Source organism: Paraburkholderia nodosa DSM 21604 (assembly GCF_000519185.1).
In the GTDB taxonomy this organism is placed as follows: domain Bacteria; phylum Pseudomonadota; class Gammaproteobacteria; order Burkholderiales; family Burkholderiaceae; genus Paraburkholderia; species Paraburkholderia nodosa.
In genome coordinates, this window is the sequence record NZ_JAFA01000032.1 from 1 (window position 1) to 101,033 (window position 101,033).

The window sequence follows — 101,033 nt, forward strand, 5'->3', positions numbered from 1 at the left end:
TACAGAGCATGAGCAGAAAGGGAAGTTGCTGGGACAACGCGGTGGTCGAACGCTTCTTCCGGAGCCTGAAGAACGAATGGATCGGCGATCAGGAGTACGGTAGTCACGAACAGGCTCAACGCGATATCACGGGCTACATCGCTGACTTCTACAACTACCGGCGCATTCATTCGGCAGCAGACAATCTGCCGCCAGTGCGATACGAAACTTCGATTTATTGAAAAGCCCCTTTGTGGGTGTCCAAAGAGGCTTGACCACTACAGTGCCGCCCCGCACAGGGGCAACGCCTGCATACCGATGCGAAAACAAGGAAAAGCCAAAAAGAGAGCCAGCCGCTAAGGAAAATCCTGCATAGCAAGCCAGTGCCGAATCATCCGCGCCTGATCGGCATCGAGCGACTTGAGCACCTGCTCAGCGGGCTCGCGCCGAAGCGCCTCAACCACAGGCGCAAGCGCAGCATCGCACAGATGCCAGATACCGAGCGGCTGATCCGGGCTCGCGACCACGTCTGCTTCGGCAATCATGCCGCCATCGATCACGGGTGCGCGCCCTACGTTCAACTCGTTGAAATCGGCGCTAACGTGAGCGGGCCGGTCATCAGGCCACGCACCGCGCGTTTGCCAGAATGGCCGCGTCGTCCAGCGCTGTTCGAGCGCATAGACATCGCGCCCGGTGCGCGCGAAGCGCATGAACAACTGCTCGATGCGCTGCTGGTGAAAGCGCAGCGCGAGCGGCGCACGCTCGGGCCGCGCGAGCAGCGTGTGGATCACAGCGGGCGCCTGCAACGCGGAGGTGAGCGACTGGAACACGCCATTGCCCGCGAGCGGATCGACGGCCATGGCGGCGTCGCCCACGCGCAACCAGTTATGGCCGCCGGTACGCCCGCACAGCGTGGCGGTACTGCTGCGCGCATAGAGGCGTGCATCGTTCGCGGCGTCGCCGGCGAAGAAGTCGCTGGCAAGCGGCGAATGCCGCATGCGCTCGCAAAACGCGAGCAGTTCATCGCGCTGCGGCAGTTCGGGGTTCGTGACGTCCAGCGTCAATTGCCAGTAGCAGCGGCCGTCACCCAGACGCGCCATCCATGCCCATCCGGCCGGCAGGCTTTCCACGGCAGTGGCTGCTGCGCCCGCGCGGCCCTTCCATACGTTCAGCAGGCTCACGGTTTGCGGGCCGCGCGTGGCGTCGCGCAACAGCGGCGCGAGGCGCCCGCGCGCTTCGACCAGAAAGTCCGCGCGTAACGTGAGCGGTCCATCGGCGGTCTCGATCATGAGATCGTGACCCGCGGATGAGGAATGCAGCGAGCGCACGTTCGCCTCGATCATGTCGACGCCCACGCTGCACAGGTCCTCGCGCAGGGCCGCATCGAACACGCGCCGGTCTACGAGGAATTCTGCATCGAGCGTTTGTAGCGCGCCGTTCCAGAGCGTGGTGCGCACGCACGGCCCTTCGCCGCAGCTGGCTGCGCGATGCAGGCCCGCGCGGCGCAGCGCTTCGATCGCGCGTGCCGAAAAGGCTTCGGCAGCGTCGAAGCGGCGCCAGTCGCTCACCACCTGCACGCGATAACCGAGCCCCGCGAGCGCGCGCGCAACGGCTGCGCCCGCTGGCCCCGCGCCGAGCACGACGATGCTGGCGGCGTTCATGACGCGCGCGCTCGCGAATGCACACACGCGTGCACGCTCGCGAACATGATGTGCGTGACGGCATGAAGGGGAGAGAAGTAACCGTGCATGCTGTCCCCCGTGGAATCATGGCGCATCGCTTCGCGACCCCTGCGCTGCGCTCGAAATGCGTGAGACCTAATCTGGCATAGATGCCGCGATAAAGCTATCCGGTCAAAGAAGGATTTCAGTAGCGGAAATCCCGCATTCCGATGCGCAATGCGTATGAACGATCGTGCGCTGTAATTGCTTTGCGAATTGGCGATGCATGCCGGGTTGCGGCACGCACCGATCGTCTGTATTCCTCACAAGGATGCTTCGCTTCAACGAGGCAAAGCGGGGACAGGGCGTGATGTGGCTATCGAGGCGATGCGGCAGACAAATTTGCAGGAATGCCATCCTGCCATTCGCTCCAGTGCGCGACGATGGTCTGCACGAGCGGACGGCCCGCGCGATAGAGGTTTTCCAACGCGGGTGCAAAGCCGCCCTGGCTCGCATAGTTCAGCAGATTCGCCGCGTTCGATTCGCCCGCATACGGACGATCGAAGTCCGAGCCCGCGCGCAGCACGGCCACGCGATCGAGGTCCACGCGTTGCGCACGCGCCGCGCGGCTGAGTGCTTCGAACGTGGCGTTGTCCTCCTGCTGCGTCATGCAGTACACGCCTTGTCCGCCGGTCAACTGGCGCGTGAACTCGCTCGCCCTCGCGCCGAGCGCCTTGCCCGACCACCAGGTATCGTCGGCGACCGAATCGCAACGGATCACCGTGGGCGGCCGGTTGGCGGGAGCGTAAGCATATTTCGCGCGCGCGGCCTGGGCCTGCGTGCTATCGGCGAGCTTCACGTCGCGCGAGATCGCCCAGGCGGCTGAGGTGAGCCTCGGATTCAGGTGGAACACTTCGGTGCGGTAGTCGAGCGCGGGCTTGTCGTTGGGGCTTTTCGTGTTGATGCCGAGATAGCCGGTGCGCCAGCCGCGCGGGCGGCCATCGCCGTCGATCTCCCACTGCAGGCCGAAATCGACGAGCCAGTCCGACCAGGCCGCCGAGCCGATCGTGCCGTGCTCGGGATTCACTCCCGCGATGCCCGCGATGAGGAAGTAAGTCTTGCGCAGGTCGAACTGCGGCGCGAAGGCGAGGGCCATGGTCGAGGCGGCGGCATTCGCGTGGCCCATGCCGGTCGTCATCACGCAAACGTCGTCGGCATTGCATTGCACATTGGGGTAGTCGGGCGAGAGGCCCGCGATCGTCACGGACTCCCAGGGACCGAGGCGATCGAGCCATGTCTTCGCTTCGGGCGCGAACATCGTCACGATCATGACTTTCACCGGACGTCCGTGTGGGGTGACGCCGCTTTGCGCGAAGGCCGCGTTTTGCGCAGAAAGCGTTCCGGCGTCCTGTTGCGCTGAACGGGGCTGCGACGCGCAGGCAGCGAGCGCCAGCGCGGCGCAGAGGAGCGTGAGGCGGGTTCGCATTGTGCATGTCCTTATGGTTGTACGCGTACCGGGCGACCCGATTGAGCGGGTGAATGTTCAGGAAAATACGCTCGACTATGACAGTTTTGCGAAGGCATCGCGCCTCACGCGGCGCTGTTGCCTTTGCGTGCCACGCGAAGCGCATTTTTGCGCCAAGTTCCTATACTTCGACTAGCGCGCCCAACGGGGCAGCCTCGCCAATACGAAGCGACAAGGCCGCGCGGCCCCCCGGTCCGCATGCGGCACTACCAGGAGGGAGACATGGGACAATCCGCATCCGCGGCGCCCGCGCACGGGCGCCTTGGCGACTCCGGCCCGCATCGCCCGGCGCTTCCCGCGCTCGCGCTGGCCGCGCTCGGCGTGGTCTACGGCGACATCGGCACGAGCCCGCTCTACACGCTCGCGACCGTGTTCGATCCCAGCAACGGCCTTGCGGTCAATGCTTTCAATATCGTAGGCATCGTCTCGCTGATCTTCTGGTCGCTCATGATCGTCGTCTCGCTCAAATACGTCGCGCTCATCCTGCGCGCGAACAATCACGGCGAGGGCGGCATCATGGCGCTGCTCGCGCTCGCGGCTTCCTCGGTGGCGTCGCGGCCGCATCTGCGTGCTGCGCTGCTCGTGATCGGCGTGATGGGCGCGGCGCTCTTCTTCGGCGACAGCGTGATCACGCCGGCCATCTCGGTGCTGAGCGCCGTGGAAGGCCTCGAAGTGGCCGAGCCCGCGCTCAAGACCTACGTGATTCCGGTGACGCTTACGGCGATCATCGTGTTGTTCGTGACGCAAAAGCACGGCACGGGTGGCATCGGTGCCGTGTTCGGGCCGGTGATGGTGCTGTGGTTCGTCGTGATCGGCGTGGCGGGCGTGGCCAACATTGTCTCCGCGCCGGCCGTGCTGTTCGCGCTCGATCCGCGCGAGGGCATCGCGTTTTGTCTGCATCACCGCTGGCTCGCCTTCGTCGCGCTGGGCGCGGTCGTGCTCTCGCTCACGGGCGCCGAAGCCCTCTATGCCGACATGGGTCACTTCGGCAAGCAGCCTATTCGCCTCACGTGGTTCGGCATTGTGTTTCCTTCGCTCGCGCTCAACTACCTGGGGCAGGGCGCGCTGCTGCTGGCCAACCCCGGCGCGATGCAAAACCCGTTCTACCGGCTCTTCCCGCAATGGTCCATCGTGCCGATGATCGTGCTCGCGACCGTCGCCACCGTCATCGCCTCGCAGGCCGTGATTTCGGGCACCTATTCCATGGCAATGCAGGCCATGCAGCTTTCCTTCCTGCCGCGCATGAATATCGTGCACACTTCGGAGCGCGAAATCGGGCAGATCTACGTGCCCGGCATCAACTGGATCCTGCTCGTCGCCGTGGTCGCGGCGGTGGTGGGCTTCCGGTCGTCCACGGCGCTCGGCTCCGCTTACGGCATCGCCGTGACCGGCACGATGCTCATCACGACGTTCCTCACGTTCTTCGTCGTGCGTTACGCGTGGCACTACAACTGGCTGCTGTGTGTGTTCGCCACGGCGTTCTTCTTCGTGATCGACGCCATGTTCTTCTCGGCCAACCTGCTCAAGATCGTGGATGGCGGCTGGTTCCCGCTCGCGATCGGCGCACTGATGTTCACGGTCATGGCGACCTGGGGAAAGGGCTGGGAAATGATGGCGGCCGAGGCGCGCACGCGCGCCGGCAAGAAGCCCCTCAAGCCTTATCTCGCGGCGCTGCTCGAGAGCTCGCCGGTGCGCGTGGGCGGCACGGCGATCTTCCTCACGCCGAACGCCGACGCCGTACCGCACGCGCTCGTCAACAACTTGCGGCACAACCGGGTGTTGCACGAACGCGTAGTATTCCTGAGCGTGAAGACGAAGAGCGTGCCGTGGGTGGCCGAGAGCGAGCGCGTGATGGTCGAACTGCTATGTCCGGGCTGCTACTGCGTCGTCGTCAATTACGGATTCAAGGACGAGGTGGACTTGCCATGCACGCTCGCCGCCTATAAGTCCGCGGAGTTGACGTTCGATCTCGACGAGACGTCGTGGTTCCTCAGCCGCGCCGTGGTGGTGCCGAAGCGCGGCCATGGCATGGCGCTCTGGCGTGAGCGTCTTTTCGCGGTGATGCTGCACAACGTCGGCAATATCGCCGCGTTCTTCAAGCTGCCGGCCAATCGCGTGATCGAGGTCGGTGCGCGCATCGAGATTTAGGCGGCTCGACGCGCGTGGCGCTGACGGGTTCTGGGCGCGCGCGGATTGTGGCGTAGACCCACGCCAGGCTGTCGCGCTGACAGGAACTCAGGCGTAGGATGATCGGAATCGCATCGTAGTCATGTGGCAGCGAGCCGGTTGCTAGCCGGTTGCAAGCGGGTCGCCGCATGACCGAAGGAGGGCCATCATGAGACGCCTCTATTTCCTCGCTCCCGACACCACCACGGCGCAGGCGATCGTCGACGATCTGCTGCGCGCGCGCATCACGTGGCGTCATATCCACGTGCTCGCCAATCACAGCGTGGGGCTCGAACGCTTGCCCGAGGCCTCGCTGCTGCAGCGCAGCGACGTCGTGCATGCGCTGGAGCGCGGCGTGATGTTCGGCGCGGCGACTGGTGCAATCGTCGGTCTCGTGGCGCTGATGTTTCCGCCCGCGAACTTCGATATCACGGGCGGGGTGGTCGTCGTGCTGACCCTCGCGGGCGCGATATTCGGCGCGTGGGTGGCCGGCATGATCGGCGTGGACGAACCGAACACACGGCTCTCGCGCTTTCACGGGCCGATCGAGGACGGCCAGCTGCTGGTCATGGCCGATGTGCCCGGCTCGCGCGAAGCGGAGATCGAGGCGAACATCGCGCAGCACGTTCCGCGTGCCGACGTGGAAGGCGCGGAAGCGACGACGCCCATCTTTCCCTGAAAGCGCCGGGGCTTCAAAGCGAATCACGGCGGCGACGCAGGCGCGTTTGCCCACGCCGCCTGTCGTCCAATTCGCGCCCCATTTCACTGCCTTGGCGTGCCTTTTTAGGGCCGCAGCGTTCAACCATTGACCGCCGAAGTTCGGCCGCGCCACCGGCCGCCGCCAACGTCCCGCGCCCGCCGCCGGGCGCGCCATTCCCTCGCCAAATCCGCATTTTGACCGGCTTGCGCCCGCGACAAGGCAAAATACGGGTTTTGAGCCCGTGCCGGGCTCGAGTTTCCCCTGCCGGCCGCCTCCTTCCAGGCATCGATCGGGCCTCGTTGCGAGCCCGGCAGGTCGGCTCGCCTTGTCTGCGAGCCCTCAAGCGATATTGGAGTCGTCTACATGCCCGAATCGAATCTGTCTTTCTTCGGCCGTCTTTCGGTCGCGCTGGGATCGTTCTTCGCGATCCTCGGCGACGGCGAGCTCGCCGCCAACGTGCGCGGTCTGCGTGAAGGCGGGCTTGCCCCCGCCGCCGCTGCGCCTGCGCCCGCCGCGGCGCCGGTCGCGAAGCCGGCACCAGCACCTGCACCCACCGTCATCAAGGAAGCCACGCCCGACGCCGCGCTCCAGCTGCTCGGCCTGCTCCAGCGTAACGCGCGCTTCGTCGATTTCGTCGAGGAAGACATTGCCGGCTATGCCGATGCGGATATCGGCGCCGCCGCCCGCATCGTCCACGAAGGCTGCCGCGCCACGCTGCGCGACCACTTCGCGATCCGCCCGGTGCGCAGCGAGTCCGAAGGCTCGCGCGTGACGCTGCCGGCCGGTTTCGACGCCGCCGCCGTGCGCCTCACCGGCAACGTGGTGGGCGAGGCGCCGTTCAGCGGCAGCCTCACGCATCGCGGCTGGCGCGTCGAGGAGGTCAAGCTGCCGCAACTCGTCAAGACGCACGACGCGCGCATCATCGCGCCGGCGGAGGTGGAGCTGTGAGCGATCCGCGATATTCGATTGGCATCGACCTGGGCACGACGCATTGCGCGCTGTCCTACGTCGACCTCAGCGCCAGCGATGGCGAAAAGACCCAGCAGGGTGTGCTGAACGTGACCCAGCTGACGGCGCCGGGCACGCTGGAAGCGCCCGACCTGCTGCCTTCGTTTCTCTATTTGCCGCATGCGGGCGAGCTGACGCCGGGCGACCTCACGCTGCCGTGGACCACCACGCGCGAGTACGCCGTGGGCGAGCTTGCGCGCAGCCGTGGCGCGGGCACGCCGATCCGCCTCGTCTCGAGCGCGAAGAGCTGGTTGTGCCACCCCGGCGTGGATCGCCGCGCGGCCATTCTGCCCAACGACGCGCCGCCCGAAGTCACGCGCGTGTCGCCGCTCGAAAGCTCGGTGCGCTATCTCACGCATCTGCGCGAGGCCTGGGACCACGCGCACCCCGAGGCGCCGTTCGGCGAGCAGGAGATTACCGTCACGATTCCGGCCTCGTTCGACCCTGCCGCGCGCGAGCTGACGGCCGAGGCCGCGCAGGCGGCGGGCTACGCGAAGATGACGCTGCTGGAAGAGCCGCAAGCGGCCCTCTATAGCTGGATTCAGAAGAGCGGCGGTGCGTGGCGCAAGGACGTGAAGGTCGGCGACATCATCCTCGTGGTCGACGTGGGCGGCGGCACGACCGACCTTTCGCTGATCGCCGTGGTCGAGCGCGAAGGCAATCTCGAACTGCACCGCGTGGCCGTGGGCGAGCACATTCTGCTCGGCGGCGACAACATGGACCTCGCGCTCGCGCACGTGGTCGCGCGCAAGCTCGCGGCCCAGGGCACGCAGGCCGATCCGTGGCAACTGCGCGCGCTGACCTATGCGTGCCGGTCGGCCAAGGAAACGCTGCTGAGCGACGCCTCCGTCGATACGGTGCCGATCGTCGTGCCTAGCCGCGGCTCGAAGCTGATCGGCGGTTCGATCCGTACGGAACTCACGCGCGCCGAACTCACGCAGATCATTCTCGAAGGCTTCTTCCCGCAGGTGGACGCCGCCGCGCGCCCCGCCGTGCGTACGCGCGTGGGTCTCACGCAGCTTGGCCTGCCGTATGCGCAGGACGCGGGCGTCACGCGCCATCTCGCCGCCTTCCTCGGCCGTCAGGTGCAGGCGCTCGCGGAACTCGAAGGCTTTGGCGCGCCGCCCGCAGGCGCGACCTTCCTGCACCCCACGGCGGTCCTTTTCAACGGCGGCGTGTTCAAGTCGGCGCTGCTTTCGCAACGCGTGCTCGATATCCTCAACGGCTGGCTCGCGGCCGAAGGCGCTGCGCCCGCGCGTCTGCTAGGCGGTGCCGATCTCGACCTCGCGGTGGCGCGCGGCGCGGCCTATTACGGCTACGTCAAGCGCGGCAAGGGCGTGCGCATTCGCGGTGGCACGGCGCGCGCGTATTACGTGGCCGTCGAATCGGCCATGCCGGCGGTGCCTGGGCTCGAGCCGCCCGTGTCGGCGCTCTGCGTCGCGCCGTTCGGCATGGAAGAGGGCACCGAGGCGGCGCTGCCGCCGCAGGAGTTCGGCCTCGTGGTCGGCGAGCCGGTGCACTTCCGTTTCTTCGGCTCGTCGGTGCGGCGTCAGGACCAGGTCGGCACGATGCTCGACTACTGGTCGCCCGAAGAATTGCAGGAGCTGGAGGAAATCCAGGCCACGCTGCCGACCGAAGGCCGCACACCCGGCGAGGTCGTGCCCGTGAAGCTGCACGCGCGCGTGACGGAGGCGGGCACGCTGGAGCTCGAAGCCATGCCGAGCGGCACGAACGAGCGCTGGAAGGTCGAGTTCGACGTGCGTGGCGGAGCAGGCGACTGAGCCCGATGAAGCCATACGTCGTCGGCATCGACCTGGGGACGAGCAATACCGTCGTGGCGTACGTGGAGGCGGGCGGCGACGCCATCCGCGTGTTCGACGTCGAGCAGCTCACCGGCCTCGGGGAAGTGGGCGCGGAAAAGATGCTTCCTTCCGCGCGCTATCACCCGGCGGCAGGCGAGCTTGCGGCGGGCGATCTACGCTTGCCGTGGCGCGCGCCGACGCCCGGCGACGACGCCGTCATCGGCCGCCTCGCGCGCACGCTCGGCGCGCAGGTGCCGGGCCGGCTCGTGGCGAGCGCGAAAAGCTGGCTCTCGCATGCAGCGGTGGATCGCCTCGCGCCGATCCTGCCGTGGGGCGCGCCCGATGACGTCGCCAAGGTTTCGCCGGTGACCGCGAGCGCCAGCTATCTCGCGCACGTGCGCGCCGCGTGGAACCATCGTTTCCCGCATGCGCCGCTCGAAGATCAGGACGTCGTGCTCACCGTGCCCGCCTCGTTCGATGACGGCGCGCGCGCGCTCACGCTCGAAGCGGCCCGCATGGCGAAATTGCCCGCGCTGCGCCTGCTCGAAGAACCGCAGGCCGCGTTCTACGACTGGCTGTATCACCATCGCGCGACGCTCGACGCGGAGCTGGGCGCGTCGCGCCTCGTGCTCGTGTGCGACGTGGGCGGCGGTACGACCGACCTCACGCTCATCAAGGTGCAGTTCGAGGGCGGCGAGCCGCAGCTCACGCGCATCGGCGTGGGCAATCATCTGATGCTCGGCGGCGACAACATGGATCTCGCGCTCGCGCATCTGGCCGAAAGCCGGCTCGCGAACGCGCAAACGCGCCTGAGTGCGGCGAGCCTTTCGCAGCTCGTGGAGCGCTGCCGCGTCGCGAAGGAGCAGTTGCTCGACGCGAGCGCACCCGAGTCCGTGCCGATCACGCTGCTTGGCGCGGGTGCGCGTCTCGTGGGCGGCGCGCGTACCACGCAGCTTGGCCGCGAGGAAGTCGCGCAGATCGTGGTGGACGGCTTCTTCCCGATGGGCACTCACGGCGACCTGCCGCGCCGCTCGCGCGCGGCGATCGTCGAGTTCGGCTTGCCCTATGCCGCCGATCCGGCCATCACGCGCCATATCGCGGCGTTCTTGCAGCGCTTCGCCGCGCAGTCGCGCGAGGCGCTGGGTTCTTCGGGCGCGGCCGGTGAACCGGAAACCGCGCTGCCCATGCCGGACGCGCTGCTGCTCAACGGCGGCGTGTTCCGCGCGCGCTCGCTCGCGCAGCGTCTGGCCGATACGCTCGGCACGTGGCGCGGCGAGCCGCTCAACGTGCTGCAGAACGATCAGCCCGACGTGGCCGTCGCACGTGGCGCGGTCGCCTATGCGCTCGCGCGGGCCGGCAACGCGCCGCGTATCGGCGGCGGCTCGCCGCGCAGCTACTTTCTCGTGCTCGACGAAGGCGCGGCAGCCGATGCCGCTGCGCGCGGCGTGTGCGTCCTGCCGCGCGGCACAGAGGAAGGCCACGAACTGCATCTGGACGACCGCACGTTCGCATTGCAGCTGGGCCAGCCGGTGCAGTTCCACCTCGCATCGACGGTGGCCGACACCGCGTGGCAACCCGGCGAGCTGGCCGACCTCGCAGCGGGCGACTTCGTGCGCCTGCCGCCGCTCGCGACCGTGGTGCCCGCAGGCGGCGGCGATGCAAAGACGGCGCGCGAGCGTCCCGTCAAGCTCACGACCGCGCTCACCGAAGTCGGCACGCTGGAGATGCACTGCATCGCCACCGACGACGCCTCGCAGCGCTGGCTGCTCGAATTCGCGCTGCGCCGCGCGGAGCACGAGGCCGGTGCCGGCGCGGCGAACGGCGAGTCGCGCCATGCCGGCCTCGACGAAGCCATCGACGCGATCGAACGCGTGTTCGGCGCGCGCTCCGTCAAGGTCGACGCGAAGGAAGTGAGGCGCTTGCGCGCGCATCTCGAAGAGCGGCTCGGGCCGCGCCAGAATTGGGACGGCCCGCTCCTGCGCGAGCTGTTCGGCGCGCTCTGGGAACGCGCGGGCAAGCGCCGGCGCTCCGCCGATCACGAACGCCTGTGGCTGAACCTCGCCGGCTTTTGCCTGCGTCCGGGCTTCGGCTATCCGCTGGACGAATGGCGCGTCGAGCAGCTCTGGTCGCTCTTCGACGACGGCATCCAGTTCGTGGGCGAAGGCCAGGTGTGGTCGGAGTGGTGGACGCTCTGGCGGCGCGCGGCCGGTGGTCTGAACGAGGCGCAGCAGCACGAGGTGCTGGAGGCGATGACGTACCTCGAAGAGGCGGCCGGCTCGAAGCGCCACAAGCTGCCCTTCGACACCGCGAAGCTCGGCGTGCCGGACATGATCCGGCTCTACGCGTCGCTCGAACAGATTGCGGCCGGGCGCAAGATCGAGATCGGCGAGCGGCTGTTGCAGCGGCTTCAGAAGCCTTCCGAGAATCATCAGACGTGGTGGGCCGTGGGCCGCATCGGCGCGCGCCAGCCGTTCTACGGCAGCGCGCACGGCGTGGTGCCGCCGCAAACTGCCGCGCTTTGGCTCGACGCGATTCTCGCGCTCGACTGGAAAAAGATCGAACCGGCGATGTTCGCCGCCGCGCAAATCGCGCGCATGACGGGCGACCGCTCGCGCGACCTGCCCGCCGGGTTGCGCGAGACCGTGGTGCGCCGGATGGAGTCGGCGAACGCGCCGCCTGCGTGGGTCACGATGGTGCGCGAAGTCGTCGCGCTCGATACCGCGGACACGGGCCGGGTGTTCGGCGAGGCGCTGCCGGCGGGGCTGAAGCTGCTTGCGGGTTGATCGCGGGCTGAGCGACACGCGACTTCTGCGGGAAGCCCGGCGCGCGTATGATCGAACGCCTGATTCCAACTGAAACACAGCGGACTGATCTGCCCATGAATTCTCCTGCCGATGCTTCCTCGCCGCGCGCCTTGCGCGCGCTCTCGCCGATCGAGGCGCGTATCGTCGGCGTGCTGGTCGAAAAGCAGCACACGGTGCCCGACACCTATCCGCTCTCGCTCAACGCGCTCACGCTCGGCTGCAACCAGAAGACCGCGCGCACCCCGGTCATGAACGTGAGCGAAGCCGAAGTGCTGGCCGCCATCGAAGACCTCAAGTTGCTGAGCCTCGTGTTCGAAGGCAGCAGCAGCCGCGTGCCGCGCTTCGAGCACAACCTGAACCGCGTGCTCGGCGTGCCGAGCCAGGCCGTGGCGCTCCTGACCGTGCTGCTGCTGCGCGGCGCGCAGACGGGGGCGGAATTGCGCCTGAACTCGTCGCGCCTGCACGGGTTCGCCGATGTCTCGTCAGTCGAAGGCTTCCTGGAAGAGCTGGCCGAGCGCGAGCCGCCGCTCGTCGTGAAGCTGCCGCGCGCGCCGGGCGAACGGGAAAGCCGCTGGATGCATCTGCTGTGCGGCGAAGTGAACACGGCGAGTTTCGTTGCCGCGGGGGCCATCGCGCCCGGCGCTCGTGAGGAAGCCGGCGAGAGCGTGTCGCTCGCGGACTTCGAGGCGGTGCGCGCCGAACAGCAGCGTCTCGCCGACGAAGTCGAGCGTCTGCAGACGCTCGTCGCGCGCATGGCCGCCGAACTGGGCATGTCGCTCGACTGAGTACCGTCACTCCGCCGTCGCGCCATGGACGCCGCCGCATCCTCCGCCCAGCGCCTGCGCCAGGTGCGCGACCTGCCGTGCCCGCGCGGCTTGCCGCTCATCGGCAATCTGCATCAGCTCAACGCGCCGAAACTGCATCGCGTGCTCGAACAGTGGGCGGAAGAACTCGGCACGCCGTATCGCTTCCAGATCTGCGGCATGCCGGTCACGGTCTGGAGCGACGCGGAGCTGAGCCAGAGCGTGATGCGCGAGCGTCCGCATCGCTACCGGCGTTACGCGTCGCTCGAACCCGTGCTCGCCGAAATCGGCTGCAACGGGGTGTTCTCGGCTGAAGGCGCGGCGTGGGAGCCGCAGCGCCGGCTCGTCATGCAGGCGCTTTCCATCCCGCACCTCCGCGCGTTCTATCCCACGCTGCAGGCAATCACGGCGCGTCTGCACGACCGCTGGCAACGCGCGGCCGAGCGCGGCGAGGTGGTCGAGATGACCGACGACCTCAAGCGTTACACGGTGGATGTGACGAGCGCGCTCGCCTTCGGCGAGGACCCGCGCACGCTCGAGCAGGAGCGCGGCGTCATTCAGGAGCATCTCGCGCAGATCTTCCCGACGCTCATGCATCGCGTGAACGCGCCGTTCCCGTACTGGCGCTATGTGCGTTTGCCGCGCGACCGCCGCACGGACCGGGCGCTCGCCGAAGTGCAGCGCACGATACGCGGCATGATTGCGCGCTCGCGCGAGCGCATGCGCGACGAGCCGTCCGATGCGCCGCGCCATCTGCTCGAAGCGATGCTCGCGCTGCGCGATGCGCCGGGCTCCGACGTGACCGACGGCATCATCGCCGCCAACGTGCTCACGCTGCTGCTGGCGGGCGAGGACACCACGGCCAATGCGCTGGCGTGGTCGCTCTACTATCTATGCGCGGACGAACCGCTGCAGCAGCGCCTCGCCAGCGCAGCGCACGCGGTGCTCGCCACACACAACGTGTGTCCGGACTACAGCCTCGTGAAGGACCTCGACCTGTTCGAAGCCGTATGCAGCGAAACGCTGCGCTTTCGTCCGGTGGCCGCGATCATGGCGTTCGAGCCCGTAGAGAATGTGCAGGTGAGCGACGTCGCGTTGTCCGCCGGTTCGAAGATGTTCTTCCTCACACGCCCGCCCATGCTCGACGCGCGCCACTACTCGCAGCCCCGGCGGTTCGACCCCGAGCGCTGGCTGCGCGGCCATGCGGGTGGCGATGCGCGTGTGCACGATCCGCGCGCGTGGGTGCAGTTTGGCGCGGGGCCGCGTGTGTGTCCGGGGCGGCATCTGGCGGCGATGGAAATGCGCCTCGTGCTCTCCACGCTGATGAACCGCTTCAAGGTGAAGCTGGCCGCCGATCCCTCGACGATCGAGGAAATCACGGCGTTCGCGATGGTGCCGAACCGCATGCCGGTGCGGCTGGAATTGTGGCCACGGGTTGAGTCGCTTCAACCACAAACGAATCAACCGGGCCGTGACTGAAGTCTCAACCTTGCGTGATGAAGGTGTGGACGTGGGTGTTGAAGAGGTCGGGGTGCGTGCCGTTCATGCCGTGCGTGGCGCCCTTGATCGTGACGCGCCGCGCGAACGCGATCCACTCGTCCAGCGCTTCGACGTTGTTGCGGAACATGAGCGGGCTGCGCTGGCCGTCGATCAGCAGCGTGCGGCACTTGATCTCGCCGGCGGCGCGCGGCGCATAAGGCGGCAGCGGGTCCTGCAACTGCTTGGGCAGCGTCGTGGCGTTGGCGATGGCCATCTGACGAAACGCCGCCGAGCCTTTCTTCCAGGCGCCTGGCACGCTCACGGAGTCGACGAACAACTCGAGTCCCGCTTCGACTTCGCCGGCGTGGATGAGGTCGGCGGCGCGCGTGCGCAGTGCGTTGGTCGCGGGAGGCAGCGCGGCTTCGTCGTCGTCCACGCGGGAGAGCGGGCCGCCCGGGTCGGCCAGCACCAGCGTGCGCACGAGGCGCGGATAGCGGCGCGCCAGATGCCACGCTACGCAGCCGCCACGCGAATGGCCCACGAGGTGGACCGATTCAACGCCGAGCGCGGCGATGAAATCGGCCAGCTCGGTGACGTGGCTCTCCCAGCCGAAATCGCCCTGGATGCAGGCGTCCGCCGCGGGCCAGTAGTGGCTCAGGCTAGGCGCGATGCAGCGGAAATGCTCCGACAGGCCGTTGAGCTGCGGCATCCAGTAGCGGTAATCACAGAGCGATCCGTGGACGAACAGCAGCGGCTCGCCATCGCCGCGCTCGAGGAACGGCAGGGCAATGCCCGAGTGCAACGTGGCGTACGACAGGTCGGGCGCGGCGAGTAGGGAGGGATCGATGCGTTGGTTCAAGGAGTGGCTCCGAGCGTATGAGCGTCACTTTGCCGCAAGCGCACGATTAAGGGAAACTCAATAAACTGAAGGAATCGATAAGGTTTTCTGATTCGAAAAAGGGGCGTAACGCCGCAAGGCCTGTCGGGCGGGGTTGTTCTCTTTCAGTGCTGAAAGCAAGCGGGCGCGCCCACAGCGCGGGCAGGTTGGCGCGCGGCGGTCGCATCGTGGTTTGCGGACGGTGATGGCCGCTTTCGCGGCGGGGGATTTACGCCTTCGGCGCCACGAGATTGGCGTCGCGCGCGAGCAGCCAGCGTCCGCTCGCATCCTTGCGCACCAGCGTGAGCGTGTAGCCCGCACGCCGCATGGGCTGCGCTGCGCCCGGCGGCGTAATGGAGATGTCGATGCGGTTGCGCAGAAAGGCCCAATCCCCCAGCACCTGAAGTTCCACGATCTCAGCCGTGCCTTCTATGCGCATGTCCTGCTGCGCTTGCGAAGCCGCGGCGAACTCGGCCTTGCCGAACGGCTCCTGGCCTGGCACCGTGAACACCACGTCGTCGGTCATCAGGCTCAGCACTTTGGCGGTGTCGCCGGCGCGGCTGGCTTCCATCCAGGTTTGCACCAGTTCGCGAATGGCGCGTTCGTCATCGGTCATCGTGGGTTTCCTCGTGTTTCAGTTCAACGATTCTGGAATGCGAGCGCGGCGCCTCAAAACGCACTGCGATACGCGAACAGGCCCGGCAAGCCGCCGGTCATGACGAAGAGGACGTTCTCGCCGCGTGCCAGGCGTCCCGAACGCGCGGCTTGCACGAGACCGGCGAATGCCTTGCCGCTGTACACGGGGTCGAGCAGCAGGCCTTCTTTCGAAGCGACGAGCCGCACGGCCTCGCGCATGGCGTCGGTGGGAATGCCGTAACCGTCGCCGAGCTGTGCTTCGTCGATCACGATCGAGCGGCCCTCGATGCGCCGAGCCGGATCGATCAGCTCGAGCGTCTTGCCGGCCTTTTCGAGCGTTGCTGCATGGGCTTGCTCAGCCTTCGCCAGGACGGTGTACGCGAGCACGAGGCTCGGGTCGATGCCCAGCGCCGCACAGCCGGCGGCGAGCCCCGCGTGCATGCCGCCGCTGCCGTTCGGCACGACGATGCGCGCGAAGCTCAATCCCTGTGCATGGGCCTGCGTCATGATTTCGGCGGCGCACGCCGCGTACCCCAGACATCCCACCGGGCTCGACCCGCCCAACGGGCACACGTAGACCTTGCGGCCCTGGGCGCGCAACTCGTCGGCGCGCGCCTGGGCGAACTCCAGTGCATTGGCCGTGCCGGGCAGGTCGTGCACGCGTGCGCCGAGCAGGTCGTCGAGCAGGATGTTGCCGTTCTCCAGATACTCGAAGTCCTCGCGCGGCACGGCCCGCGTGAGCACGAGTTCGCACTGCAGGCCTGCTTGCGCCGCCGCAGCCGCCGTCAAGCGCGCATGGTTCGACTGGCGCGCGCCTACGGTGATGATCGTGTCCGCGCCCGCAGCCAGCGCTTCGCCCACCAGGAACTCCAGCTTGCGCAGCTTGTTGCCGCCGCCGCCGAGGCCAGTGAGATCGTCGCGCTTGACATAAACATTCACGCCCCCAAGTTCGTCGCTTAGCCGAGGCAATGGCTGGATCGGCGTGGGTCCTTCCAGCAGTGCGCGGCGAGCATGCCGCGAAAGATCGAGCTGATACGGGGATGCGGAATGGGGTGCGGCATTCGTTACGGTAGTCATCGGGCTCTCGCTGTCTGGCAGTCTGGAATGGGAGCGTAACTGGCGACATTTACATTTGCCAGGCGCCGAATAATAACCAGGGTAATTCTCGAATAATGCGCGACGCCTCAGGGTTCTCACGTCCACGTAATTCCGTATTGCGTCGCAGCAAGGAGGTTTTTAAACTGATTCTTATCCAGGCAATCGTCCGAGACGATATTCCCACCACGGGAGGCTTCAAATGAATATTTTTCAATCGCCGAGCCAACCATCGAGTCCGAGGCTGCACGTATTCGAACAGGAAGGCGGCTGGCACTGGGGTATCACCATAGAGCGTTCGGCAGGCGGCGGGTTCAAGGTCATCGCGTACAGCGAGAAGACGTTCCGCGCCGAAAACGAAGCACAATCCGACGGCGACCGCGCCCTCGTCAATCTCGCCGAACTGGTTTGAGCCGCGCGCCGCGCGGCTGCGTATTTTCGCGTCTGCGGCACCTTTCCTCGCATCCTTCCACGTTTGCGGCCCGCGCCCCCCGCGCTGCGCCGGAATCGATGTTTCTTTTCGTCTGATCCCTTTGCTTGCATGCGCTCAGGCCGCGTCCGTCGGCCTCAGTGACGGATCGTGCGACGTTTGCTAAAAATCAGCGCGCAATTCCATGCGCCTCGGTATCTTGAAAAATTGCCCGAGAGGGCTTTTCAGACCGTTCCTGAACGCCGTCACTTTCCTTATGACCTCACCCGCGCCGCGCCCCTCGCCGACACTCGCGCCCGATCTTCAACTGGGCGAACCCATGACCGATACGATGCATGCCGAGTTCGTCGCGCTGCTCGACGCGCTCGCGCGAGCGAGCGACGGAACATGGCTAGGCGCGTTCGACGCGTGGGCGGCGCATACCAAACAGCATTTCGCGCAGGAAGAAGCGTGGATGGTGGAAATGAACTTCGGTCCGCGCCATTGCCATGCTAGCCAGCATCGGCACGTCCTGAACGTGGTCGGCGAGGTGCGCAGGCAAGTTGCCGACGAGGGGCGCTTCGACACGGGGCGGCAACTGGTGGGCGAACTGCGCGAATGGTTCGCCTGGCACGTGAAGTCGATGGACGCGCTCATGGTCGAAGCCCTGCGCGAACGCGGCATCGCGAAGGTCGATCAAGCCGATCAAGCCGTTCAAGCCGTCTGAGTCACATTCCAATCGTTCGATTCATGCAAGCAGATATCGTAATCGTAGGCGCCGGGCCGGTGGGGCTGTGTCTCGCGCGCTCGCTCAGTGGTGTCGGCCTCAAGATCGTCATGGTCGAGCAGCAGAGCCTCGCCGACATCGGCGAGCCGCAGTTCGACGGGCGCGAGATCGCGCTGACCCAGAAGTCGGTGCGCGCGATGCGCAGGTTCGGGCTTTGGGATCTCATTGACCCGCACGCGCGTGCGCCGCTTCGCAGCGCCAGGGTGTTCAATGGTCCCTCGCCGGGGGCGCTCGAGATCGGGCACGACCTGAGCGGCCACGCGGAGCTGGGCTGGCTGGTCTCCAATCATCTGATTCGCAAGGCTGCCTATGAGGCGCTGCGGCAAAGCACGGCGGTGCATGGCGACGTGACGCTGCTCGCGGCCCAAAAGGTCAGCGCTGTGAAAGCCGATGACGCTCTGGCGAGCGTGACATTGGAGAGCGGCGAAACGCTCTCGGCGAAGCTGATCGTCGCGGCGGACAGCCGCTTCTCGTCCACGCGCAAGATGATGGGCATTGCCGCCAGCATGCACGATTTCGGCAAAGCGATGCTGGTTTGCCGCATGACGCATGAAGCGCCTCACGAGCACGCCGCGTGGGAATGGTTCGGCTACGATCAGACGCTAGCGTTGCTGCCCATGAACGCAGAGCGCTCGACGAACGCGCATCAGTCGTCGGTCGTGCTCACGCTGCCCGTGGGCCAGGTCAACGAGATCGCCGCGCTTGCGCCCGACGCATTCGCGCGGCATATCGAGGATCGTTTCATGCACAGGCTGGGCGCGATGCAGCTGGCGAGCACCCGGCATGTGTATCCGCTCGTGGCCGTTTATCCGGAACGCTTCGTCGGCAAACGCTTCGCGGCCGTGGGCGACGCCGCGGTCGGCATGCACCCGGTGACCGCGCATGGGTTCAATTTCGGGCTGCTCGGCGTGGAAACCTTAGGTAACCGAATCATCGAAGCGCACAAGAGCGGCTTCGATATCGGGGCCGCCCCGGTTTTGCAGCGCTATGAAACCCAGCACCGCCGCGCGACCAAGCCGCTCTATCTCGCGACCCGGTTCATCACCGACGTCTATACGAACAACAGCGCTCCCGCGAAACTGGCGCGCGACTTCATGCTGCGCGCGGCTTCGAAACTGATGCCGTTCAGGAGGGCCATCGCGGCTTCGCTGACCGGCTGACGTCAGGCGCCCTCGCGCACATCGACCGCAACGATGCGCTCGAGGGCAGCCACCGCGTTCGCCACGCCGTTTTCCGCACGCATCGTTTCTCCTAGTGCGCGGGCGCGGCTTCGCACCGTTTCGCTGGCGGCAAAGTCGAGTGCGTTCGCGAACGCTCGGGCGTTGGGCTGGCGTCCGTCGACGGCTGGCGGTGCGACGCCAGCCTGGCGCAGGCGCTCCGCCCAGAAGAGCTGATCGCCCGCGAACGGCGTCACGATGGAAGGCACCCCTGCGCGTGCTGCGGAGTGCGAAGTACCGGAGCCGCCGTGATGAATGACGGCGGCAGTGCGCGGGAGCAGCCAGTCGTGCGGCGTGTCGCCGACGACGAAAAAGTTTTCGGGAAGCGCCAGCGGATCGATGCCGCTCCAGCCCGGGTAGAAGAGTGCGCGCCGGCCCTGCATCGCTTCGATCAGGGCATTGAGCAGCCGCGCATTGTCGAAGCCCGTCATGCTGCCAAAGCCGATGTAGACGGGCGCGTCTCCCGCAGCGAGAAAGCGCGCGAGCGCAGCCGGTGGCGTCCATGCCGGGCTCGGCGCCAGCCACTGTCCGCATAGATGCGCGTTGGCGGGCCAGTCGGCGGGCGCGGCCAGCAGGCCTGGCGAGACGCCATACACCATCGGGTGGTCCTTCCATACGGCCTTGCGCGGCGGCAGGCCGAACATCGCGCGCGCGGCGTTGGTCCTGTCGCGGAACGCCTTCCAGAGCAGGCCGTTCACCAGCGCGTGGCTGGCGCGGTTGAGCACGCGCGGCACCCACCTGGGCGGCAAGAACGGCGAGGGAAAGGCCGCAGTCGGCGTGATCGGGATCATGCCCGAGCCGATGCCTTTCGCGCCGAGATACTCCGCCGCGGAAAGCCCCACGAACGCGGCCAGCCCGGCAACCAGAATCGCATCGCAACCCTCGCCCGCCTCGACGATGGTGCGCATCCATGACTGCGCGTTTTCGTTGGCGATCTTCGCGAGCGCGCGCGCGGTCTCGTTGAAGCCACCGCCCCTCGCGACGACGCCGGCGATCGCGTGGTCTGGGCGAAGCATGCCGCGAATGTCGCCGGCCAGCGCCGTGGCCGGCACGCCGAGTGCGTGGGCGCTGCCGAGCGTGGCGGCGTCGGCGAGCAGGCGCGCTTCGTGCCCGGCGTCCATCAAGCCGCGGCAAAGCGCGGCGAACGGGCGCGCATCGCCTTCGGTGCCGTAGGTCGCTATCAGTAGCTTCATGGGGCCTTTTTCCTCGATTTCGGCGCGGCTTTCGCGGGTGTTTTCCGGGCCGCCTGCGCGGGCAGGGCCGCGCCGTGCAGGAACAAATCGACCGCAGCGGCAAACTCCTTGCGCAGTTTCAGGCGCGGTTCGGCGAGCCAGCGCAGCATGGCGCCGAGGTAGAGGTGGTGGAACGAGAGGGCGAGCCGCGCCGCGTCGAGATCGCCGCGCAGTTCGCCTTGCGCCTGCGCGCGCCGGACGAGCCAGGCAAAGGTATCGGCGATGTCGCTGAGCTGCTCGCTGTCCCGCGACGGCGAAGGCTCCGTGCCGATGCCGAGAAAGCGAAACCGCAGGTAAGGCGCGAGATAGTCCGGGTGCGCCCCGCACCAGCTCGCGGAATGATCGAGCACGAGCCGCGCGCCCGCGGCGAAGCCCGGTGTGTGTTCGAGCCTGGCGTGCAGCGCCGCGAGATTCGCCGCCAGTTCGAGATGCAGCCAATGGGCGAGCACCGCCTCTTTCACCGGGAAATGGTTGTACAGCGTGCCCTTGGCCACGTCCGCGGCGGCGGCGATCTGCTCCATGGTCACCGGCTCGTAACCGTGAGCTTCGAAGAGCGCGGCGGCGGTGCGCGCGAGACGTTCCAGGGTCTGCAGACGTTTGCGGTCGCGGCGGCCTGGGGGAGCGGGTGTGGACGTGGACATGTGAACGATGAATAATATTGTACGTCGTGCAATATTATTCATCGTTCACAAATCGTCTGCAAGTACTGCCTGAGGGGCCGATCAGTGATGCCAGAAGAGGGGGTCCTGGCGAGAGCGGTTGTCGCCTGCCTGCGCATACTGGCTTTCCCATGGCCATGTACGGCCATTGCGCTTGCCGGCGGCCGGCCGGTGCTCGGTGCTGGCGAGCGTGAGCAGGTGCCTCGCTTCGCGGCTCGATGCGTCGACTTCCACCGCATGCCCCGCGTTTTGCCGCACACAAGCCCATTGGCGCTCGTGCTCGCATTGCCGAGCCTCGCCGATCAACGCGTCGCGCTGCTGCTCGCGCGCGACGAGGTCGGCCTGCAGCTGCTGCGCTTCGGGGTTGCCGGGCTCGACGGCGAGTGCACTCGTGAGCGCCCGGCGTGCGGGCCAGAGGTTGTTCTTGTCGAGATTCAGGCGCGCGCTGGCCAGATTGCTCGCGACCTCGGGATGCTCACTCGCATAGCGCGGCGCGGCGGGCGGGCGTGAGACGGCCGGCGCATTCTCCTGGGCGACGCGGTGCTGCGCCGCGTTCGCACGCGGCAGGACGGCGGCCGGCCGGTTAGTCAGCGCGGCGAGGGTGCCGCTAGTGCCCTGTACGCCTTGTGTGCCCTTCGACCCGATCACGGACCCCACGACCACCTGCGCGCCGAGCTTCGGCTCCCATTCGCTGCGATGCAGGAACGCAAAGCCGGCGAGCGCGATCGCGAGTGCGCCGAGACCCGCCCACGCATAACGCGGCAGCCGCTTGCGCTCGGCGACGTGTTCCTCGTCGATCGAAGGGTACTCGCCGTCGTAGGCCCGATTGCCGCCAAGGGCGCCCGGGAGCGTGCCCAGGTTCGCGCGCAGGCGCTCGGCTACCCCGTGTGCGCGTTCGTCCGGCAGGCCTTCGCTCGCGGCTGCGATGCGGGCGGCAGCGGCCTGTTGATTCGCTCCGCATTGGGGGCAGAGTGCGAGCGGCGCATTGAACCTGGTCCCGCAGTAGGGGCACTCCGACGGATCGGAATCGTCGTGACCAGGGGCGTTGAGCATGGGAGGAGCGCGCTTTCGCTTCGATTGACGAATTGCCGCAAAATCGGTGCCTGATTTACGCACTCATTTGAATATGGGCCACTTCGCCGCGAAGATCAATCGGCGGATTCCGCCAGTCTGGCGGATTTGGACAGGCGATGCGCCGGCGAGTGGCGCCTGCCTTATTTGCCTGATGGCTTCACGCAGCCGATGATCGTGGCGATGGCAGTGGCATCCAGCGTCAAGCCGATGTGCCCCACGCCGGGCACGATCGTGACCGGCACGTGCGCGCCCGCTTCCTCGAACGCCGCCGCGTATTCGCGGGCGTGAAAAACCTCGTCGTCGGCGCCGGCCAGCACGTGCAGCGGCTGCCGCGCGCCGCGTATGTCCGCGCGGTAGTCGTCGTGCGGGCGGAAATTCTGCATCAGGTTGAACGAATACTGCGGCGTGAGCTCGTCGCGGACCTCGGGCGCGAGCGCATAGGCGATCGTCGGCAGATGATTGAAGACGCGGATGCGCAGGCCGTTGAGCATGGTGAGCACGATGAGGCGCGGCAGGCCGACCGACACCCAGCCGCCGACCTCGTTGCGCGTGGTGCGCACCTCATGGTGCAGGAAGGGCGCGAGCAGCACGTAGCGCTCGAACAGACGCTGACGAGTGCCGCCCGCAAAGCGCAGCGCAAAGCCGCCGCCGGACGAGAAACCGATCAGCGTTCTGGGCAGCGCGGCCAGCTCGTCCGGCAGTGCGGCGAGCAGATCTTCGAGGTCGTCTTCGAGCTGACCGATGTAGGCGATCGTGCCCTTGCGCCCCGACTCCCCGTGGCCGCGCATATCGGGCACGCAGGCCGCGTAGCCCGCGGCGGCGAACTGGCGCGCAAGCGGGTGGAGGCTCGCGCTGCTTGCCGACGATCCGTGGATGAGCACGACACACGCTTGCGGCGCGCTCGCCTGCGGCAGGTAGGCGCGCCAGGCGAGCGACACACCGTCTCGCGCCGTATAACGGCGCAACGCGGGAAGGTCGGCAAAGTCGACCTCCTTGAACGGCGCGTTGATCGATTCGAGCGGCTCGGGCTGCCTGGGGCCGCCCTTGACGAGCGCGACGGCCGCCGCAGCGATGGCGGCGAGCGCAACGGCTTGCGAAGCGGCAAAGGCGCTGAGAGCCACGGGTGGACCTCGTGTACGTTATGAGTTGATGGTCTTGCCGGCAGTGATGATAGCCGACTTGCCGCCCATATCATCGGGTCTCCGAAGCATTATGCGCGCCGGATCGCGGCGCAGCGCGCTCAGATAAACAGCGAAATGATGCCGCCGAGCGTAATGCCCGCCGCAATCCAGCGCCCAAGCGTATAGGTGTGGTTCGGGTCGGCGGGCACGTCGGGGCGCTCGAGTCCCAGCGCGCCATAAACGAGCGATTTCACGGGCTGCGCGCTGGCCGGCGTCGACGTTGCGTCGGTTGCGTCGCTCGTGTCAGTGGCATCGCTGGTATCGCTCGTGTCGCTCGCGCCGGTTGCATCGCTCGCGTCGGCCGCGGCGTTGTCGCTGTCCGCGGTATCGTCAGTCGATGCGGCAGCATAGCCTTGCGGCGAAATCTGCACGGCATCGTCCTGCAGTGTAGGCGACGCGCCGTTCGTCGAATCGTTGCTCGACTGCGTGCCGTCCTGCTCTGCCTGGTCTGAAGCCGCGCCCGCACGGTGTGTGCTCGTGTTGGCGCTGCTGTTGGCGAACTGTGTCGCCGCCCCGATTTGCATGGTCGACTCCTTTCGACTTTCTTATGCCCACAATAATCGCAGGTCCGGTGCCGAAACGACTCACGAATAACGCAGAAAAATTCGCGATATTCCGCGGTCAATTCTTTTGCCCAGCCTGCGACAATATCGATATCCGCAACGTCGTGTGGGTATTGGCGCACGACGAATACGTGATCCTCCCCACCCGCAAGAAGAAGTACGCCTCGACGTCGCATGTGGATCAAGTCTCTGCGCCTCACAAATCCGGTCACGTTCGCGAAGAGGCGAGCTTGAAACGCCCGTCACGCCGCGAGATTTTCGAGGCGCTTTATCGCACGCACTATCTGCAAGTCCACACGCGTCTGCCCGATGCGCTCGAGCGCGATCAAAACGACGATTATTCGCACAGCGGCGCGCAGATCGCCTGGGAGATCTGGCAGGCCGCCCACTCACACGCCATCGAGCTTGCGGCGCAGCAATGCGAACTTCGCCAGAATCAGCACGTTCATCAGGATCACAAAGCAATCTGCCGGATTTGCGCGTGCGATATTCGCGCTCTGCAGGCGGATGCAGAGCGCGATGAGGACGTGACGTAAGGAACGTGCCGCTTGCGCCTAGACGGGAACCGAAGCGACAAGGCGCAAGCGGTTCGCGGAACGCTTGGGATCGAGGGCGCGCGTGACTTCGGCGAGCGTATCGCGCATGGTTTCGCGCATGGTGCCCGAAAGCTCGCCCAGCGCTGCTGCGGCGCGGCCTCGCGTGGCGGAGGTGGCCGCCGGGGTGTCGGTTTCCGTAGTGCGGCTCGCGCGTGCGGCGCGCGTCATACCGGCGCGCGCGGGCGGCATGCAAATGCAGCAGGCGGTGGGTTTGTGCGCGTCGCGCACGTGGCGCACGAAACGGCCGGAGCAAACGGTGCAGCTCGACAGCGTGAGCAGGCCGCCTTCGAAGAAGCGCAGCAGCGTCCACGCCCGTGTGAAGCTCAGCACGCGTTCGGTTTCGGCGCTCTCGCAGTGCTCGAGATAAAGGCGGTACGCCCGCGTGAGGGCGTCGAGCCGGCTGCACTTCGCTCTATCCGTAAGGAACAGATAGATGTTGTAGAAGAGCGACGCATGAATGTTCGGCAGCCACGTGAAATACCAGTCTGCCGAAAACGGCAACATGCCCTTGGGCGGCGAAGCGTTCTTGAGTTCCCGGTAAAGCCTGATCAAACGATTGCGCGAAAGCGTCAGTTCTTTTTCGAGCACAGGCATGCGTGCGCCCAGCTGGATCAGCTCGATTGCGCGCAGCACTTCACGCGCTTCTTCGGTCACACTGCCTTTGTACATGACGTGGTACTCCCAGGGGCAGTCGACGACTGCCACAGTGGCCCAGGCGAATGCCTGAATTCACGGGCGATTATAAAAGCGCGACAAAGAGCGTCAAGAATAATATTTGGAAAGAACTTGAAGGATCTATAAAGAAAATGCCACGTGCGGCCGATATTCAGGCATGGCTTGAAACGGGAAATAACCGCGCATTACCACAGGGATTACCTGTTCTGCGTAAATGGAAAGGTCCGGTAAGAGTATAAGTAAAAACCGGCGAAGAATATCGGTGCGCAATGCCCCGTGATTCGGAAAAAATTATTACGGCGTTTTGCGCTTTTACCTTTTCAGGTGCATCTGCCGGTAAACTGCGCCCTTTCCGAATGCATGCGACGCGCGACGTTGCAGCGGCCCGCTCGAACGGCGGGTTCCCTACATAAGCTGCCAACCGATGAATTTGCCTTTCTCCGCCTACACTTCTTCGTTCGCGCAGGCGCGTAAGCGTTTGCATGTGGCCGCGACCGGCAACTTCAACCGCAGTGGCGGCGCACTCGCCAACCCGCCGCGCCGCGCGTTGCTCAAGGGCACGGTGAGCCTGCTGGCGCTGAGCGGTTGCGCCAGCACGTTGTTGAGTGCGTGTGGCGGCGAATACACGGGAGGCGACGGCGCGCAGGATGCGCCGACGCCCGTCATCGGTTCCGTCGCGAACTTCCGCGATCTGGGCGGCGCGGCGCCGGGCTACTCGACGAGCGACGGCGCGCACGTGCGCCGCGCCCTGATTTACCGCTCCGACGCGCTCGCCCCGAACGCAGCCGACGCCGCGACGCTCGAGCGCATGGCGCTTTCCAACGTCTATGATCTGCGCACGCCCGCGGAAATCGACGCGGCGCCCGACTTGACGCCCAGCACCGCGAGTTACCTCGCGCTCAATGTGCTGGGTACACTCGAGCCGCCCTCGTTCGCGGGCATGCTGGCCGGCGAACTCGATGCGGCGATGCAAATGCATTGGCGCACGCTCGTAACAGGCCGCATGCAATGTTCGATCTACGGCTCGCTGCTCGAACATATCGCGGACGCGCCGGGGCCGCTGCTGATCACGGGTGGGGCCGGCGTGGACGTGGTGGGCTGGGCTTGCGCGCTGTTGCTGCTGATCGCAAACGTGCCGCTCGAAATCATCGTGAAGGATTTCATGCTGACGGATGCGTGGCGCTCAACGGGCGTGGATTCGGCCAATCTGACGCCGCCCGTGCAGGCCAGCTATCTGCAGGCCGCGTTCGACGCAGTGCAGGGCAGCTACGGCGACCTCAACCGTTATCTCACCGTGGGTCTCGGCCTTGCGCCCGAAACGGTGAATCGTCTGCGTGGCCGGCTCGTGGTCTGAGCGGCGCGCAGCGTCGAATCAACGGGTAAGCAGAGGGCAACCAGGGACTTACACAGCTGCCCGTGCATCGGCCGGCAGCGCGATACGCACGCGCAGCCCGCCTTCGGGATGATTGGACAACTCGCAGCGGCCACCCTGATTGCGCGTGAGGCGCGTCACGATAGCGAGCCCCAGCCCGCAATGGCCTTCGCCGCCGCGCGCTTCGTCAAGGCGTACGAAGGGTTTGAGCGCCGCGGCCACTCGCTCGGGCGGGATGCCGGGGCCATGATCGCGCACTTCGACGATCCACTGCGCGCCTTCGCGGCGCGTGGCGATTTCCACGGGCGGCACGCCGTGTTCGAGCGCATTGTCGACGAGATTCGACACGAGCCGGTCGAGCAGCGTGCGCTGCAGCCGGAACGCCGAGCCCGCGCGCAGATCGAGCCTGAAGAGCGCATCGTCGTCGTCGCCGGCGTCGGAAAAGAACTGCTCGCGCAGCAGCGCATCGACTTCCACTTCGGGACCCGATTCGGGCCGCTGTCGGGCGAATTCCAGAAACTGCTTGACGATATCGTTCAGCGAATCGACTTCGCGGATGAGCTGTTCGCGCTCGCGCTCCGAGCCCATCATGCTCGCACGCAGCTTCAGGCGCGTGAGCGGCGACTTGAGATCGTGAGCGACGCCCGCGAGCATGACGGCCTGATCGTCGTCGGCTTCGTTGAGCTGTTTCATCATGCCGTTGAACGACCCGATCAGTTCGCGCAATTCGCGCGGCCCATGCTGCTTGACGGGCGCGGGACGATGGCCGGTGCCGAACGCGCGCGCGGCCTGGGCCACGAGCGAAAGCGGCCGCTGCATTTGCCACATGGCGAGCAGCGCGAGAAGCAGCGAGATGGCGAGCATCGAGCCGAACAGCGGCAGCAGGTTGCGCGGGGGCGGCAGATCGACGGGCGCGACGATCCACGTGGGTTGGCCCGCGAAACGCACCCACAGGGCTTCGCGATGGCGCAGGTCGGCGAGAATCTCGGTGCCGGGCGGCAGGTCGCGCAGGAGTTGCTTGCGCAAGTCGGCGAGCGGCTCGCGCATGGGCACTTCGAGCTGCACGTCGGCGGGCATGTTCCAGGTGGGCACGAGATGCACGCGCAGCGCCGGCGCGAGGTCCATTTCATTGGGGGGCGTGCTGGGTGCGGCGCTCGTCGCCGTACCGGGCGCTGCGCTGGTCGCGGCATGCAGCATGAGCAGCAGGCCGCGCTCGAAGCCTTCCACTTCGTGGCGGCGCGGCTGCGGCGCGAACACGACGAACCAGCATGCCTGAATGGCGAACAGCAGGAGCGCGGACATCAGCGCCATGCGCCCGAACAGCGTATTCAACGGATTGTTCATGCCATCACGCGTTCAGGCTGCGGCCGCTGTCGTCTGCTGGGAGATTGTCGATGTCGCCTTCGATGCCGACCCCGCTCTGCGGCACGAACACGTAGCCCTTGCCGCGCAGGGTCTGTACGTAGCGCGGCTGCGCGGGATTGTCTTCGATCACGCGGCGCAGGCGCCAGACCGGTACATCGAGACTGCGCTCGTTGAATTCCAGGCCGTCGGCGTGGAGCAGGTCGTGAATCAGCACGCGTGAAAGCACGCGGTAGGGATGCTCCGTGAAAATCTTCAGGAGCACGAACTCACTGCTGCGCAGCGGCACGCGCTTGCCGTCGCGTTCGAGCGTGCGCGCCATGAAATCGAGCTCGAATGCGCCGAAGCGATAGCGCTCGCGAGCCACGGGTGCGCCCGCGGGGCCGTTGCCGCGCCTGCGCAGCACGGTCTGGATACGCAGCAGCAATTCCTGGGGATCGAAGGGCTTGGCAACGTAGTCGTCCGCGCCCAGCGTGAGACCCGCAATGCGGTCGCCCACTGTGCCGCGCGCAGAGGCGAAGATCACCGGAATGTCGTCGCCTTGCGCGCGCAGGGCGGCAAGGGCGCGCAAGCCGTCGGTGCGGGGCATCATGACGTCGAGCACGACGACCGATGGCCGCTCGCGTTCCAGCCGCGCGCCGAGATGCGTGCCGTCGTGGAGGACCGAGGCCTCGAAACCGTTGGCCCGAAGAAAGCTGGAGAGGAGATCGCGCACGACCGGATCGTCGTCGACGATGAGAACGTGTGGACTCATCGCCGTATTTTATTTGATATCGACAACCGGCAGAACAGCGCGCGACCGCAGAATTCTTGCCGTAGCTTACATGGCCCCTTACTTCATGGCGACGGCGCCTTGCTCGATGGATGCCTGCGTCGCGTGCGCGGATTCCGTCGACGCGACGGATGCGCAGTTGAGTGCGCTCACGCCCTGCTGTGCGCTCGCCTGGTCCGCCGCCGGCTTCGCGGCTGCTTCGTTGGCCGCGGGGCTCGCGGGCTGCGCGGCCGGCGCGTCGATGGACGCCATGCCTGCCGCTTTGGCGAATGCCGAGTTCGCGCCAGCCATTTTCGCGGTCATCGCCGAGACGTCGCCGGACGGTGCGGCATCCTTCTGAGGCAGGCGATGCGCGTGTGCTTGCGCTTGCGCGAGCCGCGCCTGGCGCGCGTCGGCTGCCACGCCGCTCGGCATCTTTTGCAGGTGCAGCGACGCATCGGCTTCGGCAGCCGCGACCTTCGCGCCCGCTTTCTTCACACTTTTCGCGCTGTTCGCAGAGGGGGCGGCCGCTGCGCCATCGGTCTTCGGCGCGGGCGGGATGCCGTGCATTTCGAGCACGGCGTCCTGTGCGGACGGGGCCAGTTGCTGTTCGACGACGCCTTCCTTCACGCGGCGCACGGCAGCCTGCTTGCCATGCTTGAGATCGCCTTCGAGTTCGGCGATGCGTCGATCGTACCAGTCCGTCACGCACGCCTTGTCCTTGCAGTTGTGCTGGCGCCATTGCCACTGGCTCACGCGGTCGGCTTCGAGCGCGGTCGTATCGGTGCCCGCATCGAATGCGCTGCGATAGAGCGCGGCCAGCTTGTCGTCGAGCGCGGAGAGCGTCGGATCGTTGCACACGAGCCGCTCAGAAGCGGACGCGTTATGCGGGCAGTGAAAGCTTGCAGCGTGCGCGAACGGCGAGCCAGCGAGCGACGCGAACAGCGCGATCGCAGCAGCGTTCAGGCCGCGCTTGAAGAAGGGGGCGCGACGGATTTTCGGTTCTCGGTTCATGGCAGCCATGATGATGTTGAAATAGCAGGAGAAAGACAGGGGCAGCGTGTGGCTCGTCCGGCGTCGCAAAGGCGCGAGGCGCCGCAGTGAGAACCGCAGTGAGAACGATAGCGCGGCGATGAATCCGCAATGTCTCACTCAGCGGGGAGAATGCAGGAGCGCTTACGAAACATTACACGCGCAGCCGCGCGCCGTAATCACCGAAGGTCGTCGAGCGCTTGTGGTGCGCGCCTTTGCGTTGAAAAGGCGCCTATGAGCGCCGTTTAACCCCTTACCGAACGGGAGGTTTTTGAAGAAGTGGAAAGTGGCATTCAACATTGACCGATGTCCCGGCCATCGCGCGTATTGCTTTGCACCGATCATGCTTGGCGAGTCCTGTCGGGAACGTGTCATGTTCCGCGCAGCCCATCAACGCATCGGGTATCCGCTCCCATGCCACATGAAATCGTGTCATCCGTCAGCCGTGCGAGCGCACGCACGGTGAAACTCGGCGCCGCGTGTGCCGCGGCGCTCGCGCTCAACGGCTGCGCATGGACGCTCATCACCGCGGCCGATGCGACCGGCTCCGTGATTCAGGCGGGTTACGCGGTCGCGTCGAATTACTCCTCGCCTAAATTCGTGTCGGGGCGGCCGGTCAATCTCAGTTCGATCTGCATCGAGAACAATCCCATGGTCACGTCAGGAGACTTCGTGCCGTCGTTGCAGCTCGTGCTCGCGCAGCGCGGCGTGACTTCGGATGTCTACGGCGCCGGAACCGAGCCGGTGAGTTGTGAAGGACGCCTCGTGTATAACGCATCGATCGAATTCGGCAAGCCGACGTTCAGCGACGAAAGCCGGGCCTATCTTTCGACGATCAATCTGACGATCTTCATGCATAACCATATTGCCATTACGGGGCGTTACGAAGTGCGCGGCCTTGGCACGGACCGCTATTCGAGCGCGGCGGTGAAGCTGAAGGGGCTGCTGGACAGCATGGTGATCGACCAGACGCAGTTGGGCAATTCATTCCAGTCCGCTTCGAGCGACCAGTAAAACCGGTGTCCCGCGCGACGCGCGGGAAAGGATTGGTAAGGCTGCGGGCCTGTACCGGCTCGTTCTCGTCCCTTACGATTTACGCATGGCAAATAATATCTTTCTCGTCGACGACGATCCGGTCGTGCGCGACGTCACGGCCGAATATCTGCAGATGCGTGGCTTTACCGTCACGACGCTGCCCTCCGTGCGTGCGATGCAGGAGCGGCTGCGCTCCGAGCGGCCGCAGGTTGTCGTGCTCGATATCATGATGCCGGAAGTGGATGGCATCAGCGCGCTGCGCGCTTTGCGCGAAAGCGGCGACGACTTGCCGGTCATCATGCTCACTGCGCGCAACGAAGTGATTGACCGCGTGCTGGGCCTCGAATTCGGCGCCGACGATTACGTGGGCAAGCCATTCGATCCGGGCGAGCTGGTGGCGCGCATTCGTTCAGTCATGCGCCGGCGCAGCATATCGAACCTCACGGGCGCGCCGGAGAGCCGGGAATCGTTTCGCTTTGGCCCTTTTGAACTCGATTTCCGTTCGCGGGAGCTGTATCGAGACGAAGTCCGCATGCCGCTGCGTTCGAGCGAATTCGCGTTTCTCAAGCTGTTCGTCAATCACTCGATGACGATTCTTTCGCGCGAGCGCATTATTGAAATCGTGTATGGGGAGGCTGGGCGGTATCGGAACCGGAGTCTCGATGTCGCGATCTGGCGTTTGCGGCGGCTGATTGAAACCGATCCTTCTGAGCCGCGGTATCTTCAGACGGTGTGGGGGCACGGGTATGTGTTTGTGCCGGATGGCGAGGTGGGGTTTGCCGAGCGGTTTGGTGAGCATGCTGCTCGGGAGCCGGCCGGTGAAGCCGGCAGTGAGTATGGCGATGAGTTTGAAGGTGAAATGCCTGATGGTGAGGATGACTGAGCGTTTCATTGAGCTCGTTCTTTAAACCATTGGCATTTTCTTATTTTCGCGGCAGTATGCAAGTGTTGCCCCTGTGCGGGGCGGCACCTACTTTTCTTTGCCAGCGGCAAAGAAAAGTAGGTGCCGCCCCGCACAGGGGCAACGCCCGCGTACCGATGCGAAAACAAGAAAACGCGAAAGCAACCAAAAAACCTCAAAACGTAAGCACACTAAGAAACATACGCTGCAACCACCCGACGGTAGTCGCATCATTGAGCAACCCACGCCCCACCTGCTCGATCCGGGCATTAGCAATCTTCCCCGACTCAACGTAATTATCGGCTTCCACATCGTTAGGATTAACGATCCCGGAAAGCCGCAACCGTTGATGCTCACCGCTCATCGCGATGATCTTCTCCCCGGATACCACCAGATTACCCGTAGGCGTCTTGCTGATGACCGTGACGGCCAGCGTGCCTGTCATGTCGCTCGACAGCGAGTGATTGCCGCTGCCGTTGAACGAGGTCGAAGCCGAGCCGATATTGAACAGGCGCGCGAGTCGCGCCGCCGCGCCGGTCGACTGGTCGGCAGCCGTGGCTGTAATGTTGCTGTCGCGCTTCGCGGCGGCATTCGCGACATCGTTGCCGCTATAGGTTTCGGACAGCCGGATCGTGAGCACGTCGCCGATTCGCTGAGCACGCGGTGTTTCGTACAGCGAGATGGCGGTGCCAGACTGATAGATCGCGCCGCTGGTATTGACGTTCAGCAGCGGTTCCGCGAGCGGTGGCGTCATGGGCGTGTTGACGATCGACTCCGGCGTCGCGCAGCCAGCGAGCGCCGCGGCGAGCGACGCGCACAGCAACACGTACGGCAGGCCTTTCGAACGAGTCGAGCGGCATGCACTGGAAATTGAGGATTCCGATTGATCGAATGGCATGGCGGAGGGGCGGGTGCAAGAGTGATTCATCGGATTTGGCAAATTCAGCGGCTTCGTCGAGTTCGTCCGCGCGGCGACGGATTGGCGTGCACCGCTTCAGCCTTCGTCGAACTGGCTCAGCTTGAGCGTCTTCTCGCTCCCTTTGGCGCGCAGCGTGGCGGGCTTGAGCAGGTATGTGAGCGTCGCGCGCTGGCTGTCGGGCAGCAGGCAGATGGTGATCGTGCTCGATGCGTTCTCCCACACGAGCAGCGGCAGCGAAGACGCGCCAAGCACGCGCGGCGCACCGTAGCGCGAGGCGAGCAGGTTGCGCAGGTCGAATGCCGTTGTCGAGTCCACGACGAACGACATTTCATAAAGCCGCAGCGGGTCGCCGGCCGATGCGTGCGCAAAGCGCAGGATGTGGTCCACCGCGGGCACGCCGTCCACGACGGCGCGCGAGGGCGTCCAGCCTTGCGCCGTGTGGTGCGCCCACCGGCAAGCGACCGTCTGGCTCGTGTAACTCTTGATCATCATGCCGATGTCGCTGCCCGCGATGTCGGTCTCGCAAAGCAGTTCGCTCTCGTGCGGCGTCGCGCGCACCATGTCCGATTGCCGCAGCGCGCTCAGCGGCGTGCCGAGCACAATGCCGCGAAATGCAAAGGGCGAGTCATCCGGCGCCGGAACGCGCGGACGGGTGGGCGGTGCAACGGACGCCGGTCGCCGCTTTTTCGCCGGCGGTGCGGGCGGCTTCGCTGCGCTTGCCGCATGCGCCGCGCTCGCGGTATTCACTGCGCTCGCCTCGCTCGGCGGGTTCGCCGGCGCGGGGGCCTCCGGCGCGACGTAGATTTGCACTCGCCCTTCGTAGTGCGTGTCCGCGTGCGCGGGTGAGAGCGGCGCGGCCAGGTATGCCGCGCTCAAAACGAAAGCGATCAATGACGCCCGTTTCATCGGCTGGACCTCGATCAGTCGACCGCCGCCGCGCACGCGTCGAACGGCACGGCTGCGGGGTGACCGACCAGCGGCACGATCTTCAGCGTGGCCGATGCGACCCGGCATGGAAAGGCCACCACGGCACAGCCGTCGAGCGGCAGCGCGAGGCAGGCGAGGGCAATGGCCGACGCGGCGCGCCCCAGATGCGATGACAACCGAGGTGTCAGGCACATGGGCGAGCGCTGCGTCAACGGCTCCCGTGAGGGCGTAGTGGTCATGCCGAAGTGTTGATGTTGTGGCCGAGCGGACCGACCGGCGAGGCCGGATTCACGGTTTCTTGCTGCGGAAAGGGGTTACCGGCGGTGCCTCCCGTGCTGGAGTTTTTGGTGTTGCGGTTTTCGCCCAGCGTCGTCAACGAGGACGTGTGCGCGATGCTGCTCGAACCGATAGGGCTGGTCATGATGGGCCTCCTTGGCGCAATGGAACAAAAAAGGGGCGCGCCGAGAAGGGGGAAGCGCGCCCCGCCTTACGCCGATCGGGGGGCAATCGGCGTGCGGCGAGGCAAATCTTCGCTTCCAGAGCGCTCGCATGAAGCAGGAATCAGCGTGGCCTTTGGCCAATCGCTTACGAGTCCTTCCAGGGGTATACGAATGTGCAAGATTGAACGGCGGGAGTACGGCCGGAGGCCGCTGACGAGGCGATGAACCAGGCTGGAACGGAAGGAAATCCGCAAACGCGATTTGCGCGCGCCGCGTATTGGGAGGGGAAGGAGGAGGGGGAGACGAAGTCGGTGAATCGAGCGCGTGTTCCCGGGCTGCCTGGGTCAGCAGCCCGGGAACAGGTAAAGGCAGGTGGAAGCAGGCGGCGTCAAACCCTCTTCATGCGTTCCCAGCCGTGGCGCACGGCGGCCTTGAATCTTTCCCAGCCGTTTTCCGGGTAGCGCGACTCCCAATCCTCGCGAGCACTCGGCTCAATCCCTTGCCAGTCGTGTCCGCGATACCGTTCGTCCTGGCCTAGCGTTGCACCGTGCTCGTAAGCCGCGCAATATTCTTCGTAGGACATGCCTGAGTCCGCGTAGTTTGCGTCATAGTCTTTGCGGACTTCCGTCTCGTAGGATGCGTCGTCGAGCGGGGTGCCCATGACAGGATCGCCCACCAGGCCTCTCGCCGATGTCGGCTGCGCTTTGGCCGCGCTCGGGGTTCGCTCGGGCACCGTTGTTGCGTGCGTTGTGACCTGCTGCATGCCGCTGACTACGGTTGGCACTGCAGAGGAAAATGCCGCATGCCGTGTTTCGGCTGCCGCCTCGGGCGATGTCTCGTGCGAATTGCCGGTCGCCCGAACCGTGCTCCGGGAGGGCGCGATGCCCGACGAAGCGTTGTGCCAGGCACTGCTGCGTTCCTCGATGTCCGCTGCGCCCGCGCTGCGCATTACCTCGCGCGCCAGATTCACTTGCATTTCGGAAACGTCCGCACTGACGACGGCTCCGCCGCGACGGATGAACTCGCGGTAATCTTCGGTCTCCGGCGGATAGGCGCCGTGCGTAAAGAGCCGCGCGAACAAGCGTTCGAGTTGATCGAATACCGGCGTGTGTTGTCCCGTGTCGCTCGAGCCAGTTGCATACACACGCGGCCCTTTTTCCTCTGGGGCCTCGACCGACATTGAGTAAATGGCGATATCGGCTTGCGCGACGCCGGCGTCACCAAGTGCCTTTTGCGCGGAACGTGCGCTCCCATAGCTGTCGTAGACGCCCAATACGGTTTGTCTCATGACTGTCTCCCTTCGCTTTCGACGGGCGGCGATGCCGCCGCGTACGAGGCGTGGGCGCAACGGTCATGCCCGAATACGGGAGCACCCGATAGGGGCGATCTGGCACCTGGGGGGCGTATGGGGCCAGGCGGGAGACGCACCCATCCGCACCGATGGCCGAGGCCGATCTGTGCGGATTCAGCGGGTCCATGCTGGACCCGCGAACGACATCAATTGCCCGCGATCGTGTCGACCGGCTTGAAATCGCCGTGCTGGACCTTGTAGATGGTCACGGGCGCATCCTTGAGGTCGCCGGTCGAATCATACGAAATGGTCGCAGCCGACACGCCCTTGATCGACAACTTGTCGAGGTAGGGGCCATAGACCTTCGGATCGGTCGAGTTCGCGTCCTTCATCGCGTTGAGAAGCGCCATCGTGCCGTCGTACGAGTACGGCGAGTACGTGATGGGATCTTCGCCGAAGCGCGCCTTGTAGCGCGTGGCGTAGCTGGCGAAGCCGGGCATCTTTTCCTTCGGCAGGCCGCCCATGTACACGATCGCGCCTTCGGCCGCGCTGCCGCCGATCTTGAGGAAGGTGGGCGAGCGCGACATTTCTCCGGTCACGAACGCCGCCTTGATGCCAAGCTGGCGCATCTTGCGGATCATCGGCGACGATTGCGCGTCGCCGCCGCCGTAGAACACGGCGTCCGGATTGAGGCCCTTCAGGTTGGTCAGGATTGCAGAGAAGTCCAGTGCCTTGTCGTTCGTGTAGTCGCGCTTGATCACCGTGCCGCCGGCGGCCTCGACGGCCTTCGCGAACTCGTCGGCAATGCCCTGGCCGTATGCGGTGCGGTCGTCGATGATCGCAATGCGCTTGTAGTGCAGCGTCTTCACCACATAGGAGCCGACGATGCGGCCGGCCTGCGCGTCGCTCGTCAACAGGCGAAACGTCGTCTTGTAGCCGCGCGCCGTATACACCGGCGAGGTCGCCATCGAAATTTGCGGCAGGCCGGCGCGGTTGTACAGATCCGAGGCGGGAATGCTGGTGCCCGAGTTGAAGTGGCCGATGATGCCGCTGACGCCGTCGTCGATCAGGCGTTGCGCCACCACGGTTCCCGTGTGCGGGTCAGCCTGGTCGTCCTGCGAGTCGAGTTCGAACGAGACGGGCTTGCCGCCGATGGTGGGATGCGTGGCGTTGAAATCGTTGATGGCGAGTTGCACGCCTTTTTGCATGTCGGTGCCATAGTTCGACTGCGCGCCCGTGAGCGGCGCCGCAAAACCAATCTTGACGACGTCGGCGTGCGCGGCGGCACATGAAAATGCCCAGGCGACTACAAGTGCGGAGTGCTTAACCTTCAATTTCACTTTTCACTTCCCCTCAGGTGCATGTTGGGCAATGCCGGACGCTCCGTGCTGCAGTGCCGGCGAGTGCGATTTGGAGTTGTTGCGGAGCACGCCTGCGGGTTTCGCGTTGCCGCGTAACGTGGCGGGATCGGCGATTGCAGTCTAGGTAGCGAAAATCGGCGCGTCTTGGTCGATTAGCGTGCGACTCGTGACGATTTCTGCATAGTGGCCTGAAGGGGGCGCTGACCAGGGTGCGCACGGGTAGCGGCGGCGCGCAAGCCGTGCGTAGTGGAGGGTGGTGCAATCGGCACAGCGCGGCAACGCGCGCCTGCGCTCGTCAAGGCGCGATCGTATAGCGCAGAATCCGGTCGCGCGACTGCTCGAGCAGGCGCGTCATTGCAGCCGCCGCAGCGTCGGCTTCGCGCGCGACGATGTGCCGGCGCACGGCATCATGCAGTTCGAGATCTTCGCTGGGCTTCGCGGCCTGGCGCTGCATCATTTCCGACGACACGCGCAGCGCGGCCTTGATGGCGTTGCCGATCGTGATGAACATACCGTTCTGCGAGGCCGTGATGATGGCGAGATGGAACTCGAGATTCGCGTCGGCGGCCGCGCGTATGTCCGAGGCGCCATGCTGGGCAGACTGGCCGTAAGCGCTCGCCAGTTCCAGGTAGCGGCGCTCGATGATCTGGAAGGTCTCTTCCTTGCCATGGCGCGCGGCGAGAAAGCTAGCGCGCGGCTCGAAGCAGATACGCATTTCGAATATGTCTTCGACGATCTTCGAGTCGAACTGCGCATTGAGGCGCCACGCGAGCACATCGCGGTCGAGCAGGTTCCAGTCGGAGAAGGGCAGGACACGTGTGCCGATCTTGGGCGAAACGGCAATGAGCCGTTTGCCCGCCAACTGCTTGATCGCTTCGCGCAGCGTGGTGCGGCTCACGCCGTACGCGCTGCACAGTTCGCTTTCGACCGGCAGCGCGTCGCCGGGCGCAAACTCGCCCGAGACCACGCGCATGCCGATAATCTTGGCGATCTGCGTTGTTATATTGCCAACGACCGGTTCGCGCTCGAACATCACTTCCCCTTCATGGACGTCGTGCACAGCGTGTCCGTGCTGTGTTATCGGGCGGTCGTCACAATCACGTTCCACGAGCCCGGTTTGAGCTTCGCGCGCACGCGTTCCCCCTCGACCGACACGGCGCTGTTGACTGCAGGCGCCACCGTCGTTGGCGCCTCCACCGTGTTCACCGCTTTCATGTTGGCATGATACAACTCGAGCGCGTGATCGAGCGTACGTTCCTTGCCGAGTCCGCGCAGCTCGACATCGAGTTCCATTTCGTCGCTCAGGTGGCGGTTGAGCGCGAAGAGGGTCGTCGTGCCGGTGGCGCGATCGTCCACCACCGCTGCGCAAAGATAGGGGATCTCCGGAAAGGTTTCCGCTTCATAGGTGGGCGAATCGATCACCGGCTTGAGCACGCGGCCATGGCCGAATTTCGAGGCCTGCGCGAACGGATGGAAGATGGTCTGGCGCCACGCGCGGCCGCCGGGCTCCGTCATGATCGGCCCGATCACGTTGACGAGTTGCGCGAGACAGGCGGTTTTCACGCGGTCCGAGTTGTTCATCATGGTGATGAGCGCGCCGCCCACCAAGAGCGCGTCTTCGTGGTTGTAGACCTCCTCGATGAGCCGCGGCGCCTCGGGCCAGCCCGGCTTGCGCAGGTCGTTGATGGTGCGCGCCTTGTACCAGACGTTCCATTCGTCGAATGAAAGCATGATGCGTTTGGACGAATGCTTGCGCGCGGCCACGCTGTCCGCCACCGAGACGATTTCCTTGATGAACAGGTCCATCACTTCGATGTTGCCGAAGAATTCCGCGGTCGAGTCGCGCCGGTTCTCGAAGTAAGTATGTAGCGAAATGAAATCGACCTGCTCGAAGCAATGGTCGAGCACGCGGTCCTCCCACGCGCCATAGGTGGGCATTTCATGCGTGGAGGAGCCGCACGCGGCGAGCTGGATGGTGGGGTCGACCGAGCGCATGAGCTTGGCCGTTTCGAGCGCGGCACGTCCGTATTCTTCGGCAGTCTTGCGGCAGATCTGCCACGGGCCGTCCATTTCGTTGCCGAGACACCAGAACTTGATGTCGTGGGGCTGTTCATAGCCGTGCTCGCGGCGCAGGTCGGAGAGCGCCGTGCCGCCCGGATGATTGCAATATTCGACGAAGCGGCGCGCCTCGTCGGGACCGCGCGTGCCGAGGTTCACGCCGTACATGGGCTCGATGTCGAGCGAGCGGCACCATTCGATGAATTCATTCGTGCCGAACTGGTTGGTTTCGGTGGAGTACCACGCAAGATCGAGGCGGCGCGGGCGCTTTTCGCGCGGGCCCACGCCGTCTTCCCAGTTGTAGCCCGAGAGGAAATTGCCGCCCGGGTAACGCACGATCGTCGGGCCGAGTTCGCGCGTGAGCGCCATCACGTCCTTGCGGTAACCGCGCTCGTCGGCGTCCGGATGGCCGGGCTCGAAAATGCCGGTGTAGACGCAGCGGCCCATATGCTCGACGAAGACGCCGAAGAGGCGCCGGTCGAGCTCGGAAATGACGAAGTCGCGATCGACGATGAGGCGGGAAGCGATCATGGTGTTCCTCTATCCATCCTGTAGCTGTGTGAAGTGAGGCGGCCGCGCCGGGCGGGCGCGGACCTCCGGTGGCGTTATCGTGCGAGCAGGGCGTTGGTGCGTTGTTCGGCTTGCTTCTGCACGTCGGCGACCGACTTGCCCGTCGAGAGCATGTTGCTGATCTCTTCGCCCACGATCTGCTGGATCGCGAACTGGCGCGGCACGGTGTTCGGCAGTGCGTAACCGGTGGTGGAGATCTCCTTGATTTCCGCGCGATGCGGCAGCGCGTTGAACGTGGCGCTCGTGATGATCGACTGCCGCGCGGGCAGATGGCCAGTGCGGGCCCAGTCGCCGTCGTGGTCGTAGAGGAACTTGAGGAACACGAGTGCGGCGTGGCGCGTCTTTTCGTCCTTTGCGCCACCCTTGAGCATGACCCACGAGTGGCCGTCGGCCCACACCGCTTTCTTCTGATACAGATTCGGGAACGGCACCACGTCGTAGCCGTTGGCAAGCGGTGAGTCTGCCTTCTTCGCGAGATTCGTGAAGTCCTCGATCATCCACGTGCCGCACATGAGCACGCCCGCCTTGCCGTTTTCGAAGGCCTGGTTGGCCGCGCCGTAGTCGAGCCCCGGCGTGATCGCGCTCGCCTTCATGAGCTTGTCGTAGAGCGTGAGCGCATTGGTGGCGGCCGGCGTGTCCATGTCGATCTTCGTCGGGCCATTGGGGAACAGCGTACCGTTCTGCTGATAGACCCACGTGTCGAACGTGCGCGTTTGCGCGGCCGATTCGTTGGCGATCGGCACGGCGAAGTAGGGCAGGCCCGTTTTGTCCTTGAACTGCTTCGCCTGAGCGAGCAGTTCGTCGGGCGTCTTCGGCAGGATGGGCTTGCCGCTCGCGTCGACGAGTCCCGCTTTCTTGAACAGGTTCACGTCGATGTGCCAGAGCCACGAATGCGTGTCGAACGGCAGCGCATAGGTTTTGTCGCCGAACGTCACGGCGCGGTGCGCCTGGGTCGTGAAATCGCCCTTGTCCACGCCGACCGACTTGAAGCCGTCGTCGAGCGGTTCGACCAGATTGCGCTTCACGTAGTCGCCCAGCACGGACTCGTGCATGACCGAGATGGTCGGCACGTCGCGGCTCAGAATGCGCGCGTCGATCTGCGTATAGTAGGGCGCCCACTCGATGATCTGCGGCTTGACGACGATGTCTTCCTTGTTCGTCGCGTTGAACTGGTTCACGAGCGTCGTGATGATGCCGCACTCGCCCGAGGCCTGGCTCACGTCGTTGACCTTGCCGTATTCGGCGTCGCAGGCGCCGAAAAAGCGTGACAGCGTGATTTCCGTTTTGGCCTGGGCCGGCGCCGTCAAGGTCACCGCAAGGCCGAGCGCAGCAAGCGTGAGTACGCCGCGCATCAACGATCTTCTCATGTCTCTCTCCTGTGCAAGACCCCGCTGGCGCGCTGTTCACGCGCTCCCAGTGGATCATTTTGTTTGTACTGCGAATCAAACGGAAACCGGGCGCTGCTGGCCGATGTGTGTTTCGGGGTCGCCACCTACCGGACTGCGGTGCCGGCCACGGCCGCCACGATGTACTTCTGGAAGAACAGATACAGCACGAAGATGGGCAAGCCGGCGAAGACGGCCTGCGCCATGAGGTAGCCGATGCCCTCGGACTGCGCGAAATTGCCTTGCGTGGAGGCGAGCCCGATCGTCAGCGTGTACATCTCGGGCTTCGACGCGGAAACGAGGGGCCAGAGATAGTCGTTCCACGCACCGAGAAACGTGAAGATGGCGAGCGTCGCCTGCGCCGGCAGCGAAAGCGGCAGCACGACGCGCCAGAACACCTTGAAGCGCGAGGCATTGTCGAGCAAGGCGGCCTCTTCGATCTCGATGGGCACGGCCTTGAAGTACTGCGTCATCAGATACACGCCGAACGGCGAGGCGAGGCGCGGCAGAATCAGCGCGCCGTAGGTGTTGTGCCAGTCGAGCGTGGCGAAGATGTGGTGCAGCGGAATCACGAGCGCCTGCTCCGGCACGGCGAGTCCGCACAGGCAAAGCACATAGATATAGCGTTTGCCGGGAAACTCGGTGCGCGCAAAGCCATAGCCCGCGAGCGAGGCGATTACGAGCGTGAGCAGCGTCTGGCCGATCGAAACGATGAGGCTGTTGACGAGCCACCCGCCCACTGCCGAGGTGTTGAGGATGTTCGTGTAGTTCTGCAGCGTGAAGGGCGGCGAAAAGAGCACGTCGGTGTGCTGTTCGAGAAACGCATTCGGCTTGAACGAGAGGCACAGCACCCAGACGAGCGGTGTGATCCAGAAAAGCGCGAGCACGACCACGGCGCCGAGCATCAGGCGGTCGCCCATGCGGCCCGTCAGCGAGCCGCGCGAGCGGGTTTCGAAAGCGAGCGTGCTCATGCCTTCTCCTTCTTGCGCAGAAGCCAGGCCTGCGCAACCACGCCGATCAGCATCAGCGCGAACAGCACTTGCGCCGCCGCTGCGGAATAGCCGAACGACCATTGGCGGAAGCCGGTTTCGTAGATGAATTGCACGAGCGGGCGCGTGGAATTGTTGGGGCCGCCGTCCGTGAGCAACTGGGCCTGGCCGAACAACTGAAACTGCAGCACCGCTTCGATCACCGCCACGAGCGCAACGGTGCGCCAGATGGAAGGCAGCGTGATCTTGGTGAACGTGCGCCAGCGCGAGGCGTTGTCGAGCGCCGCGGCCTCGTAAAGCTCCTGCGGAATCTGCTGGAGCGCGGCCAGGAACAGCATCATCGGCAGGCCCATGATCCACCAGACCGTGACGACGGCGATAGCGGGCAGCGCGGTGGCCTCGTGCATCAGCGGGACGAATTCCGGCAAATGGAGCGCGTGGCTCAGGTCGGCGAGCAGGCCGTTGCCGGGCATCATCACGAGCTTCCAGACCAGCGTGACGATTGTGACCGATAACACGGATGAGCCGAAAAAAAGCGCGCGCAGCGCGGCGCCGAAGCGCCCGGGCCGGTTCAGCGCCAGCGCGAGCGCGAGGCCGAGCAGCACGAAGACAGGAACCGTGAGAATGACGAAGTAGAACGTGTTGCGCAGGGCGCCGCGGAAGATCGGGTCGAGGGTGAGATCGAGATAGTTGCGAATGCCGATGAATTCGCTCGTGCCGGCGAGCAGGTCCACGCGCTGCAGGCTGAGCCACCAGCCAAAGCACAACGGGACGATCAGCAACAGCACGTAGACGATCACGAACGGCAGCACGAACAGCGCGTTGGACCACGGCGCGCGCAGGTTGCGCCGGCGGCCCTCGCGCGTTTCCGGCAGCGGCATGGCAAGCGAGCGGTTAGAGGCCATGCCAGGCCTTGCCGGTTTCATCGAATACATGCAGGTGCGCCGCATCGAGACTCATGCGGATGGTGTCGCCAGTCTCGATTTCGAGTTCGCGTGCGCGCGGCAACTCGGCCACGAGCAATTGACCGTTGGGCATGCTCACATGCGCGAGCGAGCGGTCGCCTAGCCGTTCGATGACTTCGGCGCGGCCGACCAGCGGCCCTTGCGGGTCCAGCAGCACGTGTTCGGCGCGCACGCCCAGCGTGAGCTTGCCTGCTGGCAAGCTCGCCGCGGCAATGGCGGTGGGCGCCTCTACGCCGTCGAACGGCAGGGCGACGATCAGCCGGCCTCCGTTGTCGCCAACGCGCTCGACATCGATAAAGTTCATGGCGGGCGTGCCGATGAAACCCGCGACGAAGCGCGTGGCGGGCCGCTTGTAGATGTCGAGCGGTGCGCCGATCTGCTCGATGCGCCCGCGGTTCATGACGACGATGCGCGTGGCGAGCGTCATGGCTTCCACCTGATCGTGCGTGACGAACACCATGGTGGAATGCAGGCGCTGATGAATGCGCGCGAGCTCGAGGCGCGTGCGGGTGCGCAACGCGGCGTCGAGGTTGGAGAGCGGCTCGTCGAAGAGAAAGGCTTCGGGTTCCTTGACGACGGCGCGGCCGATGGCGACGCGTTGGCGCTGGCCGCCCGAAAGCTGGGCGGGACGTCGCTGCAGCAGCGGGCCGAGTTCAAGCATGCGCGCGGCCTCGTTGATGCGCTGGTCGACTTCTCCCGCGCTCACGCCCGTATTGCGCAGGCCGAACGCCATGTTGTCGTACACGGTCATGTGCGGGTAGAGCGCGTAGTGCTGGAACACCATCGCCACGCCGCGCTTGCCCGGCGGCTGGTCGTTCACGCGCCGCTCGCCAATGCTGATCTGGCCGTCGCTCACTGTTTCGAGCCCGGCGATCATGCGCAGCAAGGTGGATTTCCCGCACCCCGAAGGGCCGAGGAAGACAAGGAACTCACCGGATTGAATGTCGAGGTCGAGGCCGGTGATCACCTCGGTTTCGCCATACCGCTTCGTTACGCCGCTCAGTCGGATGCCCGTCACGGTGCCTCCTGTGGAGTAGTCTCGTACCGCCGCTTTTAGTGCGTTGATATTATGAAAAGAGCGATGCTCTAACCCATTCGTGTAAACACTGATCCTCTGGTATCCCAAATAATGGGTTTTATGCGCATTACATCAATGGGGCGATTACGCAAGATGGGATGGAGAGGATTGCCTGGTAATTCCGTATCGCTTATGCGCGGGAGGCGCAATGCGTTAGCGAGACAAAAAAATACCCGCACGAGGCGGGCAAGAGGTTTGAGGAGACACTAAGAGAGGACGCGGGGGGCACCCTCAATGCAGACTGTAGCGCTTACCGCGGCAGTCCACACCTATCAGAACGGGGAGGGTGGGTGAAATGTCGGTGTGAGTGGCAGCGCAAAGCGGGGACACGGATCGGGTGGTAATTGATTCGGTATCCTGATTCAATACGAGTCTCGCTATTTTTCCATTCGGATTTGAAGTACGGTTGGATTGTAGAGCCAAGCCTGGCACGCGCGGCTCATGGAGATTCCCGCCTGGAAGGATCCATTCGCGGGGCTCGACGCGCCCGAACTGCCACCGGTCGGGGTGGAAGCAAGATAGCGGTGGGCGGCGTTCTAACGTCAACCCGAAGTGCGCCAGACTCAGTGCGACGAAACATATATCGCATCCGCAAACGGCTCCGGAATGGCAAAGCTTGCGCGTATCCGCTTCGTTTCCGCTGCAGGCGTGAGGCCAAAGAGTCTTTTGAACTCCCTGCTGAACTGGGACGCACTCGTGTAGCCCACCGCGAGGCTCGCCGCCTCCGCGGTCAGGTCCTGCCGGACCATCAACAGGCGAGCCTGATGCAAACGCGTCGACTTCACGTACTGCATCGGCGAGACCTGGGTGATCGCCTTGAAGTGGCTATGGAAGCTCGGCACGCTCATTCCCGCTTCTTGCGCCAACTGCATCACGTCCAGTGGCTGCGCGTAGCCGGCGTGGATCAGGCGTAGCGATCTGCCTATCCGGCCGAACTGACCTCGCATCGCTAAAGCCTCGCGCATCGAGCTGCCTTGTGCGCCGGTGAGCACCCGGAAATAGAGTTCGCGCAGCAGGCACGGGCCCAATACGGCGGCTTCGAGGGGCCGATGCATCGCCTCGAGCAAGCGCAGCAACGAGACCTGCATCGCGTCATCCATCGGCGTCGACATCATGCTTTGAGGCGCTTGCACGCGCTCCGCTACGCCTTCGCGATCGATCTGTACCGCCAGTTCGGCGGCCAGCGTGAAATCGAGATGCAGGTAGAGCGCAAGCAACGGACGCTCCGCAGTTGCGTCGGTTTCCATGCTGAACGGAACTGGCACGGACACGGCCAGATAGTGCTGTTCATCGTACAGGTAGAGACGGTCGCCGAAATAACCTCGCTTGCGCCCCTGGCAAACGATCACGATGCCGGGGTCGTAGAGCACCGGCGTGCGTGACAGCGGCCGGTTCGAACGCAGGATACGGACGCCCGGCAGCGCGGTGAGGTTGTAGCCCTCCTCGGGCGCCAACGCGCGAAGCAAGGCAATGATGCGCTTGCGGCTGCGCGACGAGAGGTCAGGATTGTGGGTAGAGGCCCGCTTCGTGCTCATAGTTTTAGGCAAGAAAAATAGCGGAATTTCGCTTGGTTCGCTCCGCTCTTCAGACTAGTATGCACTCACCAGACCACATTCGGGAGAAGCTTCAATGGAGTCCAGCAAAATTCTGCTCATCACTGGCGTGAGCAGCGGCTTTGGTCGCGCGCTAGCGCAAGAGGCGGTTGCGGCAGGCCACAAAGTCGTCGGTACCGTGAGAAGTCTCGAGAAGAAGCGCGAGTTCGAGTCTCTCTCTGCAAATGCCGCATTCGCACGCGTGCTCGATGTGACCGACTTCGACGCGATCGACGGTATCGTCGAGGAAATCGAGGCGAGCGTCGGGCCGGTCGATGTGTTGGTCAACAATGCTGGCTACGGGCACGAAGGCGTCATGGAAGAATCGCCCCTGGCCGAAATGCGCAGACAGTTCGACGTCAACGTGTTTGGCGCGGTCGCCATGATGAAGGCGGTTCTGCCGTTCATGCGTGCGCGCAGACGTGGCCACATTCTGAACATCACGTCGATGGGCGGCTATATCACCATGCCGGGCATCAGCTATTACTGCGGTAGCAAGTTCGCCCTGGAGGGCATCTCCGAGGCGCTTGGTAAGGAGGTCAAACCTTTCGGTATCGCCGTGACAGCCGTTGCGCCTGGCTCCTTCCGCACCGACTGGGCCGGCCGCTCGATGCGACGAACGCCCCGTTCGATCCCGGATTACGACGCGAACTTCGATCCTATCCGCAAAGCGCGCGAGGAGAAAAGCGGCAAGCAATTGGGCGATCCCCAAAAGGCAGCGCGCGCGATGCTTGCCGCAATCGCCGCGGACCACCCTCCCGCGCATCTTTTGCTAGGTAGCGATGCACTCGGGCTCGTGAGGGACAAGCTGTCGACGTTGGAAGACGAAATCCGTGCCTGGGAGAGCGTGACGGTCTCGACTGACGGCTGAGGAGCACAGGCGTGACGGGGCTTCTCACCCGGCTTGAAACTGCTGGCACTCCGTTGCGAACCAATGGTCGACCACGCGCTGCGCCGCCTGAAGATCCTCGGGGTAGTACGGGTCGTTCCATGGTGACGGGTCGTAGCCGGCCTTCCTTAGCGCCGCAACCTCGCTTTGGTGTTGTGCCATCGTCGGAGGCGCGTTGCTCCTGAGCGCGGCGAGGTCACGGCACTCCATTGGACTCAGATGTGACCCGCTTTGCGGCACGCCGCCGGCGGCACATCCAGCCAGCAGGAGCGCCAGCGCAGTCAGCGTCGTGCGGTTTTTCGGGCGGCTTTCCATAGCGCATCTCCACGCGTCTGATTGGCGCGACGAGCGGTACGATGCCGCCCGTCGCGCGTGACTTCCGCGTCTATTTTGCCTTAGGCCAGTCGCCGGAACAGGCGCACTCGAAAGTGAAGAAAGCCGGGAGTCAGTGGAACGCGTGCGCCTGGTTCACTCGATCGCCGCTCCCTGTATCGCCTCGACGAGGTCCGCGTTGCTGTGGGCGCGGCCCGCGATGCCCCAGGAACCGTCCGCCGCATAGACGATGTTGGTCCAGATGTGGTCCCGCGTCAGCCGCCCGCCGGCCGCACGTTCGAGGATCGCGGTCGCCTTTTCGGTGAAAGCCTGTTTGGCCTCGGGCGTCGCAAGCGCGATCTGCGGCAGCGTGAGTTCGACGAACGCCGCGGCCGCTGGCTTGCCGGCCGAGAACACGCGTGCGGCCGGTATGACGTTCAGCGTTCCGATCACATTGGGCGTCATGAACGCGTTGCCTTCGAGCTGCGCGACACTCAACAGCGCCTGCGTCAAGGCGGCGAACGTATGGGCTTCGGCCTCGGTGGACAGCACTCCTTCGGATACGGTCAGCGTGATAGGCATGTCAGATCCTCACGTGTCAGTGACTGCGGTTAGTGGTATATATGTAGCAACTGCTCTCTATGTATAGACACTGGTTGCTCTTTAAGCAAGAAAAAAGAGCGATCGCTCCGAATGTGAGATTCCGATGCGTTATACCGCCGAGCACAAGAACGAAACCCGCAAACGCATCGTCGATGCAGCGAGCCGCCTGTTCCGCCGCGACGGCTACGGCGGTTCCGGCATCGACGGCCTGACGAAGGAGGCGGGCGTCACCAACGGCGCGTTCTACGGGCACTTCAAATCGAAGGGCGAGGCGTTCCGCACGGTGGTTCTGGCTGGCATGGAACAGTTGCGGCTCGCCGTCGCCGATCTGAAAGCGAGCCGCGGCAAACGCTGGCTCAAGACGTTCATTGGCTTCTATCTGGGCCCGAAGCGCACTTGCGACATCGGCGAAAGCTGCGCGCTGCCGAGCTTTTCACCCGAGATGGTTCGCGCCGACGGCGAGACTCGCGAAGCCTATGAGGCGGAGCTGCGCCGCTTGATCGAGGAGGTCTCGGCGGGGCTACCCGACGAAGCCGGCGCGGCGCGCGACGACAAGGCGATCGCGCTGCTTGCGATGTTGTCGGGCGGAGTCACGCTGGCGCGGGCGGTGCCGGATCCGGCGCTGTCGAAGCGGATCGCCGACGCCGTCGAGCGCTCGGCGGTTGCGCTGACTTCGGCGCCGCGCAAGCAAGGCTGAGGTTACGCGGAAGCGGGGACACTTGCCCTAGAGGCCGTTCGCCCACCAGCAGCAGACGAAGAAGGCCGACGCGCCAGTTGCGTCGTCGGCAGCACGGCAATGCGTTCGGGCGCCGGCACGACACCCGAACGCGGATTGCCTAGTAGCCGACCGTGAAGCGCGCGCGCTCGTGTGCAGGCTGTTCCAGTTCGTCGACCAGCGCAACGGCGTAGTCCTCAAACGAGACCCAGCTCCTGCCCTGTTCGTCCACGAGGAGGTCATCGCCGCCAAGGCGGAACTTGCCCGTGCGCACGCCCGGATCAATCCGCATCGGCGGGCTGAAGTACGTCCAGTTGATATCCGAGGCTCTCAACGCCGCGAAAGCCTTGATATGGGAAGTTGCGATCGAAACCAATTTCTCCGGCCAGTGACCCGAATCAAGCACCGTTACGCCGGGCGAGAACCAGAGCGAGCCGCAACCGCCTGCCATGATGAGGCGCGCAACGCCGGCCTTGCGAACCGCGGCAATCGCCCGCTCGGTCACGTCGGCCAATTGATCCGTGTAACTCACATCGCTGAAAAAACGTGCGTCGTCCTTCGGAGGTCCGAAGGCGCTGACTACGCCATCGGCCCCGGCGATGATCTCCGCAATTCGATCTGCACTACTGAGATCATCGCGCGCGCGATTGATGCTTCTGGGAAGCTTGTCCGGGTTGCGTGCGACGGCCGTGACTTGATGCCCGCGGCTGATCAGTTCGCTGAGAACCGTGCGGCCGACCTGACCTGTGGCGGCGAGAACGACGACTTTCATGTTCAAGATTCCTTGATGATTGGCATTTCGTTGGTTGAATGGCTATGTGGCCCGCGATGCCGGGGGGCACCGTGGGGCTCCGCGCTACTCCGTATGACCCGTGGTCTCCAGCGCCGGGTAATCGACATAGCCCGCTGCGCCGCCGCCATAGAACGTCGCGCGGTCATAGCGGTTGAGCGGCGCACCCAGCCTGAGCCGCGCAGGCAGGTCGGGATTCGCGATGAACTGCCTGCCGAATGCCACCGCGTCGGCGAGCCCCGCCTGGATGGCCTTGTCCGCTGACTCCGCTGTGAATCCGCCGGCGAGGATCAGCGTCCCTGGCCAGTAGGGGCGGAGCTGGCTGATCTCCTGCGGGGTGTCGATCTCCATTCCGGCGCTCGTGCGCGCCTCGATCAGGCTGACGTAGGCGATACCGAGTTTGTTCAGGCGTGTCAGCACATACCCGTAAAGCCCGACCGGATCGGAATCGCCCACGTCGTTGTAGGTGCCGAACGGTGACAGGCGAACGCCGACGCGATCGGCGCCCCAGATCTCGATCAACGCTTGCGTTACCTCGATGAGCAGCCGGGCCCGGTTCTCTACCGATCCGCCGTAGATGTCGGTGCGCTTGTTCGAGCGATCGTCCAGAAACTGCTGCAGCAGATAGCCGTTCGCGCCGTGAATCTCCACACCGTCGAACCCGGCCGCCATGGCATCGCGCGCGCCTTCGCGCCAGGCCTCGATGATCCCGGGAATCTCGGCCAGCTCAAGTGCACGCGGCGTCTCGTAAGGCACTGGCTTCCACTCCGGGGTCAGCGCAGTTTGATCGGTGATCGCAATCGCCGACGGTGCAACAGGAAGCTCGCCATTCGGCTGGAAGCTCGAATGCGACGAGCGCCCCGTATGCCACAGCTGCAGAAAGATGACGCCTCCCTTGGCATGTACTGCGTCGGTCACTTTCCGCCAGCCAGCCACTTGCTCTTCGGAATGAATGCCAGGGGTCGCCGGATAACCCTGCCCATCGGGGCTGACTTGCGTGGCTTCGGCAATGAGGAGGCCGCCCTCGGTAGCGCGTTGGCCGTAGTACTCGGGCGCGAGCGGGTTCGGAACATTCCCGGCGCCAGCGCGCATGCGCGTGAGCGGGGGCATCACGACACGATGGGCCAGCTCGTAGCGTCCGACTTCAAGCGGTGTGAAGAGCGATAAGGGGGGCATCAGAGAATCCTTCGCACGTTCGTTCGGCAACAGGTGGCGCAAATCCGAACGGAAATTTCAGGGCCGGTGCAGTCGAGGCGCATCGGGTGGAAACTGCTAAATTAATTATGACCGGTCGTCTTAAATTAGTCAACGAGGTCGGATCAATGGGATGTGCACCCGAATTCCCGTAGTGCTTGACAGCCGGTTCGGGATGGTTAAAATTGAAGACGACCGGTCATTTATATTTGATGGAAGCTGCGCCGATGGAATCGAAGACGACCCCGGCCCGCCGAGGCCCCAAGCCCAACGTACTTACCCGCGACGATCTGCTTCGAGCAGGAGTCCGATTGCTGCACGATTCCGGCTACGCCGCGACGGGTATCAAGGAAATCGTCGATGCGGCCAAAGTGCCCAAGGGGTCCTTTTATAACCACTTCGATAGCAAGGAGGACTTTGGGGGCGAAGTGGTCGACGCTTATTTCGAGCGAAGCCACGGCGAACTGCGTGCACTCCTGACCAACGAGAGCATGCCGCCACTCGTGCGCTTGCATACCTATTTCGACGAGCGGATTCGCGGTTATCGGGCGGGTGGCTATCTGCGAGGTTGCCTGATGGGAAACCTCAGCCTCGAGGTCGCCGATCACAGCGCATTGATCCGTGAGCGGCTCGCAACGCATTTCAGGACATGGGCCGCTCTCTTCGAGAACTGCGTTGCTGAAGCTCAGGCGACGGGGGCGATCGGCACGCGACTGCCCGCGCCGTTGCTCGCCCAATTCATGTTGAACAGCTGGGAGGGCGCACTGTTACGCATGCGCGCGGAGCAAAGCGACGCCCCGCTGTATGAGTTCATGGAAGTTGTCTTCCGATCGGTTCTGGCTTGACGCAGCGTAAGAGACAAAAATGAACCCACTTGAAATGAGCGGACTCGATTTGCTGCGTGCAGTCGTGGCCGGCGACCTGCCGCGTTCGGCGATGGCAGAGACCGTACCCATGACGTTTCTGGACGTCGATCCCGGGTATGTGAAGCTTTCAGCCCGCGCAGGGAAACAACATCTCAATCCTCTGGGCGGCGTTCACGGCGGTTTCGCGGCAACCGTACTTGACTCCGCAACGGGCTGCGCTGTTCATTCGATGCTGGAGGCGGGCGTCGGATACGGCACGATCGATCTGCAGGTGAAGATGTTGCGCCCCGTGCCGATTGATCAGGATCTGGTGGCCGAGGCTCGCTCGGTCCACATCTCGCGAAACATCGCGACCTCGGAGGGTACGTTGAAGTCTTCCGATGGAAAGCTGTTCGCGACTGCTACCGCAACCTGTTTCTTGAAGAGAGGGTAGGAAACGTAGCGACAGCCAGAACGCTCTGACCGGTCGCAAGGCGCTCCAGTGCCATCAGCAGGCGTGCCTGCTGCCGCCACATCGTCGGCGTGATCGGCACTTTCGCGCTGGTCTCCCATGCAAGTTTGTGCGTGCACATCAAGAAAATGAAGGAAGCCATAGAAAGTGAGCCATTTGCCCTGAGGGGCGTGACTCGACGTGAGGCGTCTGCCCGGCTACTCGAATGGGAAGCGCGAAAGAAGAGGGTATTGCCGACAGCGATCGTGTTGACGGTATTGCCTGGCGCGCTGGACGGCGTGTTCTCTTTTAGCCTGTAGCCGGTGCCCACATTGGCTCCCGGAAAGGACACTTCAATGCCGCGGCGGCTCGACGTCGAAGGCAATCCGTCCAGCCGGCAGAAAAGTGAGCGAGACGACGGCACCGCCCTTGACTTCAGGAAAGTGATGGCTGCCCGGCGCGGGTGCTGTCCAGCCGCCATAACACCAGCCGTTCGGACCCGCGAGCGCAGCGCCTTCATTGAGCGGCACCACCAGATTGATCTCGCCATAGGGGTGCAAATGGTCGTCGGCGCGCAAGCTGCCTTCCGGGTTGTTCTGGGTATTGTCCGTGCTGTCCAGCAGCACCGCCGTGGCGCTGAAGAAGAGCGTCTCCGCGCTCGGCACGACGACTCGTGAGCGACGATAGCGCGGACCGGCGACCTCGATGTCGGCCGCCCAGCCTTCATTCACGCCGGCGATAATCAGTCGCGACAGGTCCCTGTACAACGCGCTTTCAACGCCATATTTCGTATTCAGCCATTGCTCGACCTCGGTGCCCGCGGTCATGTCCTTGATCTCCTGCAGCAAGGGGATAAAGCGTGCGACGAGTTCGTCCCGGGTGGTTGCGAATTGGCTCTGAGACATTCTGGACCTCGCTCCTGTGTGCATCGGTGGCGGCAGTGGATGGGAGCCGCCATTCTTGCTGATGACGTACGTTCAATCCATAATCAATCGATCGGATTTCCTATTGCATCGTACAAATTTCACATGGACCCACTTTCCGATGTGTTCTCGCTGCTGAAAGTCAAAAGCGTGCTCTCGGCCCGCTTTGAGGCAGCCGGTCCGTGGGCCCTGAGATTTCCCGCCTATCGTCATGTGAAATTCGGTGGTGTCATCAAGGGCGCCCGATGGGTATGGATCGAAGGCGTCACCACGCCCGCGAAGATGGAGGAGGGGGACTTCTGTCTGTTCACGGACGGATCGCCCTACTGTTTTGCCAGTGACCCCGCCGTGAAAATGCAGGACGGAGACAAGATGTTTGCCAGTCACCTGGATGCGGACGGGATCGTTCGCTATGGACGGGGAGACACGCGCACGATAAGCGTCGGGGGGACGTTCGAATTCGACGGAGACATGAGCGGCCTGCTGCTCAATATCTTGCCCCCGCTCGTGCTCGTTTCCGCGGATTCTCCGGATGCCAGATCGCTGCGTGCGGCCCTCGAATTGATCAGGACAGAGACAGAATCAGTGCGGCCTGGCACGGCGGCGATGGCGGGCAGCCTCGCAAATATCGTGCTCGTGAACATCCTGCGCGCGCATCTGGCCGCGAGTTCGGGGTCCACCGGCTGGCTAGGCGCGTTGTCGGATCCAAGGATCGGCGCCGCGCTAAAGATGGTGCATGAGGACATGGCTCGTCGGTGGAAGGTGGCCGAACTGGCGTCGAAAGTCGGCATGTCACGCACCGCCTTCATCGAGCGCTTTAAAGACCTCGTGGGATTGCCTCCATTGGAATATCTGATCCGCTGGCGCATGACGATCGCAAGAGATGCCTTGAAGACGGGCAACGATAATCTCGCGAGCATCGCCGCCGCCGTTGGCTACGCATCGGAGACCACGTTTAGTTCGACTTTCAAAAGGATGTTTGGTCAGAGCCCCAGCCGGTATCGCTCGCAAGTGCGAAGCAAGGTTTGAATGCATCCGGCAGGCAGGCTCCTGGCGTCGATAGCGGCGGCCTGCGCGATGGCCCGATCCGCAGCCTGGTCCGTCCGGGTGAGTCTTCGTCATTTCTCCTGGTCATGTGCCGCTGGACTCGGGGGATCCGCACTCGACAGCGCGGATCGTCTTGCGATCATGGACGCGTTTGCGCGTGACGTCCGTCGTGCACGCGGCGTTGATCCGGGCGAGTAGGGCGAAGATGACCCTCTGCCGATCAAAACGGGGAACCCGGGCAAACGGTTCGCAAACCCGCGCCGGGACGGGTGCCAACGCGTTGCTGCAGCGGTTCCGCGTGGCAGCCGCCCTTGATCACCTGACCGGCCCGTTGGGGGTCAGGATCGGTGGTTCAATGCCGCCCGTATCCACGGCGAAGCCGCCCCAGGGGCCCGAACCGACACGCGGGCCGATGTCACCCGGCGGGATGTAGTCGCTGCTGACCGGTATGGCGGCCGCCGTACCGCGAGAGCCGGTCCCCGTGCCGATGACGCCTGGCGGGCCGTAGCCGGTATCCGAGGTAGTCGACGCCGGGGCGTTTGTGCTGCCGCCCGCACCCGTTACCCTCGGTTGGCTGTATGTTGCCGGCGCGGCGCGCGCTATGGAGTTCGCACCAGGCGCGGTGCGGGGCATTACCACGACCACGTTCTGCCTCATGCGCAACCGGGCGAACCTGCTTCCCAGGGCGCTGGCCGATGCCACGCCAGGGCCGCCTGCACTCGCGTTACCTCCGCCGGCGGCGCCTGCACCTGCGCTACCGGTGCCCGAACTGCCTGTGCCAGAGCTACCTGTGCCGGAGCTACCTGTGCCGGAGCTACCTGTGCCGGAGCTACCTGTGCCAGAGCTACCTGTGCCAGAGCTACCTGCGCCAGAGCTACCTGCGCCGGAACTACCGGCACCAGAACTACCGGCACCATGGCCGCCCCCTCCCGAACCCGCACCACTGCCACCCGAACCGGCGCCGCTCCCTCCCGAGCCGGCGCCACTGCCACCCGAACCTGCGCCGCCGCTACCCGAACCGGCACCGGCGCCACCGGAGCCGGAACCGCTGCCCCCCGAGCCCGCACCGTTGCCGCCTGAACCGGCACCGTTGCCGCCGGAGCCCGCACCCGCTCCCACACCCGCACCGTTGCCACCCACACCTGCGCCGACACCCGCACCGACGCCTGCGCCGTTGCCACCCACACCAGCGCCGACACCCGCACCGACGCCTGCGCCGTTGCCACCCACACCTGCGCCGACACCTGCACCGACGCCCGCGCCGTTCCCACCCACACCTGCACCGACGCCCGCACCGACGCCCGCACCGTGGCCGCCGTTGCCGTTGCCACCGCCATTGCCGCCCGCGCCCCCACCGTGGCCGCCACCGCCACCATTGCCACCGCCACCGTTGCCGCCTGCTGCTGCATAAGCCGCACCGGACAGCGCTAACATCACCACCCATGTCGCCGTGTGTTTCGTCGCTCGGTTCATCGTCCGCCCCTTTCCTCGTACAAACCGCTTCGAAAGTGCGCCGGTGCAGCGCTCAAATTCTGCGCGTACGCCAACAGCTGCCTCGCGCATACGATGTGCCACGGCGAGCGGGGGAATCGATTCTACTAAGGAGAACTACGAACAACGCGATGCATCGCCCGATGCAGGCGGGATGACCCGGCGTTCCCTTGTACGGTTGCGCGTTTTTCACCGACGGCATTTTGAAAAATTGGCATCGGAAAAGTCTCCAGGCGTCACGTACGGATCCGACCACACGTCATGCGTGGGAACCGTGTCGAATGCCGGACTTGAATAAGAGTCTTTATCAACCTCCGGGAAAGCATGATCCGTGCGCAGAATCCAGAGAGCGGAGAAGAGGAACTCGTGGATGCGAGCCACCGAATTCCTCAGGGTTCAACACGTCACCTGATTCGTACTGCACCGGTACTGACGTCCCGATCAGCGTCAGGGCTTCCCGCTTTGCGCATATTCACGGATGCGCGTGGCCAGCGCGGGTATGCCCGAATTGCGGGCCACGTAGTGGGAAAGCTGGCGGGTGCTCAGGTCGACGGTCACCTGATCGTCGGGCGCCTTGGTATAGGGTCCATCGACGGCAGCGTGATATTCGATGCGCAACTGGGTGTCGTTCGCGAGGATGCGCAAATAGCCGTAATTCTGGTCGTCGTAGTTCTCGATGACCACGGCATCGGTGCTCTTCGTTGCGGCCTGGATCAGCTGCGGTGCACGAAGCGGCGGCTGGCCGTTGGTGGTCAGTCGCTGTACGTTGTGTCCGCCGTTGCCGCACACGATGTACGGAATGTGGGTGCCGTCCGGACGTGTGCGTGTGAAGCGCTGATAGTTGTGCGCGTGGCCCGCAAGATCGGCATGGGGCCATACGCCCACCTCTTCGCAGATCGCATCGATCTGCTGCTGCATCTCGACACTCCAGCCGTGACGTCCGCGCGCGACATACGGCGGATGATGATGCGCGAACAGTAGTGCGCCCGTGTAGCCTTCCTTTTTCACCCGCGTCAACGCCGCCTTGAGAAACTTCAGCTGGCTACTGCCGATGTCGCTATTCGAAATCACCCCTGGATCTTCGAGCGTATTGCTATACAACGCGATGATGCGCACGAACGGCGCTTCGAATGTAAAGAAAACGCCAGGTTGAATTTGCGCAGTACGTGAAAGGTTGCCCGCATCGGGCGAGACCTGAAAGCAGTCGGAGCAGAAGTTTCGCAGAAACGCCTGCAGACTCTTTTCGTGCTGCAAAGGCGAGATCATCCCGTCATGATTGCCGGCTACAGCGAGGATCGGCGCGTGATAGTCGCGATAGGGCTCGTAGAACTGATCGTAGTAGTACTGCGCTTCGCCGAAGCTGTAGACGATGTCGCCCAGCAGAAAATTGAATTGCGGCACTTCGGCAGGATCGGTTTCGTCGAAGTCGCTGACCATCTTGTCGGACACTTCGTTCTGCGTTTTCGGGCTGCGGGTACTGCCGCAATCGCCCGTCGAGTGAAAAACGATCTGTCCGTTCGCGTTGATCTGATCGAGGATGGTCTGATCGTTGTCGATCACGTCAGCGAGTGTCAGGCGGGGCTCGACGCCGCCGCGCGGCGCGGGAAACGCAAGGGCCTTGAGTTTGTGCTCGCGGTTGAGTTCGTCGATCATCCTGTAGGCCGCCACATCGGATGCGTGCCTGACGATGAAGGTTTGCGGATCTGGCGTAGGCTGCGGCTGCGAGAAGACGGGGGCGGCGAGAACGCGGCCGCTGCCACTGCTGGTTGACGTTCGAACTGAGCGCTTCTTTGGCATGTTCCATTTCCTCCAATCGTGGATAAAAAAGTGGGACCGGGCTTGATCGACGTGGTCCCTGCCGAATGCTCCGGGTGAGACGGTGGCTTGGAGGAGAGGTTCAGTCGTAGTCGTTGCAGGTCGTAACAGGAGATTTTTTTCTCCGCTTATACTCACTCTCGCCTGAATGGTTCGCGCCCAGGTCCCACGCTGCACGCCGAAAAAAAACACGACGCCAGTCGACAACACGGCACGCGATTCACGTTTCGCAACCGCGGTTCTTACATAACGGGTGGGACCTATTATGCTAAATCGTGCTTTTGGCGCAGTGATTTCATCGTTGCTCGTGGCCGGCGCGGCCGCTGCACCAGCCATCGCGCATGCCGACGACAGCTTCGCGCAGGACGACGGCGCGTCGCATGGCCGGGCGGTCAAGGTAATGATCATTTCGATGTTCGGTCCGGAAGGGCAGGTGTGGCTGGATCATCTCGGACCGTGGCAGGACATCACCGTCGCGGGTCTGTCCCCTGATTACCCTGCCGTGCACTGCAACCGCCAGGATGTCTGCGTGATGACGACAGGCATGGGGCACGCGAACGCCGCCGCGTCGATCATGGCGCTGACGTTCTCGCCGCGTTTCGACCTGCGCCATACCTACTTCATGGTGGCGGGCATCGCCGGTATCGATCCGCTTCAGGGGACCGTCGGTTCCGCTGCCTGGGCGAACTGGCTCGTCGACTTCGGCATTCAGTGGGAGATCGACGGACGCGAAATTCCGCCGGGCTGGAACACTGGCTATCTCGGCATCAACACGACGGGCCCGACCCAGAAGCCGCCGCTCGACTATCGCACCGAAGTGTTCCAGCTGAATCCGGCGCTCACGAACGCGGCGTTCGCGCTGTCTCGCAACGTGACGCTGACCGACGACGCCCAGGCGCAGGCCGCCCGTGCCAAATACAGCTATGCACCCGCAAACCGTCCGCCGACCGTGATCCAGTGCGACACGCTGGCGGGCGATACCTGGTGGTCGGGCACCGACCTCGGCGAGCGGGCGCGGCAATGGACGAAGATCCTGACCGACGGCAAGGGCACCTATTGCACGACGCAGCAGGAAGACAACGCCACTTTCGAGGCGCTGACGCGTGCGGCGAACGTGCATCGCGTCGACCTGAACCGTGTGGCGGTGCTGCGCGCCGGCTCGGATTTCGACCGGCCGTACGCGGGCCAGTCGAGCGCGGATAATCTGCTCAACTACGCGTCGCAAGGCGGCTTCACGATCGCGATCGACAATTTGTTCCTCGCGGGCAATCCGCTAGTGCAGGACATCGTCACGCATTGGGGCGAGTGGCGCAACGGCGTACCGCAGCGCTAGCGCGCACGGTGTTGCGGACGGCGTGGGCATGCTGGTCGAGCACGCCGCCGAAGCGTTTGCATGGTGATGCGGCGTGCGACCGTCGACGGCGGCTTGGGGTCTCCTGCGTTTTGCCGGCAGGCAGCACCGCTTTCCAGGCGCCGTCCCACCTACTAGACTTCGGTGATCACACGGGACACTTTTCCGACAGGTGACCGATGCCTCCATCCGATGCAGGTTTGCTTACCGCCGTGCTCGAGGCCGTCGCCCGTCGCGACAGTCTGGTCCCGAATGACTGGACGAATGTCATCACTTTTGTCTCTCTGCGCTCGCCCGCCAGGTTCGATCGCGACGCATTCGAAAGACTGCGCTCGATGATGAAGGCGGACTACGGCCTCGAACTGACGGTTGTCGGCGGCGCCTATGGATGTTTCAAGCTGTTCGTGCGCGTCGAGCATTCAGCAGACGGTAAGGCGACGATGGTGGAAGTGGATTCCAGCACGCAGCCCGATCCGGATCTGGTGAAGGTCGTCCTGCTGCAAATCATGAATTCCCAGGCCGTGCGAAAGGAACTCGCCGAAGCCGGCATTGCCAAGGTGCAGACCCGCGAGGTCACGTACGACGTGCGCACCGAAGAGCGCGGTTCGGGGCACGGCGGCGACAGGCCGATCATCATCGTGAACGGGCCGGTCGGCTCGATCGGCAACCAGAACACGATTTCGGGCACGGACATCAGCGCCGGACATGAGCGACCACTGGCTGCCCGCGCCTCGCGCAAGCCCGGGCCGGGTAAGTGACGGCGTTCCCAAAGGAAGAAGGAGCGAGACAGTGAACAAGACCACCGAAGTCAAGGGCGCCGTGGTTTCGATAGGCGACTTCAACGACATTCACGACGTCAACGTGCAGGTCAACATGGTCGAGGCAATGGCCGACGGCGAACTGCACTCGCTGGCTGAGCAACTCGCTTCCCTGCGGCAGGCGCTGCAGTCCAAGGCGGCATCGGCCGACGATTTTGTCGAGCTTGGTCAGGTCGCCCAGGCGGAAAAGGCCGCTCAGGCCGGGGACAAGACCGGCGTGTTCGAAGCGCTGAAGAAGGTCGGCCGGTGGAGCCTCGACGCCGCCAGGGATCTGGGCGTCGCTCTCCTCGCTGAAGTCATCAAAAAGTCGGCCGGCATCGGCTAACGCGCGCGCAGCCAATTCGTGACTTTCGGCCCACGGCCGGGATCTTCCCCGAGTCGGTCATAGGCTCACGGTGGCGTCGTCAAGCAACGGATAGTCGTTATATCCGGTTGCGTCGTCCGTATAGATCGTCTCCGCGTTGACGGCATTGAGCGGCGCGTCGCGTCTAAAGCGCTCGACGAGATCAGGATTGGCGATAAAGGCGCGCCCGAACGCTGCGGCGTCCGCTTCGCCGCGATCAATCGCGGCCTGTGCGCTTTCCTTTGTCAGCCCTTCATTGAGAATGTAGGCCCCCTTGAAGTTCTGCCTTACGTCGCGGCCAATTCGCTCTTCGCCGCGATCGAGGCCCTCTCGCGCGAAGATGAACGCGATGTTGCGCGCGCCGAGTTGCTGGGCGACATATCGGAACAGCGCACGCGGATTCGAATCATGCATCGAGTGTGAACTGGACATCAGATTCAGATGCACGCCGACGCGGTCGGCCGGCCAAACAGTGAGCACGGCATCGAGTGCTTCGAGAAGGAAGCGCGCGCGGTTCTCGATCGAACCGCCGTAGCGGTCGGTACGCTGGTTCGATCCGTCGTGCAGAAATTGATCGAACAGGTAGCCGTTCGCGGCGTGCAGTTCGACTCCGTCAAAGCCAGCGCGCCTGGCGTTTGCCGCACCCACCCGAAAATCTTCGACGATGCCGGGAATCTCCTCGGTCCGCAGCGCGCGTGGCACGGTGAAGGGCCGCTGCGGACGCAGGCGGGAGACGTGGCCTTGCGCCGCCACGGCGCTTGGCGCCACGGGAGGCTCGCCGTCGTGGAAGACGGGATCGGAGACTCGCCCGACGTGCCAGAGCTGGGAGACGATCACGCCGCCGGCTGCGTGAACGGCCGAGGTTACCTGCTTCCAGCCCGCGACCTGTTTTTCCGTCCAGATGCCCGGCGTATGGGGGTAGCCAACACCCTGAGGCGTGACCGAAGTGGCTTCGGTAACGATCAGGCCTGCACTTGCGCGCAGCGCATAGTGTCGCGCGTTGAGCGGACCCGGGCTGCGCTCGTCGAACGCCCGCATGCGAGTGAGCGGTGACATGACGATGCGGTTCGCCATCTTTAGCGCACCAATCTGGATGGGGTCGAAGAGTGTAGACATTGGCGGGCTTACCTTACGCACTGGGGTGATACTGATCGTGCTGCCCGGCTGGCAACCGCCAGCACGGGCATCTACGGCATCGTTGGGCTCATGGCCTGACCGGCAGGCCTGCCCGTCGCGTGCGAACGCGCACGACAAGCGGGCGCTCCAGCGCCTTCAGTGCGGCGTGTCGAGGTAGACGCCTGCCGACAGCCCGGCCTTCACCTCCCGCGTGAACTCGTCAGTGGACACTTCCTCCGCACCTGCCTCGATCGCGTCGTATGCCTGACGCACGACGTCGGCCGGCGTTGCCTTCGGCACTTCCAGTCCGCGCGTCAAATCCGTATCGATAAACCCGGCATGCAGCCCGACAACCTGCGTCTGCTGATCGCGCAGCGAATGACGCAGGCCGTTGGTCACCGCCCATGCGGCCGACTTCGACACGCCGTAAGCGGCGAGGATTGGCCGGTTTATCCAGCTCGCAACCGACAGCACGTTCAGAATCGTCCCGCCGCCGTTGCCGGCGAGGTTGCCCGCGAACGCCCGCGACATCGCCAGCACCCCAAACACGTTGGTTTCGAAGTGATCGCGCAAGGCGTCGAGCGCGCCGTCGTCCGTCAGGCTGCCGAGCCGCGCGATGCCCGCGTTGTTGATCAGAAGCGTGACGTCGCGCGCCGCATCGGCGGCAGCGGCCACGGCCGCCGGATCGGTTACGTCGAGCTTCACGGGCACGACGCCCGGCAGCGTCACGCTGGCCGGATCGCGCGCGCCAGCATAGACCTTGCGCGCGCCCCTTTCGAGCGCCTGTTTTGCGAACTCAAGGCCAAGCCCGCGGTTCGCGCCCGTCACGAAAACAACAGCACCTTCGATCTTCATATTTCATCCTTTCGCATGATGAATCGCATGTGCGCCGCTTCGCCGCGCGCGTGAGATCCGCTGAAAACATACCTGCCATTGCGTACTGAACCGTTGCGCCGCCGAACGGCGTCGACATCCGCCGGCCGCCGGCATCAACGGCCGCGATGGACCTCGACAGTCATCCGTGCCGCGCCGACGTGGCTTCGCGTTGTGCGCGAAAGTCGGCTACACTCATCTCAATGTCGATCACCATCGTCTTATGGCGCATTGTGTCGACGTAACGCGGGCATGTCAATGGTGATCGACATTGTGTTTTTCAATCGATGCGATCGCCTGTATAAGGGAGGGATCGATGGGTGTGTCAAGACAGCAGGCCGCCGAGAACCGGAGCGCGATCGTCGCGGCTGCAGAGAGGCTGTTCCGGGCGCGCGGCGTCGACGCCGTCGGGCTTGCGGAACTGATGAAGGAAGCCGGCTTCACGCAGGGCGGCTTCTACAACCACTTCAAGTCGAAGGACGCGCTGGTCGCCGCGGTGATGGACAAGGCGATGCAAGACTATGCCGATTCGCCGAACGCCGGCAGCGTGGCGAAGCAGGCGGCGCGCTACCTGTCGACCTCGCACCGCGACAACGTCGAGGCCGGATGCCCGCTGTCCGGCTTCGCTGGCGACGCTCCCCGCATGACCGACGCGGCGCGTGCGACCTATGCGCGTGGCCTCGCCGTGTATCTCGACCGGCTGGCTGCGATGATCGCCACGGACGGCGCGACGGCGCAACAAACCCGTCGCGCTGCGATTGCAGCGTTCAACCAGATGGTGGGGGCGCTCGTGCTGTCGCGTGCTGTCGCAGAAACCGATCCGGCCTTTGCCGACGAAATCCTCGACGCAGGCCGGCGGACGCTCGTCGATGCGCTCGACGACCCGCTCACGCCGGATCGTGCGCGCCGGTGAGCGGCGGGTCTGCGTGATCGTCGCCTGCTTGCCCTAGCGTAGGCAGGTACCTGCCGAAGTTCATTTCGAAGTCGCTCGGAACGCCGTAGGCCAGGCCACGGAGCTTGGCGCGGCGGGCCTGCCCAGCTGGCGAGGCCAGAGCCGGGAAGAACAGGTCGATGCTCGACTGGAGTTCGGCAGCAGTCGGCAGTCCGAAACGATTGATCTGGGCCTTCGCCGCGCCGAGCGTTTCGCGGTCGAACGTGGCCAGACGTTGGGCGAGCGTATCGACAAAGGCGTCGAGGGCGCCGTCATCCAGCGTACGGTTCACCCAGCCATAGCGTTCGGCGAGGTCGGCGTCGAAATCGTCGGCGCTGAGAACAAACTCAAGTGCCCGCGAACGGCCGACCAGGCGCGGGAGCCATTCCAGCGCTCCGCCGGCCGGGACCAGGCCAACGCCGACCTCCGGGTTGCCGAATATTGCGTTCTGCCGACTGGCGAAACGCATGTCGCAGGCCAGCACGAACTCGTTACCGATGCCGCGCGTGCGCCCCCGAATCCTGGCGATGCTCACAACAGGTGCGGACGCCAGGCGCAGCACGAAGTCGCGCCAAAGAACCAGCACCTCCGGCTGCCCGGCTGCTTTGGCTACGTCGAGATGGGCAACGAAAAAATCCGGATTCGCCGACTGGAACACTACGACCTTCACGGAAGGGTCTGCATCGAGGTCGGTCATTAGCGCGCCAAATTCGATGATCGTTGCGGGAACAAACATGTTGATCGGCGGGTTGCTGAAGGTGACTGTCCATCGGCCCGGATCGGTTCGGTCGATGTCGAGCTGCGAAGTGTCGGGCATGGTGCTTCTCCTCAGGCGATGAGTAGACCAGCGTTGCGTTCAAGGGGGGATCGGGGCGCGCCTCAGTCATATCGTAGGTCGGCCCAATTACGAAATCCTCTCAGCGTGCGTCCCGCAGTTCGGGCTCAGAAAAAGAAGTGCCTACCGCACGCGCGTAAATAAACGCTTCGATTAAATCGTCGCGGTCGCCACAAGGCCGACTCAGGATTTGAGCTTCGCGAGGCGCGGTGCGAATCGGCACATTACGAGGGGGAGGATTGCCAGGACGGCGCCGGCGAGGAATGTGGTGGACGCGCCGTGCCGATCCCACAACCAGCCGGCGATGACGCTTGCAAACAGCAGGCAGATGCCGCTTGCGAGATTGAAGACGCCGAACGCCGTGCCCCTGAGCGACTGCGGCGCGGTTTCGGCAACCATCGCGGCGAGAATGCCTTGCGTGAACCCCATGTGCAGGCCCCACAGCGCGACGCCGATGAGCACGGTGATGATCGATGCACTCGCGCCGAGCACCAGATCCGCCGCGATCAGTATGACGATGCCGAGCGCAAGCAAAACACGGCGGTCGGTTCGATCGGACAGCGCGCCCGCGGGGTACGCGCTGAGTGCATACGCGAGACTCATCACCACCATGACGCCGGGAATCCACGCGATATCGATTCCCGTCTGCTGCGCGCGCAATACAAGGAATGCTTCGCTGAAGCGCGTGAGGGTGAAGGTCGCGCCAATCGCGACCACGAACCAGTAGCGCCGCGGAAATTCCCGCAGCGCCTCCCAGCGCAGCGGTGACCGGAAGCTGCGGGTCTCGTGTTCATGGGCCGGCTCCTCGATGCCGAACACGATCAGGCCGACCGCGATGACGGCTGGCACGACGGCGAACCAGAGGACGGCGCGGATGTGATCCGAGAAGCGCAGCATCAGCACGATGGCCACGAGTGGCCCTGCGAACGCGCCGATCGTATCCATCGACTGTCTGAGCCCATAACACGCGCCGCGAATCTCCGGTGGTGCGACATCTGCGAGGAGCGCGTCACGCGGCGCACCGCGAATTCCCTTGCCGGCGCGATCGATGAGGCGCGCCGCCGCGACCAGCGCGGGCGTGTGCGCCAGCGGAAAAAGCGGCTTGGACAGCGCCCCTAGTCCATAGCCGAGCAGCAACAACGCCTTGCGCTTGCCAAGCCAGTCGCTCACGGGGCCCGAGAAGATCCTGACGATCATCGCCGTCGCTTCGGCGGCCCCTTCGAGCAAGCCCAGCGCGCTCACGCTCATGCCCATCGTGGTGACGAGGAAGAGGGGTAGCAGCGCGTGAATGAGTTCGGAAGAAAGGTCCATGAAAAGGCTCACGTATCCCAGCATGCGTACCGCGCGGGGAATGGGGATGCGTGAGGTAGCGGGCGTCTCAGGCAGCACTTCGCTGGCTCCGGAGATACGTGTACTCATGCCACGTGAGGGCGATGACGATAATGTCCAATGCCGTCACCAGCAGCAACCAGACCGAATGGGTGTAGGTGAAGCGGTAGGCCTGGTAGGCAATAAACAGCGCGAAGACCACGAGCGAGACAGGAAAGTACCAGAGTCGTTCGCGTAGCAAGCCGGCCACGAGCCACAACTTTATCACCCCATGAGCAAGCAGATAGAGCCCCGCGAATCGCTGCGCATCGACGGACAGGTGTTGCACGGTGTGAAGAAGAAAATTTGCTAACAGATCGTGCGGATCTTCGGCGAACTCGTCGCGGGTGACCCACAGCGCAAGCGCCAGGAAATACCGCTGCGGCACAAGGTATGTGGCGACGCCGGCGACAATTTCTGCAAGCGCGAAGACTGCCTTGAAGCCGAGGGTCAACTCAAACAGCAGGTGCAGGTTCCTTTCACCGAGCAACCCCCTTTTACCCGGCTCACCCATTCGCTGTCCCCGGTTCGGCGACTTCCTCGCGCGCGAAGCGCCCGTAACGCAAGGCCAGCGTGGGCAGCACGATCAGATTCAGTGCGGTCGAGGTGATGAGCCCGCCAAGAATGACGATCGCCATGGGGCCTTCGATTTCGTTGCCCGGTGCGCCACTCGTCGCAGCGAGCGGTGCGAGCGCTAGCGCAGTAACCAGCGCAGTCATGAGGATCGGCACCAGCCGTTCCGACGCGCCACGCACCGCGGTGCTCATCTCCCAGGCCAGTCCGTCGGTGTACACCAGATGCTCGTAGTGGCTGATCAGCATGATCGAGTTGCGCAGCGAAATGCCGAGCAGCGTGACGAAGCCCACCATGCTGCCAAGCGACAGGTTCCCGCCGCTGAGGACCACGCCCAGGACGCCGCCCACCAGTGCGAAGGGCAGGTTGATCATCACCAGCAGCACGGCGCGCCGGTTCTTCAGCGCCATGAACAGCAGCAATTCGATGCCCACCAGCGCGATCCCGCCGTACGCGAGCAGATCGCGCTGCGACTGCGCGCGTGCTTCGCTCTCTCCGCTGAAAACGGCATAGGTGCCCGCAGGCATCCTGATCTCGCGATTCACACGCGCCTGCGCTTCCTTTACGAAGTCGCTGACCGGCCGGCTGCCGAGATTGACCGACACCGTCTGCACGCGCTGGCCACCGTCGTGCGTGATCTGGTAGCGGCCGGCGACCTGACGGATCGTCGCGAGCGAGGTTAGCGGCACAGCAAAGCCATCGGCGTTGCGCACCATGAGTTTGCCCACGCCGCTGATCGACCTGCGCTGTGCCGGATCGAGCACGACTGCGACGTCGTAGGTGCGACTGCCCTCGTAAATCTGCGAGACGGTCACGCCGGCATAGGCGGCCTGGATCGCATCGAGCACTTCCACGGGGCGAAAGCCCCAGCGGCTCAGTGCGTCGGGATTGAGCCTTACATCGAGTTCGGGAATCCCGGGGGGAGAATCCACCCGCACACTGGCAACGCCGTGGATCGTACCGATGAGTTGAGCGACCTGCTGCGCCGTGCGATCGATGACGTCGAGATCGTTGCCGAAGACATTCACGACCACGGGGGCTGTCGTCCCCGAAATGGTTTCGTCGATGCGTTCCTCGAGGAACGTGTTGACCGAGGTGGAGAGGCCCGGAAAGCGCGCCAGCGCCTGGCGAATCCTGTAGAGCGCCCAGCTCTGGCCCGATGCGCCCATCGGCTTCAGATCGACTTCGAATTCCGAGAGCTGCACGCCGGTCGGGTCGACCACACCGTTCGCGCGGCCGGCGCGCTGCGCCACGAGTCGCACGCCCGGCACCTGCAGCAGCGCCTGCGAGACCTGGGTGCCGATGCGCATCGATTCGGCAAGCGAGGCGCCCGGCGCGAGCCCCATGTGAACGGTGTAGTGGCCTTCCCGCAGTTGCGGAATGAAACTCCCGCTCATGAAGGGCAGACACGCGAGCGCCGCGGCGCACATTACCGCGACGATGACCATGACTCCCTTCACGTGTTGCTCGACCTTCGTCAGCAGTGCGATGTAACGTGTCTTGAGGCGCCCGATCAGGCGTGGCTCCCGCTCGGGCAACGGTCCCTTCGCCAGCAGGGCGAGCGCCATCGCGGGCGTGAGCGTCAGCGCGACGCCCAGCGACGCGAGCACGGCGAGAATATAGGCGATGCCCAGCGGGGCAAAGAGCCGTCCACCGATACCCGTGAGCGTGAGCACGGGCAGGAAGATCAGCATCACGATGAAGGTGGCGAAGACCACGGCACTGCGCACTTCGAGAGAGGCACGCAGCACGACGCGAAAGGCCGGGAGCGGCTCGCGCAGCGTGCGGTTTTCACGCAGGCGGCGGTAGATGTTCTCGACGTCGATGATCGCATCGTCGACCACTTCGCCGAGAGCGATGGCGAGGCCGCCCAGGGTCATCGTGTTGAGGCTGACCCCGAACGACGTGAGCACGATGATCGCGACCAGCAGCGACATGGGAATCGCGACGGCAGAGATCACGGCGGTACGTACGTTGAGCAGAAACAGGAACAGCACCGCGACGACCAGCAATGCGCCGACGATAAGCGCCATGCGCAGGTGGCCGACGGAGGTCTCGATGAAGTTGGCGGGCCGGAAGACGTTCGTGTTCACGTCCACGCCCTGACGGGCGAGCACCGGCGCAAGCCCGGCGAGTGTCTTTTCGATGTCGCGCGTCACCGCCATCGTGTTGGTTCCGTACTGGCTTTCCATCACGACCATCACACCGGGCTTGCCCATGATCGATGCGGCACCAACGGCGGGTGCGTTGCCCCAGGTCACGCTGGCGACGTCGCCAAGGCGAACCGCTGCGCCGTTGCTGGAGCGCAGCACGACACCGGCGAGTTTCTGTGGCGTCGCGATCTGGCCATCGGCGTTGACGGCGATGCGCTGATTGCTGTTCTCGATGAACCCGGCGCCGCGCACGCCTGTGGCCTGGCGCGCCGCGGCAATGACATCCTGCATCGACTGGCCGTAGCGCATCAGCTTCGCGGGGTCGACCTGGATCTGCATCTGGCGCGTCTCACCGCCGAATACGATCACATCGGCCACGCCTCGCGTACCCAGCAACGGCGGTTTGACGGTCCACTGCGCGATGTCGTAGAGGTCTGCGAGCGAGCGCGTTTTCGACGTCAGGCCGATGGTGCGCACGACGCTCGTCGTCGTCGTGAGCGGCAGGAGTTGGGGCGCCGCAACACCCGCCGGCAGCGCGCCCGCGAGACCGCTGATTCGCTCGGTAACGAGTTGCCGGACCTGCATCACGTTGACATGGTCATCGAACACGAGCGTGACCGAGGAGAGGCCCTGCATGGACCGCGAGCGGATCGACTGCAGGCCGGTCATGCCGCCGAGGGCATTTTCAGCCGGCTGTGTCACGAGGGTCTCCACCTGTTCGCTCGTCATGCCTGGCGCGGCCGTCTGCACGATGCTCATCGGCGGTGCGAACTCGGGAAAGACGTCGAGCTTGGCGCGCGTGAGCGAAAAGAGCCCGTAGCCAGCCACCATGACGGCCAGCGAGAAAATGACGCCGCGAAAGCGCAGCGAAAAGCGGATGATTGCGTCAAGCATGGGGCGATGTGTGGCGTTGTTCTGGGCGAGGCATGCGAGGCTCAGTCGTCACACTCGGGCGGATCCTTGCAGGCAGTGCCGATGCCCTGTGGCTTGATCTCTTCGGAGAGCAGCAGTTGCGCGCCCTGCGTCACGATCGGGTCACCCGCCTGGAAGCCAGACGTCACCATGAAACCGTGATCGCCCTCGTTGGCCGCCGGCACGTAGCGCCGCGTGAAGCGGTCGTGCGCCGTGCGCACGTATGCCCAGGTCTGGCCGCCGTACCACACCACGGCCTGCTCGGGGATCAGCAGCCCCGAAACCGCTTCGTTCGATGTCGGCACGCGCGCGCTCGTGCGCAGGTTCGCGGGCAGCGCGCTGCCCGCGACGTATAGCCATGGCGTGCCCTGTACGGCCGGATCGGCGAGGGGTGAAACGGACAGCCTCAGGGCGGGCACCGTGACGCCGCTGGGTGTATCGACCGCAATGGTCTCGGGCGGCGTCTTGCCGAAGCTGGATGGCAACGTCACGCGCAGCACAACCGACTGACCCGCCTGGAGGTGCTGAAACAGCGTCGAGGCCGGCGCCGTTGCAGCGTTCGTGAGTGCATCGCCGAACCGCTGCCGCATCGTGCCGTCAAGACCGTTCAGCGTGACCCGGGCGGATTGCAGTTTGGCCGCATCGCCTTGCATCGTCGCCTGCGCGGCCTGGAGAGTCTTCTGCGAAACATTGCGGTCGTCGGCGAAGAGCGTACGGCTGCCCTCGTACTGCGTGCGTGAACTGGCTGCCTGCGCGGCGAACGTGTCGACGTCGGCGCGTGCGCTGGCGAGGCGGTTGCGCAGATCGAAGAGCGGTTGCAGATCGATGACCATGGCATCCGCGCTGATGCCGGACTGGCTCGTGACGGCCGCGAGCGGCGCGACTTCGATGTGGCCGGCGCGCTGCGCGTCGGGGCTCACGACCAGGACCGTTTCGCCGTTGACCGTCTGCACCGCGGCCTGCGGTGCAGATGGCGCTGCGGTGGCTGTCGATGCACCGGCGTCGTCGAACGCCTGGTTGATGATGTACCCGCCTGCGCCGGCGCAGAGGGCCAGCGAAAGGACGATAAGGAGGATCAGCCGGAATTTCATCGTGTTGTCCGCTCACTGAGCATAGGGCTCCTTGCCTCGTGGACGAGAGGTAACTGCATCGCATCTTCGAGTGCGCCTGCAGCCTGCTGGACGGCGACTTCGGCGTCGAGATGGGCGGTTTCACTCGTTTGATAGTCGGCTTTCGCCTGTGTGTAGGTCAGCCGGTCCGCATTGCCGCTCGCGAATGCGGCCGCCTGGCTGTCGAGCTGGCGGCGGGCGCTCGCCAGATGGGCGTCGGAGACCTGCAGCGCCTCGCCGCTCGCCTGATAGCGCGCCAGGGCGTGCGCGAGGTCGCCGATGATCCTGTCCTGCAGCGCGCCGGTGCGCACCGCTGCTTCCTTGCGTTTGGCCTCGGCCTGTTTGATGCCCCCCTGGTTCTGGTCGAAGATCGGTAACGTGATGCCGGCCAGTCCGAAGGCGATCTTGTTGGTGCCGGTGTCGTAGGTGTAGCCGGGACCGAGATGGATGTCCGGATACTGTTTCGCGACCTCGAGCCGAAGCGCCGATTCGGCCGCGGCGTACTCGGCCAGCGAGGCGCGCAGATCGGCGCGATGGAAGATCGCGGCGCGCTGCGCGTCCGCCGCCGGTGGCGCAGGGGCGGCCGTGCCGAAGTCGCTCAGGTCGAGCGTCACGCCGTCGACCGCGGTGACCGGCACGCCGATGGCGGCGGCCAGTTGCGCGCGCGCGTCTTCTTCGGCAGTGCGCGCGGCGACCAGATCGCTCTGGGCCTGGGTGTCGGCAAGCACCGCCGCATCGACGTCGGGCTCAGAGTACTGGCCGACTGCGAGACGGTGGCGGCTCATGACCGTGATCTGCCGCTGGGCTTCGGCTTTTGTGGACAGGAAGGCGATGCGCGTCCGCGCGGCATAAAGGGCGAGCATGGCGTCCCTGACCTGCGCACGGACCGTCCATGTTGCGGTGACGATGTTCAGCCGGGCAGCTTCAGAAAGGTGGCTCGCCTGGTCGACGCGATAGCCGCGCTTGTGCGCGGTCTCGATCGGAATATCGAGCGAAGGACCCCAGGTGAAGGGCGCCCCGGGCCCCGGGTTGGGCGTGTTGAACTGGAACGGCAACTGCAGGACGGGGTTGGGAATCGCGTTGGCGACATCGATGCCGGCCTTGACCGTGCCCCATTGCGCACGGGCCAGGTCGAGAGCAGGGCTGTAGTAGATGGCCGCCAGGGTAAGCAGCTCGCGGTTCCAGGCTGCCGGCGGCCACGGGGTGACATCATGGCCGGCTTCGCGCGCGATCCCGGCGTGCAGTTCCTCGCTGGCAAGCGAGCGCTGCTCGAATTGCCGGGCAAGCTGGTCGGGGGCGATTGGCTGGGGATGATAGGTCGTACAACCGGTCACGCCGGTCAATACGAGGAAGACAATCGACAACGCGCGGCGCATTCTGGCATTCCATCCCGGACGAGGTGCCGCCCACTCGAGCGACTTTCGGGTTGGAGGCTACGCCACCGGTTGTGAAGTTTTCGTCAAGAACCCACCCGATGCGGGTGAAACGGGCTCAGGTCCGGCTCGCAGCCGGCAGCCGAAGCGACACGCTGGTTCCCTTGCCGGGCTCGCTGCCAATTTCGATTGACCACCCGTAGCGCTCGCACAGCTTCCTGACGATAGACAGGCCGATCCCGCCCCCTGGCGTCGGGGTGTCGGGCGAGGCAGCCTGGTAGAACCGGTCAAAGACATGCGGGATCACGTGCGCCGGAATACCTGGTCCCGTGTCCTCGATGTAGAGCCAGCCGTTGGCGTAGCGAAAGTGCAGGCTTCCGTGGTCGGTATGCCGGACGGCATTGTCGATGACGTTGGATAGCACGATCGCAAGCGCCGGGCGATTCGCCACGACACGAAGTTCGCCGTCGATATCGATGACCGACTCGAGTCCCTTTTGCGCGAGTTGGGCGGAAAACGGTATCAACGCGGTTTCGATCATCTTCGCCACGGCCACCGGCTCGACCTCGCGCGCTGAGTCCTCCCGCGCGAGCATGAGCAACGCGTTGGCGAGTTCGCGCATGTTGTCCGCTGCCCGCTCGATCTGCTGCAGACGTGCGCGCGATTTTCCCTGGATCGCCGTATCCTGCTCGAGCAGTTCGCAGCTTGTCTTGATGGTCGTGAGCGGCGTGCGCAGTTCGTGGCTGACATTGCCCGTAAACTCCTTCTCGCGCGCCATCATGTCGGCCATGCGCCGGTTGTAGTCGTTGAACGCCTCCACAAGTCCGACGAGTTCCGTTTCGTCGTATTTGCCAGGATGGATCGCGGCCGATTCACCCAGCCGCAGTGTCTTGACCTGCCGGGCGAGTCCCGCGACCTGCCGCACCAGCAGTCCGGAAAGACCAAAGGACAGCCAGATCGTCAGGAGTGCAAAGATGCCCGTGCCGCCCATCAGGGCGTTGATGACTTCCTTGAAATGCTTCTCGTAGAGGTTGAAGTTATAGACCCGGTACAGGCGTGCCGTGCCGAGGGACGCAATCGCGACGTGGATCTCCCGTTCGTCGATAATGATTTCGTGCGTACCGAAAGACAGGTTCCTGACGGTTTCGGGCAGGGCCACGGACAGGCGGTCCGCGCCTGAAACATAGCCATTCAGTCGTACGTCGAAGGGTGGCAGCAACGCCGGATTGGCCTGGTAGCTCTTGAGCACACTCGCCATGTCGTCACGGATGAGCGCCGCGATCAGCCTCTCTTCCTGCGCTTCGGCCAGTGCGCGTACGCCCAGCGCCTGGGCGACCAGCAGCGCGATGGTCAGCACCGAAAAGAACAGGGCGACCTTGAATCGCAGGCTATTTCGCATCATCATCGCCTGCGGTGAGCCGGTAACCGACGCCATGCAGCGTTTCAATCACATCCGCTTCAGCAGGCCCGCAGAGCGCCCGGCGCAGTGTATAGATGTGCGTGCGCAGCGTGTCGCTGTCCGGCAGCTCTTCTCCCCAGACTTCGGACTCGAGCTCGGCGCGGGTGAAGGTGCGATGGGGCGACTGCATCAGGATACGCAGTAGATGAAGGCATTTGGGCGGTAGCTTGACCGGGCGTCCGGCGCGTTCGACGGTCATCGTTGACAGGTCGAGGCGTACATCCGCAAACCGGAGATCCATGGTGGCGACCTGGCCGCGATAGCGCTTGATCATGGCGCCAAGCCGTGCGCCCACTTCCTTCAGGGAGAACGGTTTGACCAGGTAATCATCGGCGCCGTGCACGAATCCCGCGAGCTTGTCGTCAAGCGCGTCGCGCGCGGTCAGCATGAGCACCGGTGTGTCCCGGCCCGCCTCCTCGCGCAGCCTGCGGCAGAGCGTGAGCCCATCCATGCCCGGCAGTGACAGATCGAGCAAAATGGCGTCCCATGAGTCGGCGAGCGCCATCTGCAGCCCCGCGTTGCCACTGGAGGCCACGTCGACCTCGTAACCGCCTGTCTCGAGAAAGTCATACAGGTTCGCGGCAATCGAAGAATCGTCTTCGACAATGAGCACCTTCATGGACATCCGTTTGTCACCCTCGGGTATCGGGAACGCTGATGCTACCGCAGTTTTTTCATGCGTTGCGGCTGAAAAAGTCGCGATTGATTCGTGTTCCTGCTTCGCCTGCCCGGTGGCTCGCATGGACGTAACATGGAGTTGCGGCGCGATAGAAGCCCGGGTTGCGCTGCACCGATCAGACGCGTGGAGATGCGCCATGAAGAGCCTCCTGAAAATCACCCCGACGCTGACCGCGCTGGCACTTCTGCTGGCTGGATGCGCCGTCGGCGGCGTGCCACAAAGCGCGCCACAAAGCGGGCCACATCTGAGCCCAACGGAGTGCCGTGATCTGGCCGCGCTCAGAAGCAACGCGCCTCCGACGATGGCCCAACACCAAAGCGAACTGGCGGCCCTGAGGAAAGCGGGCTACAACCCGTCGCCCTGGTACGACGACCCATACTACCCAGACGATCTACAGGCGGCGCAGCGTCTGGTCGACTATTGGTTCAACACGGAGTGCCACCAGTCCCAACCCCAGTGAGAAAGGTGGGTTCGCGCCACTCCCCGGCGACAACGTGGAGTCCTGCTGCCGGATCTTTGTAAAGCCGGTTCACGGCGTCGGTGCCGGCGTGCTATTTGCGCGCGAGTGAACTATTCTGAAAGGATTAGTGGAGGCTGGTTTTTTCTACGCATTCGACAGGAGGTGTGCCATGTCGATGTCGACCACGTTGCAGGAGCGCCTGCGCAGCAAGGGCTCGCGTTACGAAATCGTGCGCCATCCATACAGTCATTCGAGCATGGAAAGCGCTGCTGCGGCGCACATTCCCGGCGACCGCCTTGCAAAAACGGTGCTGCTCGAGGACGAGCACGGCTATGTGGCCGTCGTGCTGCCCTCAACCTATGCCGTGCAATTGTCCGAGCTTTGGAACAAGACAGGGCGCAGGCTCGGTCTTGCTACGGAAGACGAACTGCGCGAGCTGTTCAAGGACTGCGATGCAGGGGCGCTGCCGCCGATCTGTGCGGCGTATGGCATGAAAACCTACCTCGAGACGAACCTGGCCGGCCAACCGGACGTTTACTTCGAGGCGGGCGATCACGAAGAACTGGTTCATATGGAAGGGGACCAGTTTCTGGCGCTGATGGACGACGCGGAGCGAGCCCATTTCGCAAGACGCATGCGAGGCATGGGTGGACGCGCGTGAGTGAGTAGCCGAACAGCGTGTGTTCAGGCGGGCGCGGTGCGGATTCACCCCATCGCGCCGGGCGATCGCGTGCTCGTTGCAGTGCATGGCTGGTTGCGCAAGCAACGATTAACGGCACCGACCTCGCAATACTCAAGATGCCAGTTCGATCCCGTGGCGGTTCATCACGGCCTTCATCATGTCCATGTTCGGTGGGCCGCCCGCGCCCAACACCGCGGCCGCTTCACGAAAATAGTCAGGCCCGATGTTGGCTGGCGAAAACACTACGAGCGCGCGAGCGGGGACTTCGCCCGGATTGGAGAAGTGATGAACGCTGCCGCGCGGTGAAAAGCAATAATCGCCCGCGTTCAGCACGCGCACGCAGTCGTCGACCCGATAGGTCAGCGAGCCCTCCAGGACGTGGATAGTCTCGTCAACATCGACGTGACGATGAGGGGGCGGGACTTTCGCGTGCGGCTGGACGATCATTTCCGCCATCGCCATATGGCCCGTAGTGTCCCGGCCATCGACGAGAAAGCGCATCGACAGTTGTCCGATGGTGATCAGTTCGTCAGGCGCCGGGTGCATGGCGAAACTCCAGGGTGTTATGGTAAAGTCACTTTACTATATGACCACCAAACGTCAATCCGTTTCTCCCCGGAGATTCTCCGGCGATCCAAGCCCCGACGACCCGCTCATCGGGGCCCGGCTGCGCTATTGCCTCACGCAGGTCGAACAGCGCCTGGGTGAGGCATTGGCCTCGGCCGGCTTTGCGGATATCCAGATTGCCCACTTCAAGGTCTTGCGTTTTCCGCCTCCAGAGAATGAGCGTCCCATCGACCTGGCGCAGCGCGCTGGCATGTCCAAGCAAGCGATGAACTACCTGCTGCTGCAACTCGAAGAGCTGGGTTATGTGCAGAGGGTCGCGCTGGACGATTCGTCTGCGCGCCTCGTTTCTCTGACCGGGAAGGGCTGGAAAGCGGCTGAAATACAGCGTGCCACGGTGCACCAGATCGAACGCGAATGGGAGCAGCAGATCGGCGCAAAGCGATTTCAGACGTTCTATGCGGTGCTCAAGGAGTTGACCGATGGTGGATCGCTCGTCGGCAACGAGGCGGCGCCTTCCTGATTTCCGAGCGCGGCTACGAGGCGCCGCGAGTAGCAGGGCCAAAGTCCGAAGCATTCCCGGAATGCCTCCTGGCCTCGCGCGATATTCACTGTCCTATACTTGGTAGTTCCCATTGAGCCACTTCCATGGGCCTGACCGCATCAATTAACCGGGAACAGGAGAGAGAAAATGCCTATCGCCAGACAAATATCGGCCCTGCTCGTCGCGGCATCGCTTGGGATTGGCACAGTCACACCAACCTTCGCGCAGAACGACGCTTCGGGTGCGGCCAATGCCGTAGCGCCGGGGGGCGCGTCGTCCGCGAAGCCAACCAAAGCGGAGCGCAAGCAGGCCCGAAAGGAAGCTCGGGCAAAAAAGAACGCCGAATTGAAGAAGCTTGAAGCTGCGGGCTATCAACCCGGCCGCGCCAATGATCAGAACTATCCGCAGGATCTTCAGAACGCGCAAAAAAAAGCGGGGATTGGGCAGGGAGCCAGTCAATAGCGGCCGAACGCCGTGTACCTGCTAATAGCACTATGAACGGCGTCGGCGGCGCTTGGGCTTCCGGGTGAACAGCTAACCCCGCCGCTGGCGTAGATCTCCCTCAAAAATCCGCGTGCAGGGTAACGTACGCGCTAAGGGGCTCGCCAAGATAGGCGCCGGCCTCATTGGCAGCGATGAAGTAGCGCCGGTTAGTCAGATTGTGGACATTGAGATCCACGCCCCAGTGATTCGCCTGATAGCCGATCGCCGCGTTGGCGATGACATAGGATGGCACCGAATTGATGTTCGAGATGTCGCTGTACACCTTGCTCATGTAATTGATGCCCGCTCCGACATGAAATCCGGGATGTCCCGCGATCGCGAATGTGTAGGTAGACCACAGATTCGCCATGAACGCGGGCACGTCCTGCGGGCGGTGGCCGACCGCCGTTATCCCTTGGGGATTGCTCGTGACATAGGCGTGCTGCGCCGTGAAATTGGCGATCACGTGCCAGCTATCCGTGATGCCTGCATCGAGAGACGCCTCGCCACCCTGTGTGTGCTGGCTGTCGTACACGACGGTTTCGATATTGTTGACGGTCGTCGGCGTCGCCACGTTGTCGCGCGATACATCGAAGAGTGCCGTGTTCAGCACGTATTGGCCGTCGAGCAATGAAAACTTGACGCCTACCTCGTACTGCAGCGCCGATTCAGGCGCGCCGATGCCCGTCTGCGTGTTCTCCGAGTTGAAGTTCGTCAGATAGCTTTTCGAGATGCCGAAATACGGCGACATCCACGGCGTGAGCTTGTAAAGCGCGCCGATATTCCAGCTCACGGGCGCATCATTGCGCGAGTAGGTATTACCCGCCAGTATCGGTACGCCTTCGTTGTCCACCCGGCCAGGCACTGTGATATTCGGTGTCAGCGAAGTTTGCCACCAGTCCTTTCGCACACCGACGCGTATCTTCAGCTTGCTGGTCGCATCCACCTGATCGGTGGCGTACAGGCTGTAGAAGTTCGCAACCAGATGATCGTTGTCGCACGAATGCTTCGCATCGCAAAGGAAATGCAGGCTCGCAATCGAAGTTTCGGGCGGCACCGGTGCGAACACATCTTCGATATTCGGAAGGTCCGCCGTGGAGCGATCGGTATTGATAGTCTGATGCTGGTACTCGAAGCCGGTCAGCAGCGTGTGCTTGACGCTGCCCGTTGCGAACTTCCACACCGGTTCGAGCTGATAGTCGAGCGTATTGTCCGAATCGTTCTGCTGACGCAACTGCCGGTTGACGACCTCGTTGCCGACCACCGTCGTCTTTGAACTATCCCCATTGCCAAAGAACTCCAGGGAGCGGTGCAGGAACGACAGCCGGTTGTTGATCGTTAGCACGTCGTTGACCTTCCACTCGTCGGTGAGGGTCGGGCGAACGTAGCTTGCGCGCGCATAGGCGAACGGCGTCGAATACTTTGCGTCGAACGGAACGTTCCGGATGGGCGTCCCGTTGTAATAGATGATGCCGTATGAATCTGGCGTCGAGCGGGAGTCTTGCGCCTCGAGCGAAAAGTCGACCTTGTGGTCGCCGAGTTTCCATTCGACTGCAGGACGGATCTCCTTGTCCCAGTACGACAAGCTGCGGTATCCGTCCGATCTTGCACCCGTCGCGTCGACGCGATAGTTCAAACCGGAGAGGCCGGTCGGCCCCGTGACATATGCGCTGCCCCAGACCGTGCCGAATGAACCGGCCTGGACGCTGCCTCCATATTGGAGCGTGGGCGACGGCGTGTAATGGACGATATTGATCGTGCCGCCCGGCGGCCCGCTGCCAAAGAGTGACGAACCCGGTCCTTCGAGAACCTCGATGCGCTCGACACCGTTCAGCGAATGCGAAACGCCGTTGACCTGATCTCCGTCGGAAAACCCGTCGGTGTAAATCTGGGCCTGGAGGCCGCGGATCATGAAGTGATCGAAGAAGCCCTTGGCATCCGGTCCGCCTGAATTCACACCGGTGGCGTTGCTGAGGCTCTGCTGAAGCTTCGTGGCGCCTTGCTCCTTGAGCAGCCCGCTGGGGATTTCCTGCACGGTCATGGGCAGGTCGCCGATCGGGGTTCCGGTCTTGCTGACGTCCGCCGTCTGGTCAGGATCGTTGACGTTGTCGGGCGCGGTCGCCGGTCTGGTTGCGCGGACAACGACCGTATCCAGTGTGGATGGCGTTTGAGTTTGTTGGGCCTGTTGAGCTTTCGCCGCGCTGGAAATCGACAGCGTCGAAAACGCAATCGATACAGCGATTGCGATTCTGGATGGGGACGATTTCATTAACGTCATCCTGTTATGGGGATTTTAGATAATCCATCGCCCCCTATAGTCTTGAATGCAAATGACTTGCCTATGTAAGCAGCAAATAGACAACGGGTGTGCCGTTGTCTGAACGGCACACCCGCTACCTCGAAGCAGGTTAGCGAGGCAAAAGTCTATGGTTTTGGCTCGGTGACGAAGCCAATCTTCGTCAGGCCACCAGCATAGGCAGCAGACAGCACCTGTGCCACCGCTTCGTAGGCCACTTTGCGATCTGCGCCAAGATGCAGCTCCGGCACAGGATTCTCGCGTGCCGCCGCGGCGATCTTCGCGCGCAACGCGTTGGGTCCTACGGGCTGTCCGTCCCATAGCACGGTGCCATTGGCCTCGATCGACACATCGACCTGCGTCGACTTCGCGTCCTCCTTCTGGCTGCTTGCGTGTGGTAGTTCAATTTTCACCGCATGGCGCAGCGCGGGGATCGTCACCATGAAGACGATCAGCAAGACCAGCATGACGTCGACGAGCGGCGTCATGTTGATTTCGCCCATCAGACCATCGTCTTCGTCGTCAGTAAATGGGGTGATGGCCATTGTCGTATCTCGAAGTCAGTCGCTACCGGTGGCGAGCCGCAGGCCGCTGTCGTGGACCGACGGCGAGAGGCTCGAGCCGGTCACGAAGTACGCGTGAAGCCGATGCGCGAACCGCCTCAGCTTTCCGGCGAGCGCCTTGTTTGCGCGCGTCAGCGCGTTGTAGCCCAGCACAGCGGGAATGGCGACGAAGAGGCCGAACGCCGTCATGATCAGCGCTTCGCCGACGGGGCCCGCGACCTGGTCGATCGACGACTGGCCAGTCGCGCCAACCGCCAGCATGGCGTGATAGATGCCCCACACCGTACCCAGCAACCCGACGAACGGCGCGGTGCTGCCGATCGATGCCAGGATGGAAAGACCGCCCTGCATGCGGGCGACGCTCTCGTCCATGGTGTCTTTCAGGCAGCGCGTTATCCAGTCCGATACGTCCATGCGTTCGCGCAAGAGCGGTTGCGCGCTGCGATGATGATCGGCTGCCTCCTTGCCGGCCAGCGCGAGTGCGAGAAACGGGTTTTCTTGCGCCGTGGTTGTGCGGCTTTCCGATTGCATTGCCCTGTCCGTGAAATCGTCGAGATGTCCAACTGTTTGATCGATGTCACGGGCCAGTCGCCTGAGTCGGATGACATTCCAGCCCTTGACGATGATCACGCTCCACGAGAGCACCGACATGACCAGCAGTGCGAGCGCGATGCCGCGCGTCACGAAGTCTCCGGCTACCAGGAAGTGCGAAATACCATAGTTTTGCATGACGGGTTCCGTATAAACGTCTGCGCTAGTTGTTCAGGGCGAACACGAAAGGAACAGACGTCGGCACACGGCGCGGCGTACCGTTCTCGAGATACGGCTGGCACGTGCTGTCGCGCACGGCGGCAAGTGCCGCTTCGTCGAGGCGGCTGTGGCCGCTGCCGCTTTTCAGTTCCACGGATTCAGGCTGGCCCGTCAGTCCCACGATGAATTTCACCATGACAGAACCTGTTTCGCCTCGTCGTAGCGAGAGCGGCGGGTAGGGTGGCTGTGCGATGCTGCAGTGCAGATGCGAGATGTCCTGCGGAGCGGCCAGTGCGATTGTTGGGCGGGCGGAGACGGCATCGGGCGACGATGCGGCGGCCGCGGCCACGGGCTCTGCTGGTCTCGAGGAGGGAGAAGCGGCTGGCTGTGCTGCGACGGGTTCGGTTGCGGTAAGCCTGCGCGGTGATGGGGCCATGGTTTCATGCAGCGTCGTCACATGATTTGTTTTCCTTATATTTTGCGGCTGCGCCTTTGGCTTCGCAATGTCGAAGGATGTCGCACGGTGCTCGAGCGGGGAAGGAGGCGACTGGACGACGGCGGGTGCCGTAACCGGTGCGGGACTCAGCAGTTCTGCCGTGATCGTGCGCGGCTCGGCGGGAGGCGGCACAGGATCGTTGCGGCCGCTCAGCACCACCGCGAGTAGCACCGCGTGAATGGCAGCGACGACAACAACGGCGCTCGTTGCGCGGACATTCAGTCTGTCGGGCGATGCCGGTTCGCGATCGGCAAAACAAGGAAGCGAAATCTGCATGCGGTAGATCCGGTTCAAGCGGTTCGCTTTAACGAACGTCTGCGCAGAGCATCGATGTCAGCGGGCGGCTGCCCCTATGGACAGCCGCCCGCCGATGCCAGCTACTGTGCGCCTGGCGCAACGGGCGTTGCGACCCCGTCAACGCAACGCCGGGACGACATGCTTCGCTCAATCGTCATCGTCGTCGGCGGCAGCGACCGTCTTCGCGCCGTCGGTCGTGGGCTTCGTATAGACCGAGTGCGGCGCCGGATACGGCTTGTTACCCATCACGCCCGCCCACAGTACGCGGTTGAACACCTCCGGCGGGACGCGATCTTCCTTGGAGAAGTCGAAGCCCTTCGTCGCGTTCGCCCAGTAGGTCGCGTCATGCAGCGGATGAATGTCCGGGCCCTGTGCATACTGGTTGCCGTCGTTGCCGCCCGAGGTCGGGCCGGTCGCCACGTTGCCCACGTTCGTACCCTTCAGAATCGTCGATGCAACGGCGGTGTAGGTCCACGAACCATCCGATCCGGTGTCGAAGACATCGGCCATCGGTTGCGCATACGCCGTGTTCAGGTCGATGTGCTGGGTGCCGAGCACGTCTTCCATGGTGCGGACCGCGTTGACCTGGCTGTATGCAGTGCTGACCACGGCGTTCTTCTTCACATACGCGCCGACGACATAGGCCGGAGCACGGTGCGAATCGACGTGATCGGAGCCGGCCTGCGAGTCGTCTTCGACTACCACGATCAGCGTGCTCTTCGCGTACGGGCTGTGGGCGACCGTCTCGATCAGCTTGCCGACCGCGAAGTCGTTATCCGCTTGCTCCTGTTCAGCCGTGCCCATCTGGCCGACGTTCTGCGCATAGCTACCGGTGTGATCGGAACCCATGCGGACGAACTCAAACGACGGGAGATGGCCGTTCGCGACGTACTGCTGGAACTCGCGGTTCCATTCGAGTTCGCGGAACGTGTCCGGATAGGCCTGGTCGAAACCGCGGTAGTACGGGTCGGTCAGGGTGACGAGCGACGGCTTGAGCGGGTAGACCTGAATATTGCCGGAGGCAAACGGGGTGAGGAGGGGGCTGGCGATCGTGCCGATCGAGCCGGTGTTGTTGACCATGCCGCCGTAGTTGCGGACCGTCCCGCCGGCTTGCAGCACCGCATCGTAGATGCTCGCTTTCTGGTAGCCGAACGGGGCATCCGGCACCGAGATATCGGCGATCCCCGGCAGCGCGTTGGCCGTGCCGCCCGGCAACGACGACGTCACCGTGGAGTAGGCGCCGCCCGAGGCGGCGTCGCGCATGGCGGTCGTGGCGAGGCCAACCGGCAGACCGCGATTGGCGCCTTCGGATTCATACGACATGCCGCGACTCACACCAGCGTAGTTCTCCTGCTGCGAAACCTCCTCGGTCGGCGTGACGTGCGCATGCTGCACCCACGACCAGCCGTCCATCGAACCATCGCCCGGATCGGCGAAGTTGTCGATCGTGACGAAGTTGCCAGCGATATTGTGGAAGTTCGGCGTGGTCGACTTGCCGTACATGGTCAGTGAGGGATCGCCGTTCGAGCCGTTGCCAAGGTCGCCGAGAATCTGGTCGAAGGTGCGATTTTCCTTGACGACATAGATCACGTGCTTGATGTGATCACGCAGGAAATGCATCGTCTGGCGATCGCTTTCTGACTCTCTCACCGAGTAGTGATTGTTTTCAGCGACCTGGCTGGTCAGCCGGGCAAGCGCGTCGCCCCTCGGGACCGGCGCGCTCACGAGGCTGCTCTGCTCGAGACCAAACTGGTACTGCGCCGAGGTACCCGAGGTGTACAGCGGGTTCGGGCCGGTGTTCGACTTGCCGTTGATGATGTACATCTGCGACCCGTCGGCGCTCAGCGTGATGTCCTTGGGCGCATAGGCGGTCGGGATCAGGCCGGTGACGTGGTAGCCTTCGTCGCCGTCGAGCGAGATCACGGCGATCGAGTTGTCGCCGTTGTTGACCGCATACAGGGTTCTGCCGTCGCGCGACACGGTCACGTTCACCGTGTCGCGGCCGCTGTACTTCTTGTTGTTGCCTCGGCCCTGATCGTCGCCGTCGCCGTTGCCGGACTGGCTGGCGATGTCGATCGTCCTCTCGACCCTGTGGCTGGCGGTATTGATGACCGCAACCTGGTCGGTGTTCGCTACCGCGACGTAGAGCTTCGACTGATCCGGCGAGAGGGTCATGCCATAAGCATTGCCTTTCACCGGGATGCGAGTGATGAATTGCGGTGCGGCCGGGTTCGACAGGTTCAGCACCACGACTTCACGGTCCCGCACCGACGAGATGAACGCGGTGTCGTCGGATTTCAGTGAAACGGCCCACGGGTATTCGCCACCTGCAGCGCCTTGCGTGCCCGACGTGTTGAACGGACGCAGATCATATTCCGACGTGACCGTGTTCGTCGTCGTGTCGATGATGGTGATCGAGTCGTTGTAGTTGTTGGCAACGACGAGGATCCGGCCATTGCCGGAAAGGGCGAGACCACCGGCGTTCGGCTTCACACCGTTGCCGATACCCTTGCTGTGATTCAGGGCGATGGCAGCGGTCTGCGACCATTGGGTCGACGGAAGAGCGGACGGGCGGCTGTACACGTAGACCGCGTCGTCAGCGCCGCCAGTGCCGTACAGGGTCTGGTTTCCATTCCAGACGAGACCATCGAACGCGTTGTTCTGGTGAATGGCCTGGACAAACTTCGGGTTGGCCTTGTTGGCGCCCGATACGTCGTAGATGAAGATGTACTGAGTCGAGTCAGTTTTGTCGAGCGTGCTGTTGCTGGCGCCCGTGTAGACGGTGTTGTAGCCTGCCGTAATCACGGCCAGCGTGTTACCGTCCGGGCTGAGTTGCGACCGGATGGCGCCGCTGACGACCTGGGTCGGCTTTGCCGCGAGTTGCGGGTTGAGCAGCTGCTGCACAGCACCCGGAATGGCTCTCGGGGAGATGAACTGGCCCGTCGGCAGAAGTTCCATGTTGCCCTGCGGCGGTGCTGCAAATGCAATACAGCTAGTCAGTAATCCTAAGGCTAAGCCAGATTGAACGACGTTACGATTCATTTTGGTTCTCTCCAGATAATCAAAACAGAAAAGCCAAATTCGATTCAAACGGAATCATTTGTCAGGTCTGTTGCCCCTGATTGCGGAGACGTGCAAGTGATTGGACCAGGTGGGATGTATTGCAATGGCGCCATCCCGGCGCTTTCAGCCCGGTAACATTTAGTCAGTTTCGAATGTCAATCGAATGACATGTTCTAAGCGTGGATATTCAGAATGCGAATCGTTCTCTGTTGCTTGGTCAGTAATTTCACAAACTCGATATCGGTTATTTCGACATGCTAATTGGTAGTGTCATCGATAAGATGAGGTCCGAGTGCGATACGGGCATACGCTTACGAAGAGACGCCGCGCGAAGTCCGGATCAAAGCACTTATCGAAGACCGGCAACGCACCGGAAATCCCGGCGAAATAGCACAAGAAGGTGTGGTGGGCGTGCTGACACAGTGTTGATGGTTTGCCGCCGTCGTGTTCGATCTCGTTCATCATGTGACTGGACATGGCAGGAACGCTCAGAACATCGGACTTGGAACCGGAGTGTGTTGCTGGCCGTTATGGTGCGCAGTCGGGACTGGGTGCATCGTGGCACTCAATGCCTGTGGGACTGCGCCGCCAGTTCGCTATACAGATTACGAGTCTTGCATGACAGACAGGTGAAGGTTGTAAAGGGCCGCCATTGTCTCGTTGCGTTTGCAAGCAAGGTGCGACGCAGATGCTTCGATGCATGAGATGGCTCTCTACTCACATGCTGACCCGCGCGTCGAAAGCAGGCTGGCAAAATGGGCAGTTTTACCGGTGTTGCTGGTCGAGGTGCGCTACGTCGAAGACGCACTGTACCTTTCTAAAGCCCTTTATTTGCCTTTCATTTTGCGAGGTCGGGGGAGTTTCCTGAAGGCCGGCCTCCCCAATGCCGAATTCCACATGTTCAACCGCATTGGTTACTGGGTGCAGTGGGGTTGCCGTTCTGAGGCAGTATTGGTGCCGGTCTGAGTCCCATGCATGCGGCTGGCATTGACCCTGAACGCCGCAACTGCGTCGCGCAGTTCCAACGCCTGGTCGCTCATCGACTGCGCGGCCGCGGATGCCTCTTCAACGAGTGCGGCATTCTGCTGCGTGAGCTGGTCCATTTGAACGACTGCCTGATTGACCTGCTCGATACCCGTATGCTGTTCGCGTGATGCGGCCGCGATCTCGCCCATCAGGTCAGTTACGCGTTGCACGGAACGCACGACTTCTCCGATCGTCAGCCCTGCTTCGCCAACCTGTTTCGCACCGGTATTGACCCGCTCGACCGACACGTCGATTAGCTCCTTGATCTCTTTCGCCGCACTGGCGCTGCGCTGCGCCAACGCGCGCACTTCAGCTGCGACCACTGCGAATCCACGGCCCTGTTCGCCGGCTCGCGCAGCTTCGACCGCGGCGTTGAGCGCCAGAATATTCGTCTGGAAGGCGATGCCCTCGATCACGCCGATGATCTCCGATACCTTGGCGGAGCTATCGGAGATTTCCTGCATCGTTTCGACTACGCGCCCAACTACGACGCCGCCGCGAGTGGCGGTCTCGGACGCATTGATCGCGAGCGCGTTCCCTTGCTTTGCGCTTTCCGCATTTTGCCGAACCGTAGCGGTCAATTGCTCCATGCTCGAAGCCGTTTCCTCCAGCGACGCCGCCTGTTCTTCGGTCCGGGTACTGAGGTCCGCGCTGCCGGTTGCGATCTGTGCAGACCCCGTGACGATGCTCTCGCACCCCGCACGCACTCGTCCGATCAGGCCGGCGAGGTTCGCATTCATGTCCTTTAGCGCTCGCAGCAACATCGACGTCTCGTCGCGTCCGGCAACGTCGATCCGCGACGTCAGGTCACCGCGCGCAACGGTTTGCGCAATCGTCACCGCCGTGCGCATCGGAACGGTGATCGATCGAGTGATCACGACCGCGGCGCCTATGCCGATCATCGCCGCGACCGCCATCATCACCGCGGTCGCAGTCAATGCCGTGTGATATGAGGAGGCGGCCTCCTCGCGTGCTTTCGCCGCTCCCTGGCTGTTCAGTCGAACACTTTCCGTAATCAGGTCTAAAGCCGTCTGGAACGTATGGCCGGCACTGCCGTTCGCAACAGCACGCGCTTCGGCGAAGGCGGCCTCGCTGGCTCCATCGGAGAGTTCAATTACCCTTGCGTCCTGTGTAACGTATTCGCTCCACGCCTGCTGGATGCGTCGATACATCTGCATTTCCTCTGGCGACGCAATAAGCTTCTGATATTCCTGCATCGCGATCTCAAGTTTTGCAATCGAGTCATCGTGCTGGGAGCGTTGCCCCTGACGCGCCGACGCGTCAGGCTCCATTGCCAGGCGAAGGGACGTCCGGCGTACGCCGTTGGCGTAGGCCCGTATGTCGCCGAGCGTTTGAACTGCGGGTAACCACTGATCAGCAATCGTCTTCGTTCCGTTCTCGTATATCCGCGAGGCCTGGTATGTTGCGAACGCGCCCGTCATGCATAGCAAAACGAGAAGCAGGCCGAAGGCTGCGCCAAGCCGCATGCCGATGCCGGCGTTATGAAAAGTGCTCTTCATCAATATTGTTCTCCGCGCAACGTTTCGTGGGAGTCGGCGCACGCTGTGACCGACGCAATGTGAGATGACATCAAGGCATATAGCGACGCAATACGGCGAGCACATGAAGAACAAATGCGCTTGCCATGCGCGGATGCCATTTGCGCAAGAGAGTTATGTGCACAAACGAACCTGTCGCCGCGCACAACCTTCCTCCAGTTATTTTCATGAAAAGATAGAAAGCTATTGATTCTTGGGGTTGGAAGTAGAAGACCGAGGCGGCTTTCATGTGCATTGCTTATCATACATATTCCATTCAAAGAAAATCTAGATGTCGTTGCGTACGCAACAAACTCTGAGAACGCTCGAGTCGGATGGAAGAGGTGGTCGCCGGTTCGCCCATCGAATAGGCCTCAACGGACTCGCGGGATGCGACACGGCGAATGCAATGCGCGCAGATCGATAGCCTCAGTTATCGCAACGCAGTCCGCTCGTGGTGGTTGCGGGCGGTTCAAAGTAGTCACGGCGCACAACCTTTTCCATATTCCTGTCACGAAAAGAGAAAAGATGCGCGTCGCTTCGAGCGAAGCGAAAAATAAAGTTGAAAGTACCCATCAAGTTCTCCATCGGGCAACCGAAATACAAACGTTCAAGTGAATTGGTTGCATACGCAACTAATAGAAATGCCTGATCGGAGAATCAAGCCGGTTGCGCACTCCAGCATTATGTTTTTGAGTTTTTGCCATTGCGAAAAAAGTCGAACGAAGAGCAAGGGCAAACATCCGCATGACGAAAGAGTCGGTTGCACACGCATCGGGAGACATCATGGAATCAACGGGCGCGTCATTACGTTCGCTTTACGCCAGAGCCGACAAACTCATGATCGTCGTGATCTGGGGGCTGTTCGTCATTTCCTGTTTGCTTGCAGAGAACACCTTCACGTGGGACGCAGTCGCGTGGATCGGGCTGCCCACGGTGCTGACCGCGTCGGCGCTGGTGCGCTGGCATGGCGGCATGCTTCTCACGCGGTTATGTATTGCGGCGAGCCTGATGACATTCGCTGCGCTGCAAATCTATCAGGAGCGCGGATTGACCGCGATGCACTTCGGGGTCTTCGTCCTGATGGCGTTTCTTCTCGCGTACAGGGACTGGCGGCCTGTCGTTTGCGCGGCAATCGTCATCGCGTTGCATCACGTTACGTTCAATTATCTGCAGGTTGCCGGGCTCAACGCATACTGTTTTACGCGCCCCGAGCTTTCAGTGGTCTTCCTGCATGCCGGCTATGTCGTCGCAGAAGCCGCGTTACTGATCGTGATCGCGAGACGCATGGAGATCGACGGGTTGACGGGGAGGGAGCTTGCCTTGCTGGGAGAAATGCTCTCGCGTGAAGAGGGTAAGTTCGACCTGCGCCTCCCGCCGATGACGCTCAAGGGTGTCAGCAGCCGTACCTTCAAGAATACGCTGGATGCGATCCATCGCGCGTTGCAGCAGGTGACCGGAATCGTTGACCGGATGGCCGAGTCATCGGAGGACATCGCGGCCGAAAACCGGCTGTTGTTCGAGCAGATTGCGGCGCAGGCGAACGGGCTCAAACAGACAAACATTGCGATCGTGCAGATCGCCGGTCGCATCGGGAGCAGCGCAGAACATACCGCTACGGCAAATAGCCTCGCGAGAGAGAGCTCGGCGGTTGCTCATCAGAGCGGGAAAGCGGTTAGCGAAGTGGTAAGCAATATGAGCGAGATCGAAGCCGCCGTTCAGCGCATGGGGGACATGATCGCGACCATAGAAGGCATCGCATTTCAGACCAATATTCTTGCGCTCAACGCAGCGGTTGAAGCGGCGCGCGCGGGAACGAGCGGTCGCGGGTTCGCTGTGGTCGCATCCGAAGTGCGTACGCTTGCGCAGAGGAGCGCCAATGCCGCCTCTGACGTCAGGCGCCTCATCGTCGATTCGCTGGGGAAGGTCGATCAAGGCGCGGTGCTCGCCAGACGTGCTGGCCAGGCCATGGAACATGTCGTCGAAACAGTGGGCAGCGTGGCCAGATTGATCGAACAGGTAAGCTCCGCGAGCGACGCGCAGAGCGGTGACGTCAATCAGTTTAGCCGGGGCGTCGATGAAATGGACACCGCGCTGGAAGGCAACGTCGATCATGTTAAGAAGCTTGCGCAAACGTCCGAAAGCCTGAATGAACAGGCGCAGAAACTGCGCTCGGCAATTTCGGCGTTCCTCGTTGAGCCCGCGGAAATGCGTCTGGATTAACCAGTAGTTTCAGAAGCAGCGAAACTATCGGCTGATTGGGGCCTGCCTGCAGCCAGCGGACGCCCTGGCAACGTCGGCTCAGTGTGAAAGCGAATAGGGCATATCGACCCGTTGCGGCCGCTCGACATTCTCCAATGCGGACGTTCGCCCACGAGTCAAGCCGATGTCGTGCCGTCTTCACCAGAAGCAGCGTCCTCTGCGCGGATCGGCGTTTGCGGGTCGGCGCCGATGCTTCGATGGCATATAAAGGCATTGTCCGCTATGCGCGCGACCGCGGGTGTAACTTTGAGCGCCCCTTAATCACGCACGATGGCGTGCGGATCGATGGTGTATGGATGCACGGGATTGTTGGGACCAATCTCGGCAGCGACGCGCGACAGCCAGGCAGCGAGCGCAGGATAGGCTGGCAGGTCGATACCGACATCGCCTGCGAGGTGCGTGTATGCGTAGACCGATATGTCGGCAATGGACAGGCGACCACCGACCAGGAAGGTCGCCTCCGCCAGAGACCGATCGAGGGCTCGCAGCGCCTTCGTGGCGGTCTCCTGTTTGGCTGGGACCATCGCAGCATTACGCTTCAACCGCCCCGTCAATGTCCAGAAACGCAAGGAGCCGATGACCGATTCGATGTAGTACTGCTCGAAGCTGAGCCATTGAGCAACCTTGGCGCGTCCGAAGCGGTCAGATGGCAGGAAGTCGGTCCCATCTGCCAGAAACTGAAGGATCGCATTCGACTCGGACAGAGCGCGGCCGTCTTCCAGTTCGAGCACAGGCACGGCGCCTGAGGGGTTGAGCTTGAGGAAGGCGTCAGTCTGCCCCGCTCCCTCGAAGATGGAGACCTCTTGGGTCGTGTAGGGAATACCGAGAAGGCGAAACAGAACCCGGATCTTCCAGGCGTTCTGGGAGGGCAGATAGTCGTATAAGCGCAGCATGTCGACTCCTGAGTGAGGAAGCCCAACTATGACTGATGTGGCCCGCGCTCAACACTCCGGATATTGCGCTTAAATTCATCGGGTAACGGAGCCCGCGCGAAGGGCCTCACATGGCTCTTAACTAATTAACCCCGGACGAGTTCGCCCGACAGTACAGCCTTCGGCCTACGGCCGAAAGCTCATGAAAGGCCGGACACTAACACCGCAACGTGCCCAGGAAACCCAGGCGGTTCATGAAAAACACCCCAAAACCTGGACCAATGTCCAATTTTTGGGGTGCAATTTACTAGCGCGGCTTTTCTTGGCCCGGGGTAATGCGTCCACTACCCCGGTCTTCTGAACCTGCTATTAGAACCTGTGGTACATGCCAATGTTGGCTTGAACCTGGTTGCCGCCCGATGCCGTGTTGCCGAAGTCAGCAGCCGAAGCCTGAGCGCCCTGAGCGTGAACGTACGCGCCCATCACGTATACCGAGGTAAGCTTCGACAGCGCGTATGTAGCACCCAGCGACGCCTGGTTGATCGAAGCCATCGTGCGACCTTCAGCGGCTTGCGCAGGCGTGGCTGCCGAACCGTAGACGTACGTGTATCCAGCAGCCAGCGACAGCGCCGGGGTTGCCTGGTACTGCAGAAGGGCACCCACTACGTTGAAGTGGATCGATGCCTGGCCATCGTTGCCTTCATATTGAGCGTTCGAGTAGCGCAGGCCAGCCGTGTACGGACCAAACTGGTATTGGCCAGCGATTTGAGCGATGCCCGCGCTCTTGAACGCATTGCCACCGTAGTAACCCGAACTCGGATAGCCCAGCGCACCGCCGAACGACGGTTGCGCCGTTGCGTTCTGCCAGCCGTTCTCACCCTGGTTTGCGGCATGGAAGTAGCCGCCAGCGACCGTCAGACCACCTTGAGCGTAGTCCGCAGCCACCGACCACGATTGACCCGAACCCATAGCACCGGCAACGCCGCCGAACGAGTACGCGCCTTCAGCCTGGAAGCCCTTGAAGATAGGCGAAATGTACTTTACGGCGTTGTTCTGGTTCGTCGTGTTGTCGTTGTTGTCCACGTCGCCCGGGGTCGAGAATGTCGAAGCCGAAACGGCGTCGCCCGTCAGGCCTTGAACCATTTCCGTCACGGCGTCGATCTGGCGACCCATACGCAGAGTACCGTACTGGTCCGACGTGAGGCCTACGTAGGCCTGGCGGTTGAACAGCGAACGCGAGGAGCCAATGGGGCCCTGGCCGCCGATGCCACCGCTAGCAATGTTGAAACCGTTTTCGAGCTTGAAGACCGCTTTGAGGCCGCCGCCGAGGTCTTCCTGACCCTGGAGGCCCCACTTGTTCGACCCCGAGGCACCGCCAACGAGGGCGACTTCCGAGTGGCCATTCACGTTCGAGGTGTAGCTGATACCTGCGTCCAGCATGCCGTACAGGGTGACCGACGACTGTGCCATTGCTGCCGAGGATGCGGCGAAAGCGGCAACAGCGATAACCGTTGCCTTGATGGTGCTGTTCTTCATCTGTAATTCAGTGTCCCTGAGTATCTTTTGGATTGGTTTACTTGTTACTGCGCGCCGGAGAATACGGCACCTCCTGCAAACTCAAGAAACGAAAAAAAAAGACTGTCGCAAAAACGTAACAAAAGGGCGCAATGTCTTGTGCGGCGGGCGATCGATGGACTATTTCGTACCAGGTCGGCAACGGCGGATGGGTGACCGGCTTCCGGCTGCCGCTGACGTTTGAATGTTCGGGCGAACCGTTCTGTGACCGACGCTTCAAGGCCGGCAACTGCCTGATACGGTCGACCGTAACCGATCCCGAGCCGCGGGTCGTGCAGTCGGTATTGCGAGGGCGCGTATTTGAGTGGAACGGTCATTCCATACCGTCACTCGATGCCAAATCATCGGCCCTACCCGACAGTCATCGTCCGATTGCCTGGCAAGCCATCGAATCCGTATGTGCGGCTTCGCACACTGCGCTCACCCGGTTAGAGCCGGGACCTGGCTGGTTTACCTATCCTCGATGGTATCTCGTGGCTTCGCCCGACGGCATGGACGATGCGGAGAATCCATGCCGGCAAGTGGGCGACGAACCGTCGCGATGTCGAGGCGTCCACCACGAAGAGCGGGCGCGCCACGAGTCGGCATCGCCATCGTAGAGGGGACATTCGCCATGAAATTTATCGTTCAATGGAAAGGTGAGCCGGCAATGCAGCAGGCTGCAATTGAGCGCTTCATAAAAACAGGCGGTCAGCCGCCCGACAACGTCACGATGGTGGGCCGCTGGCATGCAGCCGGCGAGTTTAGGGGCGTTGCAATCGTTGAAGCGACGGACGCCAGCGCAGTCGCGGCAATGACGGTCCAGTGGGGGGATGTCTTCTCCTTCACAACGGCGCCTGCACTGACTGACGAGGAACTCGGTGCTGTTTTGGCATCTCAGCAACGGTCGGCAAACTGAAATCCACAAGCGTTGGATGGCCGGGCCTGGAGCGCGTCGAGGGGCGCGCTCGGAGCATATTCACGTCATGCCTTTGCCACCAACTCGACGTCCGGCGTCAATGTGGTTGAGCAAGCGGTTATCAGATCAGTGACAAAACATCACAAAGTCCAAGCCTACGCCAGGATGCACCAGACGCTGGACTGCTCCGGCATGACGCGCAACGAAGCCGCTACCAAGCCGAATTGCTGACGTAGAACCCAAGACGCCCCAATGCTGGCAAAGGCTGAATTATCCGCGTAACTCGCCCGCCGGGTTCCGGATTAATGCAGCCGTTCCAACGGCCGGTTTATTCGCTCACTTAACGACAGGTCATGGCCAAACTGGGAAATCCATCGGAAGGCCATGCGCAGCGGATTGCCTTCACCTACAAACTTCCGTAGTCGACCCAGAGCGGTCCGTCGACTCTCTGCATAGCGGACATTCCCTCCGGCGAATCAGCCGTTGAACTTGCGGTACCAAAAGATATCTCGACCAGCAACGTCAAAAGCATCAGGCCATGAGGGCTCGTTCCGCCCAAGGGGAACGCAACCTACTTTGCGGCGCCCTTTGTCGCCTGCGTTATGAACTCGGCTTTGGCTGCTCTCGCCAACTCTTCGGGTATCGGTGTGCTACGAACGGACTTGTCCAGTTCTGCCAGCTCACTGCTGCGGGCAATCAATGCGGGGTACACTTGGGTCAAGCAATACTCGCCAAGGCGCTTGTATTCCCGTTCTGCGGCCGCGGCGTCTTGCTCATACATGTCAAACATGGACGCTTCCACCTGCTGCAGTTTGCCTGAATATGCGTCATTGTCTGTGCCTCGAGCCAAGGCGGTGAAGAAGACTTCGCGTAAGCTTGCTTCTTTCATCGCCTCGTAGACCACCTCGGCCTGCTGTGTGTTCAAGCCACCTTTCAGCAAAAGATCACGGTCGTATGTGAACCAGTTGCGCTCGTAGATTGCTTTCTCGCACGCAACAAGTTTGGTCTGCCCGTCCGCATCTTTGTACGCTCCAAAACCATCCTCAACGTCGACGGCCATGGCATCGAGCGGCCACATCGCGTGCGCGACGAAGAGCACTGCAAGCAAAGATTTCATCATCCTCATCTTTATTGGATACTTCAAAGATCGCAACAGCAACCGACGAATTGGCGATCGTGGCGCAGGCATTGAAAGGCTGATTTAGGCCGGACATCGTAGTTTTCCCGCGCAAGCCAGCCCGAAAAAGACATCGTTTATGGAGAGATGACGTCCAATTTTGCGATAACACCATTTGTGTTGCTCAGGATGCAGTGTCTTCCTATCTCAACTACGTTTGTTGAGATGACGTGCCTCAACCTTTCTTCAAACGTAGATTTTTTCATTCCCTGCTGTTCGTACTGAATCCCATCCTCAATGGTTTTGCTTGTTATGTCATTGGCCAATTGGCTAACGGGCTCGCAACGCAACCTGATGGGGTTGCCATAGAACATTCCGCTGATGCCAGTGGTCGTACTATCGTCAATGCCCTTAAGGATAGGTATTCCGCCGATGCGAACCGCATAGATATCATGTGCAAACATACCTTGCGCCATGCACAGGTCATATGGTGACGAGCTTCCATCAACTCCATTCATCGACAGACACACATTTTTGCCATTTTGTGCGGTCAAGAGTGGCTTGACGAAAGGCTTGCTGTGTTTGTCGTTTTCTTTTTGCTGACTGATCGCGTCATCGACTTGCTCTTTTTCCCGAGTCGTAAGAGGCGTAATTGTGACAGTTATAGTCGATTTTATATTTAAATCATAGTTCGGATTGTCGGGCCAATTCTTTTTGGCTTGATTGCATGCAAGCTGTACTTCAGGACCGATCATCCCAGTTGGCGGAATGTCTCCGAGAACACGATGGTCAGCCGGAACTTCACTGGATTTGATCAAATCTCCAGTCCATTTCCTGTCGTTGAAACCTAACCATCCGTATCTTGCGTTCTTGCAATCAATCAGATAGTGCGACTCTTTAACCTGAAAACCATACTTGATTGATGCTTCGCCATTTTTGTCGAAAACATTTCTCTCCCAAGCTTCGATAAGACCATCATCAGTCTGCCTAACGGAGTTGAGATCAATCTCTGCTTTTACGGAGATGGTTAAAGAGGGCGGGGGCGTTGCGTTGACCCATTGAGGCGGCGTGGTCGCGTGTGGATCAGCAGGAATGGTCGATAGGTGCTCTTGACTCCGCTCCGACTGACCTACAGTTCCGCACGCCGCACATATGACAGTTAGGAACGCACAGAAAACAGAATATTTCATTCTCGCCTTTATGATTGATACTGGTGCCGGCAAAAGTTGCGCGATAGCGGTGATATATCGGTTATCGTCCTGAAAGTGCTTTTCTTTAGGCACCCGTGACCTGTTGCGTATTATCCGTAAAGCCATTGTCGACAATCCGTGGCAGCGCGGCGAATGTCTCTTCATGGCCGCACTCGGAAGTTCGTCGCCCAACGCTGCTCGTTCATCATACCGCCCCTCCGAACTTCCGTAGTCGACTGTGGATTCAACCGGTCGATGCAACACACTAGAACCTGCGTGAGCAGTGGAGGTGTTGCAAATGAAACAGCGACCGAGAATTTACTACTCCGAGAGCCAGAAGGCGCCGATGTGGGACCGCTGGCGCAAAGGCGAGACGATTCATCAGATTCCCACGCCGTGTGAAATCGTTTATCTGACGGTAATGGTGGACTTTGCAACTCGCAAAATTCTCGCGGACCCGAGGACTCTAACGCTGTGGGAGGGGCGAAATTGATGCGTTTGCGGCTTACCGCGATACGCGAGCTGCTTACGTCCACGACATCTTCGGCGTCTGGGAATGGCCGGAACGGTTGGAGTCGATCGCTCGTGAATACGGCTTGAACTATTCGACCGCAATGGAGGGCATACCGGTGCGCTATTTGCCCGGCTCCGGGACCGGTTGGCCCTGGTACATCAACACCGGAGTTGCCGCCTTATGCAAAGCCTTGCTGCGTGCGCGGATCAACGTTCACGATGAGCGCACCCTTGGGCTTCTGAGCTGCCTTCAGAACGAACAGCGCCGCACGGCCCTTCTTCCGACCGGTGGCGCGGCATATCGGGGTGCGTGCGGCGGATGCCCGATCGGCAGCTTCATCCGGCCAGCAGACTTGTGCGCCAAAAGACTCTGTTCGCGCGCTGGCTATACGAACATATAGGTTTCTCAACCTATGACGTAACTTTCGCATCCGCATGCACGTTTGTAACCGCGGGGGCGTTGCGCTACTTTCGAGTCGTGGCGGAAATCGCGGGCGGCTACCGCAGTGGGAGTAAGCAGATGGGCTCTGTGCAAGGTTCGACTTTTTCAACCACCAACCCGTCCCCAGAGGGGCTTGGGATGAACTGCTTCATTAATAGATATCAACGAGCGCATCCCATCGGAATCGACCGCGGTTCCGACCGATGAGCGCAACGCGCGATTGCCCATCAAGCGCCGAACTCGCAAGGGCGAACGGCAAACCCGAAAATCCGCGCGGAACCGCGAGGCCGGGCCAACTCCAACCGTAATCACTGCACGCCCACGCCACGAATACGTCCCGCTTTGACCAGTTGCCGCGATTCGAGGAATCAAATCATGCATCCTCTTATAGCCATTTGGCAGTATCGGTGTATCCGGTGCGTGAACATTGACGGTATTGCTCTCGCCTCGGATCGAATATCAGCTAGCTGTGCGGCCTGCTTGAGTATGTTCTTTGCTGGTCCCCCCAGCACTCCGTGGACCGAGCTTCATCTCACTTGCTTGTCCGGGCCGAGCCATGTTGACAATCGACGACCTCCGCGCGCATCCACTGTTCTCAACCCTCTCAGACGACGAACTGGGGCATCTCGCGAAAACATCCGCGGACCTGCAGTTGTGCGCAGGTGAATACGCGGTCCATGAAGGTGGGGAGCGCGCGCTGTACGCTGTGCTGTCCGGCAAGCTGGAAGTGAGCAAGACGTTCGACGGCATCGAACGGACGTTGGGCTGGCGCCTTCCCGGAGCTATTTTTGGCGAAATACCGATCGCGCTGAATTCGACGTTTCTCATCTCATATCGAGCGGTGGAAAAGTCACGCGTCATGTGTGTCGACCTCCAGCGCTACTACGCACTCGTAGCCGTGTCACCGGAGATCGGGGTTAAGATGGGCGCCCTCGCGCGCGAGAACATCGGCGGCTTGCAGGGCATTGCCGCCGAGCCGCGCCAGCCTCGCGTGACGATGGTGGGCAGCCGCTGGAACGTCGATTGTGCGGCGTTGCGCCAGTTCCTTGCGCGCAACCAGATAAGCTTTGACTGGATAACGCCCGACGAGCTCGAAAGGTCGGGACGTTGGCCGGGAATCCGCCCGTCAGAGGACGATTGTCCTGCGGTAAGACTGGTGAACGGCACGGTGCTCACCCGACCGGGGACGCGCGAACTTGCTGACTTGTTGGGTTTGCATACGCAGCCGCGCTTCGCCGAATACGACACGCTAATCATCGGTGGTGGGCCGGCCGGCCTCGCGGCGGCTGTTTATGGTGCGTCGGAAGGCTTGCGTACCGTAGTGCTGGAGCGCGAGGCGCCTGGCGGGCAGGCCGGGACTTCCTCGCGCATTGAGAACTATCTCGGCTTCCCCAACGGGGTTTCGGGCGACGAACTGGCAAACCGCGCGCTGCAGCAAGCAATGCGACTCGGCGCGGAGATTCTCGTGACACGGTCGATCGCCCGGATCGATGTCCACGCGCGTTACGTTTACCTTGACGGAGGCGATGTCCTTCGGGCGCGGACGATCATTCTTGCGACGGGTGTGACGTGGCGCCACCTCGCGATCGAGGGTTGCGACCAATTTATCGGCAAAGGCATTTACTACGGCGCGTCACGCAGTGAAGCGATTGGTACTCATGGACTCGATGTCCACCTGATTGGTGGCGGGAACTCGGCTGGCCAGGCCGCCCTGTACTTTGCGAATCATGCGCGCACGGTGACGCTTGTCGTGCGAGGTGATTCGCTCGAGAAGAGCATGTCTCGCTATCTGATCGAGCAACTAGACGGAAAATCCAACGTTATAGTGCAGCTCCAATCGGAAGTCGTCAGTGCGCATGGCGATTCCTGTTTGGCTGCGATCGGCGTACGCCACGGGTTGCATGGCGCCGTACATCAGTACGACTGCGGTGGTTTGTTCGTTTTTATTGGCGCTGATGCAGAAACCGATTGGTTACCAGCCGAAATCGCACGCGACAAGCGTGGATACGTTCTTACCGGCGACGACGTCGTTAAGGCCGGGCGCTGGTCCTGCAGCCGGGATCCCTACCTCCTCGAATCGAGTGTTCCTGGCGTATTTGCCTGTGGGGACGTGAGATTGAGCCAGGTAAAGCGCGTCGCTTCAGCGGTCGGCGAGGGCAGTATGGCGATCGCGTTCGTCCACAGATATCTGCAGCAGAGTGCCACGCAACATTGTGCGCGATAGCCGGGCCCCGTTTATGAGAACGGCGCTTGAGTCGATGCCGGATCGAATGCCCGGGCGGAGCAGAAATTATGTATCCACCACAATCGGAGCGTAGCGGTCCGCTGTTGGGTCCATCGGACGTTCAAACGTATGGGTGTGAGCGTGGGCGAGTGGCTGGAGATGGCCGACTACTGCCTGATGCGGCTGGCCGTAGCCGGCCCCGTTGCGACCGTCGAGGCCGCCGGATTCGGCGCCCCGTAGCTGTCGTTCAACGTCGCAATTGAGCTGGACCGCGCAGCGGGATTGGAATGACGGACTTGGTCAGCAATTCAGTAGCCATCCACAAGCATTCGCCTGGCGCGGGCGCGGCACGCTCGTCTGCGACGACTTCTCGGGCTACAAGGCACTGTTCGACAAGGGCGTGACGGAGGTTGACTGCCTCGCCAATGTTTCCGAGCTCCGCGGCGCGTAGAGGATGTCTATCCCCGTTTCGCGGCGACTTCGGCGGCGGCCTTGCGAATTGCGGCGAGCACTTCGTCGGGGCGCGAGAGCATCGGGACGTGACTGCTCTTGACTTCCACGATCGTGGCACCCATGCGCTTCGCGTAGGTGCGCTGCAATTCGGGATGGACGGTGTGATCCTCGGTTGCGAGGATGTACGTCGAAGGCTTCGACTTCCAGGCGTTTCCGTCCAGCTTGTGGGTGAACAGGTCTGCTGCCGGCGCGAAGTGGGTCGCATAGACGATACCTTGTTCTTCTTCGGACAGGTCACCAGCGAAAGCCGCGGGCCCGTCCGGTTTCAGCCAGACTCGGCCAGCGGCGACTTCGACGTGATTGAAGATGTCCGTCGTCGGAAACTTCTCCTGTTGTTCCTGCGCGGTCTCCGTCTCTTCCGGGCATAGCGCCGCGATGTAGACTAGCGCGGCAACGCGAGGGTCCATGCCGGCGTAGGTGATCACCGCGCCGCCGTAGGAGTGGCCGACGAGAAGGATCGGCTCGCTGACCCGGCCGAATGTGCGAATGGTTGCCTCCACGTCGCCTTTCACCGAGTCGAGGCCGTACTGCGCCGCCATCACTTCGTGGCCATCCGCCCGCAGCGCCGGGATCAGCTTGTTGAAACACGATCCATCGGCCCAGATGCCGTGGCAAAACACGATGCTTGGCTTGTGCGATGCGTTCACTTTGCTTACTCCTTTCAATGGAAAAGCGATGCCTGCCTCCAGGCTGGTGCCGGCGACAAGCAACTGGCGACGAGTCGTACCAGAGCTCGTCAGAGATACTTGTTCATTTACGATTGGCTCCACACCGCGCAAACAGTTGCGGCGGCTTCAGCATCCTGGATCGCGCGAAACATGTTGCCGAGTGGAGCGGTACGAAAGGCCGATGAGGAGCACCGGGGCGACTCCCCGGCCGAGTGCGCCGCGCAGCACGGTGACGTCGCCGGCGTGCATGTCGAGGCCGTACTGCGCCGCGATCACGTCGTATCCTTCGGCAGGCAGGATCGGAATGACTTTGGCGAAGCACGAGCCATCTTCCCAGATGCCGCGAATGAAGACGATGCTGACTTTGCTTGGCGTGGGCATGGTGGCGTTCCTCGGACGAAGCAACCATTGACTAGCGATGCCGACAAAATCAGCCTATACAGAGGCGGGCCGTGGGGGAAATACTTTTTATGCTGCAAGCATACCGTTGAGGCATGGGAGGCTCGGATGGAGCTTCGTCACCTGCACTTTTTCGTGGCCGTCGCCGAAGAGGGCAGTCTGTCAAGCGCGGCCGAGCGGCGGCTGCATACCGCGCAGCCGTCGCTGAGCCGGCAGATGCGGGACCTGGAGGCGGAGGTCGGCGCCCGGCTGATGGAACGTCATGCCCGTGGCGTCGAGCTCACGCCTGCGGGGTATGTATTCCTCGATCACGTGCGGCTCGCATTGGCGCAGATAGAGGTCGCCTGCGAAGCGGCGCGCCGTTGCGAGGTGCCCAGGAAGCAGGGCTTCGTCATCGGCTTCCTGCTCGGGCAGGAAGCGGTCTGGCTGCGCGAGGCATTGCGCATCCTCCGCGAGGAGGAGTGCGATGTCGAGATCACGCTCGTGACCAAGTCGTCGCCGGAGCTCGCCAACGCGCTAATGCGGGGCGAGCTCGACGTCGCACTTCTGCGGCACGAGGCGCTGACCGCCGGCCTCGTATTCAAGCGCTTGGTGGAGGAACCGTTGGTAGTGATCCTGCCGAAGCACCATCGCCTCGCCGCGCGGAAATCAGTTCGGCCGCAGGACCTCGGGGGCGAGGCGTTCGTCAGCACGGCACGAATCGCGCCGGTGCTGAAAGGCGTGATCGACGCCTACGCGGCCGAGGTCGGCATCACGCTGAGGCAGACCTACGATGCCGAGACCTTGTCTGGGGGCATGTCGCTGGTGGCATCGACCGGTGGCTTCACCCTGCTGCCGCAGTACGTACGTAACGCGCTGATCCCGACCGTCGTCGCCCGCCCGTTGTCCGGTACCGCACCGACGATCGACCTGATGATGGGCTACGCGAAGACGAACCCCTCGCCGCTGCTCCAGCGCTTCGTCGCACGCGCCGATGAACTGATCACCGGCTCCGTGCCGGGCACAGACACACCGTCCCGCTGACGTGGCGCAACCCCGGCCAATGTTCTCGTACGCACACCGTTTCATTGGCATTGGAGCGCTTCCCCGCACGCCTCTCCCGACCGCTTCTAGCAAAGCTCCCAGCGCACGCAGCGCCGTCGCCCGTTCGGTCGGGTGACTACCTTCCTGCAGGCGCCGGTCATCGTGCCCTGGGAGAAACTCGCCGCTCCATACTACGGTGACGGATCTCGTTCGTTCCGGACGTCGCAGCATGAGTAGCGGCGCCCAGACGCTCACCTACGATGTGCCAGAACGGCAACGGCACCACGCTAGAGGCAAACATCGCATTTGAACTGCACCGAAGCGGACGCCCGTGGTCGACCGCTTGTGGGCGCCGGTTGCTGCCCGATGCGACTGCCCGTAGTCGACCCCTGAACTGCCGTTCAGGCTCGCGACACTGCAACGTCTGCTCCGGCTGTGCAAGCGTCGCTCGCCCTAACGGACTCGGCTTAGTGGCTTAATGCACTCCAAGGTCTGACTGAAGCCTTCTGAGCTTCGATGGGGTGACATTGAATTCGCGCTTGAACCAATGTATGAGATGTGAGCTGTCTGTAAAGCCGCACTCGTATGCGATCTGCGTAATCGATCGGTCGCTGTTGACCACCATCCATTTTGCGGCATTCAGGCGCATGCCCCTCCAATACTGAAGGGGCGCGACACGCAGATGCTTCCTGAAAAGTCGGGTAAGTTCTCGCTCGGTTGTCCCGATCGCCTGTGCAATGCCTGCAATCGAACCTGGCTCAAATGTACGTTGCCTCATCAAGCCGACTGCGTTCACGACCCGCCGGTCCGGGCAATGCAGGCCGATCTCCGAGTCGTCCTTCATAGCCTGTATTTCCTCGAATCCCCGATCGGCCATCAAATAGTGAAGTGCCTTGTGCGATCGCGTATTTCCACAGTGGGTCGTAACCAGGTGCATTGCAAGGTTGATCGCTGCAAGACCGCCCGGACATGTAATGAATCCGCCGTCCGCAACGACAGGGGCATCCGTCACAGCGATGACGTCCGGAAAGTTGCTCTGCATCGCTTGCGTGAGCGAGAAGTGAACAGCGCATCGCTTTCCGGCCAGATATCCCAGTTCGGCAAGAACGAATTGACCTGTGCAAAGCCCGACGACGGGGACGCGTGCTTCAACGCAGGATTGTATAAATCGGTAAAGCTCGTCGGGGATCGGCTCGGTACTATGAAGCAGCCCGCCGTGCACCACAACGTAGTCATATTCGGACGGATCGCCGAAGAGTCTGGTCGGCATCATCGAAAAACCGCAACTCGATCGAATGGGCGACATCTCGTGAGACAGAAGGTCCCACGAGCAGTAGATTTGCCTGCTGAAGTCCGACTCGTCTGCCGACAGCCGCAGAAACTCGACAAAGCACGAAAGCGACATCAGGGTGAAGTCCGGAGTCGGTGCGATGCCGATTCTGAGCGGCGCATCGACCTCTGGCGCGGACTTGGCCGGTCGCAGAAAGGAGTAATCGCCCCGCATTGGTTGCCTCCATTACCGTGCCACCGATTGTCCGAAACGTACAATTTTTTTTGACTGTGGGCAATTATAGTTTTCCGCATCAACAGGCAAACGGCACGGAGGCGCCATCTTGAAGATCACGAAAATCTCTCTCTACCAGGTCGACCTACCTCTGAAAGAGGGTTCCTATAGCTGGTCGACGTTTTCGTTCGCGTCGTTCGACTCAACCGTGGTCATCGTCGAAACGGACTCCGGGCTCACCGGTGTTGGCGAGATTTGCCCGCTCGGACCGGCCTATCTGCCCGCCTATGCGGAAGGCGCTCGCGCAGGCCTCATCAAGATTGCGGAGGGCCTGATCGGGGAAGACCCGTGCCAGATTGGCCGGATTAATGTTCGCATGGACGAACTTCTCAAAGGTCATCCGTACGTGAAGTCAGCGCTGGATATGGCGTGCTGGGACATCCTCGGGAAGGCGACCGGCCAGCCGGTCTACAACCTGCTTGGCGGGCGTCTTCAAGACGCGGTCAAGCTCTTCAAGGTGGTGAGTCGGCAAGACCCCGATGCGATGGCACAAAAAATCCGGGAGTATCAGGACCAGGGCTTCAAACAGTTCCAGATGAAGGTCGGTGCGGGTGCAGATTCGGATATCGAGCGAATCCGCAAGGTGTCTGCTGAACTACGCCCCGGCAACGTCCTGGCGGCAGATGCGAACACCGGGTGGCGGCAGCACGAAGCGCTACGCGTTGTCAAAGCCATTCGGGACGTCGATATCTACATCGAACAGCCGTGCCCCAGCTATGAGGAATGCCTCACGGTCAGGCAGCATACGGATCATCCAATGATCCTCGACGAATGCATGGAAGACATTCGCTTGCTGATGCGTGTGGGCGGCGACAATTATGTTGGCCGGTCGTTGACGATTGTTTTGGCCGGTGGTGAGGAGTCGCAGGCGGCGTAGCCGCCGGAGACGACGAGCCACCGGCAGCGCTGCGTCGGCGGGGCTTTAGGATGGGCTGATCGAAGCTTAAAGAAGAAGCGGTCAGCTCATGTCTGGAACCCGCATCACCGACCAACAGGTTCGTCTCTACATGAACAAGCGCAAACACCATCCGCAGGAAGTCGCGGCCGCCAAGACTGGCATCAGCGTGCGTACGGCACGCCGCATCGA

The 101,033-nt window shown here is 63.1% G+C and carries 95 protein-coding genes and 1 pseudogene; 37 read left to right on the forward strand and 59 right to left on the reverse strand.

The genetic code is table 11. The features are described 5' to 3' along the window. The coding region (locus tag A3CW_RS0132960; RefSeq protein ID WP_028207373.1) for an integrase core domain-containing protein at positions 1-221 on the forward strand (221 nt) is incomplete at its 5' end. A 114-nt stretch (positions 222-335) separates the two neighbouring features. Here the strand turns inward: A3CW_RS0132960 and qhpG are convergent. Next, positions 336-1,640 carry a flavin-dependent monooxygenase QhpG gene (gene qhpG / locus A3CW_RS0132965; protein ID WP_028207374.1) on the reverse strand — a complete coding sequence of 435 codons (1,305 nt, stop codon included), beginning with the start codon at positions 1,638-1,640 and terminating at the stop codon, positions 336-338. 376 nt (positions 1,641-2,016) lie between these two features. Continuing rightward, entirely contained in the window at positions 2,017-3,126 is a 1,110-nt protein-coding gene (locus tag A3CW_RS0132970) for a purine-nucleoside phosphorylase (protein WP_028207375.1), read from the reverse strand. Positions 3,127-3,387: 261 nt separating this feature from the next. Here A3CW_RS0132970 and A3CW_RS0132980 point away from each other — a divergent pair, with 261 nt between their 5' ends. The 7 genes from A3CW_RS0132980 to A3CW_RS48275 all read left to right on the forward strand — a co-directional run bounded on the left by A3CW_RS0132980 (position 3,388) and on the right by A3CW_RS48275 (position 13,927). Beyond that, on the forward strand, positions 3,388-5,313 hold the full coding sequence (locus A3CW_RS0132980) for a potassium transporter Kup (protein WP_028207376.1): 1,926 nt from the start codon (positions 3,388-3,390) through the stop codon (positions 5,311-5,313). A 187-nt stretch (positions 5,314-5,500) separates the two neighbouring features. Continuing rightward, on the forward strand, positions 5,501-6,010 hold the full coding sequence (locus A3CW_RS0132985; RefSeq protein WP_028207377.1) for a hypothetical protein: 510 nt from the start codon (positions 5,501-5,503) through the stop codon (positions 6,008-6,010). A gap of 384 nt (positions 6,011-6,394) precedes the next feature. Then, positions 6,395-6,979 (forward strand): DUF2760 domain-containing protein, encoded by a 585-nt coding sequence (locus A3CW_RS0132990; protein ID WP_028207378.1) that lies wholly within the window; start codon positions 6,395-6,397, stop codon positions 6,977-6,979. Next, the gene (locus A3CW_RS0132995; protein WP_028207379.1) at positions 6,976-8,820 is read left to right on the forward strand and encodes an Hsp70 family protein; all 1,845 of its coding nucleotides are present in this window, start codon (positions 6,976-6,978) and stop codon (positions 8,818-8,820) included. The genes A3CW_RS0132990 and A3CW_RS0132995 overlap by 4 nt, the downstream gene beginning before the upstream one ends. Before the next feature lie 5 nt (positions 8,821-8,825). After that, complete coding sequence (locus A3CW_RS0133000) at positions 8,826-11,624, forward strand: Hsp70 family protein (protein ID WP_028207380.1); 2,799 nt, start codon at positions 8,826-8,828, stop codon at positions 11,622-11,624. 95 nt (positions 11,625-11,719) lie between these two features. Continuing rightward, entirely contained in the window at positions 11,720-12,430 is a 711-nt protein-coding gene (locus A3CW_RS0133005) for a YceH family protein (protein WP_028207381.1), read from the forward strand. 24 nt (positions 12,431-12,454) lie between these two features. Further along, on the forward strand, positions 12,455-13,927 hold the full coding sequence (locus tag A3CW_RS48275; RefSeq protein WP_051481866.1) for a cytochrome P450: 1,473 nt from the start codon (positions 12,455-12,457) through the stop codon (positions 13,925-13,927). A 4-nt stretch (positions 13,928-13,931) separates the two neighbouring features. On the opposite strand, the gene A3CW_RS0133015 is transcribed toward A3CW_RS48275, so the two are convergent. From A3CW_RS0133015 to A3CW_RS0133025, 3 genes are all read right to left on the reverse strand, one after another. Further along, positions 13,932-14,786: an alpha/beta fold hydrolase gene (locus tag A3CW_RS0133015; RefSeq protein WP_028207382.1), complete on the reverse strand. Its 855-nt coding sequence runs from the start codon at positions 14,784-14,786 to the stop codon at positions 13,932-13,934. 247 nt (positions 14,787-15,033) lie between these two features. Further along, a complete protein-coding gene (locus tag A3CW_RS0133020) occupies positions 15,034-15,420 on the reverse strand; it encodes an SgcJ/EcaC family oxidoreductase (protein ID WP_028207383.1) in 387 nt (128 codons plus the stop codon). A gap of 53 nt (positions 15,421-15,473) precedes the next feature. Then, complete coding sequence (locus tag A3CW_RS0133025; protein WP_028207384.1) at positions 15,474-16,517, reverse strand: D-cysteine desulfhydrase family protein; 1,044 nt, start codon at positions 16,515-16,517, stop codon at positions 15,474-15,476. A 220-nt stretch (positions 16,518-16,737) separates the two neighbouring features. Between A3CW_RS0133025 and A3CW_RS0133030 the strand changes: the two genes are divergently transcribed. The 3 genes from A3CW_RS0133030 to ubiM all read left to right on the forward strand — a co-directional run bounded on the left by A3CW_RS0133030 (position 16,738) and on the right by ubiM (position 18,891). Next, positions 16,738-16,947, forward strand: a complete 210-nt coding sequence (locus tag A3CW_RS0133030; RefSeq protein WP_035514678.1) for a hypothetical protein — start codon at positions 16,738-16,740, stop codon at positions 16,945-16,947. Positions 16,948-17,221: 274 nt separating this feature from the next. Then, positions 17,222-17,671: a hemerythrin domain-containing protein gene (locus tag A3CW_RS48280; RefSeq protein ID WP_035514679.1), complete on the forward strand. Its 450-nt coding sequence runs from the start codon at positions 17,222-17,224 to the stop codon at positions 17,669-17,671. Positions 17,672-17,694: 23 nt separating this feature from the next. Continuing rightward, positions 17,695-18,891: a 5-demethoxyubiquinol-8 5-hydroxylase UbiM gene (ubiM, locus tag A3CW_RS0133040; protein WP_028207386.1), complete on the forward strand. Its 1,197-nt coding sequence runs from the start codon at positions 17,695-17,697 to the stop codon at positions 18,889-18,891. 2 nt (positions 18,892-18,893) lie between these two features. Here the strand turns inward: ubiM and A3CW_RS0133045 are convergent, their stop codons facing one another. From A3CW_RS0133045 to A3CW_RS48290, 5 genes are all read right to left on the reverse strand, one after another. After that, positions 18,894-20,141: a glycosyltransferase gene (locus A3CW_RS0133045; RefSeq protein WP_028207387.1), complete on the reverse strand. Its 1,248-nt coding sequence runs from the start codon at positions 20,139-20,141 to the stop codon at positions 18,894-18,896. Further along, the gene (locus A3CW_RS0133050; protein ID WP_407669789.1) at positions 20,138-20,863 is read right to left on the reverse strand and encodes a TetR/AcrR family transcriptional regulator; all 726 of its coding nucleotides are present in this window, start codon (positions 20,861-20,863) and stop codon (positions 20,138-20,140) included. The genes A3CW_RS0133045 and A3CW_RS0133050 overlap by 4 nt, the downstream gene beginning before the upstream one ends. Positions 20,864-20,902: 39 nt before the next feature. Beyond that, positions 20,903-21,892 (reverse strand): hypothetical protein, encoded by a 990-nt coding sequence (locus A3CW_RS50395; RefSeq protein WP_028207389.1) that lies wholly within the window; start codon positions 21,890-21,892, stop codon positions 20,903-20,905. Positions 21,893-22,053: 161 nt separating this feature from the next. Beyond that, positions 22,054-23,034, reverse strand: coding sequence for an alpha/beta hydrolase (locus A3CW_RS0133060; RefSeq protein ID WP_028207390.1), 981 nt, complete (start codon positions 23,032-23,034; stop codon positions 22,054-22,056). Between the two features lie 119 nt (positions 23,035-23,153). Beyond that, positions 23,154-23,618, reverse strand: a complete 465-nt coding sequence (locus A3CW_RS48290; protein ID WP_051481867.1) for a hypothetical protein — start codon at positions 23,616-23,618, stop codon at positions 23,154-23,156. A gap of 152 nt (positions 23,619-23,770) precedes the next feature. Here A3CW_RS48290 and A3CW_RS0133070 point away from each other — a divergent pair, with 152 nt between their 5' ends. Beyond that, positions 23,771-24,193, forward strand: coding sequence for a hypothetical protein (locus A3CW_RS0133070; RefSeq protein ID WP_211254110.1), 423 nt, complete (start codon positions 23,771-23,773; stop codon positions 24,191-24,193). Positions 24,194-24,211: 18 nt separating this feature from the next. Here A3CW_RS0133070 and flhC read toward each other — a convergent pair whose 3' ends face one another. Then, the gene (gene flhC / locus A3CW_RS48295; RefSeq protein WP_028207392.1) at positions 24,212-24,922 is read right to left on the reverse strand and encodes a flagellar transcriptional regulator FlhC; all 711 of its coding nucleotides are present in this window, start codon (positions 24,920-24,922) and stop codon (positions 24,212-24,214) included. Between the two features lie 50 nt (positions 24,923-24,972). On the opposite strand from flhC, the gene A3CW_RS52640 reads away from it, so the two are divergent. Both A3CW_RS52640 and A3CW_RS0133080 read left to right on the forward strand, forming a co-directional pair. Then, the gene (locus tag A3CW_RS52640) at positions 24,973-25,167 is read left to right on the forward strand and encodes a hypothetical protein (protein ID WP_154678098.1); all 195 of its coding nucleotides are present in this window, start codon (positions 24,973-24,975) and stop codon (positions 25,165-25,167) included. Between the two features lie 185 nt (positions 25,168-25,352). Continuing rightward, positions 25,353-26,282, forward strand: a complete 930-nt coding sequence (locus tag A3CW_RS0133080; RefSeq protein WP_081771919.1) for a tyrosine-protein phosphatase — start codon at positions 25,353-25,355, stop codon at positions 26,280-26,282. A 48-nt stretch (positions 26,283-26,330) separates the two neighbouring features. Here A3CW_RS0133080 and A3CW_RS0133085 read toward each other — a convergent pair whose 3' ends face one another. From A3CW_RS0133085 to A3CW_RS50400, 3 genes are all read right to left on the reverse strand, one after another. After that, on the reverse strand, positions 26,331-27,644 hold the full coding sequence (locus tag A3CW_RS0133085) for an ATP-binding protein (RefSeq protein WP_028207394.1): 1,314 nt from the start codon (positions 27,642-27,644) through the stop codon (positions 26,331-26,333). 4 nt (positions 27,645-27,648) lie between these two features. Beyond that, complete coding sequence (locus A3CW_RS48300) at positions 27,649-28,416, reverse strand: response regulator (protein ID WP_081771920.1); 768 nt, start codon at positions 28,414-28,416, stop codon at positions 27,649-27,651. 78 nt (positions 28,417-28,494) lie between these two features. Beyond that, complete coding sequence (locus A3CW_RS50400) at positions 28,495-29,427, reverse strand: lysozyme inhibitor LprI family protein (protein WP_051481868.1); 933 nt, start codon at positions 29,425-29,427, stop codon at positions 28,495-28,497. Between the two features lie 447 nt (positions 29,428-29,874). On the opposite strand from A3CW_RS50400, the gene A3CW_RS0133100 reads away from it, so the two are divergent. Together A3CW_RS0133100 and A3CW_RS48310 are read left to right on the forward strand one after the other, a co-directional pair. Further along, positions 29,875-30,459 (forward strand): hypothetical protein, encoded by a 585-nt coding sequence (locus tag A3CW_RS0133100; RefSeq protein ID WP_407669790.1) that lies wholly within the window; start codon positions 29,875-29,877, stop codon positions 30,457-30,459. A gap of 85 nt (positions 30,460-30,544) precedes the next feature. Then, the gene (locus tag A3CW_RS48310) at positions 30,545-31,363 is read left to right on the forward strand and encodes a response regulator (protein WP_063750885.1); all 819 of its coding nucleotides are present in this window, start codon (positions 30,545-30,547) and stop codon (positions 31,361-31,363) included. A 193-nt stretch (positions 31,364-31,556) separates the two neighbouring features. On the opposite strand, the gene A3CW_RS0133110 is transcribed toward A3CW_RS48310, so the two are convergent. From A3CW_RS0133110 to A3CW_RS0133170, 13 genes are all read right to left on the reverse strand, one after another. Further along, positions 31,557-32,279 (reverse strand): flagellar basal body L-ring protein FlgH, encoded by a 723-nt coding sequence (locus A3CW_RS0133110; RefSeq protein WP_081771921.1) that lies wholly within the window; start codon positions 32,277-32,279, stop codon positions 31,557-31,559. A gap of 96 nt (positions 32,280-32,375) precedes the next feature. After that, on the reverse strand, positions 32,376-33,191 hold the full coding sequence (locus tag A3CW_RS50640; protein ID WP_154678099.1) for a hypothetical protein: 816 nt from the start codon (positions 33,189-33,191) through the stop codon (positions 32,376-32,378). A 29-nt stretch (positions 33,192-33,220) separates the two neighbouring features. Continuing rightward, the gene (locus tag A3CW_RS53450) at positions 33,221-33,403 is read right to left on the reverse strand and encodes a DUF6726 family protein (protein ID WP_035514680.1); all 183 of its coding nucleotides are present in this window, start codon (positions 33,401-33,403) and stop codon (positions 33,221-33,223) included. Between the two features lie 59 nt (positions 33,404-33,462). Then, complete coding sequence (locus tag A3CW_RS0133125) at positions 33,463-33,648, reverse strand: hypothetical protein (RefSeq protein ID WP_028207397.1); 186 nt, start codon at positions 33,646-33,648, stop codon at positions 33,463-33,465. A gap of 407 nt (positions 33,649-34,055) precedes the next feature. After that, entirely contained in the window at positions 34,056-34,940 is an 885-nt protein-coding gene (locus A3CW_RS0133130) for a hypothetical protein (protein ID WP_245623809.1), read from the reverse strand. Positions 34,941-35,164: 224 nt separating this feature from the next. Continuing rightward, on the reverse strand, positions 35,165-36,298 hold the full coding sequence (locus A3CW_RS0133135; protein ID WP_028207399.1) for a branched-chain amino acid ABC transporter substrate-binding protein: 1,134 nt from the start codon (positions 36,296-36,298) through the stop codon (positions 35,165-35,167). Positions 36,299-36,614: 316 nt separating this feature from the next. Continuing rightward, entirely contained in the window at positions 36,615-37,379 is a 765-nt protein-coding gene (locus tag A3CW_RS0133140) for a FadR/GntR family transcriptional regulator (protein WP_245623810.1), read from the reverse strand. A gap of 17 nt (positions 37,380-37,396) precedes the next feature. Further along, the gene (arfA, locus tag A3CW_RS0133145; protein WP_028207401.1) at positions 37,397-38,908 is read right to left on the reverse strand and encodes an arabinosylfuranosidase ArfA; all 1,512 of its coding nucleotides are present in this window, start codon (positions 38,906-38,908) and stop codon (positions 37,397-37,399) included. Positions 38,909-38,982: 74 nt separating this feature from the next. After that, a complete protein-coding gene (locus A3CW_RS0133150; protein WP_028207402.1) occupies positions 38,983-40,314 on the reverse strand; it encodes an extracellular solute-binding protein in 1,332 nt (443 codons plus the stop codon). 125 nt (positions 40,315-40,439) lie between these two features. Then, positions 40,440-41,303: a carbohydrate ABC transporter permease gene (locus A3CW_RS0133155; RefSeq protein ID WP_035514681.1), complete on the reverse strand. Its 864-nt coding sequence runs from the start codon at positions 41,301-41,303 to the stop codon at positions 40,440-40,442. Further along, on the reverse strand, positions 41,300-42,226 hold the full coding sequence (locus A3CW_RS0133160; RefSeq protein WP_028207404.1) for a carbohydrate ABC transporter permease: 927 nt from the start codon (positions 42,224-42,226) through the stop codon (positions 41,300-41,302). Before A3CW_RS0133160 ends, A3CW_RS0133155 begins: the two co-directional genes overlap by 4 nt. Then, the gene (locus A3CW_RS0133165; protein WP_028207405.1) at positions 42,216-43,304 is read right to left on the reverse strand and encodes an ABC transporter ATP-binding protein; all 1,089 of its coding nucleotides are present in this window, start codon (positions 43,302-43,304) and stop codon (positions 42,216-42,218) included. The genes A3CW_RS0133160 and A3CW_RS0133165 overlap by 11 nt, the downstream gene beginning before the upstream one ends. Before the next feature lie 623 nt (positions 43,305-43,927). Further along, the gene (locus tag A3CW_RS0133170; protein ID WP_028207406.1) at positions 43,928-44,899 is read right to left on the reverse strand and encodes an AraC family transcriptional regulator; all 972 of its coding nucleotides are present in this window, start codon (positions 44,897-44,899) and stop codon (positions 43,928-43,930) included. Between the two features lie 94 nt (positions 44,900-44,993). Between A3CW_RS0133170 and A3CW_RS0133175 the strand changes: the two genes are divergently transcribed. Next, positions 44,994-45,827, forward strand: a complete 834-nt coding sequence (locus tag A3CW_RS0133175) for an oxidoreductase (protein WP_028207407.1) — start codon at positions 44,994-44,996, stop codon at positions 45,825-45,827. Between the two features lie 24 nt (positions 45,828-45,851). Here the strand turns inward: A3CW_RS0133175 and A3CW_RS0133180 are convergent, their stop codons facing one another. Together A3CW_RS0133180 and A3CW_RS0133185 are read right to left on the reverse strand one after the other, a co-directional pair. Beyond that, positions 45,852-46,160, reverse strand: coding sequence for a DUF4148 domain-containing protein (locus A3CW_RS0133180; protein ID WP_028207408.1), 309 nt, complete (start codon positions 46,158-46,160; stop codon positions 45,852-45,854). A 153-nt stretch (positions 46,161-46,313) separates the two neighbouring features. After that, positions 46,314-46,739, reverse strand: coding sequence for a tautomerase family protein (locus A3CW_RS0133185; RefSeq protein WP_028207409.1), 426 nt, complete (start codon positions 46,737-46,739; stop codon positions 46,314-46,316). A gap of 124 nt (positions 46,740-46,863) precedes the next feature. Between A3CW_RS0133185 and A3CW_RS0133190 the strand changes: the two genes are divergently transcribed. After that, a complete protein-coding gene (locus tag A3CW_RS0133190; RefSeq protein WP_028207410.1) occupies positions 46,864-47,457 on the forward strand; it encodes a TetR/AcrR family transcriptional regulator in 594 nt (197 codons plus the stop codon). A gap of 139 nt (positions 47,458-47,596) precedes the next feature. On the opposite strand, the gene A3CW_RS0133195 is transcribed toward A3CW_RS0133190, so the two are convergent. Together A3CW_RS0133195 and A3CW_RS0133200 are read right to left on the reverse strand one after the other, a co-directional pair. After that, positions 47,597-48,247 carry an NAD(P)-dependent oxidoreductase gene (locus A3CW_RS0133195; protein ID WP_028207411.1) on the reverse strand — a complete coding sequence of 217 codons (651 nt, stop codon included), beginning with the start codon at positions 48,245-48,247 and terminating at the stop codon, positions 47,597-47,599. Between the two features lie 84 nt (positions 48,248-48,331). Beyond that, positions 48,332-49,441 carry an alkene reductase gene (locus A3CW_RS0133200; protein WP_028207412.1) on the reverse strand — a complete coding sequence of 370 codons (1,110 nt, stop codon included), beginning with the start codon at positions 49,439-49,441 and terminating at the stop codon, positions 48,332-48,334. Positions 49,442-49,686: 245 nt separating this feature from the next. Here A3CW_RS0133200 and A3CW_RS0133205 point away from each other — a divergent pair, with 245 nt between their 5' ends. After that, positions 49,687-50,304 carry a TetR/AcrR family transcriptional regulator gene (locus A3CW_RS0133205; RefSeq protein ID WP_028207413.1) on the forward strand — a complete coding sequence of 206 codons (618 nt, stop codon included), beginning with the start codon at positions 49,687-49,689 and terminating at the stop codon, positions 50,302-50,304. A 19-nt stretch (positions 50,305-50,323) separates the two neighbouring features. After that, positions 50,324-50,758 (forward strand): PaaI family thioesterase, encoded by a 435-nt coding sequence (locus A3CW_RS0133210; RefSeq protein ID WP_028207414.1) that lies wholly within the window; start codon positions 50,324-50,326, stop codon positions 50,756-50,758. Positions 50,759-51,108: 350 nt separating this feature from the next. Here A3CW_RS0133210 and A3CW_RS0133220 read toward each other — a convergent pair whose 3' ends face one another. Beyond that, positions 51,109-51,660 carry a 4-hydroxylaminobenzoate lyase gene (locus tag A3CW_RS0133220; protein ID WP_028207416.1) on the reverse strand — a complete coding sequence of 184 codons (552 nt, stop codon included), beginning with the start codon at positions 51,658-51,660 and terminating at the stop codon, positions 51,109-51,111. Positions 51,661-51,699: 39 nt separating this feature from the next. Here A3CW_RS0133220 and A3CW_RS0133225 point away from each other — a divergent pair, with 39 nt between their 5' ends. After that, a complete protein-coding gene (locus A3CW_RS0133225; RefSeq protein ID WP_245623811.1) occupies positions 51,700-52,707 on the forward strand; it encodes an AraC family transcriptional regulator in 1,008 nt (335 codons plus the stop codon). A 1,956-nt stretch (positions 52,708-54,663) separates the two neighbouring features. Here A3CW_RS0133225 and A3CW_RS0133235 read toward each other — a convergent pair. After that, positions 54,664-56,241, reverse strand: coding sequence for a metallophosphoesterase family protein (locus tag A3CW_RS0133235; RefSeq protein WP_245623812.1), 1,578 nt, complete (start codon positions 56,239-56,241; stop codon positions 54,664-54,666). Positions 56,242-56,296: 55 nt separating this feature from the next. Here A3CW_RS0133235 and A3CW_RS0133240 point away from each other — a divergent pair, with 55 nt between their 5' ends. The 4 genes and pseudogenes from A3CW_RS0133240 (at position 56,297) to A3CW_RS0133250 (ending at position 58,525) form a co-directional block, all read left to right on the forward strand. Beyond that, the gene (locus A3CW_RS0133240) at positions 56,297-57,364 is read left to right on the forward strand and encodes a purine-nucleoside phosphorylase (protein WP_028207419.1); all 1,068 of its coding nucleotides are present in this window, start codon (positions 56,297-56,299) and stop codon (positions 57,362-57,364) included. Continuing rightward, a pseudogene (gene aroE / locus A3CW_RS54030) lies at positions 57,354-57,431 on the forward strand (shikimate dehydrogenase); the annotation flags it as partial. The gene A3CW_RS0133240 and the pseudogene aroE, both read left to right, overlap by 11 nt. A 151-nt stretch (positions 57,432-57,582) precedes the next feature. Next, positions 57,583-58,140 (forward strand): hypothetical protein, encoded by a 558-nt coding sequence (locus A3CW_RS0133245; protein ID WP_028207420.1) that lies wholly within the window; start codon positions 57,583-57,585, stop codon positions 58,138-58,140. Positions 58,141-58,171: 31 nt separating this feature from the next. Then, a complete protein-coding gene (locus A3CW_RS0133250) occupies positions 58,172-58,525 on the forward strand; it encodes a hypothetical protein (protein WP_028207421.1) in 354 nt (117 codons plus the stop codon). 57 nt (positions 58,526-58,582) lie between these two features. Here the strand turns inward: A3CW_RS0133250 and A3CW_RS0133255 are convergent, their stop codons facing one another. Together A3CW_RS0133255 and A3CW_RS0133260 are read right to left on the reverse strand one after the other, a co-directional pair. After that, positions 58,583-59,659, reverse strand: coding sequence for an alkene reductase (locus tag A3CW_RS0133255; protein WP_028207422.1), 1,077 nt, complete (start codon positions 59,657-59,659; stop codon positions 58,583-58,585). A 156-nt stretch (positions 59,660-59,815) separates the two neighbouring features. Then, on the reverse strand, positions 59,816-60,514 hold the full coding sequence (locus A3CW_RS0133260) for an SDR family oxidoreductase (protein WP_028207423.1): 699 nt from the start codon (positions 60,512-60,514) through the stop codon (positions 59,816-59,818). Positions 60,515-60,848: 334 nt separating this feature from the next. Here A3CW_RS0133260 and A3CW_RS0133265 point away from each other — a divergent pair, with 334 nt between their 5' ends. Next, on the forward strand, positions 60,849-61,445 hold the full coding sequence (locus A3CW_RS0133265) for a TetR/AcrR family transcriptional regulator (RefSeq protein WP_028207424.1): 597 nt from the start codon (positions 60,849-60,851) through the stop codon (positions 61,443-61,445). Here the strand turns inward: A3CW_RS0133265 and A3CW_RS0133270 are convergent. The 8 genes from A3CW_RS0133270 to A3CW_RS0133305 form a co-directional block, all read right to left on the reverse strand. Further along, positions 61,420-62,280 (reverse strand): enoyl-CoA hydratase/isomerase family protein, encoded by an 861-nt coding sequence (locus A3CW_RS0133270; protein ID WP_028207425.1) that lies wholly within the window; start codon positions 62,278-62,280, stop codon positions 61,420-61,422. The genes A3CW_RS0133265 and A3CW_RS0133270 overlap by 26 nt on opposite strands. Positions 62,281-62,481: 201 nt before the next feature. Continuing rightward, complete coding sequence (locus tag A3CW_RS0133275) at positions 62,482-63,633, reverse strand: MFS transporter (RefSeq protein WP_051481872.1); 1,152 nt, start codon at positions 63,631-63,633, stop codon at positions 62,482-62,484. Positions 63,634-63,676: 43 nt separating this feature from the next. After that, on the reverse strand, positions 63,677-64,180 hold the full coding sequence (locus A3CW_RS0133280; protein WP_028207427.1) for a DUF2127 domain-containing protein: 504 nt from the start codon (positions 64,178-64,180) through the stop codon (positions 63,677-63,679). Next, positions 64,173-67,286 (reverse strand): efflux RND transporter permease subunit, encoded by a 3,114-nt coding sequence (locus A3CW_RS0133285; protein WP_028207428.1) that lies wholly within the window; start codon positions 67,284-67,286, stop codon positions 64,173-64,175. Before A3CW_RS0133285 ends, A3CW_RS0133280 begins: the two co-directional genes overlap by 8 nt. A gap of 41 nt (positions 67,287-67,327) precedes the next feature. Beyond that, positions 67,328-68,395 (reverse strand): efflux RND transporter periplasmic adaptor subunit, encoded by a 1,068-nt coding sequence (locus A3CW_RS0133290; RefSeq protein ID WP_028207429.1) that lies wholly within the window; start codon positions 68,393-68,395, stop codon positions 67,328-67,330. Continuing rightward, positions 68,392-69,789 carry a TolC family protein gene (locus A3CW_RS0133295; RefSeq protein WP_028207430.1) on the reverse strand — a complete coding sequence of 466 codons (1,398 nt, stop codon included), beginning with the start codon at positions 69,787-69,789 and terminating at the stop codon, positions 68,392-68,394. Before A3CW_RS0133295 ends, A3CW_RS0133290 begins: the two co-directional genes overlap by 4 nt. A gap of 115 nt (positions 69,790-69,904) precedes the next feature. Further along, positions 69,905-71,185: a sensor histidine kinase gene (locus tag A3CW_RS0133300; RefSeq protein ID WP_028207431.1), complete on the reverse strand. Its 1,281-nt coding sequence runs from the start codon at positions 71,183-71,185 to the stop codon at positions 69,905-69,907. Continuing rightward, positions 71,175-71,864 (reverse strand): response regulator transcription factor, encoded by a 690-nt coding sequence (locus tag A3CW_RS0133305; protein WP_028207432.1) that lies wholly within the window; start codon positions 71,862-71,864, stop codon positions 71,175-71,177. The genes A3CW_RS0133300 and A3CW_RS0133305 overlap by 11 nt, the downstream gene beginning before the upstream one ends. A 196-nt stretch (positions 71,865-72,060) precedes the next feature. On the opposite strand from A3CW_RS0133305, the gene A3CW_RS0133310 reads away from it, so the two are divergent. Both A3CW_RS0133310 and A3CW_RS0133315 read left to right on the forward strand, forming a co-directional pair. After that, complete coding sequence (locus tag A3CW_RS0133310; protein WP_028207433.1) at positions 72,061-72,384, forward strand: DUF4148 domain-containing protein; 324 nt, start codon at positions 72,061-72,063, stop codon at positions 72,382-72,384. A gap of 169 nt (positions 72,385-72,553) precedes the next feature. After that, the gene (locus tag A3CW_RS0133315; RefSeq protein ID WP_028207434.1) at positions 72,554-73,045 is read left to right on the forward strand and encodes an aminoacyl-tRNA deacylase; all 492 of its coding nucleotides are present in this window, start codon (positions 72,554-72,556) and stop codon (positions 73,043-73,045) included. Between the two features lie 132 nt (positions 73,046-73,177). On the opposite strand, the gene A3CW_RS0133320 is transcribed toward A3CW_RS0133315, so the two are convergent. Continuing rightward, complete coding sequence (locus tag A3CW_RS0133320; protein ID WP_028207435.1) at positions 73,178-73,612, reverse strand: cupin domain-containing protein; 435 nt, start codon at positions 73,610-73,612, stop codon at positions 73,178-73,180. Between A3CW_RS0133320 and A3CW_RS48330 the strand changes: the two genes are divergently transcribed. Then, positions 73,611-74,153 carry a MarR family winged helix-turn-helix transcriptional regulator gene (locus A3CW_RS48330; RefSeq protein ID WP_051481873.1) on the forward strand — a complete coding sequence of 181 codons (543 nt, stop codon included), beginning with the start codon at positions 73,611-73,613 and terminating at the stop codon, positions 74,151-74,153. The genes A3CW_RS0133320 and A3CW_RS48330 overlap by 2 nt on opposite strands. A gap of 168 nt (positions 74,154-74,321) precedes the next feature. Next, positions 74,322-74,636, forward strand: a complete 315-nt coding sequence (locus tag A3CW_RS0133330) for a hypothetical protein (protein WP_028207436.1) — start codon at positions 74,322-74,324, stop codon at positions 74,634-74,636. Positions 74,637-74,736: 100 nt separating this feature from the next. Here A3CW_RS0133330 and A3CW_RS0133335 read toward each other — a convergent pair whose 3' ends face one another. The 5 genes from A3CW_RS0133335 to A3CW_RS48340 form a co-directional block, all read right to left on the reverse strand. Next, a complete protein-coding gene (locus A3CW_RS0133335; protein ID WP_028207437.1) occupies positions 74,737-76,926 on the reverse strand; it encodes a TonB-dependent receptor in 2,190 nt (729 codons plus the stop codon). A gap of 155 nt (positions 76,927-77,081) precedes the next feature. Then, positions 77,082-77,498, reverse strand: coding sequence for an ExbD/TolR family protein (locus tag A3CW_RS0133340; protein ID WP_028207438.1), 417 nt, complete (start codon positions 77,496-77,498; stop codon positions 77,082-77,084). Positions 77,499-77,513: 15 nt separating this feature from the next. Next, positions 77,514-78,245, reverse strand: coding sequence for a MotA/TolQ/ExbB proton channel family protein (locus A3CW_RS0133345; protein ID WP_028207439.1), 732 nt, complete (start codon positions 78,243-78,245; stop codon positions 77,514-77,516). A 25-nt stretch (positions 78,246-78,270) separates the two neighbouring features. Then, positions 78,271-79,038: an energy transducer TonB gene (locus A3CW_RS48335; protein ID WP_035514686.1), complete on the reverse strand. Its 768-nt coding sequence runs from the start codon at positions 79,036-79,038 to the stop codon at positions 78,271-78,273. Positions 79,039-79,206: 168 nt separating this feature from the next. Next, on the reverse strand, positions 79,207-82,017 hold the full coding sequence (locus A3CW_RS48340) for a bifunctional YncE family protein/alkaline phosphatase family protein (RefSeq protein ID WP_245623813.1): 2,811 nt from the start codon (positions 82,015-82,017) through the stop codon (positions 79,207-79,209). 810 nt (positions 82,018-82,827) lie between these two features. Here A3CW_RS48340 and A3CW_RS52650 point away from each other — a divergent pair. Next, positions 82,828-83,088, forward strand: a complete 261-nt coding sequence (locus A3CW_RS52650; protein ID WP_154678100.1) for a hypothetical protein — start codon at positions 82,828-82,830, stop codon at positions 83,086-83,088. Here A3CW_RS52650 and A3CW_RS48345 read toward each other — a convergent pair. Beyond that, positions 83,037-84,668, reverse strand: coding sequence for a methyl-accepting chemotaxis protein (locus tag A3CW_RS48345; protein WP_063750887.1), 1,632 nt, complete (start codon positions 84,666-84,668; stop codon positions 83,037-83,039). The two genes, A3CW_RS52650 and A3CW_RS48345, sit on opposite strands and share 52 nt — an antisense overlap. Positions 84,669-85,115: 447 nt before the next feature. After that, positions 85,116-85,262, reverse strand: coding sequence for a hypothetical protein (locus tag A3CW_RS52655; protein ID WP_154678101.1), 147 nt, complete (start codon positions 85,260-85,262; stop codon positions 85,116-85,118). A 210-nt stretch (positions 85,263-85,472) separates the two neighbouring features. On the opposite strand from A3CW_RS52655, the gene A3CW_RS0133365 reads away from it, so the two are divergent. Continuing rightward, the gene (locus tag A3CW_RS0133365) at positions 85,473-86,909 is read left to right on the forward strand and encodes a methyl-accepting chemotaxis protein (RefSeq protein ID WP_028207441.1); all 1,437 of its coding nucleotides are present in this window, start codon (positions 85,473-85,475) and stop codon (positions 86,907-86,909) included. A gap of 296 nt (positions 86,910-87,205) precedes the next feature. Here A3CW_RS0133365 and A3CW_RS0133370 read toward each other — a convergent pair whose 3' ends face one another. The 3 genes from A3CW_RS0133370 to A3CW_RS52660 form a co-directional block, all read right to left on the reverse strand. After that, a complete protein-coding gene (locus A3CW_RS0133370; RefSeq protein WP_028207442.1) occupies positions 87,206-87,841 on the reverse strand; it encodes a glutathione S-transferase family protein in 636 nt (211 codons plus the stop codon). 348 nt (positions 87,842-88,189) lie between these two features. Beyond that, positions 88,190-89,356, reverse strand: a complete 1,167-nt coding sequence (locus A3CW_RS0133375) for a porin (protein WP_028207443.1) — start codon at positions 89,354-89,356, stop codon at positions 88,190-88,192. 44 nt (positions 89,357-89,400) lie between these two features. Further along, positions 89,401-89,712, reverse strand: coding sequence for a hypothetical protein (locus A3CW_RS52660; RefSeq protein ID WP_154678102.1), 312 nt, complete (start codon positions 89,710-89,712; stop codon positions 89,401-89,403). A 296-nt stretch (positions 89,713-90,008) separates the two neighbouring features. Here A3CW_RS52660 and A3CW_RS0133380 point away from each other — a divergent pair, with 296 nt between their 5' ends. Next, positions 90,009-90,293, forward strand: coding sequence for a DUF3303 domain-containing protein (locus tag A3CW_RS0133380; RefSeq protein ID WP_028207444.1), 285 nt, complete (start codon positions 90,009-90,011; stop codon positions 90,291-90,293). Between the two features lie 571 nt (positions 90,294-90,864). On the opposite strand, the gene A3CW_RS0133385 is transcribed toward A3CW_RS0133380, so the two are convergent. After that, positions 90,865-91,413, reverse strand: a complete 549-nt coding sequence (locus A3CW_RS0133385; protein WP_211254111.1) for a hypothetical protein — start codon at positions 91,411-91,413, stop codon at positions 90,865-90,867. Between the two features lie 134 nt (positions 91,414-91,547). Continuing rightward, positions 91,548-92,600 (reverse strand): hypothetical protein, encoded by a 1,053-nt coding sequence (locus tag A3CW_RS52665; RefSeq protein WP_154678104.1) that lies wholly within the window; start codon positions 92,598-92,600, stop codon positions 91,548-91,550. 1,511 nt (positions 92,601-94,111) lie between these two features. On the opposite strand from A3CW_RS52665, the gene A3CW_RS0133400 reads away from it, so the two are divergent. Continuing rightward, positions 94,112-95,779 carry an FAD-dependent oxidoreductase gene (locus tag A3CW_RS0133400; protein ID WP_028207446.1) on the forward strand — a complete coding sequence of 556 codons (1,668 nt, stop codon included), beginning with the start codon at positions 94,112-94,114 and terminating at the stop codon, positions 95,777-95,779. Positions 95,780-96,038: 259 nt separating this feature from the next. Continuing rightward, positions 96,039-96,230, forward strand: a complete 192-nt coding sequence (locus tag A3CW_RS53455) for a transposase (RefSeq protein ID WP_028207447.1) — start codon at positions 96,039-96,041, stop codon at positions 96,228-96,230. 7 nt (positions 96,231-96,237) lie between these two features. Here the strand turns inward: A3CW_RS53455 and A3CW_RS0133415 are convergent, their stop codons facing one another. Then, positions 96,238-96,939 (reverse strand): alpha/beta fold hydrolase, encoded by a 702-nt coding sequence (locus A3CW_RS0133415; RefSeq protein WP_028207448.1) that lies wholly within the window; start codon positions 96,937-96,939, stop codon positions 96,238-96,240. 147 nt (positions 96,940-97,086) lie between these two features. Continuing rightward, the gene (locus A3CW_RS0133420) at positions 97,087-97,341 is read right to left on the reverse strand and encodes an alpha/beta fold hydrolase (RefSeq protein WP_028207449.1); all 255 of its coding nucleotides are present in this window, start codon (positions 97,339-97,341) and stop codon (positions 97,087-97,089) included. Between the two features lie 126 nt (positions 97,342-97,467). Here A3CW_RS0133420 and A3CW_RS0133425 point away from each other — a divergent pair, with 126 nt between their 5' ends. After that, positions 97,468-98,382, forward strand: coding sequence for a LysR family transcriptional regulator (locus A3CW_RS0133425; RefSeq protein WP_028207450.1), 915 nt, complete (start codon positions 97,468-97,470; stop codon positions 98,380-98,382). A gap of 475 nt (positions 98,383-98,857) precedes the next feature. Here the strand turns inward: A3CW_RS0133425 and A3CW_RS0133430 are convergent, their stop codons facing one another. Further along, entirely contained in the window at positions 98,858-99,886 is a 1,029-nt protein-coding gene (locus tag A3CW_RS0133430; RefSeq protein ID WP_028207451.1) for a GlxA family transcriptional regulator, read from the reverse strand. Positions 99,887-99,995: 109 nt separating this feature from the next. Between A3CW_RS0133430 and A3CW_RS48360 the strand changes: the two genes are divergently transcribed. Beyond that, positions 99,996-100,823 (forward strand): mandelate racemase/muconate lactonizing enzyme family protein, encoded by an 828-nt coding sequence (locus A3CW_RS48360; RefSeq protein ID WP_245623814.1) that lies wholly within the window; start codon positions 99,996-99,998, stop codon positions 100,821-100,823. Positions 100,824-101,033 lie beyond the last annotated feature (210 nt).

What these genes read in the sequence shown, in the direction of transcription:
- qhpG (WP_028207374.1), bottom strand. Translation starts at nt 1,640, where the DNA reads ATGAACGCCGCCAGCATCGTCGTGCTCGGCGCGGGGCCAGCGGGCGCA.
- A3CW_RS0132970 (WP_028207375.1), bottom strand. Translation starts at nt 3,126, where the DNA reads ATGCGAACCCGCCTCACGCTCCTCTGCGCCGCGCTGGCGCTCGCTGCC.
- A3CW_RS0132980 (WP_028207376.1), top strand. Translation starts at nt 3,388, where the DNA reads ATGGGACAATCCGCATCCGCGGCGCCCGCGCACGGGCGCCTTGGCGAC.
- A3CW_RS0132985 (WP_028207377.1), top strand. Translation starts at nt 5,501, where the DNA reads ATGAGACGCCTCTATTTCCTCGCTCCCGACACCACCACGGCGCAGGCG.
- A3CW_RS0132990 (WP_028207378.1), top strand. Translation starts at nt 6,395, where the DNA reads ATGCCCGAATCGAATCTGTCTTTCTTCGGCCGTCTTTCGGTCGCGCTG.
- A3CW_RS0133000 (WP_028207380.1), top strand. Translation starts at nt 8,826, where the DNA reads ATGAAGCCATACGTCGTCGGCATCGACCTGGGGACGAGCAATACCGTC.
- A3CW_RS0133005 (WP_028207381.1), top strand. Translation starts at nt 11,720, where the DNA reads ATGAATTCTCCTGCCGATGCTTCCTCGCCGCGCGCCTTGCGCGCGCTC.
- A3CW_RS48275 (WP_051481866.1), top strand. Translation starts at nt 12,455, where the DNA reads ATGGACGCCGCCGCATCCTCCGCCCAGCGCCTGCGCCAGGTGCGCGAC.
- A3CW_RS0133020 (WP_028207383.1), bottom strand. Translation starts at nt 15,420, where the DNA reads ATGACCGATGACGAACGCGCCATTCGCGAACTGGTGCAAACCTGGATG.
- A3CW_RS0133025 (WP_028207384.1), bottom strand. Translation starts at nt 16,517, where the DNA reads ATGACTACCGTAACGAATGCCGCACCCCATTCCGCATCCCCGTATCAG.
- A3CW_RS0133030 (WP_035514678.1), top strand. Translation starts at nt 16,738, where the DNA reads ATGAATATTTTTCAATCGCCGAGCCAACCATCGAGTCCGAGGCTGCAC.
- A3CW_RS48280 (WP_035514679.1), top strand. Translation starts at nt 17,222, where the DNA reads ATGACCTCACCCGCGCCGCGCCCCTCGCCGACACTCGCGCCCGATCTT.
- ubiM (WP_028207386.1), top strand. Translation starts at nt 17,695, where the DNA reads ATGCAAGCAGATATCGTAATCGTAGGCGCCGGGCCGGTGGGGCTGTGT.
- A3CW_RS0133045 (WP_028207387.1), bottom strand. Translation starts at nt 20,141, where the DNA reads ATGAAGCTACTGATAGCGACCTACGGCACCGAAGGCGATGCGCGCCCG.
- A3CW_RS0133050 (WP_407669789.1), bottom strand. Translation starts at nt 20,863, where the DNA reads ATGAATAATATTGCACGACGTACAATATTATTCATCGTTCACATGTCC.
- A3CW_RS50395 (WP_028207389.1), bottom strand. Translation starts at nt 21,892, where the DNA reads ATGCTCAACGCCCCTGGTCACGACGATTCCGATCCGTCGGAGTGCCCC.
- A3CW_RS48290 (WP_051481867.1), bottom strand. Translation starts at nt 23,618, where the DNA reads ATGCAAATCGGGGCGGCGACACAGTTCGCCAACAGCAGCGCCAACACG.
- flhC (WP_028207392.1), bottom strand. Translation starts at nt 24,922, where the DNA reads ATGTACAAAGGCAGTGTGACCGAAGAAGCGCGTGAAGTGCTGCGCGCA.
- A3CW_RS52640 (WP_154678098.1), top strand. Translation starts at nt 24,973, where the DNA reads ATGCCTGAATTCACGGGCGATTATAAAAGCGCGACAAAGAGCGTCAAG.
- A3CW_RS0133080 (WP_081771919.1), top strand. Translation starts at nt 25,353, where the DNA reads ATGAATTTGCCTTTCTCCGCCTACACTTCTTCGTTCGCGCAGGCGCGT.
- A3CW_RS0133085 (WP_028207394.1), bottom strand. Translation starts at nt 27,644, where the DNA reads ATGAACAATCCGTTGAATACGCTGTTCGGGCGCATGGCGCTGATGTCC.
- A3CW_RS48300 (WP_081771920.1), bottom strand. Translation starts at nt 28,416, where the DNA reads ATGAGTCCACACGTTCTCATCGTCGACGACGATCCGGTCGTGCGCGAT.
- A3CW_RS50400 (WP_051481868.1), bottom strand. Translation starts at nt 29,427, where the DNA reads ATGAACCGAGAACCGAAAATCCGTCGCGCCCCCTTCTTCAAGCGCGGC.
- A3CW_RS48310 (WP_063750885.1), top strand. Translation starts at nt 30,545, where the DNA reads ATGGCAAATAATATCTTTCTCGTCGACGACGATCCGGTCGTGCGCGAC.
- A3CW_RS0133110 (WP_081771921.1), bottom strand. Translation starts at nt 32,279, where the DNA reads ATGCCATTCGATCAATCGGAATCCTCAATTTCCAGTGCATGCCGCTCG.
- A3CW_RS0133125 (WP_028207397.1), bottom strand. Translation starts at nt 33,648, where the DNA reads ATGACCAGCCCTATCGGTTCGAGCAGCATCGCGCACACGTCCTCGTTG.
- arfA (WP_028207401.1), bottom strand. Translation starts at nt 38,908, where the DNA reads ATGATCGCTTCCCGCCTCATCGTCGATCGCGACTTCGTCATTTCCGAG.
- A3CW_RS0133150 (WP_028207402.1), bottom strand. Translation starts at nt 40,314, where the DNA reads ATGAGAAGATCGTTGATGCGCGGCGTACTCACGCTTGCTGCGCTCGGC.
- A3CW_RS0133155 (WP_035514681.1), bottom strand. Translation starts at nt 41,303, where the DNA reads ATGAGCACGCTCGCTTTCGAAACCCGCTCGCGCGGCTCGCTGACGGGC.
- A3CW_RS0133160 (WP_028207404.1), bottom strand. Translation starts at nt 42,226, where the DNA reads ATGGCCTCTAACCGCTCGCTTGCCATGCCGCTGCCGGAAACGCGCGAG.
- A3CW_RS0133170 (WP_028207406.1), bottom strand. Translation starts at nt 44,899, where the DNA reads ATGAGCACGAAGCGGGCCTCTACCCACAATCCTGACCTCTCGTCGCGC.
- A3CW_RS0133175 (WP_028207407.1), top strand. Translation starts at nt 44,994, where the DNA reads ATGGAGTCCAGCAAAATTCTGCTCATCACTGGCGTGAGCAGCGGCTTT.
- A3CW_RS0133180 (WP_028207408.1), bottom strand. Translation starts at nt 46,160, where the DNA reads ATGGAAAGCCGCCCGAAAAACCGCACGACGCTGACTGCGCTGGCGCTC.
- A3CW_RS0133185 (WP_028207409.1), bottom strand. Translation starts at nt 46,739, where the DNA reads ATGCCTATCACGCTGACCGTATCCGAAGGAGTGCTGTCCACCGAGGCC.
- A3CW_RS0133190 (WP_028207410.1), top strand. Translation starts at nt 46,864, where the DNA reads ATGCGTTATACCGCCGAGCACAAGAACGAAACCCGCAAACGCATCGTC.
- A3CW_RS0133195 (WP_028207411.1), bottom strand. Translation starts at nt 48,247, where the DNA reads ATGAAAGTCGTCGTTCTCGCCGCCACAGGTCAGGTCGGCCGCACGGTT.
- A3CW_RS0133200 (WP_028207412.1), bottom strand. Translation starts at nt 49,441, where the DNA reads ATGCCCCCCTTATCGCTCTTCACACCGCTTGAAGTCGGACGCTACGAG.
- A3CW_RS0133205 (WP_028207413.1), top strand. Translation starts at nt 49,687, where the DNA reads ATGGAATCGAAGACGACCCCGGCCCGCCGAGGCCCCAAGCCCAACGTA.
- A3CW_RS0133210 (WP_028207414.1), top strand. Translation starts at nt 50,324, where the DNA reads ATGAACCCACTTGAAATGAGCGGACTCGATTTGCTGCGTGCAGTCGTG.
- A3CW_RS0133220 (WP_028207416.1), bottom strand. Translation starts at nt 51,660, where the DNA reads ATGTCTCAGAGCCAATTCGCAACCACCCGGGACGAACTCGTCGCACGC.
- A3CW_RS0133225 (WP_245623811.1), top strand. Translation starts at nt 51,700, where the DNA reads ATGGGAGCCGCCATTCTTGCTGATGACGTACGTTCAATCCATAATCAA.
- A3CW_RS0133240 (WP_028207419.1), top strand. Translation starts at nt 56,297, where the DNA reads ATGCTAAATCGTGCTTTTGGCGCAGTGATTTCATCGTTGCTCGTGGCC.
- A3CW_RS0133255 (WP_028207422.1), bottom strand. Translation starts at nt 59,659, where the DNA reads ATGTCTACACTCTTCGACCCCATCCAGATTGGTGCGCTAAAGATGGCG.
- A3CW_RS0133260 (WP_028207423.1), bottom strand. Translation starts at nt 60,514, where the DNA reads ATGAAGATCGAAGGTGCTGTTGTTTTCGTGACGGGCGCGAACCGCGGG.
- A3CW_RS0133265 (WP_028207424.1), top strand. Translation starts at nt 60,849, where the DNA reads ATGGGTGTGTCAAGACAGCAGGCCGCCGAGAACCGGAGCGCGATCGTC.
- A3CW_RS0133270 (WP_028207425.1), bottom strand. Translation starts at nt 62,280, where the DNA reads ATGCCCGACACTTCGCAGCTCGACATCGACCGAACCGATCCGGGCCGA.
- A3CW_RS0133275 (WP_051481872.1), bottom strand. Translation starts at nt 63,633, where the DNA reads ATGCTGGGATACGTGAGCCTTTTCATGGACCTTTCTTCCGAACTCATT.
- A3CW_RS0133280 (WP_028207427.1), bottom strand. Translation starts at nt 64,180, where the DNA reads ATGGGTGAGCCGGGTAAAAGGGGGTTGCTCGGTGAAAGGAACCTGCAC.
- A3CW_RS0133285 (WP_028207428.1), bottom strand. Translation starts at nt 67,286, where the DNA reads ATGCTTGACGCAATCATCCGCTTTTCGCTGCGCTTTCGCGGCGTCATT.
- A3CW_RS0133290 (WP_028207429.1), bottom strand. Translation starts at nt 68,395, where the DNA reads ATGAAATTCCGGCTGATCCTCCTTATCGTCCTTTCGCTGGCCCTCTGC.
- A3CW_RS0133295 (WP_028207430.1), bottom strand. Translation starts at nt 69,789, where the DNA reads ATGCGCCGCGCGTTGTCGATTGTCTTCCTCGTATTGACCGGCGTGACC.
- A3CW_RS0133300 (WP_028207431.1), bottom strand. Translation starts at nt 71,185, where the DNA reads ATGCGAAATAGCCTGCGATTCAAGGTCGCCCTGTTCTTTTCGGTGCTG.
- A3CW_RS0133305 (WP_028207432.1), bottom strand. Translation starts at nt 71,864, where the DNA reads ATGAAGGTGCTCATTGTCGAAGACGATTCTTCGATTGCCGCGAACCTG.
- A3CW_RS0133310 (WP_028207433.1), top strand. Translation starts at nt 72,061, where the DNA reads ATGAAGAGCCTCCTGAAAATCACCCCGACGCTGACCGCGCTGGCACTT.
- A3CW_RS0133315 (WP_028207434.1), top strand. Translation starts at nt 72,554, where the DNA reads ATGTCGATGTCGACCACGTTGCAGGAGCGCCTGCGCAGCAAGGGCTCG.
- A3CW_RS48330 (WP_051481873.1), top strand. Translation starts at nt 73,611, where the DNA reads ATGGCGAAACTCCAGGGTGTTATGGTAAAGTCACTTTACTATATGACC.
- A3CW_RS0133320 (WP_028207435.1), bottom strand. Translation starts at nt 73,612, where the DNA reads ATGCACCCGGCGCCTGACGAACTGATCACCATCGGACAACTGTCGATG.
- A3CW_RS0133330 (WP_028207436.1), top strand. Translation starts at nt 74,322, where the DNA reads ATGCCTATCGCCAGACAAATATCGGCCCTGCTCGTCGCGGCATCGCTT.
- A3CW_RS0133335 (WP_028207437.1), bottom strand. Translation starts at nt 76,926, where the DNA reads ATGAAATCGTCCCCATCCAGAATCGCAATCGCTGTATCGATTGCGTTT.
- A3CW_RS0133340 (WP_028207438.1), bottom strand. Translation starts at nt 77,498, where the DNA reads ATGGCCATCACCCCATTTACTGACGACGAAGACGATGGTCTGATGGGC.
- A3CW_RS0133345 (WP_028207439.1), bottom strand. Translation starts at nt 78,245, where the DNA reads ATGCAAAACTATGGTATTTCGCACTTCCTGGTAGCCGGAGACTTCGTG.
- A3CW_RS48335 (WP_035514686.1), bottom strand. Translation starts at nt 79,038, where the DNA reads ATGCAGATTTCGCTTCCTTGTTTTGCCGATCGCGAACCGGCATCGCCC.
- A3CW_RS48340 (WP_245623813.1), bottom strand. Translation starts at nt 82,017, where the DNA reads ATGGAACTTCTGCCGACGGGCCAGTTCATCTCCCCGAGAGCCATTCCG.
- A3CW_RS52650 (WP_154678100.1), top strand. Translation starts at nt 82,828, where the DNA reads ATGGCTCTCTACTCACATGCTGACCCGCGCGTCGAAAGCAGGCTGGCA.
- A3CW_RS48345 (WP_063750887.1), bottom strand. Translation starts at nt 84,668, where the DNA reads ATGAAGAGCACTTTTCATAACGCCGGCATCGGCATGCGGCTTGGCGCA.
- A3CW_RS52655 (WP_154678101.1), bottom strand. Translation starts at nt 85,262, where the DNA reads ATGGGTACTTTCAACTTTATTTTTCGCTTCGCTCGAAGCGACGCGCAT.
- A3CW_RS0133365 (WP_028207441.1), top strand. Translation starts at nt 85,473, where the DNA reads ATGGAATCAACGGGCGCGTCATTACGTTCGCTTTACGCCAGAGCCGAC.
- A3CW_RS0133370 (WP_028207442.1), bottom strand. Translation starts at nt 87,841, where the DNA reads ATGCTGCGCTTATACGACTATCTGCCCTCCCAGAACGCCTGGAAGATC.
- A3CW_RS0133375 (WP_028207443.1), bottom strand. Translation starts at nt 89,356, where the DNA reads ATGAAGAACAGCACCATCAAGGCAACGGTTATCGCTGTTGCCGCTTTC.
- A3CW_RS52660 (WP_154678102.1), bottom strand. Translation starts at nt 89,712, where the DNA reads ATGACCGTTCCACTCAAATACGCGCCCTCGCAATACCGACTGCACGAC.
- A3CW_RS0133380 (WP_028207444.1), top strand. Translation starts at nt 90,009, where the DNA reads ATGAAATTTATCGTTCAATGGAAAGGTGAGCCGGCAATGCAGCAGGCT.
- A3CW_RS0133385 (WP_211254111.1), bottom strand. Translation starts at nt 91,413, where the DNA reads ATGATGAAATCTTTGCTTGCAGTGCTCTTCGTCGCGCACGCGATGTGG.
- A3CW_RS52665 (WP_154678104.1), bottom strand. Translation starts at nt 92,600, where the DNA reads ATGAAATATTCTGTTTTCTGTGCGTTCCTAACTGTCATATGTGCGGCG.
- A3CW_RS0133400 (WP_028207446.1), top strand. Translation starts at nt 94,112, where the DNA reads ATGTTGACAATCGACGACCTCCGCGCGCATCCACTGTTCTCAACCCTC.
- A3CW_RS0133420 (WP_028207449.1), bottom strand. Translation starts at nt 97,341, where the DNA reads ATGCCCACGCCAAGCAAAGTCAGCATCGTCTTCATTCGCGGCATCTGG.
- A3CW_RS0133425 (WP_028207450.1), top strand. Translation starts at nt 97,468, where the DNA reads ATGGAGCTTCGTCACCTGCACTTTTTCGTGGCCGTCGCCGAAGAGGGC.
- A3CW_RS0133430 (WP_028207451.1), bottom strand. Translation starts at nt 99,886, where the DNA reads ATGCGGGGCGATTACTCCTTTCTGCGACCGGCCAAGTCCGCGCCAGAG.